Source organism: Bacillus sp. AR4-2, from assembly GCF_008274865.1.
GTDB lineage: Bacteria > Bacillota > Bacilli > Bacillales > Bacillaceae_G > Bacillus_A > Bacillus_A cereus.
Genome location: NZ_CP031062.1, coordinates 4,474,034 through 4,588,832 on the forward strand (window position 1 = coordinate 4,474,034; position 114,799 = coordinate 4,588,832).

Consider the following 114,799-nt stretch of genomic DNA (forward strand, 5'->3'; position numbering starts at 1 on the left):
CCATAGACTGGTGACCTTGGAAATAACCACGAATTAAACTCGCTGCTGGTACAACAATAAGCGCGAAACTTACAAGACGAATGATCGTCGTAACTTCTCCTACATTATTGTGTATACTTTGTTTACCAAGCATCGCTTCTGCAAACAATGGCGCCGTCATGTACAGTACTAGGAACGAAAGAACTCCTGTTACTATCATCATAACCATTCCCGAGCGGAACATTCTCCGGCTCGTTTTATAATCGCCAAGCGCATTATATTTGGAAACAAATTTTGAAACAGCAAGTGGCACACCTGCCGTTGCGATACTTAAAAAGATCGTATATGGAATGTATCCATATGTATAGAGCGTTCCGCCTTCTGTTCCTACTAATGCATGAAACGGAAAGACGTAAATCATGCCTAAGAACTTTACTAAAAATGTCCCTAGCGTAACAATAAGCGTTCCGCGCAGAAATTTCGAATCGGACATACAAAAATCCTCCTACATCTACATAAAGTGAAACTATAATTAGTTGGAGACTTCTCTCCTACTCCTTATTAGTTGAACCATTCGAGCATTTACAGGCTAACAGACTCCCTATTTACTTCTCCTAAATCTTGAGGTTTTAGTCTTATCGCCTACAAATGGCAGGATAGTGCTGAACTCTAACTTTTGTATTGTACCACAATTCTCTCATTAAGCAGTACTTCACTCTATTTTTCTTTTAAGGGAAAACATGCTATTCTTTTAGGCAGGAAATGTAGAAAATGAGGTCGATATATTATGCATTATGATGTTATTGTCATCGGCGGCGGTCCTTCTGGGCTAATGGCTGCAATTGGTGCTGCAGAAGAAGGCGCAAATGTCTTACTTCTTGATAAAGGAAATAAACTTGGGCGTAAACTTGCAATTTCTGGTGGCGGACGCTGTAACGTAACGAACCGTCTACCACTTGATGAAATTGTTAAACATATACCAGGAAACGGTCGCTTCTTATACAGCGCTTTTTCTATTTTTAATAATGAAGATATTATTACATTCTTCGAAAATCTCGGTGTTAAATTGAAAGAAGAAGACCACGGTCGCATGTTCCCTGTGTCAAACAAAGCACAATCTGTTGTAGACGCACTTTTAACACGATTAAAAGACTTAGGTGTAAAAATTCGTACAAATACGCCTGTTGAAACGATTGAATATGAAAATGGTCAAACAAAAGCAGTTATACTGCAAACAGGCGAAGTGTTAGAAACAAATCACGTCGTTATCGCTGTTGGCGGAAAATCAGTTCCTCAAACTGGATCTACTGGAGACGGATATGCTTGGGCTGAAAAAGCGGGTCATACAATCACAGAATTATTCCCAACAGAAGTACCTATCCTTTCAAACGAGCCGTTTATACGTGACCGCTCATTACAAGGTCTTGCTTTACGTGATATAAACTTAAGTGTATTAAACCCGAAAGGAAAAGCTATCATTTCTCACAAAATGGACATGCTCTTCACTCATTTCGGCCTATCTGGACCTGCTGCTCTTCGCTGTAGCCAATTCGTCGTGAAAGCACTGAAAAAGTTTAAAACGAATACAATACAAATGAGTATTGATGCATTGCCAGAGGAAAATAGTGAGCAACTGTTTCAGCGCATGCTGAAACAAATGAAAGAAGATCCAAAAAAAGGAATTAAAAACGTTTTAAAAGGTTATGTTCCTGAACGTTACTTCCTATTCTTATTAGAAAAAAATGAAATTGACGGCAGCGAACAAGCTGGACAAGTTTCTCACGAAAAGATTCGTGCACTTGTGAAAGACTTTAAAGAGTTTACTGTGAATGTAAATGGTACGCAGTCAATTGAAAAAGCATTCGTTACTGGCGGCGGTGTATCCGTGAAAGAAATTAATCCGAAAGAAATGTCTTCTAAATTTACGAACGGCTTATATTTCTGCGGAGAAGTTCTTGATATTCATGGTTATACCGGTGGCTATAATATTACATCAGCCCTTGTTACTGGTAGAATTGCCGGAACGACAGCTGGAGAAAACGCGAAAATGCAGTATTAAAAAAAAGAAACAGGGATTCCTGTTTCTTTTTTTATAGGTACATGAAATTATATGAGCGATTCTGCAACTTATATCGGCGATTTCCCAAATATATCGACTTACCGACAAGAAACGACAAATATAGGCTCCACTTAACTTCCCATTGCTTTTTTGTTGCTTTATATACCTTAGTACCTTTATATTTTATATTGTTGAATATTTAAAAAAGGGTAAGGGGAAAAACAAATGAGAAAAAAAGTCATGATGTCTTTAATGTTAATGACGTTTCTTTCTGCGGTAGAAGGAACGATTGTTAGTACAGCAATCCCTCGTATAACGAGTGATTTGTCAGGCGTCGAACTTGTTAGTTGGGTATATGCAATTTATATGCTTGCAACAGCTGTTTCGACTCCAATATACGGAAAGCTCGCTGATTTATTTGGCCGTAAAAAAGTTTTACTGATCGGAGCTACAATCTTTTTAGTCGGTTCTGCACTTTGCGGAGTCGTTACATCGATGGAACAATTAATCTTCTTCCGCGCGCTTCAAGGTATCGGTGCTGGTGCTGTTATGCCAATCACAATGACGATTATTGGAGACTTATATAGCGAAGCGAAAGACCGCGCGAAAGCACAAGGTTGGATGAGTGCCGTTTGGGGTGTATCCGGTGTTATCGGACCGTTAGTAGGTGGATTTTTAGTTGATTCCCTTTCTTGGCGCTATATTTTCTTCCTAAACGTTCCATTCGGAATTATTGCTTGCTTAATGATTGCAATTTACTACAAAGAATCTATTAAACCTGCTAAGCATCATATCGATTATCTTGGTGCAACAGTCTTCTCATTAAGTACAATCGCTCTACTATATGCATTATTAACAGGTAGCAGTAAGCAAAACTGGGGAGACATGACAATTATCGGCCTATTAATCTTTGCCGCTATTTCATTTATTATTTTCTTATTCATCGAGAAGAAATCTCCGGAACCATTAATTCCGCTAGCACTTTTCTCTAACCGTACATTATCTACGATAAATATATTAACTCTTATTGCTGGCGCAATGATTATTAGTATTACAATGTACCTTCCAATTTGGAGCCAAGGTGTATTAGGGAAAAACGCTACAGAAGCTGGACTTATTTTAATGCCAATTCCTGTTATGTGGACATTTGGCGCTATTTTCTCTGGTAACTTAGTAGGCAAATTAAAAACGAAACAAATCATTTTACTTGGAGCTAGCATTTTATCAGTCGCTACGTTCTTATTATTTACACTATCAACAAATTCACCATCGTTCCTTATTTATGTAGCAGTCGGATTATTCGGCTTAGGCATGGGGCTTGTGACACCGATTTACATGGTAACAATTCAAGCAGCCGTACCAGCTCATACACGCGGAACAGCTGTTGGTTTAAACACATTTATTAATACATTTAGTCAAACGTTAGGTGCTGCAATATTCGGTACAATCTTCAATACGATGATTCACGCACGTGGTATTAAAAATCTTGATCTTGTATCTGGTGGACATGGCGGTACTACAGCAAACGTAGTAACCGAATCGCAATCTGCATTAGCATCAAGCGTACACGTCATTTATATGAGCACTTTCGTATTAGCAGTATTTACATTAATTATCGCTTGGCTTTTATTAAAGCCAGCTACACAAACAAGTGAGCAACAATAAAAAAGGATGACCATTTTGGTCATCCTTTTTTATTCTTCATTCTCCACAATATGTTTCAGCATGGATAATTTATTATCCCAAAAACGTTCATAATACGAGAGCCATTGTTGTAATTCTTCTAATGGTTCTGGATGCAAACGATATATCTTCTCTCTTCCGCTTTTTCTTCCACTTACTAAATTCGCTTCTGAAAGAATATGAAGGTGCTTTACAACCGCAGTACGACTCATCGGAAAATGATCCGTTATTTTGGAAATCGGTAACTCTTTGTCACTTAATAACCGTATTACTTCTCGGCGGGTTGGATCAGCAATTGCTTGAAATACATCATATTTCGCTGCTGACGAGGACACTTAGCCTTCGACAACCTTTTTCAGTTTTTCATTTACAATCGCTACCCAACCACCGCTCATTCTATCGCGAATAATAGAGCTCTTCGCATTTGCTTTCGGAAGAATTTCATCAGGATGTTTCCAGCCGCCGTGAATTAACGTAAATTCTGTTTTGTTATCTCCTAAGTCTTTCAAATCAAATGAAACAACCCAGCCATCTGTATCCCATGAGAAAGATAAATGGTTTGGTTCATCAATTTCTAATACTTTACATGGTGATGGCCCAAATGGTGATTGCACATGAAATTCATGTCCTACCTCTAATACAAAATCATTTGGCATAAACCATGACGCAATCCCTTCTGCAGTTGATACTACACTCCATACCTTTTGAATAGACGCGTTAAAAACGATTGTTTGTTTAATATCATTTAATGTATTTTGTTGTTCCATTTTCATTCTCCTTTACTCGGCGTTATAACATAACACCTTTTGGTTATACTTTGATAATATAACACCTTTTAGTTTCATGTCAACGCTAATCCTTTTACTGTTGAGAAATTCTCAACATTTTTTCAACAGGACAAACACCCTCTTAGCATTTCCTCATAATATACTCACAAAGGCAATACAAAATAAAAACTTCTCTCAACATGAAACTCCATCATTCATATTGAAAGAAGCGCCTTACTTATATCATGCGTACTTCGTCTCTCCTCCTTCCCTCAAGGGACAATACGCGAGATATGACAAAGTCAGAAGGAATATGCCCACCATTTGAGTAGGTAGTTATTTCTCTTCTCCTCAACATTTCCTCAGGAGCGAAATGACTACCGACTCACCTTTTTCAAACAAAAATAAAAAGGGGATGAAAGCGATGTTCTATTGCATTAACTGCTCTGATATTCATCATGAAAAACATCCAAATGATAAAGTATTCAAAAACGGTTTTTATATTGATCCATTTTTAGGTGATCGTTATCACCTTGGTATGTGTAAAGATGCCCAAAACCATGAAACAGGGGAGCCTCTTTTAACGACAAAGAAATTAGGCACAACCCAATCTATTATGAACGTATTACCGACACATGTTGTCCCAACATAAAACATAAAAAAGAGCTGGGTGAGCCAGCTCTTTTTTATGCTTTATAAACAATCATTGCTGAAAAACAATAAATTTGGTTTTCATCGTCGTTAATAGAAACACCAACTTGATACTTAATATCTACAAAGTTGCTATCATCAATCTTTTTCAAAAACACATTCACAGCGTCTTCTAAGTCTTTTTCGTGACTTTCATCAAAAACTTTCACACGAATCATGTTAACACCATCCTAGATCGCAGCCCTCCGCCGCTTGATTATTGCCACGGTGCGTATCTATGATGCGATAAAACTTTCCATTCTCATATATATATCCGTCTTCTAACACATATTTTTTATCTTCAGTATAGACATAAAACTTACCTATCATAAATTTACTCGTATATAATTCCAAATAATTTGGTCTAAATTTAGCTACAACTTTATTTGTAATATCAATTTTTATTGTGCGCCCCACCTTCTCTCCCTCCTTTGCAAAGAACGGATTTAGGTATATTGTATTAGCGCTTTTACATTTTATGCTTAAAAATAAGTGGATATGCCTTCTTTCTTCACCTGTACTATTTTTCTAAAAAAATCACTATAAATAAAACCCGAAAAAATACAAAAAAAGCACTTTATCTTATTGACTCGAATATAAATATTATGTTATTATATAAAATTTGACATTTTTACATACGTATGTTATCATTAAAAGTGGTTACCACATATGGAGGTGGATGATTTGTTTCAAATTGGTGATAAAATCGTTTATCCAATGCACGGTGCAGGAATCATCGAAGCAATTGAAGAGAAAGAAATATTAGGTACTTCACGTCAATATTGTGTGATACGCATCATTAGTAAAGATATGCAAGTAATGCTTCCGATGGATCAATTAAAAAAATCAGGTATTCGTTATATCGTTGATCGAGGTACGTTAGATGATATACTTCTTGAATTTCAAAACGGGGAGTCAGACACATCACTCTCATGGAAACAAAGATATACAATGAATATGGAAAAAATGAAAAACGGCAATTTACAAGATAGCGCAGAAGTTGTTCGGGATTTACTTCGCCGCAATAAAGAGAGAACTTTAAATGCGAGTGAAAAACAAATGCTAGATAACGCCCGAAAAATGATGATCAGTGAAGTTGCACTCGTACAAAATGTTTCTGAACATCAAGCAACAGAATTTCTTCAAGATACAATTAATCACTAAATTTAAAATAGCTGGCCGCTATTTTTTTTTGTAAAAAAAGGACGAAGAGTTTTATCTCTTCGTCCTTTTATATTACCCACGCCCAGCTTGAAACGATGGATATAACGTCATTCCACCATCTGCAAATAGCGTAATTCCGGTTACGTAACTCGCCTCTGATGAGGCAAGCCAAGTTGCTACTGCTGCGATTTCTTCAGGTTTTCCAATGTAGCCCATAGGTATCATACTTTCTACGTCAGCACGTTTTTTAGGATCAGCAAACTTTTCTGCATTGATTGGCGTATTAATTGCACCTGGTCCTATATTATTTACTCGAATACCTTTTGGCGCATACTCTAGCGCTAACGTTTCTGTCATCAGTTTAATGCCACCCTTACTTGCTGCATAGTGCACAAATAGTGGCCACGGAATTTTCTCATGAACACTAGACATATTAATGACTGACCCTTTAATATCATGTTCTACAAAATATTTAATCGCTTCACGACTTCCTAAAAAAGCACCTGTTAAATTTGTATTAATTACCCTATTCCAATCTTCAAGCGGCATTTCATGCGACGGTACCGCGTTTTCTATCCCTGCATTATTAATCATAACGTCAAGCGTACCAAACTCTTTCACAGCAGATTGAATGAGATTCACAACATCCGATTCGACGGTTACATCACCTTTTACAGCAATCGCTTCGCCGCCTACCTTTTTAATTTCTTCTAACACATCATTCGCTTCTGATTCTCGTGAGCGATAATTAATAACCACTTTCGCTTTTTCCTTAGCAAACCTCACTCCCATCGCTCTTCCAAGACCAGTTGCTGATCCTGTAATAACGACAACTTTCCCTGCTAAATCACTATACATTTCCATACCTCCTTTAACTTTTGGCTATACCTAACATAATTCCGGCTGCGATAATAAAAACAATACCGACAACGATACCCGTTAATTGACGTTTCGTTTTCTTTTCACCTAATATAAGGATCCCACCAAGCGTGGAAATAATAATTCCCATTTGCGATAGCGAGAAACTTGTTGCTACTCCAACACGCGGCTGCGAAATGAATAAAAACATATTTCCAGCTGCCCAAATTAATCCTGGAATAATATTTCGAATTGCATATTTATTAAATGGATGATGTTTAAAGGTAAGCAAAATCCCACCTAACACCATACCAACTGCTTGTGGCAACAAAGCTGACCAACCATCTACGTTAAATAGTCTAATCACTACTACGTAAACTAAATAGCCGACTGTTGAAATTAATAAAATTACGATACCTCTTTTAAAGTTTGCTGCTTGCTCTGCATTCTTTTCTTCTTCACTTTGAAGCGATGTTAAAATAACACCGATAATAATACAAACGAGCGCTAAAATCCCAAGGACGACCGATATTGTCGTGGACCATTCATGAAATACGATAACGCCAAATAAAGTCGTCGCGACTAATTGAAGTCCTGTTGAAATTGGCATCGTCCTCGAAACACCCATTAAATCAATACTTTTCAATTGATTTGCCTGACCAAGCGCCCAAAATAAACCTGACACAACTCCAACTCCGATAACGGTAGGTGTTAATACTGGCTTCATAAAAATATAAACAACAATTGAGAAAATAAGTGCTCCAAACGTTGTTCCGAGCGTTTGACTATACGGTCCCCCGCCCAGTTTTACATTAAATAGCACAATACTTCCCCAAAATATAGCTGGTAAAATCGCTAAAAATATATCCATCACTCATTACCTTTCTTTACTAAATGCATAGGTTATCACTCTAAGTCATTAGAGTGAGCTTTTATTTTTTCTTTTTCCCGTTCACAAACTTTTTCTGCAATAGCGTCAGAAACATTCTTTTCTCGCTCCACTTTCTTTATCTTTACGTGATCTAAATGGTCTTCCAAAGTAAGCGTAACTTTATCGTTCGGGGGATTATGCGCTCCTTGAAATGTAAGAAATTGTAGCTTCACTTCATACCTAGGAACAAATTCATCTTTCTTGCCGAGACGCTTTATATTTATGACTGAAGCACATTCATATTGATCTTCTGTCACTTGTCTAATAACTGAATAGTACCTATTTGATAATGCACTCTCTAAAAGCTGTTCTCTTGATTCTTTCGCGAAAGAATCACTTGGAGAAGAGAAAAAAGACGCACATAGCATTGTCATAACTACACATATTTTTTTCATAATTCCCTCCTTGTTCTATAGATTAGTGTTCTCAAAACTGCCATAAAAAAACGACTTTCCCTATATAGGAAAGTCGTTTTAATGAATCCAATATTAACCACCGCTCACTGGTGGGATTAGTGCAACAACATCACCAGATTGGACCTTGTCATCTTCATTTGCATATTCTTCATTAATCGCAACCATAATTGGCTCTGAAACTGGTACATTATATTCGTTCGCAACAACATCTTTTAACTGTGCAACCGTAATATTTTCTTTCTCTATTTGTAATTCACTTGTCCCTGCTTCTTCTTGCAAGTGCGCAAATAACAATACTCGAATCATACTTATAGCTCCTTCCCAGGCTCTCCCGCCGGATATGGTGTTTTTTCTAATTGATCACCAATCCATGAGTCACCATCTTCCCAAAACTCCTTTTTCCAAATCGGAACAATTTGTTTTATGCGTTCCATAATATATTCGTTCGCTTCATAAGCCGCTTTACGGTGTGGTGTTGAAACAGCAACAACAACCGCTATATCAGAAATTTGCAACGTACCGATGCGATGTGTAATCGCAACATATGTACCCGGCCATTTCTCTTTCACTTCCAGGCCGATTTTCTCTAGCATCTTTTCTGCCATCGTTTTATAAGCGACATATTCTAAGTATAATGTACGACGCCCTTTCGTAAACTCTCTAACCGTTCCAATAAATGTTGTAACAGCACCGCATTCACGTCGAATTACTTTCTTCGTTACCTCTTCAATCGAGATTTCTGTATCAATTACTTCATAATATGTATTTGTCATTTCGCACTCCTAACCGTTTGTAAAAACCAGTCTATGTACAACTCTTCTTCTGTTATATGAAATACTTTATATTCTTCTCGTATATTTACTGGGACATCATACCACGTAATAACCGCCACTATATTTTCTACTTTATGTAAAAGCTCAGCATCTTCCGCAGAACGAAGTAACACTACTTTCGGGTAGTTCTCTTTTTTATAGCCCTCTATTAAAATTGTATCCACTTTAAAAAACTCATATAAGCGAATAATTTCTTGCAAGGACCATTTCTTTCTTAGTGAAGAAAGTGAAAGTAATCCAGCACCTTCTACACTACTTACGACAGCACCAGCTTTACGGTGTCTTTCGCTATCTTTTTGCGCTACTTCTGGAAAACCTCCGTGCCCGTGATGTTTAATTGTAGCAACTTTCATTTCGCTTTCGGCTAATGCATGCACAATTTTCTCTACAAGTGTCGTTTTTCCGCTATTTTGATACCCTACTATTTGTAAGATTGAAGGGGCTTCGCCCATGGCCACTCACATCCCTCAGAGTGCTCTAACAATAATACGGATACTTTCATTCCGGTCTCAAATCCTCTCGTTCCTCCGGGTAACACGATAAAAGCATTCGCATCTGCAAGTGAAGATACCGCACTCGATTTATCTAAACCAACCGGCATCGCTTGTAACGCCCCATCCACAATTGTTACGTTCGCTCTTACGAAACGAGTAAATGGATTTGGCTTCGGAAAATCTTTTTGTAAAATAGCATCCGCTCTATATACGTGAGGTTCCTTCGCATACAAATACGTTTTTATAATTGGATGCACAAATAATTCAAAGCCTACATAACAAGCAGACGGATTTCCTGATAAACCAAAGAGTAACTTTCCATCAACTTCAGCTACTGTCGTTACACTTCCGGGCCTCATGGCTATCTTATTAAAGAGTACATTTGCCTGTAATCTTTCATAAATAGCTGGTAAGTAGTCATAATCTCCTACTGATACACCGCCTGTTGTAATTAAAATGTCGACCTCATCGATCGCTGATTGAACAGCTGTAAAACATGCATCTAACTCATCCGCGAGTTGACCATAATAACGAACTTTCCCGCCAGCTTTCATAATTTGAGCTGCGATCATATACGAGTTACTATTTCTAATTTTCCCCGGTTCTAACGGCTCATGTACTTCTAATAATTCACTTCCTGTCGTTACAATACCGACAACAGGCTGTTTTACAACTTTCACCGTGCTATATCCAAACGTTGCTAGTAAGGCCGCAACACCTGGATTAATTGCAACACCTTTCTTAACGAGAACTTGATTTTGTTTTATATCTTCTCCTTTAAACGACACATTGTCACCGTTATTAAAAGGGCGTTTTAACTTCATATATGTTTTCCCGTTCTTCTCAAACCCTTCTGTCAGCTCTAGCATTACGACTGCATTGCAATCTTCTGGAATAGCTGCTCCTGTCATAATGCGAATTGCTTCAAAAGCTCCTACTTCCTCTAAAAAAACGGAACCCGCCCCGATTTCTCCTATTACTTCAAATTCAACTGGATTCTCTTGAGTTGCTTCTTTCGTATCTTCTGCTCGAATGGCGAAACCATCGTAAGGGGAACGATCAAAATGAGGAACGTCATGATCTGAGACAACATCTTCCCCGAGAATTCTCCCGTAACTTTCCGTAATAGAAATTTCTTCTACTTCACCATGCTTCGCATATTTCATTACCCGTTCTACTGCCTTAGCAACTTGAATTGGAATTCGTTTTTCTACCATCGTTTCTCACCTCATATTTGCAATTTTTTTTATCTCGATTAAACTTTATATATTCAATAGAAATTACTTCAAGGAGGAATTCCATGTCTTCATTTACACATTTCAATGACCAAGGACGCGCAAAAATGGTTGATATAAGCGACAAAAAAGCAACCGTTCGAACAGCAATTGCGTGCTCTAGCATTGTCGTTACGAAAGAAATTTACGATAAAATCTCTCACAATGAAATTGGGAAAGGTGACGTATTAGCAGTTGCGCAAATCGCAGGCATTATGGCCGCGAAACGTACTTCTGATATTATCCCAATGTGCCATCCTTTATTATTAAAAGGTGTTGACGTTTCTTTCGATTGGAAACAATCAGAAGAACAATATCGTTTACTCATTGAAGTAAAAGTTAAAACAGAAGGTAGCACCGGTGTTGAAATGGAAGCTTTAACAGCTGCTTCCGCTACCGCTCTTACTGTGTATGATATGTGTAAAGCTGTCGATAAAGGTATGATTATCGGCGAAACGTACTTACTTGAAAAAACAGGTGGAAAAAGTGGAGATTATACGAGAAATTCATAATCCTCTCTCCGTTGAGCCTAAAGGGTTTCCTTTAGGTTCAACCTATATATCTTGCATATAAACTTTTCGCTACATTCATATCATTCGTCCCATGAATGAACGCCCTGCCATCTGTAAATAAAACAAAACGATATTCTTCTACCGGAAATGATAATAAATAAGGTGTCGCCTTTATCTCTACGCTTCTTTGTAAGCGTTTTTTAATTTCTTCTAAATTTAAATTCTTCCGCACACCCGGGCGAATTTGTACTGTATTCCGCCCACATAACACTTCTGTTTTCGTTTGTCCTTCAAATGTTAAACTCGGATATGTACGTAACCTTCCGCAAGATAAACAAGTATCTTTTTTCTGCCTATTCACTTTAAATGCCATCTGTTGATTATTCCAAAGATCAAACGATAACATCGTTTCACGAAGCGCACCAAAGTCTTCTACTAATATTTTCAGCGCTTCCGTAATTTGATGCGCAACTACTAATTGTACTGCCGGTTGTATAATACCAGCTGTGTCACATGTTGCACCGCTCGCTGGATGCTCCATTAAACAGCGAAAACACGGTGTTTTCCCTGGTAAAATTGTATACGTTACTCCGTAGCTTCCGACACACCCACCATATATCCACGGAATATTATACTTTTGTGAAATATCATTAATAAGAAGACGCGTTTCAAAATTATCTGTCGCATCTAATATTAAATCTACATCATTCACTAATTCTTCCATTTCTTGCACCGTTACATCCGTCACAACAGGAGTTATTTCCACCTCAGAATTAATCGCTCTTAAATGCTCTGCTGCCGCTACCGCCTTCGGTTTATACTGCTTTGCATCTTCTTCTGTATATAGTTGTTGTCTTTGTAAATTACTCCATTCTACATAATCACGGTCAGCAATCGTTACTTTTCCAACACCTGCTCTAACAATCGCTTCTGCATTTGCCGCACCGAGAGCACCAGCACCAATAATAAGCACATGCTTCTCTCTTATTTTTCTCTGTCCTTCTTCTCCAACACCAGAAAATAATATTTGTCTTGAATATCGCTCCTGCATGCGATAGCCCCCTTTCTTATCCTCCTATATAAGACATTTCGATTTTCGGACGATTTTTTGCACTTTCTTCTGTTCGTTCATCCGAATACCTATCTTTTCTATTCATCCATACATCTTGTATAACACTTAATAACTCCTCATCCGAAAGATTTCCTCTAAGAAGTTCTCTTACATCCAAACCCTCTGTCGCAAATAAGCACGTATAAAACTTTCCATCTGCCGAAATTCTCGCCCTCGTACAAGAGACACAAAATGACTCAGAAACAGATGTAATAAAACCAACTTCAACATTTGTTCCAACGTACCAATATCGCTTCGCAACTTCACCAAAGTAATGCGCTTCGGCTGGCTCAAGTGGATACATCTTATGAATCATCTCAATCAATTCTCGTTTTGTAACGACTTGATCAAAATTCCACCCATTTGTACTACCAACATCCATAAACTCAATAAACCGAAGCGTGATTCCTTGCTCTTTAAAATACGCAGCCATCGGAAGTACTTGATGATCGTTCATCCCTTTTTTTACAACCATATTTACCTTTACTTCCAGCCCCGCCTCTTTAGCTGCTATAATTCCCTTAATTACCGGTTTTGTATTAATATTTCGACCATTAATATTCTTAAATATGTCGTCATCTATTGCATCTAAACTAACATTCACTCTATGTAATCCAGCTTCTTTTAATGCCTTCGCTTGTTTCGTTAAATGTACAGCATTTGTCGTTAACCCTATATCTATTAGCCCATCAATTTTCACAAGACGTGCAATAAGTTTTGTTAAATCTTTACGAAGTAGTGGCTCACCGCCAGTAATTCTAATTTTTCGTACACCGATGTTAACAAATAATTTTGCCAAACGCTCAATTTCATCAAAGGTTAGTAAAAACTCATCTTTCAAAAAAGCATAATCTGGCCCAAATATTTCCGCTGGCATACAATATGTACATCTAAAATTGCAACGATCAATGACAGATATACGTAAATCTTGAAGTGGGCGTCCAAAAAAATCTTTAACCATCTCCTGCATCGCCACCCTCCCTTTCTGCCAAATTTCTTTCTTTTCATTCTATTATAATATATTTTCGAACTGCGATGTTTTTGCTCAAGAGAATAAAGTGAAACTTTAAATAATTAGAGGGGAGCCACTCCCCTGGTTAACGAGGTTTACTTACAAATACAAAGATAAAAAAACCTTGAAACATAAAAGTTTCAAGGTTTTCTGCTTATTAACTTAATCTAATAATAGTTAGGGTAGCCCCTGGCGTTGCTGTAGATAATGTAGCTACTGCAACTACTCCAAATAACTGTAAGCTAACAGCAGCTCCAGCAGGCAAGTTAGCGATTATTGTTGCACTAAATGAACCAGTAGCCACTGTCGGGGCATTTATCGTTCCCGCAAGCGGACTGCCATTTACAGTTATACGAGAACTTACAAGTAAACCTGCCGTTAAATTAATTGTATAGGCTATATAATAGTTTCCTGCATTCGCAACTGTAAATACAGTATTTCCACCACTAACGGTTATTCCTGGGCCAATATTTTGATTGTTCGGTAACGGTACGTTCGTACCCCCTAATAAAACGGAAATAGCGGTTCCTGATGTATTATTCGCAAACGCATACGTTGCAGTTGTACTAACTCCAGTCGCCCCGGTCGCTCCAGTGGCTCCAGCTCCGGTTGGACCTGTATCTCCAGTTGGACCTTGTGAACCGGTTGCTCCTGTAGCTCCCGTTGGACCTTGAATTCCTTGCGAGCCTTGAATTCCTTGTGGACCTGTCGCTCCGGTTGCTCCTGTAACTCCCGTTGGACCTTGAATTCCTTGCGGGCCTTGAATTCCTTGTGGACCTTGAATCCCTTGTGGACCTGTCGCTCCGGTTGCTCCTGTAGCTCCCGTTGGACCTTGAATTCCTTGCGGGCCTTGAATTCCTTGTGGACCTTGTGGGCCGGTCGGACCTATCTCTCCTTGCGGACCTTGGATTCCCTGTGGGCCTTGTGCTCCGGTTGCCCCCGTCGTTCCTTGGATTCCTTGAGGACCTTGTGGACCTTGAATTCCTTGTGGGCCGGTTGGACCTATGTCGCCTTGTGGGCCTTGAATTCCTTGGGGACCTTGTGCTCCAGTTGCCCCCGTTACTCCTTGTATTCCTTGTGGACCTTGAATACCCTGTGGACCGGTTGGACCTATCTCTCCTTGAACACCTTGGATTCCTTGTGGACCCTGTAAACCCGTCACTCCGGTTGCTCCCGTTGCTCCTGTTGCTCCTGTCACTCCAGTTGAGCCTGTCGCCCCGGTATCTCCTGTTACTCCTGTCGCACCTGTTGCTCCTGTCGGGCCAGGTGGTCCACCTGATGGACCTGTCACTCCTGCCGGACCTGATGGCCCCGTTGGGCCGGTCGGTCCTGCTGGGCCTCCTGACGGGCCTGTCACCCCTGTTGGACCGGTTACTCCTGTTGGACCGGTTGATCCTTCTCCCGTCGCTCCGGTTGATCCCGTTTCTCCTGTTGCTCCCGTCGGACCTTGCACTCCTTGAATTCCTTGTGGTCCCTGCACTCCTTGTGCTCCTGTTGCTCCTTGAATCCCTTGTATACCTTGCACTCCTTGTGCGCCCATCGGACCTGTTGGACCAATCGCCCCTTGTATACCTTGCACTCCTTGGGGCCCCTCTGGACCTGTTGCTCCTATTTCCCCTTGTATCCCTTGAATTCCAGTTGCTCCTTGTGCTCCTGTTGCTCCCGTTATCCCTTGCACACCTTGTATTCCCTGTATTCCTTGTGGACCTTGTGGGCCGGTTGCTCCTTGCACTCCTTGAATGCCTTGTATCCCTTGAGGACCCTCAGGACCCGTTGCTCCAACTGGCCCTGGCACACCTTGTATTCCTTGCGGGCCCTGAAGTCCCTCTGGGCCTTCTGGACCTGTTGGACCTATCTCTCCTTGTATCCCTTGGATTCCAGTTGGACCTTGTGGCCCAGTCGGACCTATGTCACCTTGCGGACCTTGGATTCCCTGTGGGCCTTGTGCTCCTGTTCCCCCTGTCGCTCCTTGGATTCCTTGAGAACCTTGTGGGCCTTGAATTCCTTGTGGGCCTGTTGGACCTATGTCGCCTTGTGGGCCTTGAATCCCTTGCGGACCTTGATCTCCAGTGGCCCCCGTTACTCCTTGAATTCCTTGGGGACCTTGAACACCTTGGGGACCCGTCGGACCTATCTCTCCCTGCACACCTTGGATTCCTTGCGGACCTTGTAAACCCGTCACTCCGGTTGCTCCCGTTTCTCCTGTCGCTCCTGTCACTCCAGTTGAGCCCGTCGCCCCGGTATCCCCTGTTACTCCTGTCGCCCCAGTTGCTCCTGTCGGGCCAGGTGGTCCACCAGATGGACCAGTCACTCCCGCCGGACCTGATGGCCCCGTTGGGCCGGTCGGTCCTGCTGGTCCTCCAGATGGTCCTGTTACCCCTGTCGGACCAGTTACTCCTGTTGGGCCTGTAGTGCCTTCTCCTGTCGCCCCAGTTGCTCCCGTATCTCCTGTTGCACCCGTCGGACCTTGAATTCCTTGTATTCCTTGAGCACCTTGCACTCCTTGTGCACCTGTTGGGCCTTGAATCCCTTGTATTCCTTGCACTCCTTGTGCGCCCATTGGACCTGTTGGACCAATCGCCCCTTGAGCACCTTGCACTCCTTGGGGACCCTCTGGACCCGTTGCTCCTATTTCTCCTTGTATACCTTGAATTCCAGTTGCTCCTTGTACTCCTGTTGCTCCCGTTATCCCTTGCACACCTTGAATTCCCTGAATTCCTTGGGGACCTTGTGAGCCTGTTGCTCCTACCGGTCCTTGAATTCCTTGTATCCCCTGTGGCCCCTCTGGACCCGTTACTCCAGCTGGCCCCGGTACTCCTTGTATTCCTTGCGGGCCCTGAAGTCCCTCTGGGCCTTCTGGACCTGTTGGTCCTATATCGCCCATTGGACCTTGTATCCCTTGAACTCCTTGTGGTCCTGTTGCTCCTGATGGCCCTGGTACTCCTTGTATTCCTTGTGGACCTTGATCTCCTGTTGCTCCTGTGGCCCCTTGAGGACCTATAGCCCCCTGTATCCCTTGCGGACCTTGATCTCCTGTTGCTCCCGTTATCCCTTGAATACCTTGAACTCCTTGAATTCCTTGTTCACCAGTTACTCCCGTCGGACCAGGAATACCTTGAATCCCCTGCGGTCCTTCTGAACCTGTTGGGCCAATTGGCCCTTGAATTCCTTGTATTCCTTGCAAGCCCTGTGCTCCCGTACTTCCAGTCGGACCTGTAGTTCCCGTTGCTCCTGTTACCCCTGTACTTCCTGTAGCCCCAGTACTCCCCGTTGCTCCAGTCGCACCTGTACTTCCACTCGGTCCGCCACCCGGACCTGTCGCACCAGTTGGCCCTGTCGGACCAGGAGGTCCTCCAGATGGTCCAGTTATTCCAGTCGGTCCTGTTATTCCTTGACCAGTTGCTCCAGTCGCTCCGGTTGCACCTGTATTTCCACTCGGTCCTTGTGTTCCTTGTATCCCTTGTGCTCCTTGTATTCCTTGTGGACCAGTTGCACCCGGTAACCCTTGGACGCCTTGAATTCCTTGAGGTCCCTCAGGTCCCGTCGCTCCAATTGGCCCCTGTAATCCCTGTATCCCCTGTATACCTTGTGCCCCAGTCGCTCCCGTTGGACCAATCGGACCTTGTAACCCTTGCACACCTTGAGGTCCTGTCGCTCCAGTTTCTCCTTGTGGTCCTCTCAATCCTTGTGGCCCCTGCTGTCCTTCTGGTCCAGTTGCACCTATTGGCCCAACTGATCCTTGTATCCCTTGCACACCTTGAGGTCCTGTCGGGCCCATCTCCCCCATCGGACCTTGTAATCCTCTTGGTCCTTGAGGTCCTGTTGGGCCTTGTGGACCAGTTGGACCAGTAATCCCTATACCTGTAAATCCAGTTGGAACAGGGGGGAAAGTAGGCCCAATAAGTTCGGGTGGAATTCTAAAATTAGAGCTTAACGAATTTTGCTTCCGATTATTATCACGATTCTTCACACTTTCACCACCTACAAACCGTCTTTTTCATAATAAATAAGCCTCTTCTTAATCTATTTACAAAAATAATTTCCAAGACTATTTTTATTTTAAATAATAAAAACTCCCTTAATGCCTTAAGGGAGTCCTGCAATTGAATCCATATTATCTGTATTAGGGACAGCTTGTGCTATACCCGATGCATTTACACTTTGCCCCATATTTGTTCCTGTTACAGTACCAGCAGGAGTGCCTCTTGTATATGTTGTTGTGACAGAATCTCCTGGTTGTAAACAAAGCTTTGTCTCCGTCCCTATTACTGTAACAACATCAATCCAAGTGCATCCCATCGAACCACTATATGATTTCGAAGCAGTAAATGAAGTATCACTCAAATTATCACCGGTAAATATATTTCCAGTATTATTAACAATAACAAATTCTTTTATATGCGCAGGCATAATTACACTCTACCTTTCCTTTATGAACCTAACGTACGTGTACTTGTTGCCAAAGGCGGAAGAAATACCGATGTTCTAATCACCGCTTCTGGCTGCCTTTTTCCATTTAAAAAAATAGCCGCACTCGATCCTCCAGCACCTGCATATACTTTTGCCACAGCTAAAGGCGAGATATCATAACAGTCACCGACATTAACAGCGCCTGTATTATTAATAATTTTCACTTTACGCAAATTAATTCCCATTTCCCCCTCCTCCTTTTTTATACTGTATGCAAAAGAAAAAAACTTGAAACAGACTCGTTTCAAGTTTTTAACTATTAACTATTTCGTTTCACCTTCATATTGAAGCATACCGCCAACCATGTTCACTGTTTTAAACCCTTGCTCATTTAAATAATGACATACATTTTCACTGCGCATTCCTGAACGACAAATAAAGATATATTCATTCTCTTTATTAAAGAAATCTACTTTATGTGGGATATCGCCCATTTTAATATGTACAGCTTCTGGAATCTTTCCTGCCGCTACTTCTTCATCTTCTCTTACGTCTACTAGAAATAACGTTTCTCCATTTTCTAAACGCTCTTGTACCTCTTCTGTAGTAATTGTTTTAACTTCTGTCATATGTAGTTCCTCCTTATATACAATAAAACCTTTAGTTTCTTTTTCACAAACATTCTCTACCAATTTTAGCACGCAAAAGAAAGAACGCAAAGAATCGAAAAACTATTTCTCAATTTTCTCGCAAAACTTATTCTTTACAAACATAACTCTTGCATTGTATCCTCAATATACTTGTCTTATGAAAGGAGCCAATGAAAATGACACTTTCCCTTTTCATAATGGGCATCATTTTCTTAATCGCTGCAATTATTACTCTTAGTATGAAAAATACTAAAAAAATAAAATCACCCCAAGAAATGTCATTCTTATTTCTATTGCTTAGTATCGCATTCTTCGGTATAGCAATTGCCACATATATTTTCCGTCTACAAATCATGTGAAAAAAGGTGCCTACTACAAACATTGCACCTTTTCCCCATCATTTGTCTTCTAAACAAAACTAGATACTTTCCGATTTAAAAATTCATAAACTTTCTTTTCAAATAAATGAATATCAAATGCTCCCGCCATATGCCCATTTATACTTTCTATCTCATACACTTCCGCATACTTCCCTTGTTTTTGCAAAATATCTACCATTTTATAGTTGTAACGAGACGGCTGAAGCAAATCTTGTTTACATGGAATCATAAGTACATTCGCTTCTATGTTAGAAAGAGATTCTTCTAGTGAAGAAAACCCATGTGCAATATCATGCAATAAAACTGCCTTTGCAGTATACATCCATGAATTTGCATCTACTAACTCTATACTTGTATATGTCGCTTTATTTATTTCTTTTTCAAATGATGTTAGTGTAGAAAACTTTTCATAAGGTTCTACCTCTATACTGTTACGAGGAAATGCCATTTCATAAAAATACTCATCAAACGCGTTCATAAACATCATTCTATTTGCTAAATGAAGCCCCTTTATCGGCTGCTCTTCTCCATATTTTCCATCTTTCCAACTTGGATCCAGTTGAATTGCTTCAATCGCATTTTGCGCTACATTTACTGACGTAATAATTGGATTTTGTGGGTTCGTAATAACGCCAATCATCCGCTCTACCATATGTGGATAGTGAACCGCCCATTGTTGTGCAATCATTCCCCCTGCCGACGGTCCAATTACAGCGTGTAACCTTGAAATTCCCATACCTTTTATTAACTCATATTGCATACGAGCTACATCAAGAAATGTAAAAACCGGAAAATCCATAGCATATTCTTCTCCAGTTTCTGGATTAATCGATTTCGGTCCTGTTGTAATCACATATGGATTTCTCACCTGCACATTACAAAGATTATCTGTACATATAACAAAATACTTATTTGTATCAATTGCTTTTCCAGCTCCAATGAGCCCATCCCACCAACCAGACTCCTCATCATGCACTGTATATTTTCCTGCCGCATGACTTGTTGCACTAAAATAATGACAAACCAAAATCACATTTGACCTTTCTCTATTTAAAGTGCCATATGTCTCGTATCCCATTTGAACAGGAATTTCCCTGCCATTTTCAAACGTAAACTCTTTTAAAACAAACTTCTCCTTTTTTACAATTTGCACAGACTCTTCCTCTCCCCGTTATAGTATGAACTGCTTACTAAAGATTTTTTTCTATGCAAACTAATCTCCTTCTTCTTTTCATAAATAAATGAATAATATACAAAATTAGCCACAAAATAGCACTATATTACAAGATTAAAGAGGGCATACACATGATTTGGAATTGGCTACGTAAGAAAAAAAAATCAAATAAACTAGAAGCAAACAAAACAGATAATCAGGAGCAGCATTCTAACAATGCAGAGGATGATAACAAAGAACAGACTAGAAGTATGAAACATAATAAAGGTAAAAATAACGAGCAAAAAGATTCTTCTCAGGATAAGCAACAAAGTGCTAAACAAGAGGATTCCTCTCAGGATAAGCAACAAAGCGCTAAACAGGAGGATTCCTCTCAAGATAAGCAACAAAGTGCTAAACAAGAGGATTCCTCTCAGGATAAGCAGCAAAGTTCTAAACAAGAGGACTCTTCTCAGGATAAGCAGCAAAGTTCTAAACAGGAGGATTCCTCTCAGGATAAGCAGCAAAGTGCTAAACAAGAGGACTCTTCTCAGGATAAGCAACAAAACTCTAAACAGGAGGATTCCTCTCAAGATAAACAACAAGGTGCTAAACAAGAGGATTCCTCTCAGGATAAGCAGCAAAGTGCTAAACAAGAGGACTCTTCTCAGGATAAGCAACAAAACTCTAAACAGGAGGATTCCTCTCAAGATAAACAACAAAGTGCTAAACAAGAGGACTCTTCTCAGGATAAGCAACAAAACTCTAAACAGGAGGATTCCTCTCAAGATAAGCAACAAAGTACTAAACAAGAGGATTCCTCTCAAGATAAACAACAAGGTGCTAAACAAGGTGATTCGTCTCAAGATAAACAACAAAACGCTAAGCAAGATGAACCTTCTCAAAGTAAGCAACAAAACTCTAAAGGTAATAGTATTTATGATTTTACGAAACCAGAAAAAGACCGTATCCATTCTTTACAAAATTTAATAGAGAAGCTGAAAAAATCTAGTGATTTTGTGAATTATCATACATCCGACGATGAAACGATGCCTTATTGGATTTCTTACTATCGTCCTTCGCTTGATGGAGAGAAATTACAAAAATATTTAATGCCTACTCTTTTGGAACGACCTAATGCTTCACTAGAAGAGCTGAAAGAACATATTCCAATGAGCGGCATTACAATTACGAACGACTTACAAAAAATTGAGGATATGGTTTTAAAGGGGCATGCGATTATTCAATTGAATCAGCAAGATCAAAAATGTATGCTTGCAAACATTGCAATTGATAATTATCGTGCACCAACCCCTCCTTTAAACGAATCAACTGTTATTGGTCCGCAAGAAGGTTTCGTAGAGGATATTGATACAAACATTAATTTAGTTCGAAAACGTCTTCCTGTTTTAGATTTACAAACAAAAGAAATGATTATTGGCGAGTTTTCAAAAACAAAAGTTGTCATGATGTATTTAGACAACCTTGCTGAAAAAGATAATGTAGATTTTCTAGAAGAGTCATTACGCGCTCTTGAATATGATCAAATTAATGATAGTGCTTATTTACAAGAATTAATGGGTGAAAAATCGATTTTCCCTCTCTATATCAATACAGAACGTACTGATAGAGTTACAAAAGCACTAATTGATGGAAAAATCGCTATTTTTGTTGATGGTTCTCCAAGTGTTTTACTAACACCCGTATCCTATTTTGATTTTTTCATTTCACCAGAAGACTATAACGTCTCCTGGATGTACGCTACATTTTCAAGGATTTTAAGATTAATTGCCGTTCTATTTTCAATTTGCGCTACACCGTTATACGTTGCAGTTTTAAATTATCATTATGAACTCATTCCAAGTGATTTACTTGAAACTTTAATTTTATCAAGAGCACAAGTACCATTCCCGCCTTTAATTGAAGCACTCTTTTTAGAACTTGCAATCGACTTACTGAGGGAAGCTGGCGCGAGGTTACCGATGAAAGTTGGTCAAACGCTCGGTATTGTAGGCGGTATCGTAATCGGGCAAGCATCGGTACAAGCTGGTTTAACGAGTAACATTTTATTAATTATCGTTGCCTTATCAGCACTCGCTTCCTTTATTACACCTATTTACAAAATGGGTAATGCGGTTCGATTACTACGCTTCCCATTTCTCATATTTGCAGAAATAGGAGGACTTTTCGGGATTTCTCTTGGATTTATCTTCTTATTTACGCATCTATTTAGACTTACTTCTTTACGCAAGCCATACGCTTTGTTCTACCCAACAAGACAACAATCTGTTAAAGATTCTTGGATTCGTTTCCCTTTAACAATGATTGATACAAGAGATGTACAAGCAAGACCACAACATGTAAAAAAAGCTGCGAAAGGAATTTCAACAAAACATAGATCGGATTTTGATGATTAAGAAACGAGGTGCATTGATGAGTAAAGTTCAAGAAAAATATCAAATATCTCCTATCTTTGTTTTCTTCTTAATTCACGGTGCACAGTTTGGTGCTGGAGTTCTCGGATTCGCTCGAATCATCGCAAAGGCCGCTGGATACGACGGATGGATGGGAGTTATAATCACAGGAATTTTCATCCATATTCTTATATGGATGATGTATGTCTTATTAAAAGAAACAAATGGGAATTTAGTTGATTTACATCGGCAAACATTTGGAAAATGGCTAGGAAATGGCATTAGCATCATCTTTATGGCTTATTTTTTAATCGTTAGTATTTCGGTCATCCGAACATATGTTGAAATTATTCAAGTATGGATGTTTCCTACCGCTTCCACCTTTATGTTAACACTCTTTTTATGCTTAGTTAGCTATTACATTATCTCTTCTGGATTTCGTGTAATTACCGGTATTTGCGTCATCTCTGTTGGTGGTACATTAGGATACTTATTTCTAAGCTTATTCGTTTTGAAATATTCACATTGGGATAATTTACTACCTATATTCACACATTCTTTTTCAGACATTTTAAAATCCGCTCAACTGTCAATCTACAGTATGACCGGTTTTGAAATTTACCTCATGGTGTATCCATTTGTGAAAAAGCCTATGCAATCTCATAAATACGCTCAGCTTGGAGCACTATTTTCAAATCTTCTATATCTATTTAGTACCCTTTTAGCCTTTGCATTTTTTAGTGAGAAGCAATTGTTAAAAACAATATGGGCACAACTTTCTATGACCCAAGTCATTCAATTACCATTTATAGAAAGACTCGAATATATTGCAATTTCAGGCTATGCACTCGTTATTATTTCAAGTTTTATCCTCCCTTTATGGGCGTCAATGAGAGGAACTCATGAAATATTTCGTGTAAAACAAAGGGGTGTTTTAATTGCTTTTATCTTTATCACTCTCATTGTTTCGCAACTTTTAACAAACAGACACGATATTAATAACTTTATTAGTAATGTATCAAAAGTTAGTTTTTGGCTCATTTATGTATACATCCCAATCCTATTTATTATTGTGTGGGTGAAAAGAAAATGGAAAAAATCAAAAGCACAAGCAAATTAATACTTATTTCTTGTATAACATTCTTCAGTCTAATTGGATGTTTACAAAAAAATATTATCGATGATGTACAACTTATTCAAGGAACAGTTTTTGATGTCGCAAAAGATAATAAAGTAAAAGTGACATTCGTTTGTCCCATTCAGAAAAAAGGAAATAAAGTTCAAGTTTTTGAAGGCAGTGCAAATGCGGTAAAACAAGTAAAAGCAGACACATCTTTAGAGTCTTCTCAACCATTTGCTAGCGGACAAATGCGTGTCGCTCTATATACAATAAGGCTTGCCAAAAAAGGAATGTCTACTTCATTCGATACATTACTTCGAGATGTGAATATAGGGAACGCTCTATATGCTGCTTTATTAGATGGGAATGGTACTGAACTTTTAAAAGGCAAATATTCGACTTCATACAACGTTGCCATTTATATAAAAAAATTGCTAGAACATAACATGGAGACCGGACCTTTACCAGCGGATAATCTACATATAGGAGCATTTCGCTATTACCAAGAAGGAAAAGACTACTATATTCCCATTCTAAAGAAGCATGGTGATAAAATAAAAATTACCGGAATTGGCCTTTTTAAAAAAGATAAATATATCGGTAAAATTGCGGAAAAAGATATGTTCATATTTAAAGGACTATTAGAGAAACATAAATTAGATTCACATGAATTTAAAACAGATTCTGCGTACGTCATGATTAATAATATTCGTTCTGTTCCAACTTACGATATAAAAATTAAAAACGGAAAGCCTTCTTTTTTCATTCATGTTCATCTTGATGCACGTATTCAAGAACTATCGAAAGCAATTAACTTGGAAAATAACAAGAACACAAAAAACATTGAAAAAAACGTCCAAAAACAATTGGACATACAGGCTTCCAAATTAATTAAGCAGTTTAAATCTTTAGGCGTCGATCCTCTCGGGCTAGGTGCAAAGTATAAGCAACATTATCGCCCATTCAAATTAGAAGAATGGAGACAAATGTATAAAGATGTTCCGGTTCATATAAAATACACCGTAAATATTACAAATTCTGGTGTAATTGAATGAGAAATGATTGAACTCCTCTCTCCAGCATGATACAACGGAGAGAGGAGTTTTTATTTTAGAGAGAGAGAAGATATTTATGGGGGAGCTTATGTCTAAAAAATTAGTAAAGCCTATTTTAAATGGTATTTTATTTCTCGGTGTCTTTTTATTTGCTCATACATACTTAAAAAATGTTTCCTTCACACGTTACTTACTTGTCGTTATACCAATGTTACTGGTCGGTATTTTTGGCATCGATCTTATTTCATCCCTTTTAATAAAAAAAGAAGAATAACGAGCGAACATCTTATTTCGATAAGATGTTCTTTTCATTTCACAATCACCTTATGTTACAATAAACTTCGGCATAACGTAAGAAAGGATGAAACAACATGACAAACGAAAAAGGTTTAGATAAAGGATACGAACTTGTTGCGAAAATGCATGAAGTATTCGGACATCCTGTGACAAATACTCCAACAAAATTAACAGAAGAGCGTGCAAAAATCCGTGCAAGTTTTATGCAGGAAGAGCTAGAAGAATTTCTAGAGGCAACGACTGTTGAAGATCAATACGATGCACTAATTGACCTTATTTACTTTGCATTCGGAACATTTGCCGAAATGGGCGTACGTCCAGATAAAGGATTCGAAATTGTAAATAATGCCAATATGGCAAAACTATTCCCTGATGGGAAGCCTCGATTCCGTGAAGGCGACGGTAAGATTCTAAAGCCAGAAGGCTGGCAAGCACCAGAGCCACAACTTCGTGCTGAAATTGAACGTCAGCGTCAAGAAGCTGAAAAAAACTGCTAGGATTTCCTAGCAGTTTTTTATTATGTCTTTTTTTCTGCAACTCATTAATGTCCCACGTGCCCCGCGTGTCCTGCTGCTCCACTAATACTAGCTGCTCCCGCTGCTGCCCCTGCTCCTCCTGTTCCCATTCCACCTGTCCAAGGAGAAGATTGTTGCTGTTGATACTGTTGGTATTGTTGGTGTTGTTGGTGTTGTTGGTGTTGTTGGTGTTGTTGGTGTTGTTGGCCTTGGTAACCTTGATGACCATGTTGACCTTGGTGACCGTGGTGGCCTTGATGGCCGTGGTGATGTACTTGTTGTTGATGATGTCCATGATGACCGTGGTGGTGATGGTGGCCATGATGACCATGTTGACCTTGGTGGCCATGGTGACCATGTTGATCTTGATGAATTTGATAAAGAACAGCCTGCGGATGTATATGATGGTGGCCGTGGTGATGTACTTGTTGTTGATGATGTCCATGATGACCGTGGTGACCTTGGTGGTGATGGTGGCCATGGTGTCCTTGGTGGTGATGGTGGCCATGATGGCCATGTTGACCTTGGTGGTGATGATGTCCATGATGGCCATGGTGACCTTGATGATGATGGCCATGGTGACCGTAAAAACCTTGTGGATAACCACCTACTCCGCCTGCCACAACACCTACTCCCGGTACCGGAAATCCTGTTTGTACTCCTCCAACGAAAGATGGGAATGTAGTTGGTACGCCTACTGGTACTCCTCCCGCTGCTCCGCCTACAAATGTTGGGATTCCTGTTTGCACTCCAGCTACTGATGATGGAAATCCTCCTGTTAATGTTGGAATTCCAGTTTGTGCTCCAGCTACTGATGTGGAAAATCCTCCAGGTGTTCCACCCATCCAGCTCGGAATTCCGCCATATCCTTGTTGTCCGCCTCCCATTAACATCATTTGTTCATAACTATCCGATCCACCTCCGAAAAAGCCATGTGGTGCATTATTGTCCATCCCTTTCATTCCTTTCACCTCTTCTACTCAATTTAGCCTACCTTTTTTATCATATTTCCTATAGAAAAATAGGTGTTTGTCTGTATTGGAATTCCGCTCTTTTATTTGTACGTATTGGAATAATTGAAAACTTAGACTAGGGTGATCCAGAGATTATTTTCTACACAAAAAAGCTCAGAGTATACATACTCTGAGCTTTTATTTAGAATAAATTAATTTGCAACAACATTAACAAGTTTTCCAGGAACAACAATTACTTTACGAACTGTTTTCCCTTCAATTTGGTCTTGAATTGCTTCAAGTGCAAGTTGTTCCATTTCTTCTTTTGATGCGTCTTTACTCATTGTTAGTTTTGCGCGAACTTTACCCATAACTTGAACAACAATTTCAACTTCATCTTCTACAAGTTTAGACTCATCAAATGTTGGCCAGCTTGCATATGTGATTGTTTCATTGTATCCAAGTTTGCTCCATAGCTCTTCCCCGATATGAGGTGCAACTGGTGCAATCATTTTTACGAAACCTTCTACATATTCTCTTGGAAGTGTTTCAGCTTTGTATGCATCGTTGATGAATACCATCATTTGAGAAATCGCTGTGTTGAAGCGAAGCTCTGCATAGTCTTCTGTTACTTTCTTCACTGTTTGATGGTAAGCTTTTTCAAGCTCTTTATTTGGTGCGTCAGTAATTTTCTCACTTAATTCACCGTTATCTTGAACGAATAGACGCCATACGCGGTCTAGGAAACGACGAGCTCCGTCAAGACCATTTTCAGACCAAGCAATTGAAGCATCTAATGGTCCCATGAACATTTCGTATAGACGAAGTGTATCTGCACCGTGGCTTGCTACGATATCATCAGGATTTACAACGTTACCTTTTGATTTACTCATTTTCTCGTTGTTTTCACCTAGAATCATACCTTGGTTGAATAATTGTTGGAATGGCTCTTTCGTTGGAACTACACCGATATCGTATAATACTTTATGCCAGAAACGAGCATATAGTAAGTGAAGTACGGCATGTTCTGCACCACCGATATAAATATCAACTGGAAGCCATTGTTTTACTTTTTCAGGATCTACAAGTGCTTCGCTATTGTTTGGATCGATGTAACGTAGGTAGTACCAGCAGCTACCAGCCCATTGCGGCATTGTGTTCGTTTCACGACGACCTTTTTTACCAGTCTCAGGATCAACAACATTTACCCACTCGTCAATGTTAGCAAGTGGTGATTCACCTGTACCTGAAGGACGGATGTTTTCTGTTTTCGGAAGAACTAATGGTAATTCCTCTTCTTTCACAGCTGTCATTGTACCATCTTCCCAGTGAATTACTGGAATTGGTTCACCCCAGTAACGTTGACGGCTGAATAACCAGTCACGTAGACGGTACGTTACTTTTTGATTTCCTGCGCTCGTTGCTTCAAGCCATTCAATCATTTTTGCGATTGCTTCTTCTTTATTTAATCCATCAAGGAATGCTGAGTTTACGTGTGCACCATCACCTGTGTACACTTCTTTCGTAATATCTCCGCCTTTTACAACTTCCTTCATTGGAAGATTAAATACTGCTGCGAATTCATAGTCACGCTCATCGTGAGCTGGAACTGCCATTACAGCACCTGTTCCGTAAGTTGCAAGAACATAGTCAGCGATCCAGATTGGTAATTTCTCACCGTTTACTGGGTTAACTGCGTAAGCACCAGTGAATACACCAGTTTTCTCTTTCGCAAGTTCTGTACGCTCTAGGTCACTCTTCATTTTTACAGCGTTAATGTAAGCTTCTACCGCTTCTTTTTGTTCTGCTGTTGTAATTTCTGCAACAAGTGCATGTTCTGGAGCTAGTACACAGTATGTTGCACCAAATAATGTATCAGGGCGCGTTGTGAAAACTGTGAATTTCTCGTCTGTACCATCGATGTTGAAGTGTACTTCTGCACCTTCAGAACGACCGATCCAGTTACGTTGCATATCTTTTAAGCTTTCAGGCCAATCAAGCTCATCTAGATCTTCTAATAGACGATCTCCGTAAGCTGTAATTTTTAACATCCACTGTCTCATCGGACGACGCTCAACTGGATGTCCACCGCGCTCACTCTTACCGTCAATGATTTCTTCGTTTGCAAGTACTGTACCAAGTGCTGGGCACCAGTTTACAGGTACTTCATCAACGTAAGCTAAGCCTTTTTCAAATAGTTTTAGGAAAATCCATTGTGTCCACTTATAGTAGTTTGGGTCTGTTGTATTTACTTCACGGTCCCAATCGTAAGAGAAACCTAATGATTTAATTTGATTACGGAATGTATTAATATTATGCTCTGTAAATTCAGCTGGGCTGTTTCCAGTATCAAGTGCATATTGCTCTGCTGGAAGACCAAATGCATCCCATCCCATTGGATGAAGAACGTTATATCCTTGCATACGCTTCATACGAGATAAAATATCTGTCGCTGTATAACCTTCTGGATGTCCTACGTGTAAGCCTGCACCTGATGGATATGGGAACATATCTAGTGCATAAAATTTTGGTTTTTCTGTCTCATCTGGCGTACGGAATGTTTTATTCTCTTCCCAGTATCCTTGCCACTTCTTCTCAATTTCTTGATGATTAAAGCTCATGAGATACCCTCCTTGAAATTCTATTTATTTTCACCGCCCAAAATACAAAAAACCTCTCATCCCTAGAAAGGGACGAGAGGTTATAGATTCCCGCGGTACCACCCTAAATTAATGTACAAATATACATTCGCTTAGATCCGTAACGTGGATTAACGGCAATTGCTACTATTAGTTTCACAACTGCAACTCAAAGGCGAGTTCATAACGAAACGTGGATTGACTTGCACCGACCGTCAACTCTCTAAACCAGCTTCTATTACTACTACTCCTTCTCACTGTTATTACACATATAAGTTAAGTGAACTATCCTTCACCTAGTATCTCTTAAGAGCTTACTTAAAGCGAGGACTTCTCGGTTAATCGTTACTCTTAATAACTAACGAATTCATCTTAAGACAGCCGAGCTATCTCCCTTGTTCTAAAGGTTGTTTTATTTAAATATATTCTAAAACATGTTACATGTTCCGTCAAACTAAACTGCAATTTTTTCTTCAACTGTTTCTTCTACTTTTACTCGTTTATCATAAATGCTCGTTGCTATAAGCGCTACTACAAGCATTACCATGATTGCTATAAACAATACTTCCATATTGTATAAATCCACAATTGCTCCGCCAACGACCGGTCCGAACATTTTCCCTACAGTCGCCGCACTATTTACGACACCTTGATAAAATCCTAATTTATCTTTTGGTGCAAGTATATTTGCAATCGTTGGAACCGCAGGCCATACAAATAACTCACCAATTGTTAATGTTACCATCGCAACGAGGAACATCGTAAATTGCTGCGCTTGACTTAACACAATGAATGACGCCGCAAAAATGAAGATTCCAATCATAATTTGCTGTTTTAAAGAACGCTTCATCCAACGAATTAGCATACTAACAAGTGGCTGCGCACAAACAATCATCGCTCCGTTTATCGTCCATAATAAACTATAGTGACGAAGGCTAATATTCAATTCTTGCATATGTGTTGCAATCGCTCCTTGCCACTGTACGTATGTAACCCAGCATAAAGCATATGCTATACACACGATAAGAAGTGCTTTAAATCCAGGTGTAAGTGACCACCCTTTTTTCGTTTCGACTTCTTTTTGCACTCCTGGCTCTTTCTTGTCTTCCATACCGCGGAATCCAATAAAAGCAATTAAAAAGAAAACAAAGTATAAAATAAAATTCGCTAAGAAAATATAATCAAAACGATACGATGCAACTAATCCACCACATGCTGTTCCGATCGCAATACCAACATTTTGTCCAACGTACATCGCATTAAATGCCCGTCTTCCGCCTTCTGGCCAAACCGTACCAACCATCGCATACATCGATGGGAAGACCATTCCAGAACCGAAGCCGATTAACGCTAGCCACACAACATATAACGGCCAACCGTGGAAGAACACAAGACCTAAAATCGATACAAGTGTAATCACAATCCCTACTAAAGTTGATTTATAACCGCCCCATTTATCAAATAAAACACCGCCGAGCAAGTTTCCGATTACACCAGTAAGCGAATTGATCATTAATACCATTCCGGCCACAGATAAAGATTTTCCTAGGTGATCATGCAAATAAATTGTATTAAAAGGCCATAAAAAAGAAGCACCCGTGACATTAATAATCATCCCAGCTACTAATAGCCATACTTTCCTTGGCATAGTTTCCCCTCCTATTCTATTTTTTTCGTTCATATATATAACAGTAAAATTGTAGTCGTTTTTAAATAGGAAGGCAACTGATTAATAGTTGATGAAATTCAGATAATGGTTTTGCGATCAATGAAATTATACTGATTGCTTCTTGGATTATATCAGCGATTATTAAAATATATCGACTTACCGACAAAAAATGACAACAGTAACAATGTATAAAGAGGCTGCATGAACTTCATGCAGCCTCTTTATACTATCCAACTTCCTTTTCTCGCTTCGCACGTTCTTTAGCACTCCATTTAAACACCTTATCTAGTAGCGAGTATATTCTCCCAGACTCTTTCGTTAATAATGGTCCTAACGATGCCAATATTAAAACATATAAAGCGGAGAACGGTTTAATCGCTGCCATTAAGCCGCCCGCGATTCCAATATTCGCGACGATAATGGAAAATTCTCCGCGTGATACAAGTGTTAAACCGATATTCGTAGAAGCCTTATGCGATAACCCAGCTTTACGCCCCGCAACCATTCCAGCAGTAAAATTACCGATAAGAGTAATGAAAACTGCTCCTAATGCCAACCACACTGCTCCTCCAAGTGAAAATGGGTCTATACTTAAACCGAAGCTGAAAAAGAATATAGCTCCAAAGAAATCACGAAACGGAACAACGAGCTGTTCAATTCGATCACTATGCTCTGTTTCAGAAAAGACGAGCCCCAATAATAATGCTCCAATCGCCTCCGCGACATGAATCGTTTCTGAAAATCCTGCTACAAAGAACAAAATAGCGAATATTACGATAATAAAAATTTCATTGGACGAAATATCTAACATTTTATTTAAAAATCGTGTAGCTTTTCTAGCAACTACAAAGAATAGTAGCATATACCCTACTGCGATTAAAATAGATGTAAGAGCACCTACAAGTGACGTTGCCCCTCCGAGTACTAATCCTGAAACGACTGATAAATATACGGCTAAAAAGATATCATCAAACATAATGATTCCTAAAATTAGCTCCGTCTCTTTATTACCAGATCTTCTTAAATCAACAATTACTTTCGCAACAATTGCACTCGATGAAATTGTTATAATCCCAGCAATAATTAATGTTTCTAATAAGGGGAAACCCATTATATATCCGTAAATTAAACCTAATATAAAATTAAGCGATATATGAACAGTTCCCCCAAAGGCAATTGATTTTCCTGATTTAATTAATTTTTTAATTGAGAATTCTAAGCCTAAATAGAATAAGAGGAATATAACGCCAACACGGCCGAGGAAGGAAATAACTTCTCCACTTTCAATAAATCTTAAATCGATAAGCCCTAAATCTGGGGCATGGGGCCCCACTAGCATACCAAGTATAATGAGAAACGGAATAATCGAGAACTTTAACTTTGCAGCGAGAATAGCTGCAAAAGCGACTAATACTAACGCAGTTCCAACTTCAAAGATTAAAGTATCCATCGATTATGAATCCCCTCCTACTGAAAGCAACTCATTAATAATTCTTTTTACTTCATGTCTTTCGCCTGATAATACGAGCATATCGCCAGCTTCAATGATAGAATCTGGGCCTGGATTAAAGAACTTCTTCATATTTTTTTTCAAAATGGCAATAATTGTTACGTTATATGTGTTTCGGACATGTAAACTACCAATTGTTTTTTGTACGACTGGTGCATTATTTTCCACCTTAAACCACTCAATTGATAATCCTTCAAAGGCCATTTCAATCGTATCTAAAGCTTGTGGTCTATATACCATTCCGCCCAATATAGCTGCAATTTGTCTCGCTTCGGAATCACGAAGAGAGACGCTTGAAATACTCTCCTCATGATCAGCATCAAAATGGTACATTTCTCTTCGGCCATCATCATGAATAACGATAACCATCTTTTCATTACCTTTTGTAATCACTTCAAACTTACATCCAATACCCGGCAGTTCGCTCTCTCTAATATTCATATTTTCCGCCTCCTAATTTTTTTAGTTACGGCTTTTATAAATCGACATCAATCTCCGTTTTAAAGGTCTCATCCTTTGAGATACCTAAATACTTTAGCGTCTCTGATGGAGTCGCGTGATGAAAATGTTTTTGCAATAGCGCAATCGCTATCCCTCTTTTGTACGCATGAAATCCGAACGTTTTTCGCATTGAATTCGTTCCGATCTTACCAACAACTCCAACTGCTTCTGCAGCATTATGAATTACACGATACGCTTGTTGGCGCGTAATTGAATTTGGCGTTTTATTAGATTGAAATACGTAATTTTCTCTTTTAACGCCAATAGATTGTACGTAATCTAAAAGCGCTTCTTTTACTTTTGTATTTAAATAAATATCTTGTTTAAATTTTTCATCTTTCACAGGAAGAGTATAAAACTCTTTAACAGTCCCGTCTTCATTTAATACATCTTCAAATTTCATGCTAAGTAGTTCTGTAATTTTTAATCCTGTGTTAATTCCAATAACAAATAAAAGATAATCTCGCTGGGAGTGCTCTTTTAAATATTTTTTCATAGCCTCAATTTGGCTTATATCTTTTAATGCCTCTACAACTTCCATACATGTATTCTCCTCATCTTATGAACGGTAATTTTCTCATTATGTTGTCCATTTTACCTTATCATGCTATGAGATTTCCATGTGTTATCCATTATTTTCACAATATACTCAGGTGGTTCTGAAAACTTTCAATGTGGAAACTTACGATTGTATAAATACGTTGCGGTAAAAAATGTGGGGATAAAAGTTCAGCTTCTTTCTACAGATTGGATTCCTCCTTTCCTTATACAGCTACTTCTACTTTTATATTACGTTACTTACTTGCATTATATTATATATTTCAGTAACATTAAAGTGTTTTTTCTGAAAATAATAAAAACCGAGCGTTTTTGCTCGGTTTTTATTATTAATCTTCTTTCGGAAGAACAATTCCTTTATACAATTGAACTGTAATGAAGTAATAAATCGCATAAATAACTACGAAAATTACGATTGGTACCCAAATACGGAAGTACGGATCGATTAAAATAAATCCGAAAATATTCATACCAACTAATACGTGAGCGATACCCACAATTGCTGGGAATAAGAATACTAAGAATAACTCTTTATAAATTGATTTCGTTAATAACTCACGGCGCACACCGATTTTACGGAGCATTTGATAACGCGTAATATCTTTTGATGCACCAGAAAGAATTTTAAACATAAGACAGCTTGCCATCATTGCTAAGAACGCAATTCCAAGGAAGAATCCCATAAACACTGTTCCACTCGCAACGCCGTATAACATGTCGTAAATTTGATATTTACTATTTAATCTTTCAGCTTTTACATTTTTATATTTATCTAGCTGCAACTCGTCAAGTTTTTTCCATTCTTTTGTATATGCTAAGAAATCATCTGCTTTTCCGATAAATGCTATACCTTCTTTACCATTTATCCCATCGTACATTTTTTGATCTACAATTTTAATTGCATGATCTTCGTATATATAATACGGATGAATTGTGCTAAAAGCATCAACCCATTCTTCTGGAAGTTCTTTAGCGTTCGCATCTTTTTCATTCATTTCTCTAGAAACTGCACCTACTGGTAGTTCCTGTGAAACCTTCTTTGTATTCACTAAATCCTTCATCGACTTCATATTTGTCATATCTTTTACGAAAGGACGATTTTTTTCTAAATCTTCTTTTACATAATAAACGTATTTATCATCAACTTTGTAGCGATATTCATTTTTTTCTTTAAATGTAATACCGTCTAAAATTTTCTTTTCTTCAGCTGTAGGATTATGAACAACTGAGTCATAGATTACTAAACCCTCAGACAGTTTGATAGCGTTATTTTTAAACGCCATACCACCTGAAATTGCACCTGCTCCAAGAGCAACTAACATCGCTACTGTAGCAAGAACCTTTGTTAAACTATTAATACGGAAGTTTAATTGTGCAAATGTAAAAGCGTTAAGTCCTTTTTCACTACGCTTTTTATTACTCTTTAACTTTTTAATAAAGACCGGGAGAAGTGATCCAAACAGCATGTAAGTACCAGCTGTCGTTGTAATTAATGCAATAATGATTCCCATTTCTCTTAGTTTTTCCATGTAAATCATTGATGCATAGCCCATTCCTAATAAAATAACCGCAAGGAATGCAACTACACCTGTCATTTTTCCTTTTACTGCAACACGTTCTGTTTGTGCGTCTGCATGTACAAGTTGCAGGACAGAAATACGTGATAATTTAATACTGTTCATAATTGCCGATAATACAAATAGTGCAAAGAAGAAGATGCACGTAACAGTCATAGATGGCAGGTAAAATGCTTTATAGCCTTCACCAGCAAATTCTAATTGTTTCATTAATAATTGACCGATACCTTCTGCAAGTCCTACACCAACTGCAATTCCAATTGCAAGAGACGCGGCGCCTAATACAATTGTCTCAATAAACATAAGTAATGTAACTTTATGCTTTTTTGCTCCTAACATCATATACATACCAAACTCTTTTTGACGAAGAGATAGTAAGAAAGAGTTCGCATACAAAATATAGAAGAACGTTATAATAGCTAGTAAAAATGAACCTGCTTGGAATACAAATCCAATTTGACCAATAGTAGAATTTTCCTTAAGGAAGGCCTCGTTTAACGCTAATGTTTGGAACATATAAAAAATTGAAATGGACATGACAAGACCAACAAGTAAGACGATATAATCTTTTAGCTTACTCTTTAGTCCTGACATGGAAAGTTTGAATAACATGCTCTAGAACCTCCTTTCTTACGCTTTTTGTGTGCCTAAGTCCGCAAGCACATCTAAAATTTCTTTATAAAACTCTTCACGTGTACCGCCGCGGTGAATTTCTTTATATAGCTCACCATCTTGAATGAATAAAATACGCTGACAGTAACTTGCACTGTACGGATCATGTGTAACCATCATAATAGATACGCCTTGATCTTTATTTAAGTTTGTCATCGCATCAAGTAAACTCGTTGCATTTTTAGAATCAAGCGCTCCTGTTGGCTCGTCCCCTAAAATAATTGCAGGCTCATGCACTAAAGCACGCGCTGCTGCCGAACGTTGCTTTTGCCCACCAGATACTTCAGATGGGTACTTTTGAAGTATTTCTGTAATTCCTAACATATCCGCTACTTTCTCGACTTTTGGTCCAATGTTACGTGATGGAACACCTTGCAAGGAAAGTGGAAGTGCAATGTTTTCATAAATAGATAAGTTTTCTAACAAATTAAAATCTTGGAAGATGAATCCTAACTTTTGTGAACGGAAATCAGAAAGCTCACCTTGTTTCATTTTTGTAATATCCGTTCCTGCAATTTCAACAACGCCGCCCGTTGCTTTATCTAACGTTGAAATTACATTTAATAATGTCGTTTTACCAGAACCAGATGGTCCCATAATTCCAACAAACTCACCCTCTTGAATTGAGAATGACACACCTTTTAACGCGTGTGATTGGTTCTCACCTTTTTTACCGTACACTTTTTGAACGTTTTTCACGTCTACAACTGGTTTCGTCATATATATCCTCCTACGCTTGTTTTTCCATTACCTATTTTGCGCCTTTTGGAAGTGAACTGCTATTTGTTAACATTACATTTACCTTACACTTTTGTAATATAAAAAAGGTGTACTTGTAAGCTTGGCTGTTAATACTAGTTCACATTTCGGCATAGTAAATCGGTAAATGAAATTATATCGGCGATTTTCAAAATATATCGGCGCAACTACAAAAGCTGAAAATAAAAATAGGCTGTTCCACAAAAAGAACAGCCCACTTCTCTCTTTATTTCTTTAAAGGTGTTACCGTCCAGTACGTAATAACACGCCAAATCCATTCTAATGGACCCATTTTAAAGATTTTCATCCAAATTACACTAAACACAATTTGAATTGCATAAATTGCGATACATACATATAGCGTCTGCATGTATGTTAAGTTACCTGCAAAGTTAAATACACTACCGGCAATTAAAATCATTGCCGTTTGTCCGATATAATTTGTTAAAGCCATACGACCGTAGTATTTCAATGGTGCTAATAATGTTTGAACTGGTTTTAACTGAAGTAATAAAATTAATGCTCCTACATAGAAAGCTGAAATAATTGGCCCAACAGTAATACCAATTTTCAGAAAATGGCTTGCAGCATCCATTGTTCCGTCTTCATTCATCAATATCATATTTACAAATGGGTCAGCAGGCACGTGTCCATATTGATACCATACAGCTGCCACACTTAAAACAAACATAATGCCTGTAAAAATAGCGACTTGCTTTATGTTTTTTGAAAGATTTTCAAATACACGATATTGTCCTGCAGCAAGACCTAATAAAATTAAACCAAGTGGTAATAGTTCTTTAACACCCATTACACTAAAGGCTATTGTCAAAATAAGACCAATTACTAAGTTCACTTGTTTTTTCGCTTTATAAAACGGTAAAACGATTAATCCGCAAATTGCGTATAACGCTAGTGCTTCTCCAGGCTGAAACATGTAATGAATCAAACCAAAAATAAATAATGCAACTACGCGGCGGAAAAATAGAACATATCCATTTTTCTCTTTCGCAATCGCTCTTGTAATGAAGATATAGAATCCCACTCCAAATAAGAATGAGAAAATCGAGAAGAAACGACCTTCTACAAATAAGTATAGAAACCTTTGATAGCTAGCATCTACTGTATTAGGATCTGGAGTTTTAATATGAAGTAGTGCTAAAATATTTACTAAAATAATCCCCAGTAATGCGAAGCCACGAATGTAATCTAACTCATCAATTCGTTTGTTTGTAATATTGTTCCCCATAAAGCAGCTCCTTGTCCAAAATTTAATCCTCCCTTACTCTACTGGAAAAGTAAGCTTACAACTATCGGCAAACCTTACAGGAATCTTACATTATTGTCATATAACAAAACAAAACCAGGTCATATTGCGACCTGGTTTACTCTGATTGCTTTGATCTTTGAGGTTGTCCTTTTTTACTGTTACGCTGTTTCACTTGAACAATCGGATCAAGTTCATTCGAAAATTCAGCGTTATGTCCATTTTGTGTTTTTTGTTCTGGGTTATTTTGATCTGAACGTTTCGCCATTACATTCACTCCTTATTAGTGCGGTGTAATAATCATTTGATGTTGCAATTGGCGAATTGCCATACGCGCTCTATTTAACTGCTCACGTTGCTCATCATTCGCATGTTGTTGCATCGTTTGTAAATCGTTATATGCTTGTTCTAATTGCAACTGCGCATCCGAATACTCCATCGTATTATAATGCTCTTGTCTCATGCCTTGTTCTAATTGTTCTTTCGCATATTCCACCGCTTGTTCCGCTTGTGTAATATACGATTCAAGTGATTGACGCTCTGCCATAATTGTCCCTCCTTGCTTCAATTCCCCTTTAGTTTGTCCCTTCCTTATGAACCTTATGAGTATGTTATAATGGATTTTGTGTTATTTTGACTCGGCTTAGGAGGGAAAGTAATGAAGGTTCAAAACCCTTTTCCATATACAAACGACAATAAACGTTATCATACATGGAATTACCATTTACGAAATGAATTTGGTGAAAAAATCTTTAAAGTTTCATTAGATGCTGGCTTCGATTGTCCGAACCGTGACGGTACAGTTGCTTATGGCGGTTGTACATTTTGCAGTGCTGCTGGATCTGGTGACTTCGCTGGCGATCGCCGCGATGATGTTATAACGCAATATCATGAAATGAAAGAAAAAATGCGCTCAAAGTGGAAAGACGGAAAATGTATCGCTTATTTCCAAGCGTACACAAATACACATGCACCACTTGAAGTGTTAAAAGAAAAATTCGAACCGCTTCTAGCAGAAAAAGACGTTGTCGGTCTTTCTATCGCAACTCGTCCAGATTGTTTACCGGACGATGTTGTTGAATATTTAGCGGACTTAAATAAACGCACGTACCTTTGGGTTGAACTCGGACTACAGACCGTTCATGAACGTACTGCAAACCTTATTAATCGCGCTCATGATTATCCTTCTTACGTTGAAGGTGTAAATAAATTACGTAAGCATGGCATTCGAGTTTGCTCTCATATTATTAACGGTCTTCCTCTTGAAGATTACGACATGATGATGGAAACAGCTCGTGAAGTAGCGAAACTTGACGTACAAGGAATTAAAATCCACTTACTTCATTTATTAAAAGGAACGCCAATGGTGAAGCAATATGAAAAAGGACAACTCGAATTCCTTTCTCTTGAGGATTACGTAAGCCTCGTTGTTGACCAACTTGAAATTATTCCAGAAGACGTAATTGTGCACCGCATCACAGGTGACGGTCCGCCTGATTTAATGATTGGCCCAATGTGGAGCTTAAATAAATGGGAAGTTTTAAATTCCATCGATGCAGAATTTGTACGCCGCGGAAGCTGGCAAGGAAAATATGCAAATGAGGAGAAACAAAAATGAAATTAGAACGGGTATTACCGTTTGCTCGTACTCTCTTGCAAACGGCAGTAAAAGAAGGCGATTACGCTGTAGATGCAACTTTAGGAAACGGGCATGACACTTGCTTCCTAGCTGAAATCGTTGGAAATAACGGAAAAGTATTTGGATTTGATATTCAAAAAGAGGCGATTGAAAGCTCAACAACTCGTCTAAAAGAAAAAAAACTTTTCGAACGTACTGTTTTAGTTCACGATAGTCACGATACACTTCTATCCATATTACCAGAAGATGCAAAAGGAAAAGTAACAGGTGCAATTTTTAACTTAGGTTACCTTCCTGGCGGAGACAAACATATCGTCACAAAACCGAACTCAACAATCTCGGCGATCGAGCAATTATTAGAAGTAATGGCGCCTGAAGGTATCATCGTCCTTGTCATTTACCACGGACATCCAGAAGGACAAGTAGAACGCGACGCTGTTCTCAAATTTGCCGAAGAACTAGACCAAAAACAAGCTCACGTACTGCGATATGGCTTTATTAACCAGCAAAATAATCCGCCATTTATTGTGGCGATTGAGAAACGATAAAGTGAAACTTTAATCAGTGGGGGGGAATCCCCACTGATTATTAGTTGAACCAATCGGGCATTTATGGGCAGTTTATCTCCCAACTAACTTCTTTGCTCCAGCCGAATTTTAAGGTGGAAGTTTTACTGCCCGTTAATGTGGGGTAATATATCAACGATTTTTCAATTATATCTATCGTAACTCGGGATATATCAACGATTTTTTCGATATATCTATCATAACTTACAATATATCAACGATTTCTCGGATATATCGATTGTTCGACAAAACATAACAAAAAAGACGTGCACTCATTGCACGTCTTTTTTGTTATTCTCCTATATAATGGATGTAAACATTCTTAAAGGAGACGAAACAATGATCGGAATACTAACAGGAATGGGGCCAAAATCAACTTGACCATTCGTCGATACAGTTGTAGCAGGGTGCCAAACAATATACGGAGCAAAGCATGATATGGACTTTCCTCATATGATGATTTACTCGTGCCCAACACCATTTTACATGGATCGCCCTATTGATCACGAAGCGATGAAAAAGGCGATTATTGACGGAGCACAAAAACTTGAAAGTACTGGTGTAGACTTTATCGCTATGCCTTGCAATACAGCCCATCTTTACTTTGAAGAATTACAGCGTTCTCTTTCTATCCCGATTTTACATATAGTCGATGAAACGTTACAAGCAATTCCTAAAAACGTAAAAAGAGTCGCTCTTCTTGCAACGGAAGCAACTGTTCAAGCTGGGATTTACCAAGATGGGATTGCAAAACGTAATATAGAGTACATTCATCATGAAAAATGGCAGGAAATGATTAATCAAATCATTACTTATATTAAATCTGGGGAGGTTAAAGAAGCTCGCGAATTGTGGAATGCGCTCGTTTTACAATTGAGAGAGGAAGTTGATACGGTAATTATCGCATGTACCGATTTGAATGTGGTGGCGAGTGAGGATTTTGTTGATTCCTCTCAATGTCTTGCTGATGCGGTTGTTAGGATGTACTTATCAAATATAAAGAGATCTTCATAAACATAGAAAACACTCCTTCTAAAATGTGTTTTATGTTTAATAAAAATCCCACAAACTTTTAACTTTCTTCACAATTCTTTCAAAGTAATCACACTTAATCTCGCTATATTAAATAAGTAGTTATTCATATAGGGAAGGTTAGGGGAACTGAAAGTATGAAAGTAAATCGTTCGCTTCATTACATTTTTTGGCGTTGGCATTTTTATGCTGGGCTTTTTATTACGCCACTTCTTATTACGTTGTCACTGAGCGGAATTGGGTATTTATTTCGGGAGGAAGTTGAAGATTTCATCTATAAAGATTTATATTTTGGGAAGAGTGCTCAAACAGAATCTATTTCGATGTCTGATTCTATTTCCTTAACAGAGAAAAAATATCCACATTATAGCGTGGCGAAAATTAGTGAGTTTAATGGGGATTATAATACGAGACTTACGATTGCAAATGAGTATACTGGACAACAAAAATATGTGTATTTAGATAGTAATAATCAAATTGTTGGAGATCAAAATGCAAGTGAAACGTTTGCCAATATCATGAGGGAATTACATAGTTCTCTTTTAGTTGGCGGCACTATCGTTAACTATACTGTGGAGCTTGCGGCATGCTGGACAATCTTTTTAATCATAACCGGATTGTACATGAGTATACGCCAATTCAAAAACACACCATCATCCAATAAGCGAGAAAAAGCAAAAAGACGTCATTCTATTATCGGTATTATATTTACAATTCCTCTCTTTCTGCTAGTCGCATCTGGATTGCCATGGTCAGGATTTATGGGGAACCAAATTTATAAAATTGCATCGTCAAATGAATCACTCGGATATCCAAAATTGTACATGGCACCGCCTGAATCAAAGGTAAAAGAATTGCCGTGGGCAACAAGAAAAGAAGCTCCTCCTGAGTCGAATTCAAATGAACCGAAAGCAATTTCTGTCCATGAATTACAAAAAGGAATTGAAATAAAGAAGCCATATGTTATTTCACTACCAGCTGATCAAAAAGGTGTATTCACTGTTTCGAAATCGAGCGGTTCTGGTATTACAGGTATGCATGTTGCACCAAATGAAGAGATAACAGCTTACTTTGACCAATATAGCGGGGAACTCATTTCCAAAACGGACTATCGTGATTATGGATTACTTGCACAATGGTTCACTTACGGTATCCCACTTCATGAAGGACATTTATTCGGATGGCCAAATAAAATATTATGCTTACTAACGACATTATCTCTACTACTTCTCATTTATTACGGAATAAAAATGTGGTTAGCAAGGAAGCCGAAAGGAAAATTAGCAGCACCACCAAAGCAAAGAGATAAGAAAAGCATAATCGTTTTCTTTATCATGATGGTTATACTAGGCGCTGTCATGCCTTTATTCGGGCTATCTGTTTTAGTGATTTTTGCGATTGAACTTCTTATATATGTATTTTCAAAAATACGATCATAATGAAAAGAAAACCACTCTACATGAGTGGTTTTCTTCATCATTGCGCTGTTTTCTTTCGGTACATCTTCCCGTTCCAATAGAAGAATCGTGAAGTGAGGCCTCCGTACTTTACAATGCGCCGTGCCATTTTGTGCATATTCTTTTGTGCTGATACTTTTTGATCTGATAAATAAATACCAAGTAATCCTCGGCTTATAAGGCGATGAAACTTCGCATGAGGCAAATCACCAATGCTCTTCTCTGCTTCTTCTACAAAGTGTTTCATACGATCTAATATTGCTTGCTCGTTTTCATAATAACTACAGAAATTCAAATCCCCGCCGGCGCGGTCTTCTTCTTGATCAATGAAATAATCAAGTAAGATATGAAGTCCTTGTACGTAAGGGAAGTACCCTTGTCTAATTTTCGCAATATCTTCATCATGTAATTCATCATGAAATGCATATGCTACAAGACAGAAAATTCCAAGTGTAGAACCGGCACATGCTGAAAATTCAAACCAACTCATCTCAGGTAAGTTTTCTTTATGTGCTTCAAACCAAGTTTTCAGGCGCGGCTCTCTTTCTTCTAACTTCACGTGTTTATGAATTTGCAAATCACAATAATAACAAGCCAGTTCATGAAGAACAGGAGCAATTTTGTCATAGTGCTTCGTTTTCTTTAAAACATCTTGGCATGTTTCAACAAGTTCATCTAAATAACCACCATCATCTTGATCATCACGATAACGATAATAATTACCGCCACCTTCTACTTCAGGTGATAATGCCATTAACATCGATTCATGCAGTGCGGCAAAATCATTTGGATCAAGTGATGTACTGCGATCACATAAATTATCTAAATAGTCGCTGATCGTTTGATACGCTACGATAAAACGAATACATTCTTCTCGGTGTTCATTTGCTAGCAGAGCTAAAATGCCACCGCCCTCACAATGAAACGTTTTATGCTCAATACTTGCGATTGCCTGACTATGAAGCTCATCATTCGGAATATGGTAGGCACGCTCTTTCCACATCGCTAGCTCATGGTGTACAACCGGAAACACATCACGGTATACTTTCGCCATGAGCGTTATGGGATTACTCGGTACGTTCACTTCTTCCTTCATCTCCTCTATTAAATGTACAAATAATGATTTATTTGTTTGTTTTTACTATATTATTGACATGCATTTCAGTAAATGACTGAATATAACTCAAAATTTCATCACGCTCATACTCATTTAATAACTCGTGATAACAATTCGGCCATTCTTTAAAAGCCTTATCACTTATTTTAACATTATCAAACCAAGTGCGGACACGTGTTTTATCTACAAGTTTATCCTCACAAGCTTGCATTAGCAAGAGCGGAACATCTGGAAAATCATCTATTTTTTTATGAGCAATTTCGATAGACTTAATCAATTCACTATACCAACGTACTGATACTTTGCGCAAGAACAAAGAATCATTCTCCATTGCATCTCTCACTTCGTGGTTACGTGTTGACATTTCCACCGTAAGATTCGTTGCAAATTGCAATTTTGGAGCCACAACATTTAATATTTTTGAAGCAAGTTGAAGCGGAGCAGAGGGTCCAGTCACTACCCCTAAACAAGGCGAACTCAAAATAATACCCTCTACATCTTCTCTCTTCGTTTCTTGCATCATACGAATGACAATAAGACCACCCATACTATGACCGAATAGAAAAATAGGTAACCTATACTTTCTTGCTTCTTTCACCCATAGTTTAATTTCCTCTATGTATTCATCAAATGAATCAATATGTCCTCTATTTCTTGAAGTCGTTCCATGTGACGGAAGATCCCCCATCACGACGTGGTAGCCGATATGATTCCACATTTCCGCAACGGCTTCGTAACGTCCGTGATATTCCATTGCGCCGTGCACAATAACAATGACAGCCTTTGCTTCCTCCGCTTCATAATTCCACATACGGCTCTCCTCCATTTCACTCTTTCTCATAATTTGATACACTAAAACTAGTCTCTAGGAAAGGAAGACTTTACATGATATATCCTTACAAAGAAAAAAAACCGAAAATTGCGAGTAGTGCTTTTATCGCTGACTATGTTACGATTACAGGCGATGTTTACGTTGGCGAGGAATCAAGTATTTGGTTTAATACAGTCATCCGTGGTGATGTGTCACCAACGATCATTGGAGACCGAGTAAATGTACAAGACCAATGTACACTCCACCAAAGCCCTCAGTATCCTCTTATCTTAGAAGATGATGTTACAGTTGGGCATCAAGTTATTTTACATAGTTGTCATATTAAAAAAGATGCTTTAATTGGAATGGGATCCATTATATTAGATGGTGCTGAAATTGGCGAAGGAGCTTTTATCGGCGCTGGAAGCCTCGTTTCACAAGGAAAGAAAATTCCACCAAACACGTTAGCTTTCGGTCGTCCCGCGAAAGTCATTCGTGAATTAACAGCAGAAGACCGTAAAGATATGGAGCGTATTCGCACGCAATACGTTGAAAAAGGTCAATATTATAAATCATTACAGAAGTAAATTTCCGCTGCCATGCGATTGGCAGCTTTTTTTTTATAAAATCTAACTTTTTCTTTACAAAACATTATTACTCCCTCAACAAAATCTTATTAAAATAAAAGCTAATATCTCCATATATATGTAAACGAGGGAGGAGAATTTTCATGAAGGTCAGTGGATTATATAAAATAGAATGTTACATTTTCAAAGGAATTAATCGCTACTTTGATCAAAAAACATTAAATATCTTTTTCAGCAATATTACTCATATCGGTGGCGCGACTTTCTCCATCGCACTCACACTTTTCTTTTTGATTTTCGCAAAGGGAACTTTGCATCAAGCTGCAATTGCAACTGCTATTTCTTTAGCAATTAGCCATATTCCTGTACAAATATTAAAAAGATGGTATCCACGAAAACGTCCTTATTTAACAATTCAGGATGCAAAATATCCAGTCCATCCATTAAAAGACCACTCTTTCCCGTCTGGTCATACAACAGCCGTTTTCTCTGTCTTCATTCCATTTATTTGCTATAATCCAAGCTTACTTGCTTTCCTATTACCGTTAGCATTATGCGTTGGTATTTCACGTATTTATTTAGGACTTCACTATCCGTCAGATGTATTCGTCGGTATGTGCCTTGGCACTTGCTCTGGCATCATCTCTTTTTATCAATTCATCCCACTTTTCACATAAAGGAGTGATATGATGAGAGTCGCCATTTTTACCGATACTTTTACGCCACAAGTTAACGGGGTTGCGAAAACGTTAGAGCGATTAACACGATATTTTCAGAAAGAACAGATCGCCTATTCTGTTTTCGCCCCTCAGCATACAGCTGAAGATAATTTTGTAGCGAATGTGAATAAGATGAGAAGTATCCCGTTAACAATATTATATCCAGAATGTCGTTTTTCTTTTCCTACTCCGCGCATTAAACGGGAACTACTTTCCTTTAAACCTGACATTATTCACATTGCCACACCTTTCAACATGGGACTTTGTGGATTGTATTATGCAAAAAAGTTAAACATCCCAGTTGTCGGTTCTTATCATACTGATTTCGATGCCTATTTACGTTATTACAAAATCGAATTCCTCTCCAATATGCTGTGGAACTATTTAAAATGGTTTCATAGTCATATGCAAAAAAATTTTGTACCCTCTCCTGAAACATTACATCAATTAAAACATAAAGGCTTTCAGGCCCTCTCTATTTGGGGACGTGGTGTAGATTGCAATCTCTTTCATCCATCTTACAATACAGACCTATTCCGAAAAAAATATAATATTACAGCGAAGTACGTCCTTTCCTATGTTGGACGGATTGCTCCTGAGAAAGATATTGATACGTTGCAAAATCTTATCGTTAAATCAGCACATACTCGAAGCGACATTCATTGGCTTATAGCAGGAGACGGTCCTCTAGCAACAAGTTTACGTGAAGCTGTTCCGAAAACAAATATCACTTTTACTGGCTATTTACAAAGTGCAGATTTAGCTGAAGCATATGCTTGTTCTAACATAATGGTATTTCCATCAGCTACTGAAACATTCGGAAATGTCGTACTTGAATCACTCGCATGCGGTACACCTGTTATTGGTGCAAATAGTGGCGGGGTTAAAAATATTATTACAGATGGAAAAACGGGAGTTCTTTGTCCGCCTAAAAATGAAGATGCATTTCTATCATCCATTTATTTTTTATTACAAAATGAAGAAAAACTTGAGCAGATGGGAATAGCAGCTTCATCTTTTGCGAAATCAAAGAGCTGGGATGAGATCTTTCGTAGCTTGCTTAACCAATATGAAGAAGTCCTTCAGCATAACGCATCAGAGTTGCTTGCTTAAATAGAAAAACTCCCTTCAAAAAAACGAAGGGAGTTTATTACATGGTCATAAATTTTAGTTTAATAAATGATACATAAGGTTAAGTATTGTTTTATTTCTATATTAATTATATCAAAAATAAACATAACTAAACAGACTTGTAATAAAAACCCATAAAAATTAATATATGGTTATACAGTATTTTAACTGTATAATGATTTTAAGAATTCCCCTTAAAATCAACTTACTCACATACCTTTATACAGCAATTGTTCCCCAATTCTGTATATCAAAAAAAACTTTCATTCATTTGAAAGGTCTTTTTGAGCCTGCCCATATTCTTCTTTCGTATTTACATTTATAAACCAATCCGCATTCGCTTGTACATCTTCTCCAGAAACATACTTCACATTACATTGTGATAAAAGCTGCCCCATACTTCTTTTTTCTTCCTGAAGTAAAGCATAAATCTTTTCTTTCACGCGGTTATGATACGCCGCAAGTAGCGGTTGTTTTCTTCCATTAATAATAGGTACAACCGCATCATATTCATTGTTCGTTTGCTCCAGTAAAATGGTAAACCATTCATGCGAAACATTTGGCGCATCGCAAGGCATAATAGCATACCAATCTGCTTCTATGTATTCCATACCTGATACAATGCCGGCAAGCGGTCCATTTCCTTTATAGTGCGGAATGTCTTCTATAACAGGTACTTGTACGAATTGCTCTACTCGCTCTTTTATATCAGTATGGCTAATTACTACAATGTCTTGCAAGGTATTTCCCATCACTTTCACAATATGCTCAACAAAAGTAGTTCCCTTCCAAATTGCTAACGCTTTCGGCTCACCGAATCTACTCGACATACCACCTGCTAATACAATTCCAGCATACTTACTCATTGGCGATGCAGCTCAAATGTAATATGACCTAATTCCGGTAAAATTAATTTATTCATCGCAAGGCGAACCGCTCCGCTAGACCCTGGCATCGAGAAGACTACTTTGCGCCCAATTGTACCACCAATCGCTCTACTTAACATTGCGCTGCTTCCGATATCTTCTAAATAACTAATCATACGGAACAGCTCACCAAATCCAACAATTTCTTTATCTAATAACGCTGATACTGCTTCAATTGTGACATCGCGTTTCGTAATACCAGTACCGCCATTTGTTAATATAACATCTACATCTTCCTTATGATAACCAGCTAACACTGCTTGCTGAATACTTTCTTTATCATCTTTTACAATTTCATAAGAAGTTACTTTATGTCCCGCTTCTTTTAACAATTCATGTAATAGTTGTCCGCTCTTATCTGTTTCTTCCGTACGTGTATCGGAAATCGTCACGATCTTGCAACGCACTTCTTTTGGAGCTTGTTTTTTATGTTCAGTTACACTCATTTTTTATCTTTCCTTTCTTAAAGACTTTTCTTCATTTTATCATACATACCTTTACACAATTATGTATGAAGCCAATCATGCGCCATGATACAATATAAGTATACTAACCCACAAAAAGGAAAGTGCACTTTCTTATACTCCTAGACTACACATCTTTAGCTACTCTTTATATTTTCTACATAATAGAATTCAATTTTAAAACTTGTACTAAAAAATAAATTGGAGGTCTACATAGTATGGAACTTTATAAAAAATTAACAACAACATTTATCCTCTTATTCATCGCTTCAATCACTGTCGGCTTTTCCTTAAAAGGCGCAATTCCATACGCTACATTAGTAAGCATTATATTCGCGACACTATTTTTACTAAGTAGTGCCTTTTGCGCAGGTAAAGCACGTCAAATGAAAGGTTGATTACATATGTTCCAGAAGAAACCAATCCTTTGTAAATCATGTGAAAAGGAAATACAAAAGGAGGACTTACATTGTTTAAATCAAACCGTATCCAGTTACGAAAGTTTTCCGAAGATGATATTCTAACATATTATAAATGGCATAATGATATAGACGTTATGAGTTCAACTACTCTCACTCTTGATAAATATTCCCTTCAAGACACAGAAAAACTTTGCCAGCAATTTATTCATTCTTCGGACTCTAAGAGCTATATCATTGAAGAAAAATCTACGCATCTTTCAATTGGTATTACTTCTTTAATTCATATTGATTCGTATAACCGAAACGCTGAATGTATTATTGATATTGGTAACAAGGATTACTGGGGGCAAGGTTATGGGAAGGAAGCTTTCACCTTATTATTGGATTATGCATTTTTAGAATTAAATTTACATCGCCTTTCTTTACGAGTATTTTCTTTTAACGATAGAGCAATTAAATTATATAAATCACTCGGTTTTCAACATGAAGGAACTTGTAAAGAAGCTATATTCCGCAATGGCAATTGGCATGACATTGAACTCTTCGCTTTATTCCAACGTAATTATAAATAAAAAAAGCTTTGCGCTCACCGCGCAAAGCTTTTTTTCATATATTATAGACCAGCTTGCTCTTTTAAAGCTGCTGCTTTGTCTGTACGTTCCCATGATAGATCTACATCAGTACGTCCGAAGTGGCCGTAAGCTGCTGTTTGTTTGTAAATTGGGCGACGTAAATCTAGCATTTTAATAATACCAGCTGGGCGAAGATCGAAGTTGTTACGAACTAGTTCTACTAATACGTCTTCAGATACTTTACCAGTGCCGAATGTATCAACTGAAATTGATACTGGTTGTGCTACACCGATTGCGTATGCAAGTTGTACTTCTGCTTTTTCAGCAAGACCAGCTGCTACGATGTTTTTCGCAACATAACGAGCTGCATATGCTGCAGAACGGTCAACTTTCGTTGCATCTTTACCAGAGAATGCACCGCCACCGTGGCGAGCGTATCCACCGTAAGTATCAACGATGATTTTACGTCCTGTTAAACCAGCATCACCTTGTGGTCCACCAATTACGAAGCGGCCAGTTGGGTTAATGAAGAATTTCGTTTCTCCATCCATTAATTCTGCTGGTACTACAGCTTTAATTACGTGCTCTTTTAAGTCGCGATCGATTTCTTCCCATGTAACATCTGGGTGATGTTGTGTAGAAATTACGATAGTATCAACACGTACTGGTTTACCATTTTCATCATACTCAACTGTAACTTGCGTTTTTCCATCCGGACGTAGGTATGATAATGTATCATCTTTACGTACTTCAGTTAAACGGCGAGCTAATTTGTGAGCAAGCGAGATTGGAAGTGGCATTAACTCTTGTGTTTCATTACATGCGAAACCAAACATTAAACCTTGGTCTCCTGCACCAATTGCCTCAATCTCAGCGTCAGTCATTTGACCTTCGCGTGCTTCTAGCGCTTGGTCAACACCCATAGCGATGTCAGCAGATTGCTCATCGATAGATGTTAAAACTGCACAAGTTTCTGCATCGAATCCGTATTTTGCGCGTGTGTAACCAATGCCTTGAATTGTTTCACGAACGATTTTTGGAATATCTACGTAAGTAGAAGTCGTAATTTCCCCCGCTACCAATACTAAACCAGTTGTTACAGTTGTTTCACAAGCTACACGTGCATTTGCGTCTTTTGATAAGATCGCATCTAAAATTGAATCAGAAATTTGGTCACAAATTTTATCTGGATGTCCTTCAGTTACAGACTCAGATGTGAACAGATGACGTTTTTTTGTCATGTGGTAAACCTCCCTACAGTAATTGTATATATTGTACGGAACTCATCCTTAATTTGCCACAAACTGCGACATACATTTATTCTCCCACACAAGCATACAGAAAAACCTTTCCTACTTTACATAGAGGAAAGGTTTAATTTGCTACTTGCATACTGCTTTTTGCCCTTCGCTCTTATCGTTCGAGACCTGTAGCCTCGCACAGGTTTTAGCACCTATTCACCTGCATTTATCAATACAAGTGAGGTTGCTGGGCTTCATCGGGCCTGTCCCTCCGCCAGCTCGGGATAAGAGAGTATCCGTCCCAACCTATACTAAAGAAATGATATTCATTTGTCAATTAATATTCACATTTTCCTGAAAGTTTTTCTCAATACGCCTGAAATGAAATATTAATAGGGAAATAATGCATTCACACAAACAAAAAGAAATAAATAGTATACATTATTTATATAATTGTGTTATACTCTTGTTGGGGATTACGAGAAATATTTCATTAAATGAAAAGGATGGTATATAAATATGAGTACTGTGAATGTCCAAATTGGTTTACACGAATTATTGAACGGAAGCAATGCACAGATTCAACTAAGTGTTCCGCAATTAGTGGAAAAAGTATTAATGCGAAATGAAGGGAAATTAACTTCTACTGGTGCCGTTTCTGCTTCAACTGGAAAATATACAGGACGTTCTCCTAAAGATAAATTTATTGTGAAAGAAGCATCGGTTGCTGACAAAATTGCTTGGGGAGCTGTGAACCAACCGATTTCTGAAGAACATTTTAATAAATTATATACTAAAGTTTTAGAATACTTAAAAGAAAAAGAAGAGTTATTCGTCTTCAAAGGATTTGCAGGCGCTGACCGCAATTACCGCCTACCAATTCAAGTTATTAATGAATATGCATGGCACAATTTATTTGTACATCAATTATTCATTCGTCCAACTGAAGAAGAATTAACAACTCATGAGTCAGGGTTCACAATTGTTTCTGCACCGAACTTCAAAGCTGATCCAGCTGTTGACGGTACAAACTCTGAAGCATTCATTATGGTTTCATTCGAAAAACGTATTGTACTAATTGGTGGTACAGAATACGCTGGAGAAATGAAAAAATCAATCTTCTCTATTATGAACTTCTTACTACCTGAACAAGATATTCTTTCTATGCATTGCTCTGCAAACGTAGGTGAAGAAGGCGATGTAGCACTATTCTTCGGTTTATCTGGAACAGGTAAAACAACATTATCTGCTGATCCAAACCGTAAATTAATCGGTGATGATGAGCACGGTTGGTCTGATAACGGTGTATTCAATATTGAAGGCGGTTGCTACGCGAAATGTGTAAACCTTTCTCACGAGAAAGAACCACAAATTTTCGATGCAATCACATTTGGATCTGTTTTAGAAAACGTTATCATTAATGACCAAACGCGTATCGCGGACTACAACGATACTACTTTAACAGAAAATACTCGTGCTGCATACCCTATGCATGCGATCGACAATATCGTACTGCCAAGTGTTGCTGGACACCCAAATACAATTATTTTCTTAACTGCTGATGCATCTGGCGTATTGCCTCCAATCAGTAAGTTATCAAAAGAGCAAGCTATGTATCATTTCTTAAGTGGTTACACTAGTAAACTAGCAGGAACAGAGCGCGGCGTTACTTCTCCGCAAGCTACATTCTCAACTTGCTTCGGTTCACCATTCTTACCACTTGATGCATCTCGCTACGCTGAAATGCTTGGTGAAAAAATCGAGAAACATGATGCGAAAGTATTCTTAGTAAACACTGGCTGGACTGGTGGCGAATACGGCGTTGGTAAACGTATGAACTTAGGTTACACTCGTGCAATGATTCAAGCTGCATTAAACGGTGAACTTGCGAAAACTGAAACAGCTAAACATGATATCTTCGGTCTTGAAGTTCCACTTCACGTACCAGGTGTACCTGACGAAGTGTTAATGCCTGAACAAACTTGGGCTGATAAAGCTGCTTACAAAGCAAAAGCAATCGAACTTGCAAATGAATTCAAAGCTAACTTCAAAAAATTCGACAGCGTATCTGAAGACATTATTAACTTAGGCGGTCCAATCGCTTAAATTAAAACTTTCTGTTGGAATAACCCTTTACTCATATGAATAAGTGTCGTGTAACCGTAAAGTTTCGCGTACTCACCGACAAAACCCAATGCGGCTTAACGGTTACACACACTTACATAAAAAAGAAGCTTACGTGAAAACGTAAGCTTCTTTCTATATCTTATATAAAGTGAAACGCTAATCTCTTCATCTGTGACCTAGATTATAAAATTACAGCTTCGAATATATACATTATATCCCTACTCACTACATCTCTCGGGTTTCACATCGTATGGGGCTAAAAAAGGCCCTGACCGCTTCTATTCGTGACTGGATCATCTATTCCATCTAAAAAGAAGTCTTTTATCTTTTTAGCTCTTTGTTAGTTCTTTCTCATCTTTCATGCTATAGTAACCTAAATTCACAACGATTAAGAAATACCCACCCATAATCCCTACTGCAAATGCCCACATAACCATGTGGTGCTCAATTTCGTACATAATAATAGCACCCAAAATGGCAGCTGCAAAACGGTTAAACATACCGAGTGTCGGTGCTTTCGTCTTCTTTACAATACTATCTCCAAGCTTCTCAATTCTTCTGCCTAAAAGCCAAACGCAATACATACTTACAATAAGCCCAATTCCAGCGCCTAAAAAGTGTGCTGAAAACGGTGTTAACATCCAACCTAGTAACAAAATACCTAGTATATAATACGATTGGATTTTAAATGATCTTAGTGACATACTAATCATGCTGTACCTCTCTTCATTCGTTCTTATCTATCCAACAAAAAATTTCTTTCAAATTCATATTCCTTACATTCATTTCATTCAAATTAAAAACAACATAAACAGTATGTTTATGTTGTTTAAATGTTTTTAGAAAATAATATTATACAAGATTTCAAACATCATATTCTCATATTTTGTGACGGTTTTTCAAACTTTTTTCGTCCATTTATGAAAAAAATGATATCAATCTATGAACATACGGATATGATGTAATAAGCACACAAATAAAGGGGGCGTCTAATGATTTATTTTTTAATGGCTCTCATTCACCTCATTATCCCTGCACTTATTGGACTTTCATTGTATTGGTACACGAAAAATCATAGCATTTTTTACGCTGTCCTCGGTGTTCTTCTTCCAGGTATTATTCTTATTACACTCTTCCGTATTCCATTTTTAAACTTAATTCCACTTATTACTGCTATCTTGTTTCTCATCTTCTTACCAAAAATAAAAAAATAGGAAAGCAGATCATAGGTGATCTGTTTTCCTATTTTGATATAGGTTCCCCTGCAATAGAATGAACTTTTACTTTCTCCGATTTCACAAACCATAGACCGACAAAAATGATAATTCCACCGATGATCTGTTGAAACGATACATATTCATTTGCCCAGACAGCTGCAAATAAAACAGCTACAAGCGGCGTTATATACATATATACCATCGTATGTGACGCCCCAATTTTTTGAACACCAACATACCACATTACTAAACCGAATACTGTTACAAAGAAAATAGAATATAGTAAAGCAAATAGTGTCATTCCGTGAGTAATGTGAAATGGCATGACAAATACATGTGGACCACTTAACAATAATAGCGGAATCGCACCCACTAATGCAGACCATGCAGTAACACGTAATGCTGAATATTTTTTAATTAATGGTCCTGCTAAAACAGGATAAAGCCCCCAGCATATTGATGTAATAAGTCCAATTCCATTGCCATAAAAAGAACTAGTAAGTGAATGTCCTGCTACTAAAACTAAGGCTGCACCAACAAAGGCAGTCATAGAACCGATTAACTTTCGAGAAGAAAACTTTTCTTGTTTCAAGAAAATCGCAAATGCAGTTGTAAAAATAGGTGAAATAGAAATGAGTAAAGAGGCATTTGTAGCGGATGTATATTTGACAGTTTCCATAAATAACGTTTGATACAGTACAATACCTACAACGCTAACGATAATTAATCTAGGTATATCCGTTCGCTCCATATAAACCGACTTTTCAATACAAAAGGTAAGGAGTAACAGAAGCGGTGCCGCCGCCATCATACGAAGTGCAGTAAACTCAATTGCTGTAAATTCTAAAAGTCCATACTTCGCAATTGTATAGTTAATCCCCCAAATAATAACAACACTTAAAATTAATAACTCAATTCCCCATCTTCTCATGCGTATCCCCTCCGCAAAGAAGATTATACAGAAAATTCAATCACATGTACATTTCATTATGTGAAAAAATCTTTTTATTATATGAAACGTTTTGGTAAATGAAATTATATCGGCGATTTTCTGAATATATCGGCGCAACTCCATTTATATCGGCGATTTCCCAAATATATCAGCGCAACTCCATTTATATCAGCGATTTTTTCAATATATCGACTTATCGACAATAATAGCGACTTATAAAATAAAAAAAGTGAGTCCAAAATACATTTTGGACTCACCTTTACTATACTCGAACGTGTAATTTCATATTTGGATTATAAAACTGGCTTGGGCTCTTCAACTGAAAAGTTCCTCCACCTTCATGCCAATCAACCGTTAACTTATCGTCCATAAATACAAGCTTTGTACGATCAGCGATAAAGTTCATTGTGCTTGATTCAATATCCACATCGCGCTCATCTTTCTCTGCTACAGCTACTAAATCGATGATTCCGCTCATAACACAACCGCAACCTTCATTATCATAAAATAACTTTATATATTTCGCTTCACTTGGAATCGTATCCATAATCTTTTTATATGCTGCTTCTGTTACAGTAACGTACATATGTTAATCTTCATCCTCTCTTCTCTTATCATTCATATATTGTATCACCATTTTTCTTAAAAGTTATATACAGAAAATTAAGACTAATATACAATGTATGTGATAAAGTTTCAGCAATCGAGCTTTTATGAGTAGTTCATGCAGGAGAAAGGATGTTTACTATCTGTGTTCAAACTACAACGATATCCCATGTTATTAGGTGTATTTAGTAGTTTCTTCATTTCTAGCGGAATGCTATTACAGCATGTACTTCCCTATTCTCCTTCTATTAGCTGGATTCTAGGTTTTATTTGTTTCCTATCCGCTTCTTATTTTGCTACGAAGAATACAAACAACTCATAAAGCAAGAATCATCTTAAGGAGGATTATCAAACATGCCAGCCTTAAAAAAAATAGAGCAATCACTCGATCACTTATTCCAAATTGAAAAATACGGAAAAGATAGTGCCTTTAGTCGATTTATCCCAGCCGTATATGATCCTATCAAATTTCCTTGGCAACAATTTTTCGAAGCAAATTTTGTAGATTTATTTAACGGCCTTATGATGCACGGATCTGAAAATGTAAACAAAGTATTTTTAGCTGTATTCCCTACAGATGACGTTCTTGAAACATTCATTTCACAATCCACACCCGGTGATTTACTCTTTATGCACCATCCCCTTGTAATGGAGTGCGGTGATCCGCTTGGAAGATCAGGCCGCGGTTTCTTACCAATTCCTGAAAAATATTTGCAAGGAATAAAAGAAAAACAACTTTCTATATATACATGTCACGTACCAATGGATTTTCATCAAACACATGGAACGAGTATTTCAATTGCAAAAGCATTAAACGCTACTGTAGTGGACGACTTTGCATATGGAGGTCCAGAACAAGAACCAGTTGGCCTTATTTGTGAAATAGATGAAACATCAACAGAAGCACTCCAAAAACATCTAAAACAACTCTTCCAAATTCCTTACACAGACTTCGAAGGTAAACGACATGATTCCATCAAAAAAATCGCAATTATCGCTGGATGTGGCGATGTTGTATCTTTAATGAAGGAAGCAGAAGAAAAAGGTGCTGAAGCATATATTACAGGAGAAATCCATTGCCATATCGACAATGATTACGGCAGACATAAATACTCGCTCATTATGGATTATGTAAAAGAAACGAATATGTCTCTAATTGGTGTGTCACACTCTGCCTCTGAATATTTAGTGAAAGAGACATTGATGTATGATTGGTTTAAAGAGAATTTTGATGTGGATGTTATTTTGCTTCCGCAGGAGAAATGGTGGCTCTAACACTATCATTTTTTAAATTTATATACACAATACAATCGACCACAGAAAAATAGATAAATGAGAAAGCACATGTACCTACGTAAATGCTTTCGTTGTGCCGAAAAACGAACCTACTGATAGCACCGACTTTACTGGTGCTACCAGTATTACAGCTGGAAACCTATTTTTTGGGGAGGATACAACCGCTCTTTATATTCATGCTGCAAGTGCTATATATTCTATTTTTCTAATTACTGATATATAGCAATTCATTTCATAAAAAAAGACCCGAAATTCGGGTCAACAAATAGAAATATAAATGAACTACAACAAATAACAGACAAAGCCATTATATATTTTTCATAGTAAAACATCCATTATTTTCTTTTTACACTATCAATATATTATTTTTCGTTATCATCCTCTTTTTTAGAACGTCTACCTAAGAAGAACACAAGAACTAATAATATAATTAGCAGTAGTACTCCGCCGATAATGTAATATAGTGTGTAGTCTTTTTTCGCTTCTACCGCTGTATCATTTAACTTATCAGCTGTCTTGCCTTCAATTGTAAATTTTTTTGTCCATTCCCATTTTTGATCGCCATCAGTAGCTTTCACTTCTACTCGGTACGTTCCTGGATCAAATGCTTTGTTTTCCCAGCTAATAGCGTAATCAAAGTTTGAGTTTGGCGCCATTCTTAAATTTTCTTTTTTCGCTTCAAATAAAACGTCCGTACCTTTTTCTTTATATATCTTTGCATCAACACTTAAATTTTTTAACATTGCTGGCTTTACGTTTTGTAAATTTGCAGTAACGACGTTACGCCCGTTAATTTGTGTTGGCTTTACTTCGTTTAATTTCATGTCTGGTTTTACTTCAGCATCTGTTTCTTTTAAAACAACACCAATTGCGTATGCATATTTATTTTCAATTTGCACACCTTCATCTTTTTTCTTTGCATTCTCATCTTCTTTTTCTTTAAAGTATAAACCACCTAGAATAACACCATCAAACGACTCACTTGGCATTACCAAGTTTATATCAACTGTCACTATGCTGTTAGCTGGGACTTTCGTTTCTTTTGGCATTTTAGCAATTTTAGAAAACGGATATTTCAAAGTAGAATCCGTTTTTGGTTCTACTGTACTATAATCTGTAATACCATTGCTATTCGTAATTGCTGTATTAGCAAACGATTCTACCACAACTTCTTTATTCGTATCATTTTTCATTTGGACTTGAATTGTTTGCTTTTGTCCAGGTTGCATTTTCAAATCAAAGTACGTTTGATTTTTATCAATTTGATTTTCTGGTATAACTGCTGTCACAGCAAATTTCATTTCAGCTGCATATACTGAAAAAGCGTTTATCATGAAGAATGTAATTAATAGTAAGCTAGTAAATAGTTTTTTTACCATCTCTTATGTAGTCCCCTTCATATCCATTTTATAGACAAGAAAGAGATAAGGTTAAAGCCATTCCCTTATCTCTTCTCATTTTCCTCTTTTATCTTAAAATTCCTCTTACCTACATAGGAGCGTCTGTTAGCTCCCAAGTTAGTGAAGTTGTGTATTGTGTTTGTTCTTTTTTCGTTTTACCTGGTACAGATAACTCTACGCTTTGTTTCGCTTCTGTTGCATCTTTACCGAACGTATTTACCCACGTACCCATACCTTGGTTTTCTTTTGCATCGATTAAATCAGATGCTGCACCACTTGGATTTAATGTGATAGATTGTTCTGCTGTTGGTGCATCGCTACCTGCATTTGATTTCAAAGCTGAATTTTTTAATGTTAATGCCGCGCCATCCAACACTTTATCATCTGCAGTTTTGAATTGACCATTTTGTTTTACTGTTAAATGCCATCCTGCATTTGTACCACGGTTATCTGTTACTTGAACGTAGTTTGGCACGTCAATTACAGAACCGTCTACTTTTTTCTTTACTTTATCTAATTCTGCAAAATAGATTTCGTTATTCCCTGATGCTTTTTGTGTTTTAAAGTTGAAGTTAGATACATAATCAATACTTAGTGGACCATCTGTACCTTTTTTATCTGGATCAACTGGATCTACAGTTTCATCTGGATTCTCTGGATTAACAACATCAATTTTATCTGTATTTTTCTCGAATTTAATGAATGCTTTTGAATCTAATTTCCCGCCATCTTTCTCAGCTGCAAATGCAGACGTCCCTACTGATACTGATGATAATGTTACCGCTCCAATTAATGCTAATTTTGCTAGTTTCATAGTTTTATACTCCTTTATTTTTAAAAATTCATTTATTCTTAATTTTCAATCTCACACAACCTTAGTTTGGTGTATCTTCTAAAGTCCAAGTTAGCTCAGCTGAATATTTCGCACCTTTTTCTTTTGCTGTCGTACCTGGTACGAATAAGCTCACACTCTGTTTACCTTGTTCTGCTCCTTTACCGAATGCAGTCGTCCAATCACCCATACCTTTATTCTTTGCGGCAGTAGTAATTTCCACCGCATCTCCACCTGGAGCTAACGTTACTTTATTTTTAAATGTGGTAGGTGCATATTGTGCATCAGTTACAGAATTTACAGCTAGATTACTTAAGCTTAAAGCTGCATTTGTTAACTCACTATTACCACTTTTAAATTGTGCATTTTGCTTTACTTTCAATTTCCATCCTGCATTTGTACCACGGTTATCTGTTACAGATACGAAGTTAGGTACTTCAACTGTTTTGCTCCCTTGTTTCACTTTGTCCAATTTTGCAAAGTACGTTTGATCATTACCAGAGATAACTTGCTCGCCGAAGTGTAAGTTAGAAACGTAGTTAATACTTAATGGACCTTTTGTTCCTTTTTCATGGTCACCAGGGTTCTCTGGTGTAACTTTTTCATTTGGATTTTCTGGATTGTTTGGATCTGTTGTGCTTGTATCTTCAATAAACGTTACATCTGTTTTAGATTTCATATTTGCTTTCTCTTCCGCAAATGCTGAAGTTCCTACTGCTGCAACTGATGTTAATGACACTGCACCGATTAATGCTAATTTTGCTAGTTTCATATGTACCTTCCCCTTTTCTCTGTTTTCATCTATTTTTTATTTTGAATACACTTGCTTTCCCCTAATTCTTTTGAATACATATAGAGATAAAACAATCGAAAACAATCCTATATATTGTTTGAAGTCCCGTGTCTGGCCTCCTGTTTTCGGTAAATATTTATCTCCATTTTTATTTTTATCAACTGTCTCTTTTTTTGTATTTATCTTTGTCGGATCAGTTGATGTATTTGGTGTATAGCTATTCGAAAATGTAATACCTGCTTTTGAATTCGCACTTGTAGCCGTTACTACATTTGCCATAAGAAACGGCACACATATAACTGTGGAAACGATAATACCAACTATTTTTTTCATTACTCTCTCCTTTCTAAAATTTATATATTTCATATATTTTTAGAGAGGAGCATCGGTTAATGTCCATTCTAGCTGTCCGGAATATTTTGTATTTGCTTTGACATTCGGCCCTGGTTTTACTTGTAAATGAATTCCCTCGTTTTCCTTCCAATTTAGTGAAACCTCCTCGTCGTTTTTAGAAGTATACGAGAATGCTTCTATACTAGAAGTACTTAAAGGTGTATCCTTTCCATTTCGTTTGTAAATCAATGCTCCTGTCAATGTGTCATTTTGTGCTGAAGTTAACGGTGTAATTTCCTTTACATATACACTCCATTTTTGCTTTTTAACACGATCATCAGTTACCTTTAAAGAGTTTGAAATCGCCTTCGGTGCGTATGTCGTTGTTTTCGATGGAATTGTTAAATCTCCAAAGGTAATTTCTTTTGGTACGTCTACTAACTTTAAAGTTCCATCAACAACAGTAACTGGAACTTGAATTTCCGCTTGTACACCTTGCTTCGTTTCAATTAAAACCGTTACAGTATGATTCCCTATTATTTTGGTATCCGGAATATTGATTAACTTCACTACTGATATTGGTTTATCTACATCCAAATTCGTATCTACAGATAAATCTGTCACAAATTTAGAAATATCCATTTTTGTTAAATCTGTTCCTTGCACTACTTTTTGTGGGACTGATTTCCCAGTTGGAATACCTTTATACCTTATTTTTGCGATTCCATCTCGATTACTATCTTGCCCATCCTTATCGCCATCTAAATAATTTTTAGCTGACACCGGTATTTCAAGATAACCACCTTTGTAATATTTCATTACATCGGCACCTTTTACAGGAGAACCTGTAATTGTCATCTCGTAAATTTTCCCGTTGAATTCTTCTGTTTTTAGCGCATTTTCTTTCGCAACTGCAGTGACTTTATTGTTTTTCCTATTAATATCAAAGAAGCTACTTACATCATCTCCACTCTCCACATCTTGAATGGAAACATCATTCACAGTAAAATCCTTATTCACTTCACTTTCTAATACAAAAGATTTCGCATAGTGAATATCTTTCGATTGAGCAGGCATATTTTGATATACCTTATAAGAAAGTTGACGGGAATTATCTTCCACAATATCTCCTATTACACTTGGAGCTGGAATTTCAATTTGTGTGATCGCTAATTGGTCGTATGCTACATTAACACCTGAAGCATTTAATCTAACTTCTAGCGGTAATTCTGTTAAATTATCAAATGTAATTGTCATATCTGCTTCTGGAGTAGCTACTGGGCCTGCTGTTCCAGAAAACTCTATTTTATTATTCCCTTTATCTTGATACCTAATTGAACTCGTATCATACACGTATAAATTCGTTAAATGACTACCATCATTACGCAACGTAACATTTTTATAACTATTTATCCTTTTAAAATTCCACATTGCCGTTAATGGTACTTTTTTACTTGTTCCGTGCTCATAAAATTCAAAGGAAGCATTATAAGTTTGTCCTGACCTTCCGTTCCCATATAATTGTAAAAAATTTTTCGCATCACCTTTAGTTATTGGTGTTTTAACATCTACAGATGAAGCTGTCATAGAGTGAATATTAATACGGACATCAATCCATTTCCCTTGATATTCACCAGCTTTTTTTACTAATACGTACTGTTCTCTATTTGAATTTCTAAATGTATATTGACTTTGACCAGTTCTGTCATCGCTACTACCCTTTACCTCATATGTTACTTGTGGGCTCCAAACAAATCTAAAAGCATATTTACCCGAGATAGAAGGCCCTTCACCTGTTCTATTATTTATTACCTTTACATTTGGATATTTAAGAATACTTGTAACAGGACTAGCAGCTAGTAGAGATTGGCTCTTTAATACCTTCTCAGCTTGAATAGCAGGTAATTCCTGATTATTTTCGTTGACCTTATTGCTCTCTTTTAATTCATTTTCCTTTGATACGAGTTCTTCATTAACCTTTTCTTTCGCTAAAGCCTTCGTTTCTTTTGGAATTTCAGCATTAGTAGCATTTATTTCTTGTTTCTTATTTTCTTCCGATACTTTCACTTTTTCACTGATTTCTTTTTTCACAACTTCCTCTGAAACCTTTGGATTTTCATCAGAAATAGCTACATGTAAAGCCTCTTTTTTCTCTCCAACATGCAGAGAAGGAGATTCAATTTTCTTTTCATTCCCTTCAAACTTCACTATCGGTTCAAATTTGTACTCTCCAGATTTTTTCATTTGAATGACTACATATACGTCACCGATAGAATTACTTTGTTCATTCTTTTCAATTTTTACAATGTGATCTTCTGTTACTGAAATGCTTTGAATCGCTTTATTGTTTTCGTTCATTTTTTTTGTTTCTGCTTCATTGAACAGCTGCTCATTAGATAATTTCAGCTCGATATTAGCATCTTGTTTATTTGTATTTGTAATCTTTAATACTACATTTTCATCAACTTTTATTTCTTGTTTATCCATATGAACGATAAAACGTCCTTGCTCGTCGTTTGTAATGGCATAAACTTTTGTTGCAGAGTAGTCTAGCACACCAATTTGTGTAAATAATATTCCTCCAGCGAGAAGTATACGGCCAAATTTCCCTATTTGATTTTGCAATGTACTTCCCTCCCTCACTTTATATGTACAGAATATTTCGAACATTTAATTTGTTATTCAGCTAAATTTACAAATCGTAATGTATATTCCTAGAAAATAAAAAGCCTGGTTGCCTTTTGGATTTTCATACATCACAACATGTGTGAAAATCCAAACTGCAACCAGACTATCATAGTAATTTTCATTACCTTAGACTCTTAGCTTTGCGACCTATTCTTTCAAATAGTGTGCCCATTCATTTTTTCTTTTTGAGACAATAAAAAATCCGGTTGCCCCTTCGATTTTCATACATCTCAACATGTGTGAAAATCCAAACTGCAACCAGACTATCATAGTAATTTTCATTACTTTAGACTCTTAGCTTTGCGACCTATCCTTTCGAATAGTGTGCCAAATATAGGTATTTATTTATCGTGTTTTGAATATACCATTAAAACCCAAAAAAGAAAATAGTTTTTTTAGAAAAAAACTATTAATTTTTATAATCTGAATTTTTCTTAGGAAATCCATATTGAAAACTTTCAACAAACATTTTGATGTTAGAAACACATCATACATTCTTTATCGATAAAATGAGATTTTTACTATACACAAATAGCGAGATAAAATAAAAAAACATCACTTCCAAATAAGTGATGTTTTTTGTAGTTAATGCAGTGGTAACATAACTTCAACCGTCGTTCCAACCCCAACTTCACTTTCAAAACTCATTTTACCGTTGTGGTCTTTAATAATTTTTTCTGTAACTACTAAACCTAGACCAGTTCCTGTTTCTTTCGTTGTATAAAAGGCTTCATTTAACTTTGGAATTTTATCTTTCGGAATGCCGCATCCCTCATCTTTCACTTGAACGATGATTCCATCTTTTACAGTAACTTTAATCGTAATTGTTCCGCCAACTGACATTGCTTCAATTGCATTTTTGATTAAATTAAAAAAGACCTGTTTTAATCGTTTTTCATCACATATAATTGATGGTAAGTCTTTACTGTAAATACCTTGTATGTAGACTCCTTGTTTTAAAGCTGGCTTTTCCATAACTCGAATAACATAAGAGATAATTTCTTGTATGTTATGAGTTTCTGATTCTAGTGATTTAGATTTCTCAAATCCACTAAGTTCTGTAGCAATTATATGAATCCGATCTACTTCTTGTTTCATAATATCACTATAAATTTTATCCTCTGGATGCTTGTCTGCTTGTTTATTCACAAGTTTTTTTAAGTTTGCTAAAGGTCTTCTAATCTTATAACCAATAACCGTTGCCATCTTTCCAACAGCTGCTAGTTTTTCTGTCTGTTTTATTTCTTTGTCCATCATCTCAAGCGTACGAACGTAAGACTGAACCCTTAAAAATATAATCCAACATATGATAGTAAATACGCTATATAATGCCATTGGGATTAAAACGAGAGAAGATTGAATAATGATTCCTGTAAGAGCATACTTTCCGATAAGTATCGCTGGAACTAACCAGAAATATCTTTTATTCACAAAGATTGGTGCAAACAAAATAAAAAATCCTTCTACTATATTTCCACCGTCAAATTCTGCATCGCTACCATAATAAATCATAATGTTATGGATACAATCTAATACATTATAGCCAATTAGAATAATATACTTTACCGCAAAAGCATTCTTCCATTTCATAAAGTATATTCCAATGCAAAACAATACCACCATCAAAAAGTAAAGCCATAAACCTAAACCATCTTCAAACTCTCCTACACCTTCTTGCTCTCCACCGATTAACGGTACGATAAATTCATAGGCAAGATCATATACGAAAAATATAATAAAAAATAAACTTAAAAATGCTTTCAGCGCCTTTATTTCTTCATTTTTAAATATATAGCCTTTATTCATATGGTAACTCCTAGCTTTTCTTCCACTTGGATTTCAGTATTTCCACACTTCCTTGGGAGAATGATGTCTATTCTCGTTCCAGTATCTTTTTCACTTGAAATATGCAACTCACCAAGGTGCTCGGCGACAATTCGATTCGCTACCGTCAGTCCCAGACCAATTTTATCTTGTTTCGTTGTATAAAAGGCCTCTGTAACACGGGGTAAGTTTTCTTGCTTAATACCATGACCATTATCGATCACACTGATCATTACATATTCTTTCCCTTTATTTTCTAATTGTAAATGTAATATGCCACCTTGTCCCATTGCCTCTAAAGCATTTTTTATCGTATATAAAAAGACTCCTCTTATTTTTCGTTCATCACATTCAACTTCTATTGTTTTTTCTTCCACATTAGAAATAAACTGAATGTTTAATTCATCTATTTTTTCATGAAGACTTGTTATTACTTGTAATACAATTTTTCCTACATCATGTTTCTTATAAATAGAAGGTTTGCATGTAGCAACTTCCATTAACTCACTTATCATATTATTCATATTTTCTATTTCAAAAATCATACGTTTATAAATAGGATCCTCTTCATGCTTCTCTCGTTGTAATTGCGTAAATCCTTTTAATGAAGCAAGTGGATTTTTAATTTCATGTCCAACCGTCGCTGCCATTTTTCCGATTACTGCTAATTTTTGTGATTCACTAGCAATCGCAATACTTTCCTTTACAGCTGAAAGATATTGTAAAAATCGGTTTAAAATGATATATGCAGCTATTAACATAAGTGTATACATAATAAGGAACATAAATGCTTTTACTTCCTCTAATACAAATAAATAAATTAAATATTTTCCTACAATAGAGGAAAGTAAAAACACATAGAATTTTTTATTTAAAAATATAGGTACAAAGAAAATGAGAATAATTTCTATTATATTTGTCGCATCAAACGCCGCCTTATTATAAAAAACATACGAAAATATATTAGCGAGTTCTATCCCTATGTATGCAAATATCCATGCATATTTAACAAGGTTTGCCTTCTCTTTTTTCATTAAATATATATTCACGCACAGTATTGCTACTCCGCAAATAACTTGCCATATTATATTGTATCCCTTATCCATTATTGATTTATCTTCTAATACGATTGCATAGAAAATTTGATATACAATAACAATGACATATAACACCCATAAAAGGATTTTTGCATTTCTTTCTTCTTCTTTATATGATAGAAAACTTTCTTTCACTTCAACACCCCTTCAAAATAATATCTCGAAGAATACCATTTATTATAATAAATGATTTTCATAGACAAACAAAGATAAATCGAACATTTGAGGAAAATCGTACCAAAAACACAATATATTTAGACTATATACAGAGCATAAAATCTATGATCATTAATACGTATATTATGGGAGGTGTTTTTTATGGATGGCAAAAAAAATAAAAAGACCGAACAACTCCAATCTTTTACGCGTGAAAACGAAGGAAAGGAAATGACAACAAATACAGGTGTTAAAATTTCAAACAATGAAAACTCTTTAACTGCCAGTGATCGTTTCCGAACGCTTAGGCATAGTGCAGGGAACGCCAAATGGACAGTGGGAAGTAAATTATATTTTCTTAACAAGCTCACCACTCCTTTATGATGGATGATCATTTTCTTAACAAAGTAAGTTCATTTGTCGTAGAATCATATAATCACTTTAAGCCGATTGGCTCCTTCCAAAACGGCTCTTCTATTATTCAATCTTTAAATATCGAAGGAAAGCCTGGTATTTTAATAGAACAAGACCCTACAAGGCTAGCAAATGAATTTATTAAAGCTATGACAAAACAACGCTTTTGGGATAGAGCATATTCATAAAATAGGGGGAAATTTATGTTTGTTACTGTCGAGAAAGATGTGCATATTTTTGTTCAAGACGTTAATCCTGGGCCAGGTAGTAAGACTGTTTTCTTCGTTCACGGATGGCCTTTAAATCATCAAATGTACCAATATCAACTCAATGTTTTACCAGAGCATGGCTTTCGCTGTATCGCCATGGATATACGAGGGAATGGACAATCTGATAAGCCATGGACTGGTTACACGTATGATCGATTAGCGGATGATATCGCAATTGTTCTGGAAGCACTTCAAGTAGAGAACGCTACATTAGTCGGTTTCTCAGTTGGTGGTGCTCTTTCTATTCGCTATATGTCTCGCTATAATGGGCGCCGCATTTCTAAGCTCGCATTAATTGACGCTGTCTCCCCCTCTTTCGTTAAAAATCAAGAGTCCCCTTACGGTGTACCGAAAGAACAAGCAGATGCTCTCATTAATCAAATGTATGCTAATTTACCAAAATTTTTAAATGATGTATCTTTATCCTTTTTTAATAGAAACTTAGGGGCTGCAACCCTTGAATGGTTTTCTTATCTCGGTATGCAGTCCGCTTCTTATGCCCTTATAAAAATTTTACAAGCAGCTGCAAATGAAGATGTAACGAAAGATTTAAATAAAATTAACGTCCCAACAAAAATCTTCCACGGCGTTCACGACCAACTAATTCCTTACAAAAGTGCCGAGCTTACGCAACAACGAATTAAAAATTCTCAGTTACATGCTCTTACAAATAGTGGTCATGGTTCACCAATCGATCAAGCGGATGAATTAAATAAAGAACTGATAAAATTTTTACATGCATAACAACTGCAATACAAGAACGAAAGTTAATACAATCGATTTTTCACAAAACATAAAATTCACATATTTCTCACAAATACACAAATAAAACGATTACATTTTCATATATACTAAATGTACAAGTAATACTCCCTAAACCCAGCTTGTCTGGTTACCCCGTTAAATACTATGAAAAAAGAACTTGTATCGTTATACAAGTTCTTTTTGTTTCTTTTATTTAAAGAGGATATCTTTACTATATTGATTTCCAACGAGTAAATCATATTGAAGCATTTTATATTGCTCTAACATTTCTTTTTGTTTCTTTGTTAAATCATTGATTACTTCTCCATTTTTATCAACTTTTAATTCATCTCTAAGCACTGGTATTTCCTTGTAAAGTTCCGATAAAAATTGATAAAATAAGGATTTATTTAATCCTGCATAATCAAAAATAAGATTAGAAAAATGAATTGGGCTTACTAAACCTAAATTATCATTTGGCATATCAAAGTTTGCATACATTAATAGCGGTGTTTGCGCCATCGCTAAACGTTCATTCGGTGTTTTTTCATTCGTTATATACCCATTTTCTTTATAAAAAGATTTATTTGTTCCTAATGATGGAAGATGATCTCCAAAGAATACTAATAATGTAGGTCTATCAAAATTATCTAGTTGCTCTATTAAATATTGAAGAGCCTCATCTGAACGTCTTAATCCTTCTGTATACGTCTCTAATTCTCCCTTTGATTCTTCATTTTCTAGACCACTAATTTCGATTAGGTTTTCACCAAATCGGCCCTCTGTAAATGGAAAATGATTTTGCATCGTAACTGCATGAATAAATGTAGGTTGTTTTTGTTTCTCTAACTCAGCAATTATCTCTTTACTCATCGCTAAATCACTAATATAATCTCCATCAATATCCACATTTTCCATCGTGTCCTCTGCATTAAACTTATCAAACCCTAACACCTTATATACATCATCACGTTTAAAGAATGTGCGACCAAATGAATGAATTGCACTTGTATAATAACCTTCTTTTTTCAACGCTGTAGGGATTGATGGAATTTCTTTCTTATTTGTAATAACCTGCTGATATGGTATAGAACCTGGCTTTAACAAACTCATTGAATAACTTGTTAATGCCTCAAATTCAACGTTCGCCGTATTCCCCCCAAATGTAGGAGAAATAGTTTGTCCACCAGGAAAGTTTTCTATATAATGATGTAAATTTGGTACAGGATCTTCACTAAAAGAAAGGTTAGTTACTTTCGTCGGATCCCAAAACGATTCACTCATTACAAAAATAATATTCGGTTTTTCTTTTTTATTTTGGCTCCCTATATTTCCACTATATTGTTTTTTTATATCGTTTGCTATTTGAAGCATATTTTCTTTAGAATAATTTTTTGGTTTTTCCATAACTGTTGTATCTAAATTGCTAATAAACCCAAGTACAAAACCATTTGAAGCATAGTTCTCATTTTGATTCCACAAAACAAAATCTACACCTGATTTTTGAAATACTTTATTCATAAATGTATTCGCAAAATTACCATACGCATATAGAACAAAAATAGATCCTACTACTAATAAGGCTCTTATTCCTAGATGAATCTTTACATTTTGAATATACCTTCTCATATATATCCCTGCTACAATACAAGCTACGATACTTACGATAATGACAAAAATATAACTCCAACTAAAATAGTCCATCACCATCGGTATAACAGATTGCATATGCGTAATTTGTGTGAAATCAGAAGGATATAACGGATCACCTCTGAAAATAAGCTTCAAATAATTCACAATACATAAAATGACTAACGTACAGCTCGTTAAAACCATACTTAGAAAAACCTTACCTATTAAATTATATACAAGAATATATATTGCATAAATTACTACAAAACTTAATATAAACTGCATATTATAAAAGTAAATCCAATTCATTGCCTCTATGAAACTCATATTAACTTGCATGACAATATAAAATAACGCTACTGTATGAGCTAGCAAAAATAATATAAAATGCACTCGTAGGGATGCTCTAAGTATAGACATCTCTTTTTTATTGAAATGCGTAATATAAAACGTTATGCCCCATATGAAAATCATCATAACACTTAAAATAAGCTTTTGATTTAAATGATCTTTCATCATGTCTAAATTAAAAACCTTTAAAATCATAAACAGCATAGTTATTACTAATAAAGTCACCATACTACTTATAATGCTAGAAATTAATATATTTCTTTTTGGAAGATGAAAAAGTGTAAAACCAAACTTCAATTCATTCCCTCTTTTCTATGTATTAATTTCACCTCGCATCGAAAAAACTATTTGTATTAAAATAACATATTTCCTATATTTCGTCTGCAAACTTGCTTCTACTATAAATATATTTCCTTAATACTTCCTTAATCAATAGTTAAATTGTGGCATACAAATTACTCATTCTTGAAAAACTTAATTTCAGCACTCCACTTTATGATATAATAACTATTTTTTAGAAATCCTTAATGCTATTAAAGATTCGACATGAAAATACGAAAGAATTAATAAACAAGCGTTGTACGTTTTTAACAACTATTACTATAACGAAAAGAACCCGCCACAAGACAGGTTCTTTTCGTTATTTTATGATAAAAGAGAAGATGATTAGCATGTGTATTATATAAAAGGAAGCAGCCATATTTTCCATACGATACATACGAGTACTGTAACTACAAAATCAAAAAAATCTAATCTCGGGCCTTTTTTTCATATTCATATGTAGCCACATATGAAACCATTTTATTTTTGTATATTTATGGATGTTTTTCTTTACAAATCGGTAAATAAGCATTTGCATAATAAAAAATCCGGCCACAAAAATAAATAATAAGATGAGAAATCCAATCACAAAATTCCTCCTATTTTTGTAGCGTTTTTTCTACTATCCGATTTTTCAAAACCCACTCTTCAAACTGGGCACTTCCAAATTCCCAACTAAGATCGCGAGCATGTACAGAAAAAACGTAATAACCGGCATATTCATCCATAAACCTACCTAACTCTACATCGTCTTTCTGAATACCGTATACTCCAAAATTAAAATACACATCCCATACGTCTTCATTCTTCCTCTTATAAGCAATCGATTCCATATCACATTCTGTCCCGAAATAATCAAGATGTAAATGTACGCTATCATCGTATTCGTACTCCATTTTATCACCCCTTATATTTGTACTTCTTTACCTCCAAAAAAATTCCTGCTATCTACACTCACATATGGGCACTTACCTACATATCATGCTTGTAGAGTGACTTCTGGGAGGTGTTATATAGTGAAAAAATTAATCGCGATTTTTTGCATCATGTTACTAGCTGTTTTTACTTTTGCTGCTTGTAGTAGTAAAAAAGAAAGTACGAAAGAACAAACCCAAAACATTCGCGTCGGCGAAGTTACCCATTCTCTCTTCTATGCCCCATTATATGTCGGGATTGAAAAAGAATTTTTTAAAGATGAAGGACTAAATATTGACCTACAAACAACAGCTGGTGGCGATAAAACGATGACCGCCCTATTATCTGGCGGAATTGATATTGCTCTCGTCGGTTCTGAAACATCTATTTACGTTCATCAACAAGGAGCGAAAGACCCTGTCATTAACTTTGCACAACTTACACAAACAGATGGGACATTTTTAGTTTCACGTAAAAAACTAGACTCTTTTAATTGGAATGACGTAAAAGGTGTTACATTTTTAGGACAGCGTAAAGGCGGCATGCCGCAAATGGTTGGGGAATACGTTTTAAAGAAAAATGGCATTGATCCTCGCAAAGATACGAACTTAATTCAAAATATCGAATTTGCTAATATTGCAAATGCCTTTGCATCTGGTACAGGAGAGTTTGTCCAGCTCTTTGAACCGACTGCAAGCATATTCGAAAAAGAAGGTAAAGGTTATATCGTCGCTTCATTCGGAAATGAATCTGGTACTGTTCCTTATACAACATTCATGGCAAAAGAAAGTTTCTTAAAGAAAGATAAAGCTGCTGCTGAAAAGTTCACACGTGCGCTCTATAAAGCACAGCAATGGGTTGATACACATAGTCCAGAAGAGATTGCTGATGCTGTTTCCCCGCTATTTAAAGACACTTCAAAAGACATTACAGTAAAAGTAATTGAACGGTATAAAAAGCAACATTCTTATGCGACAAATCCACTACTAGATGCGGAAGAATGGAAACAGCTCCAAACGATTATGAAAGACGCTGGTGAATTACAAAAAGAAGTCCCACATGAAGCGCTCGTCAATACAAAAATTGCCGAAAGCGTTATTAAGAAATAGAGGCGAAGTGTATGAGTTTTTTACAAATACGTAACGTTTCTCACTGCTTTTTTGCAAAAGAGAATGCCAAACTTATTCTTGAAGATATGAGCTTACAAGTGGAAGAAGGCGAATTTATTTCTATACTCGGCCCAAGTGGTTGCGGTAAAACAACGCTCCTCTCAATCATTGCTGGGTTACTTGATCCAATTGATGGTATTGTCTTTTTAGATGGTGAACCAATTACAACGAAAACATCATCTATGGGATATATGTTGCAGCAAGATTACTTATTCCCGTGGAAAACGATTGAAGAAAATATTATGCTTGGACTTCATATTCGAAGAATTTATGATGAACAAATGAAAGAACATACTTTAAACCTTTTAAAGCAAGTCGGTCTACATGGGGTAGAAGGACAATATCCTCGTGAACTATCTGGCGGTATGCGTCAACGTGCTGCTCTCGTTCGAACGTTAGCAACTGATCCGAAAATTTTATTACTAGATGAACCATTCTCCGCACTCGATTATCAAACGAAATTAAAACTAGAAGAACTCGTTTTCAACTTACTAAATAAATATAAGAAAACATCACTACTTGTTACTCACGATATTGAAGAGGCGATTGCGATGAGTGATCGTATTTATTTACTTCAAGCGAATCCTGGAAAAATCGCGAAAACCTTTATCGTCCCGGAAAGTATCCGTTCTTTATCACCGTTAGAAGCACGCCATCACTACGATTTCCCAGCCCTCTTTCAAGATATATGGAAGGAGCTGGAACGACTTGGATAATATAAAACAACTACATGAACAATTTCGAAAGAAAGAACGCAGGCGTGCTTGGATTGCTCGCTCACTACAGCTTTTACTACTTATTCTTTTCTTTGCACTATGGGAAATAGCTAGCAAAAAAGAATGGATCGATCCTTTACTCTTTAGTTCTCCTTCGAGTATTTGGGATCTCTTCTTAACGAAATGGATCGACGGTTCACTTTGGGTCCACATATGGACGACATTGCTGGAAACAGGAGTAGGTTTCATTCTCGGAACGGTACTCGGTGCTATTATTGCCACGTTTCTTTGGTGGATGCCACTTCTAGCCCGCGTACTTGATCCTTACCTCGTCGTCCTAAATGCAATGCCAAAAGTTGCACTCGGTCCAATCATCATCGTTATTTTCGGTCCAAACATTTCATCTTCTATCGCAATGGGAGTAATCATTTCCATCATCATTACCATTCTCGTTATTTACAGTGCATTTCAAGAAGTCGATTCTAACTATATAAAAGTGATGGATACATTTGGCGCAAATAAATGGCAATGTTATAAGCAAGTCGTTCTCCCTGCATCCTTTCCAGCAATTATCTCAACGTTAAAAGTAAATGTTGGTTTATCCTGGGTCGGTGTTATTTTCGGAGAACTTCTCGTTTCCAAACAAGGACTTGGCTACTTAATTAGCTACGGATTCCAAGTCTTTAACTTCACACTCGTCTTACTTAGCGTACTACTCACATGTGTTCTTGCAACTCTTATGTATGTATTTGTTGAGGCATTTGAAAAAATTCTAATTGGAAAAAGAAAAAGAAGCTGACTCAAAACAGTGCGCTATAGTCAGCTTCTTTCTTTTACCTTTTATCACACATTTTCGTTTCATTTGTAATGTTTCCATCCGCAACCGTAACTGTATGGAAACAGTCTTTCACACGTACTGTAACGACATTATCTTTTCGATCTATCACATGATAATCATTAAACTTTTCATTCAAAGCACTACGAATTTGCTCCCCTTCAAAAATCGGAAAACCGTGAGACATTACCCAAATGAGACCAGCAACAGCAAGAATCGTTTTCATACGTTTCATTACCTCCTCGAGAGTAAACTTATAGTCCCTACAACACGCGCATTATAATTGTGTCTAAATTGTGACATTTTTATACTAATTCTCTTTTGTGCCTCCAGTTCCTTCTTCTTTTTGATAAAAATACAGAATTTTCAATTTTATCAACATAAAAAAACGCAAAGAATTAAAAATTCTTCACGCTTTTCTTTAACGAAACTATATCGAAAGCATAACTCACATTAGTCTCCACTTTGTTGTTCTATCGTTTTTGAAACATCATATAATCCCGACAGCACTTCCGCTCTCATTTTTACAAGCTCAGGGAACTGATAGAAGAAAGCAATTTTCTTATATTTTAACTCTGTTCCTTCTTTCACCTTTTTTGAATCTTGTAAAATGAACGCTGTAAATGTATCTGCGATATCTTCCGTTACATTTGTTGTTCCATATAGCGATACAAAATCATCATGCTTTTCTTTATAAAATTCAATTTGTGCCTCTTCACTTTCTTCTACTTTCTTTTCTGTCCACTCTTGCTCAATTGGTTTCCAAAATTCATTATAAAATTGGTTAATATACGAAGTTTTTCTCGCACATCCATTTTTCAAGAACACCGTTTTACATTTATTTCGATATGATGAAATGTCTTTCTCTTCATCAAACGCCTCTAAATACTTTCTATCCACTGGTACTTGTTTATGTCCAATCGTTAATACGTGAGCCGTTTCATGAATTAATGTTTTCATCACTTCATCTATATTCACCCCAGAATCCAGCACGTCTAAACTAAGCACCCAATCTCTCGGGTCATCTATACTTGGCATGACATGGGCAACAACGCCATCATAACCATCCGTTATTAGACCAAATCCTGTTATATTCTCACGATATTTCACTGGGACGAGAGTGCGATACATGTCCCATAAGGTTTCATGATACTCTCTATCTTGTCGCTGACTTAACAAATCATCTTTTGCTACTTCGTCATCTGCAAAAACTTTATTCAATCTCTTACGATCCAATTTCTCAAAATAAGGATCTACAATTTCATCATCATCGATATAATAAGAAGCTAAAAAGAAGTAATTGTCATCCTCTTCTTTTTTCTGTTCCGCCTCTTTCATATTCATACTTTCATACTCTTCTATGTCATAATCCTCTACTTTTTCAAGTTCTGAAAGTCCCTCTATCTTTTTATATACTTTTTGTAATGTTTTATCTCCTATTTGCGTGCACTCTTCTTCTGTTTTACAAATTTCTTTTTCTTTTGTAACCTCGATAGTACTATCGCATCCTGCAACTAAACCGCTTGCTATAATACAACACACTAACTTGCCATACAGTTTCTTCATACAATCCCCCATTATTCCATTCTACAAAATATCATAATCATTTTTTTGCGAATATGCGATAATTAATTATAAAAACTGCAAGGAGGCTTCCCATGATTCGTGCAATCCTATTCGACTTAGATGGAACACTATTAGATCGGCGCCAATCTTTAGAACAATTTATTTGTGAGCAATATAATCGCTTCGCCTCACATTTGAAGAGCATAGAGAAATCAGAGTATTGTTCTCGATTTCTTGAACTCGATAATAATGGCTATACGTGGAAGGATAAAGTATATGCTACTCTCCTTTCCGAATACAACATTACTACTTTAACGCAAGAGCAACTACTACACGACTATATTACAAACTTCCAACATCATTGTATTCCTTTCAAAAACACGCATGAACTACTTCAACAGTTAAAACAGCGAAACATTAAAATTGGTATTATCACAAATGGTTTTACTGAATTTCAGATGAGCAACCTTCGAGCACTACATATACATACGTATACAAACACCATTCTCGTTTCAGAAGCTGAAGGAATAAAAAAACCTCACCCTGAAATTTTCGAACGTGCTTTGCAAAGACTAGATGTTAAGGCAGAAGAATGTCTTTATGTTGGAGATCATCCAGAAAACGATGTGCTTGGTTCTGAACAAGTAGGGATTCTTGGTGTTTGGAAAAAAGATTCGTTTTGGGGTGATTTTAAGCATTCACGTATCGTAGATGATTTGTTGGAGGTGCTTTCGTTTTTAGAGGTGGAGATAAAAATACAATAATAGTAATTAAATTATATCAACAATTTTCACAATATATTGATTCACCGACAAAAAATAATAAGAGGAGGCAGTTATTCAAAAACGCCTCCTCTTTCTTTATTATTCATATACTGTAAACTGTGGTTTACTCGGATGATCTTTTACTAGCGCATCATCTGGAAACTTTGAAACTTTTTGATATACGGCAATGTCGCCGATACACCCTGCTGTTAGTAGAATTCCTAAAAATGAGAGTGGCTCCAGATTCATAGCTAATCCCAATACAATTGGCAAAATTCCAGTTGGTAAAAACGGAAGCATTAACACTTTCTTCATTTGCTTTACTGTAACCGCCTGTTTAGAATGAGCATATGCAACACCTAATTTCCAATTAACGCCCCATTTTAGTTCACTCCACGGAACACCTCCGATATAGCGAAAGCCAATTAAATGTATCGCTTCATGAATACAAACGAGAACAATCATTGCGATAATAAAAAGAAACATCGTTAATAATGTAACTTCGACTTGAACCCCACCTGAAAGAAATATATGCAAATAACCAATTCCAAACGACAAAGCAATTATTATAAAAAATAAAGAAAAGTTTAATTTAACCATCGAAACAGTAACAGTCGTTTCTTTTCTTTTATCCATCTTCCCCCTCCTAAAATGTAAATATATCTTTACAAAATTGTATAATATACCCAAAATAATGTAAAGATATATTTACATTTATTCTTACATACAAAAAAAGAAACCGGCTACTTTACTTCGTAAAACAGCCGATTTCTTCTATATGTTTCATCGTACGCGCTAATACGTCATCGCGCATTATAAAGCTAAATTTTCTATTCGTTTTAATGTTGTCAGGAATGTCTTTTAATAAAACAGACCCTTTCGTTTCTTCGTAATGCGTATGCTCTTCTACCGCACTAATTGTTGCAAAATAAATGTTTTTAATGATTATTTTGTCTTTTCCAGATACTTTGTATTGTCCTAAGTAAGTTAAATCAGAAACTATGCCGCCGGTTTCTTCATGAACCTCTCGAACTGCCGCTTCTTCCGGTGTTTCCCCTAGTTCTACTTTACCACCTGGAAATTCAAGACCGCGACGTAAATGATGCGTTAATAACCATTGATCCCCGTACCGGCATACAACCCAAACATGCTTTGGCTCAGGAGAAAATGGATAACGTTCAAACGATAATTGTACAGTGTTGTGGTAATAATCTTTAAATTTGTACATGCCATTACTCCCCTATTGATGGTTACAAGTTTTTCCTACCACAAATTGTAGCATATTCTCGCTTTTCTGCATAATATTATCCAATTACAATCCATTGATTATTCCCATTTGCGCGACTAATTCTTTCGTCTCATGATTTCCTAAATCATAAATCATTTTATATGCTTTTTGTAGTTGTTCATCATATCGGTCATTATTTGAATCGTGATGATACTCAACAAATGGAACGTGGGAGCGTACAAATGACCCTAAATCTTCTACATATGCTTGATCGAAGTGCTCTCTTAATTCCGTAATTTCCTCATCATTTGCGGAAATCTCAAAATTATAAGTATCCGCCGTCTTCACTTGTGAAATTTGACCGTTTCCTATTGATATATAATATGTTTTTTTCGTCTCCATGTAACACCCTTCTTTCATCCTTTTAATTTCTATTGTTTTCATCAATTACAAAATTATGTAAAATAAAGAAAAGGAGGGGTTTTATGTTCAAAATATTAATTATCGGTATTATCATCGTCCTAATCATCCTCGTACTCTCCATCATGACAATTAATAAAGGCTATGCTTATAAACATTCCGTCGATAAACTAGAAGATAATCCTTATACAAAAAAGAATAAGGAGGATTCATAATATGCTTCGTATACTCCGCATCATAGTAGCCCTCACTGTGATCGTTATGTCGGCAATTGGATCATATACAGGTCAAAATAAATTTTTACCTCTTTCATAATTTCTATTAGGGGCTTTAATGTTTCTCATCGCATTTGAACAAATAAAGAAAAAGGAATTAGCAACTGGACTTATTTGTATTATTGCCGGTGCTTTCATTTGGATAGTTCTCATTATTACCTACATAAAATAGAGGAGGTCTTTTATGCTAAAAGGGGGGCGGATTACTTTATCACTTATTGCCTTATCTATAGCAATCTATGGATTTTTTACTGGTAGTAGAGAAATAATGCCTTATATGTTCATCTTTTTAGGAGGTATGGCCCTCACCATAAGTTTAGAGGAAATATTAAAACGACAAACAGGAGGTAGTCTGCTCGCTCTACTAGCAGGGGCCGCTGCTTTATTTATTGGTTTCACAGAGATATTCTAGTAAATGGTCTAAAGGAGGCTATACAATGCTAACTCTAACTATATTACGGATTTTTTTAGCATTTCTCATGCTTCTCTTACTCACTCTAAGCACTTATGTCCATGTTACCGATAATTTTTCACTTCTTCCATACTTACAATTTATTCTCAGTTGTTCCTTTATTCTTCTAGGAATTAATGAATTAAAATCCGGACGAAAATCAATGAGTATCCCGTATTTTTTCGTTTCTGGTCTTATATTCTTCTTCTTAATATCGAACTACTTTCACTACATGTAGAATGAAATTTTGACCAATTTAGCATTTATAATTATTTTCTCTCAGTAACTATGTCTTTCTACTAAGGGGGATTCCATGTTAAAAAACATTCGAATTATAATCGCCACTATCGCTCTTTCTCTCGCCCTATTTAGCTTCTTTGCAAACTTCACTATTCTTTTACCTTACGTGTTTATCCTTTTAAGTATTATGTTTATCCTTTTTGGAATTGATGAAATGAAGAAACAGGAAAAAGCAAAAGCATTTGTTTATTTTCTCGGTTCTGCCTTTGTTTTATATGTTGGAGTATCTAATATATTTTCATAAAAAAGAAGAGTATGGTCGCTCTTAGCACAATAAAAAAACTGCCCTTTCACAGGCAGTTTTCCTTTTTATCCAAACACTTTCTCAAGTTCATCTTTATCTTGGCTTAACCAGAAGTTCATTAAGCGTTGTGCTCCTTCTAAATCGTGAAGCTTCGCTTGACCACATTGTGTTTCATTTGCAGCTGGAATTTCTGTAATTTGAACCGCATCTTTTAATGTTAGTTCTAATAAATCAATAATTTCTCGTACTGTCGGTGTTCCGCTTACTACAAGATAATATCCTGTTTGGCAGCCCATCGGTGAAATATCGATAATATCAAAGTGCGGATAACGATCAATATATTTACGTAAATTAAATGCTAATAAATGTTCTAACGTATGAATAACATCTGGTTTCATTGCTTGTTTATTCGGTTGGCAGAAACGAATATCGAATTTATTTACAATACCGTCACTACCTACATTGTGAACTCCGCAATGTCTTACATAAGGTGCCTTTACAATCGTATGATCTAATTCAAAGCTTTCTACTGATGGCATACAACATCTCTCCCGCTTTTAATTTAATTCCGTTATATCCAATATGATATAACGGAAATGCACATTAGTAAAGTATTATGTACAGTCGTGCTATAATACTTTAAGAATATGCTGAAAAGGAGACCGTTATGAAACAGATTTTTATTGGGATTATACGCTTTTATCAAAAGTTCATTTCTCCGATGACACCACCAACATGCCGTTTTTATCCGACTTGTTCTCATTACGGATTAGAGGCGTTTCAAAAACATGGTGCATTCAAAGGCTTTTGGCTTACTTGTAAGCGTATATTAAAATGTCACCCTTTCCACCCGGGAGGATTTGATCCTGTCCCAGATAAAAAGGATGACAAAGTAAATTCTTAATTGTCGTAACCATTCACAACTAAATCTAATTTTCCTGTTTCAGGATCGATAACAAGACCGTGAACAGGTACTTCTTCTGGAAGTAACGGATGGTTGCGAAGTATCGATACGCTATGTTCTACACTTTCTTCTACACTAGAGAACCCTTGTAGGAATCTTTCTAAATCGATTCCAGAATAACGGAGTGTATCTAATTTCTCATTTGTTATACCGCGCTCTTTCATCTTCTCAATTGTACTGCTTGCCTGAATTTTTGCCATACCGCAATCGTGGTGACCAACTACACAAACTTCATCAGCACCAAGTTCATATACAGCAACTAAAATACTACGCATAATACTTCCGAATGGATGTGAGATAACAGCTCCTGCTACCTTAATAATTTTCACATCACCGTTACGCATATTCATTGCTTTTGGTAATAATTCAACAAGTCGTGTATCCATACAAGAAATAATTACCATTTTTTTATTCGGGAATTTTCCTGTTTCATACTCTTCGTATTTTTTCTCTTCAACAAATTTCTCATTGTACTGCAAAATCTCTTCTAATGACTTCATAGTAAAGGACCCTCTTTTCTCTCGTTTACACTACATAAATAGTGTACCAAAATATGAAAAACTCAAAAAGGATATCGCTTTATAGTAAAAATAAGATATTTTCAGATAATCGACATAATTCTTTCAAAATATACACACAGCTTTGTAACAAGTTTCACATACTTTAAACGTATTTTCACTATAAACTGATTGTAGATAATGTAAAAAAGGAGTGAATATTCATTATGTCCGACGTTCTGTTACTGAGTCGTTTTCAATTTGCAATTACTATTTTTTATCACTTTTTATTTGTACCTTTGACAATCGGACTTGTCATTTTAGTAGCATGTATGGAAACTCAATACGCCCGCACATTGAATCCAACATACCGCAAAATGGCAAATTTCTGGGGTAAATTATTTACAATTAACTTCGTAATGGGGATTATAACCGGGATTACGATGGAATTCCAATTTGGAACAAACTGGTCTGAGTACTCCAAATATATGGGAGACATTTTCGGATCACCTCTCGCAATCGAAGCACTTGTTGCCTTCTTCTTAGAATCTACTTTCATGGGAATATGGTTATTCGGTAAAGACAAAATTTCACCAAAGTTCCGTGCCTTCTGCATGTGGATGGTTGCACTTGGAACAAACATTTCTGCCCTTTGGATTATTACAGCAAACGGCTTTATGCAAAACCCTGTTGGCTACGTAGTACGTAACGGCCGCGCTGAATTAAATGATTTCTGGGCACTCGTTACGAATCCATACGCTTGGAATATGTTCTTCCATACTGTAGTTGGTTGTTATATTGTTGGTGCTTTCTTCGTTATGGCAATTAGTGCCTATCACTTATTACGTAAAAATGAAGTTGAATTCTTCAAAAAATCATTTAAGTTCGGCTTAATGTTAGGCTTATTCGCCGCAACAATTACACCGTTTATGGGACATCAATCTGGTGTATCAGCGGCTAAATATCAACCCGCAAAAGGAGCTGCGATGGAAGCAGTTTGGGAAACCGGAAAAGGACAAGGCTTCTCAATTGTTCAAATTCCTGATGTAAAAAACGAGAAGAATTTTGAATTCCTTACGATTCCAAAACTCGGAAGCTTCTTCTATACAAACTCATTTGATGGCGAAATTGTTGGTTTAAAGGATATTCCGAAAGATGAACGTCCAAATGTTAACCTCGTGTATTATAGCTTCCGCTTAATGGTTGCACTCGGTATGTTCTTTATGGCATTAACTTGGTATGGCTTCTATTTAAACCGAAAAGGAAAACTAGAAAACTCAAAACGTTATTTAAAAATTACAATATGGTCTGTCTTACTTCCTTATATCGCGATTAACGCAGGATGGATCGTCGCTGAAGTAGGTCGCCAGCCATGGACAGTATATAAACTAATGCGTACAGCAGAATCTGTATCACCTATATCCGTTCCGCAAATTTGGTTCTCATTAATTAGTTTAATTTTGTTCTACACTTTACTTTTAATCGCAGACGTATATTTAATGCTGAAGTTTGCGAAAAAAGGACCTGCCGCATTAGAAGAACCTGCTACTGAGGGAGGTGTGGCTCATGTCTCATGATATGCTTGCAATCATCTGGTTCGGTTTATGGGGCGTGATTTGGACAGTTTACTTCATTCTTGACGGGTATGCACTTGGTAACGGAATGATTTTTCCCTTCGTTACGAAAGATCGACAAGAACGAAATCAATTACAAGAAGCAATTGGCCCGTTCTGGGGCGGTAATGAAGTATGGTTAATTACAGCTGGTGGCGCAACATTTGCTGCCTTCCCAGTCACGTATGCTAATATGTTTAGTTATTTATATACACCGTTATTCTTAGTATTACTTGCACTATTTGCTCGTGCCGCTGGACTGGAATTCATGCATAAAGATGATTCACCAATTTGGCAAAAAACTTGTAAATGGGCATTTGCAATTGGCAGTTTCCTAATCGCCTTCTTATTCGGTGTTACATTCGCTAACTTGTATTACGGACTACAAATCGGAAAAAATGGCTATGAAGGAAATTTACTTAGCTTACTAAACCATTACGGTATATTAGGTGGTCTTTTCTTCACTGCTATATTTGTCGTATCCGGTGCCCTTTGGGTCATGATTAAAACGACTGGTGAAGTATCTGATCGTGCTTATAAAATCGCAAGACCATTTTCAATGGCAGCTGCTATCATTTTAGCTATTTTCTATGTAGCAACTGCTAATAGAACAAACTTATTCCAAAACTTTACAGAATATCCGGTACTATTCATTCTTCCAGTACTTGCAATGCTAATGAGTGTACTCGCACTAATTATGGTGTACAAACATAAAATTGGCCTTGCATTCACATTCGTTTGCCTAACAATCGCAATGTTTATGACAACTGGCTTTGCAGGTATGTTCCCAAGAATGTTACCATCTCGTATTAACGATGCATACAGTACAACGTTATACAACGCAGCTGGTAGTCAATTAAACTTAAAAATTATGTTCTTCGTTGCAATGGTCATGGTACCAATCGTTATTGGATATCAGCTTTGGAGCTACAGTCTTTTTAAAAATAAAATTCATAAAGACTCTGCTAAAGGGTATCACTAAGTTAAAAAAAGACACTTCGTTTGAAGTGTCTTTTTTTTACGTATGATTTTCGATAAGATGTTATATTTCTAATCTAACAACTATACTACAGAAGAATCATTAACAGCTCACAGCTAGATTGTAGCACAGGACAAGTTCATCATTTTATGCAATTTTACATACTGTACTATAAAGTAAACTGTATCCCCTGATCATTCGCATCATTATCCCATACATCAGCTGTACTAATCCCGCTAAACGTTTGTACTTTCATTCCTGTATTTGATGATCCCGATCCATTATAAGCCTTCGTCTTTTCAATCGGCTGTACGTTATATTTGTCACCTACATTAATTGTTCCATTGCAGTTTTCAATAATAACACCTTCCACAACTGCCGGCATTTTGTCACCCACTTTCATTTCTTTACTTTTATTTTATGAAAATCGCCTAGAAAAATAGCATGTTTCAATAAGAAAAAGCACTCAATTTGAGTGCTTTTTCTTTAAGCATAAAGACAAGTTTGGAGACAGTTGACTTCTTCAAAATTTTATTAGGGGTAATATTTTGAAAAAGAAAGCCTTTCATATGTAGGTTAACACCACTGGAATATATAGTAAATTGATAATATTTATACGGAAGATTGCTAATGTTTAGTATAGATAGTTTACACTGTGCTAACAGTGAAAACTATCTATACTAACAAAAAAAGATGCCTTCAAAAAAGACACCTTTCAAAAACAGACACTATAAAACAGAATTATTTATTGTTATACGATTGTTAGATACAAAAAGTAGAGGGAAATGTTTGTATTAAATTCTGCTTTATAAAGTCTGTCTACAACTTATATTGTAATCCTCTTCATTTGAAAAAAAATATAATATGCACAATTGCATACAAAAAGAAAAAGCACTCTACTGAGTGCCTTTTCAACCATTTTACTTTTAATATATCGCTTTGAATATATTGTAACATATGTATCCATATATTTTATTGAGAAAATTCAAAATCCTTTTTCTTTCATTTTCACTTATAAAATCATGTAATATAAAAGGTATGTCAAATTCTTATACAAGTTGAGGTGTACTATATTTATGCTGTATTTTGGAATTATTCCTCTTATATTGTTTATTATTTTTCTTATCTCATATTTAAAAGATCCGCGGAAAATAATAAACGGCTTTTTATTTAATTCCTTTGTCTGTTTTTTCCTTCTTTTTTGTGTGATTATATCTGTGAATTCAAGTAGTGATGTCCTACGCTATATTATAATTTTACCTATTTTAGCACTTCTTATTATGCTTCCTTTCGGTATTGTTGCTTTAATGTTTGGGCTATTTCTTAATGCTAGAATTTTAATGAAGCGAGAAGGAAGACGGTTCACTAACTGTTTAACACTCCTTGCTGCTTTAGGGATGTTATTCTTTATGTTACTCCCTATCATAAATCCAGCAAGTTTGGTCTCATCGCATTTAGAGCCTATTTTCGCAGCTATTTCTCTTATAAGCTTCTATTTCTTTATACACTTATCTAACTTCTTAAGCGCTTATTTTTTATACCAATTTAACAGACCAAGACGTAATCAAGATTTCATTATCGTTCTTGGTAGTGGCTTAATTAATGATAAAGTACCACCCTTACTTGCAAGCCGCATTAATAAAGCTATCGACTTCTATTGGAAACAAGCAGCTGTAAATACACCACCGACAATTATTTTCTCTGGTGGTCAAGGTCCAGATGAAGGTCTTCCAGAGGCAGAAGCAATGCAAAATTATGCTGTTGAAAAAGGAATTCCTCTTGAACATACAGTCCAGGAAAATCGCTCTGTAAACACATATCAAAACATGTTGTTCTCTAAAGAAATTATGGATTCTTTAAAACCTGAAGGTAAATATAAAAGTATTTTTACAACGAATAATTTCCACCTTTTCCGCGCTGGTATATACGCTAGACAAGCTGGTCTTAATAGCCAAGGAATCGGGTCAAAAACTGCATTTTATTACTGGCCTAACGCAATGATTCGTGAATATGTTGCGATTGTCGTAATGGGACGTAAGCGCCATATGAAAATATGTGGAACTATTTTAGGTTTCGCTTTATTCATATCAGTACTTAGTTTTATATTTTCTTAATAGCATCCCATCCTTTGAAAGGATGGGATTTCTTATACTGATTTCAAAAATATTTTAAAGATAATATGGTGATAATATTCCCTGCATACATCCATTAAAGGAGAATTTTTTCAAATTAAATGTTAAAATAAAATTTAGGTGTGAATTACGTAACAAATAAGAAACTAGTTTGAAACGAGGAAATTACATGGAGAAAATTATCAAAAACAAGCCCAATAAGCTAAGAATTGCTTCAAAAGCTTTGATGATTATTATTGGGGCATTTATCACAGCGTACGGATTAGAAGCAGTATTAATTCCAAATAACGTATCAGACGGTGGTGTAACTGGTTTAAGTATCGTTAGTTCAAGATTATTTGGATTGCCATTAGGAGCTCTAATCGCAGTTATTAACATTCCTTTCGTTTGGTTAGGATATAAGCAAATCGGTAAAAGCTTTGCTATTTATTCCATTATCGGGATTGCTTCATTAGCAATAGGTACCGTTGTCATGCACGGAATACCAGCTATTATTGAAGGCGATACATTATTAGTTACAGTTGTTGGTGGTATTATCATCGGTTTTGGTATGGGACTAGCATTACGTAACGGCGGAGCATTAGATGGAATCGATATGCTAGCTGTATTGCTTTCTCGTAAGTTACCATTTGGAACGAGTGACCTTATTTTATTCTTAAACATGTTCGTATTTATTTTCGTATCAACAGTATTCGGCCTGCAAGGAGCTATCCTTTCGGCAATTGCTTACTTTATCGCTTCGAAAGTGATTCATATCGTTGAAGTTGGTTTAAGTGGTTCAAAAGCATTTAAAATTATTACAAAAGAGCCTGAATTAATGGTAGAAACAATTCGCGATCGTTTAGGCCGAAGTGCAACATATAACGAAGTATACGGTGGTTATTCAAGAGAGAAGTTTAAAGAAATTTCCTGTGTAATTAACCGTTTAGAAGAAAGTAAAATGAAAGAACTTATTAATGAAATCGATCCACACGCCTTTATTACAGTTTATGACGTAGCAGAAGTAAAAGGCGGTAATTTCAAGAAACGTGATATTCATTAATCGTTATGAAAAAGAGGGTGTGCCAAAATTTTGGCACACCCTCTTTTTATTATTAAGTTGTTATCGTTGTCAGTTTTTGTCGGTAAGTCGATATATTTCAATAATCGCTGATATATTTTTACTTCCTCCCTTATGCCTAAATCGTACCACCTGAGAGGCATTAATTCCCATAACAAAAAAGACCAAAAAGCAAATTCCACTTTTCGGTCTCTACACTATCTTCTCTTCGTAATTTTTCCTGAACCACCGACCCTCGTTTTCGGAGGAGATGTATTCCTTGGCGGCGTTTTAATAGATGATTTTGGCTTCACATCTGATCCGCTTGAACCGCCTGGTGTTTTTGTAATTTTACCCTTGCTTCCAGTAGAAGGTGGGGGCGTCGTATTACTTCCTTTTTCAGTAATACTTCCCTTATCACCTACTGATGGTTTCGAATCTACATTATCGCCTCGCTTAATGATAGACCCTTTCCCTTCCTTCGTAATTGGAGGTGGGGTTTTCTTTTCTTCTTTCGTAGGTGGTCTCTCTGGAATAACTGGTTTATGATTTTGTCTGTCATTATATCCTCGATAATCACCGTACGATGATTTTCGTGAACCGAATATATCGTTTAATATGCTACCCATAATATATCCTTGCAAGAAGGACGGTTGGTAATTTTGACGGACAAATTCTTTATTACTTATTTCAATTAACGTATCAGATGGTTTCTCTTTATCCTTTTGCAGGTTATAAATCTTATCAGAATAAACGAGGAACATTTGATTTTCGTCTTCTTTAGATGCTTGCTTCGGTTCTCTTTCGTTAATGAGTTCCTTCGCTACTTCAGGAACTGACCGATTGGCGGCCCTATACACGTAAGATTCTTGTTTACCTTCCTTGGCAACAGATTCAAGTGGATAACGGTCTTGAATCGACTTTGTCTGCCCGCCTTGACAACCTGATAAGGCATAACCAGCAACAACAAGTAATATAACGATAGCAAGTATAGGGATCACAAACGATTTAATCATGGTAAACAATCGGTTTGACATGATTACGCCCCCTTACGTTGCTCTTATAATTTGTACATCAGCAGGAATGATTGCTTCTCCCTCATACATCATTGTGCGACCATTTTGCCATTCAATACGCAATAATTTTCGATTATCTGATTGGAATTCCCATATATACTGTTCTTCTGAAGCTGAGAATGGAGTTTTTCCCATCACAACAACACGTCCGTTATATTGTTCTTCCATATGATACTCGGTATCATCCATTTCAATTGTCGTCGGAATTTCATCAATTGAATCTAAGCGACCATCAATTGGTGTATATAATTTGTAATACGTATTTTCACGATCTTCAATTTTTAAATAACGAATGTCTTTCCCGTCTTGCAGTGTTAAAACAATTTCCTTGCGAGAATGCATACTCGTTTTCCCAGTTAATTCGTACATGACTAATGAAACTTCAATCATATCACCAGGAGCTAACGTTAAAAGACTCTTTTCCGGCTTCGGTGGCTCTGGGCTTTTCATTATATTTTTAATTCGTTTAAATAAACTCATGATCTACCCCTCCTTTTCTCTTTATAAACAAGCACCTAAAATAAGTGCACCAACAATATGTAATGATCCAGCTAACATCGCATGTGCAACGCTGCCTTCTTTCGTACCTTCTTCTAAATCTAAGCCAGACATTTTCTTTAACACAAATTCGATAAACATTTCTACCACTAATAAAATAACGAAAGAAACTGCTGATGCAAGTAGCGCTTGCCATAAATCATTTGCTTTCGTTATCGATTGAGATAAAATGTACCCTTGTGCAAATAATTTCATAATAAAACGAGTTGTTACAGCTGTATTTCCATTTTTGATTTCTTTTAAATCATTGTATTTTGTAAAAATCGAATCAACCCACATAATTGCAAATAAAAGTACTGCACTCGCTCCAGTCCATACAAGCATGGCAACTACATTCATCCATGTCATTGCAAAACCTCCTCTAAAATATAATAGAAAACCGACATGAATATATTTAGACATGTCGGTTCATTTGTCTTTATTCTATATTATTTCTCATACTGCTTCATAATACGAGCTAATTCATCGTCAACAGCAGAATTTTTGTTTAAGCTTGCGAATTCATCATCTAATGATTTTTCTTTCTTATAAACTTCACCGCTTGCTTCCGCTTCAGCCTCTAATTGAAGAGCTTTCTCTTCCATACGGCTTAAACCAGCTTTTGCTGAATTTGAATCAAATCCAGACATCGCCTGATTAATATTCTTTTGTGCTTTCGCCGCATTTACACGCGCTACAAGTGTTTCACGTTTATTTTTCAGCTCATTTAATTGCTTACGCATTTCTTCTAGCTTTAGGCGCAGGTTATCAGCAGCAGCTTTATTTTGCTCGTAGCTTGCTTTATACTCATTCATTTTTTGCTCTGCATTTTGTTTTTCTTCTAATGCACGACGCGCAAGATCTAAGTTATTAGCTTGAACAGCCATATGAGCCTGCTCTTCACGTTTTTTCACAAGTGCTTCTTGCTCTTCAAATAATATTTTGAATTTCTTCTCAAGTGCGATTTGAGCTGCTACACTTTTCTCAGCCTCTTGTACATCGGCTTGCATATCGCGTAAATATTGATCAGTCATCTTAACTGGATCTTCCGCTTTTTCAATTAACGAATACACATTTGACATTGTTAAATCTCTTAATCGTTTAAATACAGACATCTAAATTCCTCCTATGATATACCTCATATTTCAAATTCACTACTTGGAAAACTGAAAAATCTCCCTTTACAGTAAAGAATATTCATTTTACAGCCTATGTGTTTATTATAACAAAACTAATATGTCCTTACATGTTATTTCCAAAATACATCCATTATAATATGACATTCTATATACAATATTGTATTTCTAATATATTCTCATTATCCCTCTTTGAAATTAACTTACTTTTGCGCACTTTCACTAAATTACATAAGTGTAATGTTACTGTAAGCTAACTCGATAGTTACGTTTCCATATTTCTTATACACTAATACCAGAAGCAGCAAACAAGCTTCTCGTCATTTCGGAACTAATACAAAAATGTATTTACTATAAAACATATAAAAGGAGAAATCATCATGAAAAAATTAGTAGGAATCGGATTAGCAGCAGCAATTTCATTTGGAGCATTATCAGGTTGTTCTTTATTAGGAGAAAAAGCGAACGGCTTTGTACTGTACGGATCAGAAGAACAAGTTCAGCAAATTACAGATAAAAACAAAAAAGAAGTGAAAGAAAAAGACTTCTATAAAATGAAAATGACAACATTAGATGGTAAAAAAGTTCTTGTAATGGATAAGAAAACTGGTGAAGAACTAGTGAAAAAAGAGTTACTTAGCAAAGTTGATGAAAAAGACAACACGAAACCACTTGATAAATTACCAGCTGTAACAACAGAACAAGGTGTATTATTTGCAAAAGAAAAAGTAGAAAATGCTGCACTTGATGGGGCAAAATTAAAATATGAAGGCAACACAATTATCGGAAGTGGTCGTGCATATACAGATATGTATGCGATTGTTGATGACGCAACTTACAGCAATGTAAAAGGTGATGAAAAATCTGTAGGTGTATTAAAATTTGATAAAGACCCAAGTAAAGAATTCCCTGGTTACAAAGGCGTAGAAGCTTCTCAACTTGTAAAAATTAAAAAGTAAAACAAAAAAGCTTTGCGAAATTCGCAAAGCTTTTTTCTATTTATTATGAGCAATTTGCTCCATATCCGGGCTACAAGTTTGCGACTGACATGACTTATTTAAAGAACATGCTGCGCATTTTCCTTTTTTACTTCTCTTTACAAAATTAACTAACGTATATGCTGCATAACCAAAAATGATAGCTCCAATTATAATATTGACCATCATCACAATACATCTCCTTCTAGAATCCGAGTAAGGATCCAACTTGGTATATAATGAGCGTTAATACATAAGCAACTACGAGTGGATAAACGACTGAAAAAATCGTCCACTTCGCTGATCCTGTTTCACGTTTAATAACAGCTACCGTCGCTAAACACGGAACATATAATAAAATAAAGAACATAAATGCATAAGCTGATAATGCTGTATAATGTGCTCCCATTACATTTCCAAGCACATCTTCTTTAACTGCATAAATAATTGCCATTGTAGAAACGACAACTTCCTTCGCTAAAAATCCTGTTAAAAGGGATGCTGCAGCTTGCCATGTTCCGAAGCCGAGCGGTGCGAATAGTGGTGCGATAAATCCACCAATCATCGCTAAGTAACTGTCTCCCATATCAACACCAAATCCTGATGGACCTGCATAGTTTAATAACCAAATGACAACCGAACCACCAAAGATGAATGTACCAGCTTTACGAACAAATCCTTTCCCTTTCTCCCATGTGCTTAGCCATAATGTTTTTGCTTGTGGCACACGGTAAGGCGGTAATTCAATTACGAAAATAGACTTTTCCGCTTTCAAAATCGTAAGAGACATAATTTTTGTAACTAATAACGCAAGAACAATCCCTGCAACATATAAAGAAAATACAACAGCCGCCTGACTATGCGGGAAAAATACGCCCGCAAATAATGCATATACAGGTAATCGTGCTGAACAAGACATAAATGGTGTTACTAAAATGGTAAGTAAACGTTCTTTTTCCTGTTCAATCGTTCTCGCAGCCATGATACCTGGAACGTTACATCCAAAACCGATAATCATCGGAATAAAAGCTTTTCCGTTTAAGCCGAAAAACTCCATAATTCTATCCATAACAACTGCAATTCGCGCCATATACCCTGAGTCTTCTAATAATGAAATAAAAAAGAATAGTGCAAAGATTTGTGGTACGAATACTAATACAGCACCAACACCGGCAATAATACCTTCTGTAACGAGCGCTTGAATAAAATCAGAAGCTCCAATACTTGTAAGTCCAGCCGTCACCCAATCCGTAAGCTGGCCACCAAAAAACTCATCTAACATATCCGATAAAGGTGTACCAATCCACGTAAACGTAACCTGAAAAATAAAAAACATAACTGCTAAAAAGATTGGAAGTCCTAAAATTTTATGTGTAATTAATCTATCAATTTTTTCTGAAAAAGGAATTTTTCCTTCTTTCTCATGCTTCATAACATTTGTTTTTAACTTTTCAATATACGCTTCACGAGTTTTGTAAATGTGCTCTTCTAACGTACAATCAAGTTTTCCTTCTAAGCGAGATCGAATGGCTATGAGTTCCTTATAAATTGGTAATGCTTTCATTTCTTTTTCTACTACTTCGTTATTGCTTAAAAATTGAAGTGCTAACCATCTCGGATGCTCGTAATTCGCTGTCTCTAAAAAAGCAATTACTTCTCCAATTCCTTCATCCATTTGTACACCATATGAAATAAGAAATGGCTTTTTCTCTTGTTTGTTATTTTCTTTAAGAGTCGTAAGCAGTTCTTCACAGCCTTTTCCACTTCTTGCAACAACAGGAACGACTGTTACACCTAATAGCTCTGATAAACGTTTTACATCAATGACAATTCCTCTTTGCTTCGCCACATCAACCATGTTTAAACCAATTGAGACTGGCTTACCAAATTCAAGTAACTGCAACGTTAAATGCATATTTCTTTCAAACTGCGAGGAATCTACGATATTTAACATATGATTAAATTCTTCTGTTAATAGAAAGTTTGTTACAACACCTTCATCACGTGAAACTGGATTTAAATCATAAACACCTGGTAAATCAATTAATGTTCCTTGTCTATCTTTTAATTTACCAACCTTCTTTTCTACTGTTACACCGCTCCAGTTTCCTACATACTCATAAGAACCAGTAAGTGCATTAAATAATGATGTCTTCCCTGTATTCGGATTCCCTAGCAAAGCTACCTTATTCACGCTAATTCCACCTTTATCATTTTCGCGTCACAATGACGAATACTAATTAACTGTCCACGACACTCCAATGTACAAGGACCTTTGAACATCGCTTTCTGTTTCAGGCGAAGTTCGCTTCCTTCAGCAAGACCGAAAGCAGCTAGTCTACGCTTTAATAGCTGATCTAAAGACTGAATACTTTTTACTAACACTTTCTCTCCAATTTTAATATCTACTAAGCTCATAACCTTCCCCCTCAGAAGAGAATGATAATTATTTTCAAAAAAATTATACCACACCCAATTTCTCTTGTACTATACCCTTTTGCTTCATATTTATTAACATTTCGCTACAATTCTATTTCAATTATTGTCATACTGTATTCGTTTGCCATTCTCATCCATTTCGCTTACAATAAACAATAGCAAATAAAGAATTTCGTTATCACTGGGGGAGCCATGCCGCTGAGAGGGAACACTTCGTTCCGACCCTTCGAACCTGTTAGTTAATGCTAACGCAGGGATTGTGCAAACGTCCGAAATACATACCTCATTTTTATTTACGTATTTCGTATCCTCCTATGATATCTATTCTTTTTTGTATAACTTGGATTTAGGGGGAAACAACATGCGTAACACCAATTTACAAGCGATGATCGAATCTGCTATTCTTGCAGCCTTCGCCATGATTATCGATATTTTACCATTATCACTTAAACTTCCAACAGGCGGTTCTATCTCATTCGCTATGATTCCTATTTTTATTATTGCTTACCGCTGGGGCTTTAAATCAGCTTTCTTAGGCGGTTTAGTTTGGGGACTATTACAAATTGTCGTGGGAGATGCTTATATTTTAACACCTGTTCAAGCATTCATTGAGTACTTCATTGCCTTTGCTTTTATCGGATTTGCTGGCTTATTCTATCGTCCAATTCAAAAAGCACTTTTAACATCCAATGAAAATAGCTTAGAACAATCAAATTTAGGTAACCGTAAAGACAAACCTTCATCAAAACAAAATCAGGGTAAGAAAGTCCTTGCTTATATTATCCTTGCTACATTTATCGGTAGCTTTGCTCGCTATTTCTGCCACTTTATTGCCGGCATTATTTTCTGGGGACAATATGCACCGAAAGGTCAATCAGCTGTGTTATATTCATTAATCGTAAATGGAAGTACAATGCTTGGTTCTTTTATTTTATGTACCGTTTTACTTATATTTTTATTTATCACTTCACCACGATTATTCAAAAGCATCAGTGCTTATCAAATGAATACACAAAAAAAGGGCGCTTAATGAGCGCTCTTTTTTCATATCGTAATATCAATTAAAAATACAATAAATGCGCAAAAGAAAATAAACACCATTATACTTAGCCAATTGCTATGCACGGTTCATCGACTCCTTACATAACCTCATATTCTAAACAAATTATACTGATTAAAAATAAAGATTAGGTAAAGATAATATGAAAATAAATTAAAAAAGCGTAAATCATATTATTTACGCTTTTTTCGGTAAATAGAAGTAAAATAACACACCATCTTCTGTATTTCCTGCCCCATATTCAGTATCATGTAGTTCTAAAATATTCTTTGAAATGGCAAGCCCAAGTCCCGTCCCACCTTGTGAACGCTGACGAGCTGTATCCACTCGATAAAAACGATCCCAAATTTTATCTAATTGTTCTTCTTCAATGTGAGTACCTTTATTTTCAATGCACACTTTTATACGATCCTTCTCATCTATTGTAGAAATAATAATATCTTCTTTATTTGGTGTATAACGTATGGCATTCGTAATGAAATTCACGATGACTTGTTCAATCCGGCCTTGATTTGCAATCACTTCAAATGAACATATATTTTTATGAACACGAAGCTCTTTTTTCTCTATTTCCACAGATAGATGTTCACATATGTCTTCAATTACTGTATCAATATAAAACGAATCCTTTTTCATTTTATATGTACCAGATTCAAATTTAGCTAACTCAAGCATATCCAAAATTAACGTATCCATTTTGTCTACTTCTCTCTCCATTGCCTGAAAATAATACTCTTTTTTATGTTCAGCTACCCCGTCTTTTAAAATAGAAATACAGCTTTTCATAATACTTAGCGGTGTTTTTAATTCATGTGAAACACCAGAAATGAATTCTTTTCGCGTCTTTTCTAACTTTCTTTCCTTTTCAATATCTTCTTCTAACTGCCCAATATGCGAATGGAGTTTATTTGATAGAACATTAATATTTTTCGATAAATCTCCAATTTCATCTTTTGAAGTAATCGGTATTTTTTCTGTAAAATCTAATTGTGCTATTTTCTTCGTCGTATCATTTATTTTTAGTAATGGTTTTGCAATTTGTTTTGAATAATAAAACGAAGCTAAAAAAATAAGAACGACTACAAATGCAATGATATAGATGTAATAATCTTGCACCATTTGTACAGCTTCATCTACAGGCTGTAAAGAAGCCATCGCATAAATATATGTTACTGATCCATCTTTTTCTTTTATTGGTTTCATTAATAATTTATATTTTATATCATTCTTTTCATAGTCCATTGTCTTTGTTGAATACTCTATTTGATTACTCTCTTTTAGTAATACATCCGTTTGAAATTCTTTTATACTATCCAAAAACAAAGTATTTTTATAAATTGGATTTACGAGGCCTTTTACATCTGGAAACTGTACTTTTGTAACAAACCCACCTATATAAGCATCTGGTTCTTGGGCAGCTTGCTCCTGAACAGCCGGCTTCTTTTCCTTACTTACTTGTTCCTCAGCTGCTTTCTTTTTCTCCTCATCTAATTTACTCATTTTCTCCTTAAATGCTTTTTCTAACGGTTTATTAGATCCACTTAAATTCTGCTTAGATAACGAGAAAGAGAATGGAATAAAACTATCTCCTTTTTTCACTCCAGAAAAATAAATTCCTTGGCCTAGAAACTGATCTGATGATTTATTCTCAATCTCTTCTATATTGACGAGATTGCCTAAAGGAATTTTGAATATTTGTTGTCCAAAGCTCTTTTGTTGCCTACGATCTATCGTTACTTCAAAATAAAAATCATCTGCATGTTTTAAATTCCCGTTCTTATCTAATGTCGTAATCCACGTATTATTTTCTCTTAAAAAGTCTTGCTCTAGTTTTTGAATTTCTTCTGCATTTCCTGCATAATTTAAATAATTCTTCTCAAAGGAATTTAAATTTACTTTAATATCTTCCACTTTTCGATTCGCATAATATTGTTTAAAAAATATCGTTTGTCCAATAAATATCGTCGCTAAAATCAACATACATAATGCTGTTGTAAGAGTAAATAATTTTAGTACAATTCCTTTTCTCATATATTCCCCTCAAATTTATAACCAGTTCGTACTACAGTTGTAATGTACTTTGCTTTCTCTCCTAATTTATTTCTTAAATTACGAATATGACTATTCACCGTTCGATCATCACCAGCAAATTCATATCCCCAAATTCTTGAAATGAGTTGCTCTCGCGTTAAAACGATTCCTTGATTTTTCATGAAATACGCTAATATTTCAAATTCTGTATGCGTTAAATTAATATCGGTTCTATCTACCGTAACAGTGCGAGACGGAAAATGAACGTGAATGCCGTGGATTGATAATGTATCATCTTCATTCTCTAAAAGTTGCTTTGTCACTTTTCTGCTTTCTAACAACCTTTTCGCTCTTGCTAATAAAATTGGCGGACTATACGGCTTCGTCACATAATCATCTGCCCCAAGTTCAAAACCAAGTAACGTATCGTCTTCATCTACGCGCGCCGTCAGCATAATAATAGGCACCTCGGACGTCTTTCGAATCCTTCGGCAAACAGACCATCCATCGAGTTCTGGCAACATAATATCTAAAATAACTAAATCAACCTCTTCTTCTTCAAATACAACTAAAGCCTCTTTCCCGTCCCTCGCTTCAAACACTACATATTGCTCACTTAAAAAATAATCTTTTAATATTTCACGTAATATGTCTTCATCTTCAACAATTAAAATATTTTTTGACATAATTTATATATCCCCCTCCCGCTTTCAGAAACTATAATTTCACTTTGAATGACTGCCAATTAACTTCGCCTCGATAATATATCTATCTGGTGCATTCCCTATATAATTAAATGGGTAACAAGTTGTCAGTGTTAATATCGGTTCTTCTTTTTTTATAATAACAGTACGATCATCCGCATGGGTAATCCACGTCTTTTGAATTTCATATGTGTACGTTTTATTATCATACTCTAAAACAAGGGTATCCTTTTCTTTCAACTCTTCTAAATCTGTAAATACAGTATCTCGATGTCCACTCAGTACAGTATGTCCCCCTCCAGATGGAGTTGTCGTTAAATCACTAACGAACATACCCACTCCTTTTTTCAAAGTCGTATCATCTGCTCCCCAATATATAGAAAACTTCTTCTTTATTTTCGGTATGTTTAACATCGCTACCTTTTCTCCTTCTTTATGTTCTGTTTGAGAAGAAGGCACTTGAGAAGTTACAGGTGTTTCATGAGAAAGTTGAGTATCTTGTATATTTTTAAGGCTCTTTATTTCTTCTGCCGTTAATTGCCCAGCAGAGCTTCTTCCTTTATACCATTCCACAGCATAATAGGATCCCATGAATAGCCCTATAGCCATCAATATGATACCGATATAATTGAGTAACTTCATTCTTCATTCCTCCATGCCAAAAATGGTAGGAGTAACCTACCATTTTTAATATATGAAATTATCCCATTCTTTATAGGAAAATATTTTATTTACGCTTTAATCTTATTGCGACGATTCAAACCAAATAATGTACCTACCGCTACAAGACATGCACTTAATCCCATCATTACTACATTATTCGATGCTGTATTTGGTAATTTTTCACCTTGTACAACTGGCTTTGCTACTTCTTTTTTAGCTACTTCATTCTTTTGCTCGGCTTTTATCGCTGCTTCTTTTTTGGCCATATCGTTTTTTAACTGTTCTTGCGCTATTCTCTTTTTCTCTTCTTCACTTTTTTTCTCAGCTTTTATTGCTTCTTCTTTTTTAGCCATATCATTTTTTTCTTGTACTTGTGCCGCTTGCTTTTTCTCTACTTCACTTTTTTGCTGTTCCTTAATTGCTTCTTCTTTTTTAGCTTTATCTTGTTGCACTTGCGCTTCTTCCTTTGTTACTGTTCCAGTATCTGCACTCGCTACTGAAGAATATCCTACTGTTAAAAGTGCCATTGCACAAATTGGTAATAGTCTCTTTTTCATCTTAATTCTCTCCTTATATTTTATTCACATCAACTCGCGCCGGATGTATTACTAGAATAAGCAAGAGATATAAATATAAGATGCAGATGAAATATATTTCATTTAAAGATTTCATTGTAGAAAAAGAAAAAAACATCGCAATATGTACGATGTTTTTTCGGGTGTGTGTCTCAATTATTTACATGTTACTTTCGCGTGATTTGGAAGTAGAACGGGCCGGAGCGATAACTAATTGTCTCGGCTCAGTTTTCTTGAAGTGATTTTTGACGTTACACTTACGACGTTGAACAACCCACGCTTTAATAGGGTTTGTTAAAATAATCTTTTGCTCTTCGTTAGGGGCCTCTTCTTCAAACCTACAACTCTCGCTCCATTTATTCCATTTCATTGTAAATTTAGAAGAAGAATGATCATCTTCACGATCAAACAAGTGCAAAAAATCCATTTTTCCATCTAGCATTACGGTGTTACTAGTCGCTAAAAAAGAAAAGGTCGTCCAACGTTTCTCCATGCCCTCCTACTCCTTTTTCACATATAGAGTGCCTAAAACTTAATTTACCTAAAATATGCTTGCCTTTTACCTTACACCCATAGTTTATCCAAAATGCTATTATGCAACTATCGATTTGCCTTACAACTACCTTACATTTTTGTAAGAAACAAAAAAACCTTCACTCGATATAATGAAGGTTTCTTACTTTTTATCTATATGATCTCTCATATCATCAAGTCCAGCTTCTTTTAGCTGCGACATCATACCGTGCGAAATTGCTCCTAACACTAAAGTCATTCCAATTAATGAAATACGAATCGCAGGTACATCAATTACGTAAGCCAACAGGCCAAGAACAATTGTTAAAAGTAATGCTTTTATAAATGTTACACTTGTGTACTGTTTCTTCTTCATCATATTCACCCTTTATGGAAGCGTTTTCTTAATACACTTAGTATATCATATCATCAGATGATTTTGGCGTTATCTTTGTAAAAAATTACTATCTCCTTTGACTTTTTCTATTCTATCCTTTACAGTCGAAATGTTCGCAAGTTTTACACTGTAGGAGGATTACAATGAATATTGAAATAAAAGACACTTTAATTTCTGAAGAACAATTACAAGCAAAAGTTAAAGAATTAGCACTTCAAATCGAACGTGACTTTGAAGGAGAAGAAATCGTAGTTATCGCAGTATTAAAAGGTTCATTCGTATTTGCTGCTGATTTAATTCGTCACATCAAAAATAATGTAACAATTGACTTTATTTCTGCATCTAGCTACGGAAATCAAACAGAAACAACAGGAAAAGTGAAACTACTAAAAGATATCGACGTAAACATTACTGGAAAAAACGTAATTGTTGTAGAAGATATTATCGATTCTGGTTTAACACTTCATTTCCTAAAAGACCACTTCTTTATGCATAAACCAAAAGCACTCAAGTTCTGTACATTACTTGATAAGCCAGAACGTCGTAAAGTAGACTTAACAGCTGAGTATGTTGGCTTCCAAATTCCAGACGAATTCATCGTTGGATACGGTATCGACTGTGCGGAAAAATATCGTAACTTACCATTCATTGCTTCAGTTGTAACGGAATAAGCGTATAACTTAAAAAATTGATAGTATATAAAATGTATATCGGCGATTTTTTAAATATATCGACTTACCGACAATAATTAACAATGTTAGCATCCAATTAATAGGGAGAAGCTGTTCTAAAATACATAGAAACAGCTCCTTTCTTTCCATTTACAAACTACAGGGAGAGATGAAATATGACAAAGACAAAATTTGAAAAAGTACTCCTCATCGTAAATCCGAAAGCTGGACAAGGTGACTTACATACAAATTTAACGAAAATCGTACCACCTCTTGCCGCAGCTTTTCCTGACTTACATATCCTTCATACGAAAAAGCAAGGTGATGCAACAAAATATTGCCAAGAGTTTGCTAGTAAAGTAGATTTAATTATCGTCTTTGGTGGTGACGGCACTGTATTTGAATGCACAAATGGCTTAGCACCTCTTGAAACTAGACCTACACTTGCAATCATTCCAGGCGGAACTTGCAACGACTTCTCTCGCACACTTGGCGTTCCGCAAAACATTGCAGAAGCGGCAAAGCTTATTACAAAAGAACATATAAAACCAGTTGACGTTGCAAAAGCAAATGGACAACATTTCTTAAACTTCTGGGGGATTGGTCTCGTATCTGAAGTATCAAACAATATCGATGCAGATGAAAAAGCAAAGCTTGGTAAAATCGGTTACTATTTAAGCACAATTCGAACTGTAAAAAATGCTGAAACATTCCCAGTAAAAATTACTTATGACGGACAAGTATATGAAGACGAAGCTGTCCTTGTCATGGTTGGAAATGGTGAATATCTTGGTGGTATTCCATCCTTTATTCCAAACGTAAAATGTGATGACGGAACACTTGATATTTTCGTAGTCAAATCAACAGGTATTCAAGCATTTAAAGATTACATCGGAAAGAAACTATTCGAGGATTCAAATGAAAATGACATCTTCCACGTAAAAGCGAAATCCATTCATATTGAAACGAAAGAAGAAAAAGAAGTAGATACAGATGGAGAAAGTTCGCTTCATACACCTTGTCACATTGAATTATTACCAGGACACTTTACGATGATTTATAATCCTGCGGTTGTGTAAAGAAAAAAACGAGTGCTAGCACTCGTTTTTTTCTCTTCTAATCTAGTTATGTCGTTGAATCATTTCTTGTATTTCTTTAACTCTCTCTAAAGTAATTCCATTTCTTTGTTCGATCGCTAAAGGATGCTCGGTTGGCTCTAATTCAACATACGGTGCCGTTCCAACTTCTCTTATATGTACATTTGTTTTTAAATTTAATGTTTCTGGATAAACTGGTATTTCTACAGATAACCAACCAAAATAAGGATCACTATTTTCTCGGCCTCTCTCATCCCACTTTTCTAATACTTCATCATAACTTTCTTTACTAAGTGATACCCACACAGTCCATATGAAATTTTCGTGGTAGTCAATGATAGGAAGCTCTAAACATCCTCTAATAAAATAATGTTCATCATCCATTACACAAAGATCTGATGTTAAATGGAAGCGTTCCTCTCTTTCATGGGGCGCTACCTCGTAATAATAATATGGTGCTTCACTTCCGTAGCATAGAGGTAGTGCAAAACGATGCATTTGTACTTTTTCTCCGGATTTTCTTCTTCTTTTCATTTGTTATTCTTTCTCCTATCCTTTTCAGTCACAATCAAACTCTATCCAATTTCTCCAATGCGTATTAGCATTTTCATTCACAATAACACTTGGATCTTTCTTCTCTATTGCAGCGGCTACTGATTGGAAGAATTCATTTTCACTTACTTTTTCGTCTTCAACATGTTTCCATTCTTCCGTTTCATACGCTACTTCCCAGTCACCTTCTAAACCGAACTCTTCTAAAATTTCTCCTTTATCCCACCACAATAATTTTTGAACTTCCTCATTAGTAGCAAGCATACGCATGAAGTATGTTGGATAATGCTCTGTCGTTTGTACTTCTATTCCATTATTTATATAATCTTCTTCTGTAAATTCATATTCAAAATGATGCTCGCGAATTTTTAAACTGCCGTTATAAATATTCGGTATAAATTCACCTTCATCATCAAACAACTCATAATCGCCATTATTTAATTGTAAAATGCAATCATCACCCATTGAATGAGTAATTCTATCGCCATATACTTGAATATCATTACATACACCTAATGAACCTACACCAACAATTTGAAACACCATTAGCCAATCCTTAGTATCTTTAAAGAAAAGAGAGAATTTCACTTGTGAAATATCAATATATTCATTATCAAAGGCAGAAAATTCATAGTTACTTTGCTTTTTATCTAATAGTTTTAAAATATCTTTTTGCATATGTATCATCTTCACCCCGATATAAACAAAAATATTTTTTTAATTTCACTAGAGTATAACATAACCATACTTAACTGTGACATTCTAATAACACTACTAAAAAATAGAAGAATGGCTTGTTTGCATACTCTAGTTCTTTTTATGTACAATGAAAGAAAGAAGCACCTTCATATAAGGGAGAGGACAAACTTTGTTCAACCAACAGTTAGTTAATTTACGCATTGATTTTGCATTTAAACAATTGTTTGGTACGAATGGTAGCGAAGATATTCTAATTGCATTTTTAAATGCTATGTTACAAGAGTCTTTAGAGTCGCCCATTGCTTCTCTACAACTAGAAGATCCACATTTACACAGGGAATATGAAGAGGATAAGTTATCTATTTTAGACATTTCAGCGACATTAGACACAGGAACAAAAGTTAATGTAGAAATACAACTCAATAATAATCACGATATGGTTAAACGCAGTTTATATTATTGGGGAAGACTATACACATCTCAACTACAAAAAGGGATGCCCTACAGTGCACTTCACAAAACCATCACCATAAACTTACTAAACTTCGTAATGTTTTCGGAACACCCAGCCTTCCATACAACGAGCATATTATGGAATACACAACAACAAAAAATCCTGAGTGAAGACATAGAAATCCACATTATAGAAATTCCAAAGTTAACTGAACAATGGCATGAAGAAAAAGTAAATCCGTGGAAAGATCCATTTGTTCGTTGGCTTTTATTGCTTTCAGCAAATGAGGATGAGCACTTAACTAAACTATTGGAGGATATTGCTATGAACCAAGACCCTATTTTACAAAAAGCAATAAATAAATGGGAACGTATGAGTCAGGATTCTTCTTTCCGGCAAGCCTATGACGCAAGGGAGAAAGTTTTAATGGATGAAGCAGCAAAATTCGCCCATGCAGAGACAGAAGGAATTAAAAGAGGAATGGAACAAGGAATTAAAAAAGGGCTTGAAAAAGGCATTGAAAAAGGCATTCAACAGGGGAAAATTCAAATGATTAAAAATATGTATGATCTTGGTATACCACTTGAAACGATTGCTAAGGCAAGTAAATTAAGTTTGCATGAGATTGAGCATATTTTAGGACATAAATAGTGATAAAAAAAGAGCTTGAATAGTTTCAAGCTCTTTTTTTATCAAATTTCCTCAATACTATCCAATTGAGTCTTATAACACTCATCACACTCTGACCTAGTAGGAAGAATCCCTCTTTCATCAGGTAATAAAACCCTCAAAACTTCTCGATCCATCTCTACGAAAGACTTCATAATAATGGGATATCCTTCAATAATATTCGTATACTCAATCCCTTGTTCAAACTTTTTTCCGCTCTTTATTTCTTCTATTATGGTACAAAAAACACTATGCGCGACTTCAGGATCCATATTTAATGCTATTTGTAAATCTTGATGATTAAAGTTATCTCTTAGACCATGCGTATGATAATTAGCATGGATGCCATCAATATCTTCTGCTAATATGCTATGCATGTACCATCCATACTCTTGTAGCATATTTTCTTCCCATTCATCTGTATCCTCTTCTAAATCTTCATCAAACAAATTTGGATCATACCACACGTCCTCGTAATCTCCAGCAATTAAAAATCTCCAACCAGGTGGTAACCCTAAATACTTCTTTATTTCAGGTGCCCATTCATCAATATGTTGAATATGTAAAGGAAGAAAGAAATCTTCTTCTGTCCCCATTTCTTCACCAGCCCAAATGTACCAACCTGTCGTTCCGTTTTCTATAGGCATTCGTAACCCATTAATCGGAACAATACCATCTTTCACATTTTGCGCTATTCCTAATTTCAAGTCATTCGGAGATTCTACATACTCCGCTTTATATTTATCACATATACTCCTCTGTTCTTTTATGTATTTTTCCATCCTTTTAGCACACTCCCCAATTTTTGAAAGATAGATTTCTTTGCCGAAGCACTCTCTAACTTCCATACCCCACACGGATTATAAAATGGATCCTCTTGTTCATAACGATTATCTATATAATGAGATAAGAGATACACTGGAGCATCTTCTGTGAAACTAATTGTATCTCCATCTTTCAAATTAGGTTTTTCCAATATATTATGTAGGTTAAAATCATTCAATAAATCTACAGCTACTTCCGGATCTATCCCTCCGTCTAAAACAACGTCTGGTAGATTAAATGCTTGCATTCCACATGAATAATAACCGTCCTCTTCATCTCCAACTAAAGTTACAAGGTGCGAATACATCGGGAAGATTTCCTTATCCTCTGCAAGCTCTTGCCATTCTTCTTTCGAATAAGCCACACCTGCTGTTTCAACTTTTAAAGCAAGTCCACCTGCATTTAAAAGTTCCATTCCTACATCAATTACTTCTTGTAATCTCTCTGTATCGTCAACTTTCGCAATAATATAAACTGTATAAGTATGCTTCTCCAACTCCCGAAGCAATTCTTCATCAAAACGCCCACCACTTGCATAGAAGAAAGCCTCTCTTAAAGAAGAGTCTTGTTCATATATATCTATTTCAAAGCCAATCTCTTTCTCCTTATGGTGTATCACATTTCCTGCTAATATATAGTTACTTTTACTCACAACTTCTTGTATTAATTCTGTTCTATCTTTCCATAAACCAGGTACTCCAATAACGATTTGTGTCTCCATCATATGCACTCCAATTCTCATCTATTTCCAATCTATTCTTTCAATCTTCCAAACTAAATTTGCTGGGATATCTTTCTCTAAAAAGGTTAACATCCATACAGTTTTTCCTTTATCATTCATCAGTAGCACTTTATGGTTTAACTTCCAAGCCACTTCACTAACATGATGAAATATCTTATACATATCTTCTTCTCTAATAAGCTTTTCCTTTTTGATTAACCGCCTCGTTCTATACTCTCTTATTTCTAAGTACACGTCAGCATAAGCCACTTCATGCTGACATGTTATACTACATACATATTTTTTATTCGGACTACTCTTTTTTATATATACGAACTCGTTTCTATAATCCAATTCTAGTATTTTATTCTTCACTTTTTCTAACTCTTCTATATCCCAATCATATTTCACAGCTAAACGCTTCATTTCCGCATGAACGATTTGAAGGGCTAATTCTTTTTTCTCTCTATCTGATAAGTATGGAAAATCCCTCACACTCCCATATTCCACAAAAGCATTCATATATTCAGGAAAAATTCGATATTTCTTCTCCCACTCATCGAGTAATGAAATATCATCCACACAATGAATCAAAATCCCTTTCTCATACCCCATTCTTAACTTTGGCATATGTCGACAATATAAAGAAGTAATACTGCTCGTCTCTTTACCAAAAGAGATGTCTTCATCGTAGTTGCTTGTAGATGTTAACTGTAATGCCTCTATGTTTCTGGTATGCTCTTTTACTTTTAGAAAACTCAATTGTATATCTCTTATAACCGGCATTTGCTCTCTCCTCTTCGCAAGACAACTATGAAATATCTTTGTTAATACGCCTTAATCAATTTCAAGCCAACCCATTCCCATAGAAAGAAATAACAGTCCGATTACAAAAAAGAGACCCCCAGTTAAAAAATAGAACGGCACTCCATGCAATGGATCACTAAATAACTCTATCAAATTTCCAGCTACTACTTTCCATTTCTCTTTCTTTGAATTTTTTTCTTTTAATTCTTTTACAAATCGATAAATACTGAGACTGATCAAAGTGATGCCAATTAATAAACATCCTGCTATGATAAGAATTTCCAAATGTAACACTCCATTTAAATACCATTTTCATGCACACCTCATTTTAACTAAAAAAAGCGAAAGAGAACATAATTTTCACTATGTTCTCTTTCGCTTTTTCAAAAACTGTATACCCTATTTTCATTTACTAACAATCCTAAAATAAGAACGAACCGTTAAGTAATAATAACCAATATAAATAACACTATACACACCGATGCTAATTAGTAACGGAACTGCAATTTCATACGGAATAACTGTCGCTAATCCTTTTAGTGCAAATAAAGTGTGTATTATACCAACTACTAAAGGAATAAAGAAGATAAATCTCATTTGTTTTGCGATTGCCTTTTTCATTTCTTTTTTCGTGACACCGAGTTTTCGAAGGACGATGTAACGCTCTCGATCTATATGTGCTTCTGTCCTCTTTACATCCACAGTTTCTTCATTCTATTATAATTCGTGATGTTCTCTTTAAGTAACAGCATTGAGTATAGATATATTTTCTTAAAAAGAAATTCTATACTCATAAAAAAGCCTGCAGCTGTTACACTGCAGGCTTTCAAATGTTTAATAAATTGATTAAGCTAAATACGCTTGTTGTAACGCCTCTAAACCATCTTTATAAATTCCATAGAATAGATTAATTGCCTCTTCATCAGTAACCTCTACAGGAGTGAAGCTACCAGACCATTCAACTAATGATGTGTTAGCATCTTTCCCTTCTTTAACACGGATTGTAGATAAATAATTAGTTACAGGGAATGGTGCTTGCATAATTGAATATGTGTAGTAACGTTCTTTCTCATTAAATGCTTCTAAACGCTCTACAATCGCATCGCCATCAGGATTAGCTAAATGGCGTACACGTCCGCCTTCAGTTACTTTACTGCTAGGAATATACGGTAACCAATCTGGAAGTGCATCAAAACCTCCGATTAATTTCCATACTTGTTCAGGTGAAGCTGGAATTTGAATAGATGTAATAGTCTTTGCCATGTTAATTACTCTCCTTTTTATTTAACGTTGATTGGTAGTGGTGCATTAGCTGCAACTAGTTTTTGTTCACGCATTTCTTCCCAGAACGCTGCCGGAATCACTGTTTTTAATGCAGCTTGGTCTTCTGCAATTCGTTCCGGTTTACTTGCACCTGGAATAACAGCAGCAACTGCTGGATTAGCCAATGCAAATTGTAAAGCAGCAGCTTTAATACTGATTCCATGACGATCTGCAAGGTTTTTCATTTTATTAACTTTTGCAATGATTTCTGGTGACGCTTTTTGGTATTCGAAGTGAGCTCCTCCAGCAAGAACACCTGAGCTATATGGTCCCCCAACAACAATGTCCATATTGTTTTTTACAGCCGCAGGCATTACGCGTTGTAACGCACGCTCATGGTCTAATAATGAATAGCGACCAGCTAGTAAAGAAACATTTGGTTTTGCTTCTTCTAAGTCCAGCATAAGTTCAATTGATTCTACTTTATTTACTCCAAGGCCCCAGCCTTTAATTACACCTTCATCACGCAATTGAGTAAGTGCACGGAATGCTCCTGTTCGAGCAATTTCAAATTGTGAAATCCACTCATCTCCATAAAAATCTTGTGCTACGTCATGAATATAAACAAAATCTAGACGATCTGTTTTTAAACGTTTTAAACTATCTTCAATAGAACGAAGAGTTGCGTCCGCACTGTAGTCGTTGATAATTTTATTTTTACGACCAAATTCGAACAATCCGCCTTTTTCACCTAAATCACGTGTAGATGGATCTTCCAATTCATCTGAAATAATTCGACCTACTTTTGTACTTAAGAAGTACTCATCACGATTTCTTTTCGATAGTGCTTCACCAAGACGAATCTCTGCTAAACCAGATCCATAAAGTGGAGCTGTATCAAAGTAACGAACACCATTATCCCAAGCAGCATCCACTGTTGCGATTGCTTCTTCTTCCGGAATATTGCGGTACATATTACCTAGTGGTGCCGTACCAAAACCAAGTGTACCTTTTAATAAATCTTTCATTTAAAATCTCCTCCTAAAATCTATTTAAAAATGTTTAATGAATATCAATTAATGTGACAAGGACTGGCCGATCAAAGCACGATAGTTATGAAAAATAACATAGATGCTTTTTAGCTCCTCACTACTCATTTCCCTCTCACGTATGTAATTATGTCTTATCTACAACACAATAAAAAGTACGCACTTTAAAGTGTTATAGCTACAAATAAGTAACAATTTTACGTTTCAACGTATGTAGCTCCAAAATAATTTCATTTAAAATGATTTTATTAAAAAAATACGCTATTTTTGCGGAGGTAACTGTAAAAGTTATTAGTGAGAAATGAAAAATTGTTCTTATTCTTCATTAAAAAAGGCAAAAACGAACCGAAATATGTTCGTTTTTGCCTTTTTACCTTCTCTAAAATATTAAATTACATTTCGAACAAAAAGGCGCAGCATTCCCTTTTCTAATTTTCACATCACATTTTGGGCAATATACATATCGCTCTTCTATCTTTTGTCGTTCTATCATATGTAAGGATACTATTCTCATACTGCACATAATCCCAATCAATATAAGGCTAACAATAAGTAGCATGCCTCTCACTCCTCCCCTCTAAATTTTACCATAAAATAACAAACCCGATTCTCTCATCAAGAATCGGGTTTATATTTACAATCCTAACTTTGCCTTCGCACCTTCAGGAATTTTCTCTATCGTTACTTGCACTTTGTCATGTAAAAACTTCCCTCTTGTAATTACATGCCAATACGAACCTTTCGGTAACTCATCAACCTCACTAATCGTAACTTCTTTTGCCTCACCTTTCTCATCATAAGCTTTCACTGTATACTCACGGCCTTTATTTCCACCTAATTCTTTTCCATCATTATCAATAATTGCGTAATGGTTCTCTAAATCAATAAATGGATTCACTCTATCAATCGTAGCACTCCCATTTAACAAATATGCCGCTCCTGCTATGATGACAAGTAATGATCCTAAAATAAATCTTTTCATCTATATTCCGCCTTTCATTATGTTTTTCTATAAGACCTTTCTAAGTATAGAGAGCATTTCTTAATAAAAACTCGTACGGTTTCTTAACTTTTTCTTAATGTAACAGGGCTTTGCATCAGCACTTCGATAAATAAATCCATATTAATAATAAAAGGAGGCTGCCGCCTCCTTTATTTACTCATCACTGTATTTCTTTTTTGTCTGTAAAAATAAAACACACTCACAATCAATGCAATGCTCCCGCCAAAATACACACCATACTCTATCGCAACTGCTACAATACTTTCAATATGTTGTCCAAATAAAGAACCTAGCACAAAGTAAACGAGTGTCCAAAGAAATCCTGTCGTATAAGAATACAAAGCATACGTCTTAAATGACATGTTATTCATTCCAACTAAATACGGTACAACATGTCTTACAACTGGTATGAAGTAACTTGTAACTAATGCATAATGACCATACTTCTCTACCATCTCTTGCGATTTCACAACATACTTTGCTTTTTTCTTTTTCATTAGCTTATCAAGTACTTTTGTACCAAATATTTTCCCTAATATATAGCCTAAAGAAAGTCCGGACACAACGCCTAAATACGTTAATAAAAACGCAGGAATAACATTTAATATACCTAATGAAGATACAAATCCTCCGCTCATAACAATCATTTCATCTGGAATTGGCATACCGATAATACCTAACCATAAACAGAAAAATAATGCCCAATAACCGTACTGCTCAATATAGGATAATAATTCATGTAATTCCATTATGCATACGCTCTCCTTAGCTCTTTTTTACAGCTAAAGACGTACGCTGGTGGGAAATTGAGCCACACTTTCTCTAGCGTAATTTCAGGAAAGAAGTGCTGTATAAATCCTTTTTTCACAAGTGAATATTGAAATGTAATAAATTCACCATTCTCATGTATCGCTTCCATTACATTGTTTAAAATACGTTTTGAAACTTCTTCTGGTAAAGAAGTAAAAGGTAATCCCGATAAAACGTAATCCACGCATTCTATATGGAACTCTTCCATATACTTCTTTATATTTTCAGCTGAACCGTGCACAACAATGACGTTCTGCTCATCTTTAAATTTTCTCTTTAGCTCTTTGCAAAACACTTCATTAATTTCAATAAGAAGAAATATTGTTTCCTTCTTTTTTCTCTTCATAATCTCTTTCGTAAAGACCCCTGTACCAGGCCCTAACTCTACAATACATTTCGCTTTATTAAAATCAATTACATCGACCATTTTCTTTGCTAATATTTTTGAACTTGGCGCAATTGCACCAGTATGTTTCGGATGTTTCATAAATTCATGTAAGAATGTTATGAGTTGCATATAAACCTCTCCTCATTCGTTCGGTAGTTTTTAACTTGTGTCTAAGTATAACTATCGTTTCTTAATAAAAATTGAGGAAGTTTCTTAAGATTTTATGAAGAATAAAAAAACAGCTATCGCCTGTAGCGATAGCTGCCCCTTATTACTTCGCACTCACGATCTTATAATAAGAACGAACAGTTAAGAAGTAATATCCAATATAAATAGCGCCGTATACTCCGATACTAATTAGAAGCGGAATCATAATTTCAAATGGTAGTATGTTCCCTAAACCTTTTAATGCAAACAAGCTGTGCAGGATTCCGATTACTAACGGGATTGCAAAGATAAAGCTTACTTGTTTTGCAATAGCTTTTTTCATTTCTTGTTTTGTGACCCCTATTTTGTGAAGTACAACATAACGCTCACGATCAGCACTTGCTTCTGTAAGTTGCTTGAAGTAAATGATTGAGCCTGTCGCTAATAGGAAGACTAATCCTAAGAATAACCCAATAAACATCATTAAGCCTGACGCTTCAAGTTGCATCTGGAATCCTGTATAGAAATCGTTAAATGGCTTTAAAATTTCTGATTCACCAGCTGGCATAATGCTTGCTAATTTTACTGTTAACTCTTTACTATTTCGCTCACCTTTTACATCAATATTTTTTACAGTGCGCGTTTCGTTTACTTGTTTCACTTGCTCATATGTTTTATCCGGAACGATTACAAATAGTTCATTTAAATTTGTAAGGCTTCTATTATTTACACCTTTAATTTTTAATTCTTTCGACTCATTTCCAATAGGAAATACAGCTGTATTTCCTGTATAAAGAGGACCGAACTCAAGTTTCTCAATATATAAGCTATCATATACAAAAGCTTCATTCGCACTTAAATTTACAGGTTCTATATCTAAATGTTTCACAAGTGTATTAAAGCTTGATTGAGCAATAAGCTGGTACTGATTTGTAACGTTATAGTGTGTATTCAGAACTTGATCAGCTCTTTCACCTTTGAATGTTCCTTTCACAGGAATCATTTCAACTTCTGCTTCATATGTGACTGGATGATTATTTTTCTCTCCAGCAAGTATTTCATTTACTTTTTTATCTAATGCTTCATCTTTTTTCTCATAAGAATAACTATACGGCGCAGCCACTTTTGATTGCGTAAATGTGTTGTAATACATCGTAACTGACGTACCAACCGCTGTTAATGTTACCGCACTTAAAATAGCAATTGTCGCAAGTGATTTCGCATTTCCTTTAATACGGTATAGTAACTGAGATGTCGTTACCATATTCATACCGTTATAAAACGATGATTTATTATTTCTTGCACGTTTCAACACGAATACTGTAAAGAACATAAATAGTAAGTACGTACCTAATACTGTCGCCAATAAAATATAAAGTGCAACTGCCATAAAGTCTGCATATTTAACTGCTTTCATGAACATTAATGCTAAGAAATAACCTGAACCAATTAAGACAACTGAAATTAATGCCATAATAACTGATCCTTTTGGCATTGCTTCTCCTTCACGTTCGGCGCGGAAAAGTTCAATTAGCTTAAATCGATAAATTAAACGATATCCTTGAAGTGATGTATATAAAATAATCACAAAGAAAATAAGTGCTGTATCAATAATGGCAGCCATCGGTACTTCAAAATGAACATTTAAGTTTAATCCCATCATGCTTACTAGCAGTTCAAGGAATAATTTTGAAAGGACACTACCAATCGCAATACCGATAATTAAAGACATTAATCCCATTAACATATTTTCATAAAAGAGCATTTTACCAATTTGTCTTTTACGGATACCTAATAACGAATATAAGCCAACTTCTTTTTTACGTTTACGTGTAAAGAAACCGTTCGAATATATAATAAACACTGCTACGAAAATGATAAGCATGACACTTGAAACTTGGAACGCTCCGCTAATTTTTTTTGAAGCTTCTGCAGCTTTTTCCATTTGTGAATTGTATTGCAGTGCTTTAAATGTAAAATAAATAACGATACTAAAAATCATAGATGCAAAATATACAAAGTAGTCTTTAAAGTTCCGCTGTATGTTGCGGAGGGCAATGCTAGATAAGGTCATCAGCCATACCCCCAGAAATAGAAGACATTACATCAACAATTTTTTGGAAGAACTGTTTACGCGTCGATTCACCGCGGTGCAATTCTTTATATAGTTCACCATCTTTAATGAAAATAACTCGTTTACAATAACTTGCTGCAAATGCATCATGCGTTACCATTAAAATTGTTGAGTTATCATATTCATTTAACGACTTCATACTTTCAAGTAAATCTGTTGCTGATTTAGAATCAAGTGCTCCAGTTGGCTCGTCTCCGAAAATCATACTTGGATTTGTAACAATCGCACGTGATGCTGCGCAGCGCTGCTTCTGTCCACCAGATACTTGATATGGGAACTGACTTAAAATATGATCAATACCGAATTTCTTTGAGATTTCAAGAACGCGGCGATCAATCTCACTCGCTTTCACCTTTGATAACGCAAGTGGTAAAGCGATATTCTCTTTCACCGTTAACGTATCTAATAAGTTATAATCTTGGAAAATGAAACCTAAATGATCGCGGCGGAATAACGCTAACTTATCGTCATTCATTTTTACGATATCTTTTCCATCAATTAAAATTTCACCGTTCGTCGCATTATCAATTGTAGAAAGAACGTTTAGTAGAGTCGTCTTACCAGAACCTGAAGGTCCCATAATTCCAACGAACTCACCTTCTTTTACTTGTAAGTTAATACCTTTTAACGCTGCAAATTTATTACCACCCGTGTCATATACTTTTTCAATATTTTTTGCTTCTAGCACTGTTTTCATCTCGACATCCCTCATTTCATCTATTCTCTATTTTCAACTATATACACTCTCTACTCTTGCCACTATCGATGTTTCTTACACAAACATGACAGTTATGTAAGGCACATAAGTAAAGAAATCAAAAAGTTAACGTAATGAATTAAAGTACTTTGTTACTATAACATTGGGATATCATACCATCCATTCATTCTCCTTACAGGAACATTACAATTTTGTAAGGTAAAAAATGCACCTACAAAGTTGTGCACGAAATGTCGGATGGAGCTATTTCGTTCCTGCTATTCTATGTACAGAGGAGGTCATAATATGGATTCACTTAAAAATATGAATGCTGCAATGCGCTATATTGAAGATAACCTTACGAATGAAATTGATTTTAAAGAAGTTGCGAGGCTAGCTCTTTGTTCTGAGTATCACTTTAAAAGAATGTTTTCGTTTTTAGCAGGTATATCACTATCAGAATATATTCGCTGTAGACGTCTTACTCTCGCTGCCTTTGAACTAAAAAACAGCAATGTAAAAGTCATTGATATCGCTATAAAATATGGATACAACTCACCAGATTCATTCGCTCGTGCATTTCAAAACTTGCACGGTATAACACCTTCAGAAGCCCGAAATAGTAGCCATTCTTTGAAGGCTTATTCACCAATGACCTTCCAATTGTCCATTCAAGGAGGAAATGAAATGAACTATCGAATTGAAGAAAAAGAGCCCTTTCGAATTATAGGTATTACAAAACGAGTACCAATCGTTTTTAACGGTGTAAATGAAGAAATTGCTTCTATGTGGAAAAGTTTAAATCCAGAGTCCATTGAAATGTTAAAGTCACTTTCAAACATGGAACCGAATGGAATCATTAGTGCTTCTACTAACTTTTCTGAAGGAAGAATGGAGGAAAAAGGCGAACTCGATCACTACATTGGAGTAGCCACAACGAAAGATTGCCCAGAGCAATTCATACAACTTGAAGTCGCAGCTTCAACATGGGCCATATTTGAAGCTGTCGGTCTATTTCCTGATGCATTACAAAATGTGTGGGGACGTATTTATTCTGAATGGTTCCCTTCTTCGAACTATGAACTAGCGGAAGGACCGGAAATATTGTGGAATGAACAGAAAGATATATCTTCTCCAAACTTTAAAAGTGAAATTTGGATACCGGTTTTGAAGAAGTGATAAAAAAAACAAAGCTGCTCTTCCCTAAAAGGAAAAGCAGCTTTATTTACATTTTCAACTCTTCTTTATAAATACTATATGACTTTATTGTTGATACGATAATGCATATTAATATCATTCCAATCCCTATAAAAATATTAAATGGATCTGGAAGCAAAGCCCCGGCATATATACAAAGTGAACCTATTACAAATACCCTCGAAGCAAATCGGTGTGTTTTCCTCCAAACTACAGGATTTTCTAATGTCCAGTCCATTCGAATGCCTACTAACCCGTTCGGCTTCGTTTGTTGCATGTAATTACCTAGTACAAGAAACAATGTTCCAAGCCCAAAATTAAATGCAATTGAGCCCGATGCAATATAATTAGACGCGGCTAATAGTGCAAATAAGTTACAACCGAATCCTATTAAAAGAATTGCATAATGGATTGCGGAAAGGACTTTAGCATGCTGTTTATACTTATCTTTCGTTACATCAATATACCCAAGAGCTAGCCATATCAAATACAGCAACATCATGCTACCTATTGAAACAGAACTTGCTTCTATTTTAGAAAAATATCCATCTACTACTCCTGCTGCATTATAATGGCGTGGAATTTGTTCTGGTAAATATGGCCATACAATATACCATCCAATTGCAATGCCAATAATTAAACTCCATGGTAATACGTGTCTTTTCATCCTCTCTCCCCCATAATTTTTTATTAGGCCCCTATTTCTTTTTTATAAGCAATATATGAATATCCCATCGTTAATCCTACTGCACCAATAATAATTCCAACCATTACGAAAGATTTCCACGCCACTGGTGCAAAAACACTTAAAATCATAATGATCCCCAATGCAACAAACACCTTTCCGCTAAAACGGTGCGTTTTTCTCCACACTTCTTCGTTACTTAATGTCCACGGTGTTTTTATACCTACAAAGTAGTTTGGTTTACATTGTGGTAAATAGTTTCCGATGACTATAAATAAAATACCAACTAATAATTCCGGCACACGATTAATGAATAAGTTGTATCCTAATCCACTTGTAATAATATCTATATTCCCTACAAATAGTAGCAGTAGTATCCCGTTATTCATCATCATAAAAGCTTTAGAGAACTTCTCGTAATTTGCTTTCTTTGGGTCAATCTTTGGTAACACGTTTAGAAAAATATATAAAACAATCATAATTCCAATCATAGAAACCATTCCATACAATTTAGAAGAATATCCATCTACTTTACCGCCGCTCCAATGCGTTGCAATTGTATCCGGCAAATGTGGCCAAGCAAACGCCCAAGCTAAACAAGTTATAACAATTAATAAGATTGCAAAAAGATGTTTTCTCATTTCTCCTCTTCCCCCTTATTCGTAAATGTAAACACCCAAGTCAATAAATCTTGAAAGACCGTTGTGTTTAAAGAGTACATAACGAATTGCCCTTTCTTTTCATCTTGAATAAGTTCAGCATTTTTAAGTGCATTTAAGTGGTGTGAAATACTTGGTTTTGTCATATTGAAATGTTCAGCAATCTCACCAGCGGTTAGATCGCCTTCTTTTAATAAGTCTAAAATTTTTCGCCTTGTTGGATCTGCTAATGCTTTGAATGCTTGATTCAATGTCTTTCTTCCTTTCGATAATTAGACATTTAGATATTTATCTAAATATTAAACCAATTACCGTTGTTTGTCAATTTCATCCAGCGCCCTTTTTACTTTTCTCACTTTTAACCTATACTGTTTACTAGCTTATCTTTCAACATAATGAAAAGACTTGAAACACATGATACACTATAGCTACAATTGTT

Annotated in this window: 127 protein-coding genes, 5 pseudogenes, 4 riboswitches and 1 other annotated feature (1 of these 137 only partly in view); of the genes and pseudogenes, 45 read left to right on the forward strand and 87 right to left on the reverse strand. The window is 36.1% G+C overall.

From position 1 onward, the window contains the following. Window positions 1-472, reverse strand: partial view of a putative polysaccharide biosynthesis protein gene (locus DN399_RS23100; protein ID WP_001284028.1) — the 5' portion only. 1,181 nt of this gene lie to the left of the window's left edge; 472 of the gene's 1,653 nt are visible here — the first part of the coding sequence; it begins with the start codon at window positions 470-472; its stop codon lies off the left edge, out of view. A gap of 294 nt (window positions 473-766) precedes the next feature. On the opposite strand from DN399_RS23100, the gene DN399_RS23105 reads away from it, so the two are divergent. After that, complete coding sequence (locus DN399_RS23105) at window positions 767-2,038, forward strand: BaiN/RdsA family NAD(P)/FAD-dependent oxidoreductase (protein ID WP_000558859.1); 1,272 nt, start codon at window positions 767-769, stop codon at window positions 2,036-2,038. Between the two features lie 225 nt (window positions 2,039-2,263). Beyond that, entirely contained in the window at window positions 2,264-3,703 is a 1,440-nt protein-coding gene (locus DN399_RS23110) for an MDR family MFS transporter (RefSeq protein WP_001228021.1), read from the forward strand. A 29-nt stretch (window positions 3,704-3,732) separates the two neighbouring features. On the opposite strand, the gene DN399_RS23115 is transcribed toward DN399_RS23110, so the two are convergent. Continuing rightward, window positions 3,733-4,056 carry an ArsR/SmtB family transcription factor gene (locus DN399_RS23115; protein ID WP_000098837.1) on the reverse strand — a complete coding sequence of 108 codons (324 nt, stop codon included), beginning with the start codon at window positions 4,054-4,056 and terminating at the stop codon, window positions 3,733-3,735. Further along, entirely contained in the window at window positions 4,057-4,488 is a 432-nt protein-coding gene (locus DN399_RS23120) for an SRPBCC family protein (RefSeq protein WP_000437765.1), read from the reverse strand. It lies immediately after the preceding gene. Window positions 4,489-4,912: 424 nt separating this feature from the next. Between DN399_RS23120 and DN399_RS23130 the strand changes: the two genes are divergently transcribed. Then, entirely contained in the window at window positions 4,913-5,140 is a 228-nt protein-coding gene (locus DN399_RS23130) for a DUF3973 domain-containing protein (RefSeq protein WP_000498989.1), read from the forward strand. Window positions 5,141-5,174: 34 nt separating this feature from the next. Here DN399_RS23130 and DN399_RS23135 read toward each other — a convergent pair whose 3' ends face one another. After that, the gene (locus DN399_RS23135) at window positions 5,175-5,357 is read right to left on the reverse strand and encodes a sporulation protein Cse60 (RefSeq protein ID WP_000621751.1); all 183 of its coding nucleotides are present in this window, start codon (window positions 5,355-5,357) and stop codon (window positions 5,175-5,177) included. Between the two features lies 1 nt (window position 5,358). Further along, the gene (locus DN399_RS23140) at window positions 5,359-5,595 is read right to left on the reverse strand and encodes a DUF2553 family protein (RefSeq protein ID WP_000533804.1); all 237 of its coding nucleotides are present in this window, start codon (window positions 5,593-5,595) and stop codon (window positions 5,359-5,361) included. A 252-nt stretch (window positions 5,596-5,847) separates the two neighbouring features. Here DN399_RS23140 and DN399_RS23145 point away from each other — a divergent pair, with 252 nt between their 5' ends. Further along, window positions 5,848-6,342, forward strand: a complete 495-nt coding sequence (locus DN399_RS23145) for a CarD family transcriptional regulator (RefSeq protein ID WP_000451445.1) — start codon at window positions 5,848-5,850, stop codon at window positions 6,340-6,342. A gap of 72 nt (window positions 6,343-6,414) precedes the next feature. Here DN399_RS23145 and DN399_RS23150 read toward each other — a convergent pair whose 3' ends face one another. The 7 genes from DN399_RS23150 to moeA form a co-directional block, all read right to left on the reverse strand. Then, entirely contained in the window at window positions 6,415-7,200 is a 786-nt protein-coding gene (locus tag DN399_RS23150) for a glucose 1-dehydrogenase (RefSeq protein ID WP_000286673.1), read from the reverse strand. A 13-nt stretch (window positions 7,201-7,213) separates the two neighbouring features. Continuing rightward, a complete protein-coding gene (gene glcU / locus DN399_RS23155) occupies window positions 7,214-8,071 on the reverse strand; it encodes a glucose uptake protein GlcU (RefSeq protein WP_000350861.1) in 858 nt (285 codons plus the stop codon). A 35-nt stretch (window positions 8,072-8,106) separates the two neighbouring features. Further along, on the reverse strand, window positions 8,107-8,526 hold the full coding sequence (locus DN399_RS23160; RefSeq protein WP_000717684.1) for a DUF3888 domain-containing protein: 420 nt from the start codon (window positions 8,524-8,526) through the stop codon (window positions 8,107-8,109). A gap of 93 nt (window positions 8,527-8,619) precedes the next feature. Then, window positions 8,620-8,853, reverse strand: coding sequence for a molybdopterin converting factor subunit 1 (gene moaD / locus DN399_RS23165; protein ID WP_000621777.1), 234 nt, complete (start codon window positions 8,851-8,853; stop codon window positions 8,620-8,622). Between the two features lie 2 nt (window positions 8,854-8,855). Continuing rightward, complete coding sequence (gene moaE / locus DN399_RS23170; protein ID WP_000185943.1) at window positions 8,856-9,320, reverse strand: molybdopterin synthase catalytic subunit MoaE; 465 nt, start codon at window positions 9,318-9,320, stop codon at window positions 8,856-8,858. After that, a complete protein-coding gene (mobB, locus tag DN399_RS23175; protein ID WP_000503325.1) occupies window positions 9,317-9,832 on the reverse strand; it encodes a molybdopterin-guanine dinucleotide biosynthesis protein B in 516 nt (171 codons plus the stop codon). The genes moaE and mobB overlap by 4 nt, the downstream gene beginning before the upstream one ends. Beyond that, entirely contained in the window at window positions 9,802-11,091 is a 1,290-nt protein-coding gene (gene moeA, locus DN399_RS23180; RefSeq protein ID WP_000229713.1) for a molybdopterin molybdotransferase MoeA, read from the reverse strand. The genes mobB and moeA overlap by 31 nt, the downstream gene beginning before the upstream one ends. Window positions 11,092-11,174: 83 nt before the next feature. On the opposite strand from moeA, the gene moaC reads away from it, so the two are divergent. Beyond that, window positions 11,175-11,660, forward strand: a complete 486-nt coding sequence (gene moaC / locus DN399_RS23185) for a cyclic pyranopterin monophosphate synthase MoaC (protein WP_000094146.1) — start codon at window positions 11,175-11,177, stop codon at window positions 11,658-11,660. 37 nt (window positions 11,661-11,697) lie between these two features. On the opposite strand, the gene DN399_RS23190 is transcribed toward moaC, so the two are convergent. The 6 genes from DN399_RS23190 to DN399_RS23220 all read right to left on the reverse strand — a co-directional run bounded on the left by DN399_RS23190 (window position 11,698) and on the right by DN399_RS23220 (window position 18,822). After that, a complete protein-coding gene (locus DN399_RS23190; protein ID WP_149149946.1) occupies window positions 11,698-12,711 on the reverse strand; it encodes a molybdopterin-synthase adenylyltransferase MoeB in 1,014 nt (337 codons plus the stop codon). Window positions 12,712-12,727: 16 nt separating this feature from the next. Next, the gene (gene moaA / locus DN399_RS23195; protein WP_149149947.1) at window positions 12,728-13,741 is read right to left on the reverse strand and encodes a GTP 3',8-cyclase MoaA; all 1,014 of its coding nucleotides are present in this window, start codon (window positions 13,739-13,741) and stop codon (window positions 12,728-12,730) included. A 199-nt stretch (window positions 13,742-13,940) separates the two neighbouring features. Continuing rightward, the gene (locus DN399_RS23205) at window positions 13,941-17,753 is read right to left on the reverse strand and encodes a BclA-related collagen-like exosporium protein (protein ID WP_149149948.1); all 3,813 of its coding nucleotides are present in this window, start codon (window positions 17,751-17,753) and stop codon (window positions 13,941-13,943) included. Window positions 17,754-17,869: 116 nt separating this feature from the next. Further along, window positions 17,870-18,193, reverse strand: coding sequence for a hypothetical protein (locus DN399_RS23210; RefSeq protein WP_001110852.1), 324 nt, complete (start codon window positions 18,191-18,193; stop codon window positions 17,870-17,872). 20 nt (window positions 18,194-18,213) lie between these two features. Next, window positions 18,214-18,438: a spore germination protein gene (locus tag DN399_RS23215; RefSeq protein ID WP_000512463.1), complete on the reverse strand. Its 225-nt coding sequence runs from the start codon at window positions 18,436-18,438 to the stop codon at window positions 18,214-18,216. A 78-nt stretch (window positions 18,439-18,516) separates the two neighbouring features. Further along, window positions 18,517-18,822: a rhodanese-like domain-containing protein gene (locus tag DN399_RS23220; protein WP_000141207.1), complete on the reverse strand. Its 306-nt coding sequence runs from the start codon at window positions 18,820-18,822 to the stop codon at window positions 18,517-18,519. 197 nt (window positions 18,823-19,019) lie between these two features. Between DN399_RS23220 and DN399_RS23225 the strand changes: the two genes are divergently transcribed. After that, a complete protein-coding gene (locus DN399_RS23225; RefSeq protein ID WP_000175905.1) occupies window positions 19,020-19,202 on the forward strand; it encodes a hypothetical protein in 183 nt (60 codons plus the stop codon). A gap of 49 nt (window positions 19,203-19,251) precedes the next feature. Here DN399_RS23225 and DN399_RS23230 read toward each other — a convergent pair whose 3' ends face one another. Then, entirely contained in the window at window positions 19,252-20,376 is a 1,125-nt protein-coding gene (locus tag DN399_RS23230; protein ID WP_006924874.1) for a homoserine O-acetyltransferase family protein, read from the reverse strand. A 152-nt stretch (window positions 20,377-20,528) separates the two neighbouring features. On the opposite strand from DN399_RS23230, the gene DN399_RS23235 reads away from it, so the two are divergent. The 5 genes from DN399_RS23235 to DN399_RS23255 all read left to right on the forward strand — a co-directional run bounded on the left by DN399_RS23235 (window position 20,529) and on the right by DN399_RS23255 (window position 25,759). Next, window positions 20,529-22,793 carry a spore germination protein gene (locus DN399_RS23235; RefSeq protein WP_149149949.1) on the forward strand — a complete coding sequence of 755 codons (2,265 nt, stop codon included), beginning with the start codon at window positions 20,529-20,531 and terminating at the stop codon, window positions 22,791-22,793. A 16-nt stretch (window positions 22,794-22,809) separates the two neighbouring features. Next, window positions 22,810-23,910, forward strand: a complete 1,101-nt coding sequence (locus tag DN399_RS23240) for a spore germination protein (RefSeq protein ID WP_149149950.1) — start codon at window positions 22,810-22,812, stop codon at window positions 23,908-23,910. Next, complete coding sequence (gerHC, locus tag DN399_RS23245; RefSeq protein ID WP_006924870.1) at window positions 23,880-24,965, forward strand: spore germination protein GerHC; 1,086 nt, start codon at window positions 23,880-23,882, stop codon at window positions 24,963-24,965. The genes DN399_RS23240 and gerHC overlap by 31 nt, the downstream gene beginning before the upstream one ends. Before the next feature lie 88 nt (window positions 24,966-25,053). After that, window positions 25,054-25,239, forward strand: coding sequence for a hypothetical protein (locus tag DN399_RS23250; RefSeq protein ID WP_000038781.1), 186 nt, complete (start codon window positions 25,054-25,056; stop codon window positions 25,237-25,239). 97 nt (window positions 25,240-25,336) lie between these two features. Next, complete coding sequence (locus DN399_RS23255; RefSeq protein WP_000180554.1) at window positions 25,337-25,759, forward strand: pyrophosphohydrolase domain-containing protein; 423 nt, start codon at window positions 25,337-25,339, stop codon at window positions 25,757-25,759. 44 nt (window positions 25,760-25,803) lie between these two features. Here DN399_RS23255 and DN399_RS23260 read toward each other — a convergent pair whose 3' ends face one another. The 11 genes from DN399_RS23260 to DN399_RS23315 all read right to left on the reverse strand — a co-directional run bounded on the left by DN399_RS23260 (window position 25,804) and on the right by DN399_RS23315 (window position 38,429). Then, entirely contained in the window at window positions 25,804-26,739 is a 936-nt protein-coding gene (locus tag DN399_RS23260; protein WP_149149951.1) for a hypothetical protein, read from the reverse strand. A gap of 203 nt (window positions 26,740-26,942) precedes the next feature. Next, complete coding sequence (gene leuS / locus DN399_RS23265) at window positions 26,943-29,351, reverse strand: leucine--tRNA ligase (protein ID WP_149149952.1); 2,409 nt, start codon at window positions 29,349-29,351, stop codon at window positions 26,943-26,945. A 65-nt stretch (window positions 29,352-29,416) separates the two neighbouring features. Beyond that, window positions 29,417-29,636: a binding site (T-box leader), on the reverse strand. A 187-nt stretch (window positions 29,637-29,823) separates the two neighbouring features. Next, window positions 29,824-31,017 carry an MDR family MFS transporter gene (locus DN399_RS23270; RefSeq protein WP_001137556.1) on the reverse strand — a complete coding sequence of 398 codons (1,194 nt, stop codon included), beginning with the start codon at window positions 31,015-31,017 and terminating at the stop codon, window positions 29,824-29,826. Between the two features lie 247 nt (window positions 31,018-31,264). Further along, window positions 31,265-32,488: a cation:proton antiporter gene (locus DN399_RS23275; protein WP_000380167.1), complete on the reverse strand. Its 1,224-nt coding sequence runs from the start codon at window positions 32,486-32,488 to the stop codon at window positions 31,265-31,267. Window positions 32,489-32,491: 3 nt separating this feature from the next. Next, window positions 32,492-32,989: a cation:proton antiporter regulatory subunit gene (locus DN399_RS23280; protein WP_001026053.1), complete on the reverse strand. Its 498-nt coding sequence runs from the start codon at window positions 32,987-32,989 to the stop codon at window positions 32,492-32,494. 34 nt (window positions 32,990-33,023) lie between these two features. Then, window positions 33,024-33,590, reverse strand: a complete 567-nt coding sequence (locus tag DN399_RS23285) for a tyrosine-type recombinase/integrase (protein ID WP_000454210.1) — start codon at window positions 33,588-33,590, stop codon at window positions 33,024-33,026. Between the two features lie 346 nt (window positions 33,591-33,936). Continuing rightward, the gene (locus tag DN399_RS23295; protein ID WP_149149953.1) at window positions 33,937-35,796 is read right to left on the reverse strand and encodes an FtsX-like permease family protein; all 1,860 of its coding nucleotides are present in this window, start codon (window positions 35,794-35,796) and stop codon (window positions 33,937-33,939) included. A gap of 18 nt (window positions 35,797-35,814) precedes the next feature. Then, entirely contained in the window at window positions 35,815-36,576 is a 762-nt protein-coding gene (locus DN399_RS23300) for an ABC transporter ATP-binding protein (RefSeq protein ID WP_000165844.1), read from the reverse strand. Between the two features lie 265 nt (window positions 36,577-36,841). Next, window positions 36,842-37,864, reverse strand: a complete 1,023-nt coding sequence (locus tag DN399_RS23305) for a DUF418 domain-containing protein (RefSeq protein WP_149149954.1) — start codon at window positions 37,862-37,864, stop codon at window positions 36,842-36,844. Window positions 37,865-38,000: 136 nt separating this feature from the next. After that, a complete protein-coding gene (locus DN399_RS23310; RefSeq protein WP_001129341.1) occupies window positions 38,001-38,150 on the reverse strand; it encodes a hypothetical protein in 150 nt (49 codons plus the stop codon). A 15-nt stretch (window positions 38,151-38,165) separates the two neighbouring features. Next, window positions 38,166-38,429 carry a YtzC family protein gene (locus DN399_RS23315; RefSeq protein WP_000840871.1) on the reverse strand — a complete coding sequence of 88 codons (264 nt, stop codon included), beginning with the start codon at window positions 38,427-38,429 and terminating at the stop codon, window positions 38,166-38,168. 111 nt (window positions 38,430-38,540) lie between these two features. Here DN399_RS23315 and mnmL point away from each other — a divergent pair, with 111 nt between their 5' ends. From mnmL to DN399_RS23340, 4 genes and pseudogenes are all read left to right on the forward strand, one after another. Next, window positions 38,541-39,500, forward strand: coding sequence for a tRNA modification radical SAM protein MnmL/YtqA (mnmL, locus tag DN399_RS23320; protein WP_000868033.1), 960 nt, complete (start codon window positions 38,541-38,543; stop codon window positions 39,498-39,500). After that, window positions 39,497-40,069, forward strand: coding sequence for a tRNA 5-(aminomethyl)-2-thiouridylate-methyltransferase MnmM (mnmM, locus tag DN399_RS23325; protein ID WP_048534998.1), 573 nt, complete (start codon window positions 39,497-39,499; stop codon window positions 40,067-40,069). The genes mnmL and mnmM overlap by 4 nt, the downstream gene beginning before the upstream one ends. Window positions 40,070-40,426: 357 nt before the next feature. Further along, window positions 40,427-41,101: pseudogene (locus DN399_RS23330) on the forward strand (aspartate/glutamate racemase family protein). Between the two features lie 155 nt (window positions 41,102-41,256). Then, on the forward strand, window positions 41,257-42,558 hold the full coding sequence (locus tag DN399_RS23340) for a PepSY-associated TM helix domain-containing protein (RefSeq protein WP_149149955.1): 1,302 nt from the start codon (window positions 41,257-41,259) through the stop codon (window positions 42,556-42,558). 37 nt (window positions 42,559-42,595) lie between these two features. Here DN399_RS23340 and DN399_RS23345 read toward each other — a convergent pair whose 3' ends face one another. Together DN399_RS23345 and DN399_RS23350 are read right to left on the reverse strand one after the other, a co-directional pair. After that, a complete protein-coding gene (locus DN399_RS23345) occupies window positions 42,596-43,660 on the reverse strand; it encodes a tetraprenyl-beta-curcumene synthase family protein (RefSeq protein WP_141540670.1) in 1,065 nt (354 codons plus the stop codon). Window positions 43,661-43,700: 40 nt separating this feature from the next. Then, window positions 43,701-44,504 carry an alpha/beta hydrolase gene (locus tag DN399_RS23350; protein WP_149149956.1) on the reverse strand — a complete coding sequence of 268 codons (804 nt, stop codon included), beginning with the start codon at window positions 44,502-44,504 and terminating at the stop codon, window positions 43,701-43,703. Between the two features lie 74 nt (window positions 44,505-44,578). On the opposite strand from DN399_RS23350, the gene DN399_RS23355 reads away from it, so the two are divergent. From DN399_RS23355 to DN399_RS23365, 3 genes are all read left to right on the forward strand, one after another. Further along, window positions 44,579-45,091 (forward strand): gamma carbonic anhydrase, encoded by a 513-nt coding sequence (locus DN399_RS23355; protein ID WP_000640188.1) that lies wholly within the window; start codon window positions 44,579-44,581, stop codon window positions 45,089-45,091. 143 nt (window positions 45,092-45,234) lie between these two features. Beyond that, complete coding sequence (locus DN399_RS23360; RefSeq protein WP_000868582.1) at window positions 45,235-45,768, forward strand: phosphatase PAP2 family protein; 534 nt, start codon at window positions 45,235-45,237, stop codon at window positions 45,766-45,768. A 12-nt stretch (window positions 45,769-45,780) separates the two neighbouring features. Beyond that, on the forward strand, window positions 45,781-46,923 hold the full coding sequence (locus DN399_RS23365; protein ID WP_149149957.1) for a glycosyltransferase family 4 protein: 1,143 nt from the start codon (window positions 45,781-45,783) through the stop codon (window positions 46,921-46,923). A gap of 281 nt (window positions 46,924-47,204) precedes the next feature. Here the strand turns inward: DN399_RS23365 and DN399_RS23370 are convergent, their stop codons facing one another. Together DN399_RS23370 and DN399_RS23375 are read right to left on the reverse strand one after the other, a co-directional pair. Continuing rightward, window positions 47,205-47,807: a molybdenum cofactor guanylyltransferase gene (locus tag DN399_RS23370; protein ID WP_000049595.1), complete on the reverse strand. Its 603-nt coding sequence runs from the start codon at window positions 47,805-47,807 to the stop codon at window positions 47,205-47,207. Next, the gene (locus DN399_RS23375) at window positions 47,804-48,313 is read right to left on the reverse strand and encodes a MogA/MoaB family molybdenum cofactor biosynthesis protein (RefSeq protein ID WP_000117123.1); all 510 of its coding nucleotides are present in this window, start codon (window positions 48,311-48,313) and stop codon (window positions 47,804-47,806) included. The genes DN399_RS23370 and DN399_RS23375 overlap by 4 nt, the downstream gene beginning before the upstream one ends. A gap of 236 nt (window positions 48,314-48,549) precedes the next feature. Between DN399_RS23375 and DN399_RS23380 the strand changes: the two genes are divergently transcribed. Both DN399_RS23380 and DN399_RS23385 read left to right on the forward strand, forming a co-directional pair. Continuing rightward, on the forward strand, window positions 48,550-48,729 hold the full coding sequence (locus DN399_RS23380) for a hypothetical protein (RefSeq protein WP_000424797.1): 180 nt from the start codon (window positions 48,550-48,552) through the stop codon (window positions 48,727-48,729). 71 nt (window positions 48,730-48,800) lie between these two features. Next, window positions 48,801-49,325: a GNAT family N-acetyltransferase gene (locus DN399_RS23385; protein ID WP_149149958.1), complete on the forward strand. Its 525-nt coding sequence runs from the start codon at window positions 48,801-48,803 to the stop codon at window positions 49,323-49,325. 41 nt (window positions 49,326-49,366) lie between these two features. Here DN399_RS23385 and metK read toward each other — a convergent pair whose 3' ends face one another. Next, the gene (metK, locus tag DN399_RS23390; RefSeq protein ID WP_000163123.1) at window positions 49,367-50,566 is read right to left on the reverse strand and encodes a methionine adenosyltransferase; all 1,200 of its coding nucleotides are present in this window, start codon (window positions 50,564-50,566) and stop codon (window positions 49,367-49,369) included. A 169-nt stretch (window positions 50,567-50,735) separates the two neighbouring features. Next, a riboswitch (SAM riboswitch) is annotated at window positions 50,736-50,857 on the reverse strand. A 228-nt stretch (window positions 50,858-51,085) separates the two neighbouring features. Between metK and pckA the strand changes: the two genes are divergently transcribed. After that, window positions 51,086-52,672, forward strand: coding sequence for a phosphoenolpyruvate carboxykinase (ATP) (gene pckA, locus DN399_RS23395; protein WP_000108815.1), 1,587 nt, complete (start codon window positions 51,086-51,088; stop codon window positions 52,670-52,672). 350 nt (window positions 52,673-53,022) lie between these two features. On the opposite strand, the gene DN399_RS23400 is transcribed toward pckA, so the two are convergent. After that, a complete protein-coding gene (locus DN399_RS23400; protein WP_000624926.1) occupies window positions 53,023-53,406 on the reverse strand; it encodes an ATP synthase subunit I in 384 nt (127 codons plus the stop codon). 279 nt (window positions 53,407-53,685) lie between these two features. On the opposite strand from DN399_RS23400, the gene DN399_RS23405 reads away from it, so the two are divergent. Continuing rightward, the gene (locus DN399_RS23405) at window positions 53,686-53,907 is read left to right on the forward strand and encodes a hypothetical protein (RefSeq protein ID WP_000639042.1); all 222 of its coding nucleotides are present in this window, start codon (window positions 53,686-53,688) and stop codon (window positions 53,905-53,907) included. A 28-nt stretch (window positions 53,908-53,935) separates the two neighbouring features. Here DN399_RS23405 and DN399_RS23410 read toward each other — a convergent pair whose 3' ends face one another. Together DN399_RS23410 and DN399_RS23420 are read right to left on the reverse strand one after the other, a co-directional pair. Further along, window positions 53,936-54,841 carry a DMT family transporter gene (locus tag DN399_RS23410; RefSeq protein WP_001255411.1) on the reverse strand — a complete coding sequence of 302 codons (906 nt, stop codon included), beginning with the start codon at window positions 54,839-54,841 and terminating at the stop codon, window positions 53,936-53,938. 283 nt (window positions 54,842-55,124) lie between these two features. Then, on the reverse strand, window positions 55,125-55,448 hold the full coding sequence (locus DN399_RS23420) for an iron-sulfur cluster biosynthesis family protein (protein ID WP_000289570.1): 324 nt from the start codon (window positions 55,446-55,448) through the stop codon (window positions 55,125-55,127). Window positions 55,449-55,822: 374 nt separating this feature from the next. On the opposite strand from DN399_RS23420, the gene DN399_RS23425 reads away from it, so the two are divergent. Then, a complete protein-coding gene (locus DN399_RS23425; RefSeq protein WP_001111125.1) occupies window positions 55,823-56,743 on the forward strand; it encodes a Nif3-like dinuclear metal center hexameric protein in 921 nt (306 codons plus the stop codon). A gap of 383 nt (window positions 56,744-57,126) precedes the next feature. Here DN399_RS23425 and DN399_RS23430 read toward each other — a convergent pair whose 3' ends face one another. The 7 genes from DN399_RS23430 to DN399_RS23460 all read right to left on the reverse strand — a co-directional run bounded on the left by DN399_RS23430 (window position 57,127) and on the right by DN399_RS23460 (window position 65,866). Beyond that, complete coding sequence (locus DN399_RS23430; RefSeq protein WP_149149959.1) at window positions 57,127-58,143, reverse strand: WxLIP family cell surface protein; 1,017 nt, start codon at window positions 58,141-58,143, stop codon at window positions 57,127-57,129. Window positions 58,144-58,252: 109 nt separating this feature from the next. After that, entirely contained in the window at window positions 58,253-58,978 is a 726-nt protein-coding gene (locus DN399_RS23435) for a WxL domain-containing protein (RefSeq protein ID WP_149149960.1), read from the reverse strand. 61 nt (window positions 58,979-59,039) lie between these two features. Then, complete coding sequence (locus DN399_RS23440) at window positions 59,040-59,768, reverse strand: WxL domain-containing protein (protein WP_006924840.1); 729 nt, start codon at window positions 59,766-59,768, stop codon at window positions 59,040-59,042. Window positions 59,769-59,804: 36 nt separating this feature from the next. Continuing rightward, window positions 59,805-60,122 (reverse strand): EF2685/EF0750 family sortase-dependent surface protein, encoded by a 318-nt coding sequence (locus DN399_RS23445; protein ID WP_006924838.1) that lies wholly within the window; start codon window positions 60,120-60,122, stop codon window positions 59,805-59,807. Between the two features lie 39 nt (window positions 60,123-60,161). Then, entirely contained in the window at window positions 60,162-62,747 is a 2,586-nt protein-coding gene (locus tag DN399_RS23450; protein ID WP_149149961.1) for a WxL domain-containing protein, read from the reverse strand. A 153-nt stretch (window positions 62,748-62,900) separates the two neighbouring features. Then, window positions 62,901-62,989, reverse strand: a riboswitch (cyclic di-GMP riboswitch). Between the two features lie 71 nt (window positions 62,990-63,060). Further along, a riboswitch (cyclic di-GMP riboswitch) is annotated at window positions 63,061-63,149 on the reverse strand. Window positions 63,150-63,395: 246 nt separating this feature from the next. Next, window positions 63,396-64,616: an ATP-binding protein gene (locus DN399_RS23455; RefSeq protein ID WP_001032627.1), complete on the reverse strand. Its 1,221-nt coding sequence runs from the start codon at window positions 64,614-64,616 to the stop codon at window positions 63,396-63,398. After that, entirely contained in the window at window positions 64,613-65,866 is a 1,254-nt protein-coding gene (locus DN399_RS23460; protein ID WP_149149962.1) for an ATP-binding protein, read from the reverse strand. The genes DN399_RS23455 and DN399_RS23460 overlap by 4 nt, the downstream gene beginning before the upstream one ends. A gap of 183 nt (window positions 65,867-66,049) precedes the next feature. Here DN399_RS23460 and DN399_RS23465 point away from each other — a divergent pair, with 183 nt between their 5' ends. From DN399_RS23465 to DN399_RS23475, 3 genes and pseudogenes are all read left to right on the forward strand, one after another. Then, window positions 66,050-66,271 (forward strand): catalase, encoded by a 222-nt coding sequence (locus DN399_RS23465; RefSeq protein ID WP_149149963.1) that lies wholly within the window; start codon window positions 66,050-66,052, stop codon window positions 66,269-66,271. Next, window positions 66,171-66,489 (forward strand): annotated as a pseudogene (locus DN399_RS23470) (type 1 glutamine amidotransferase family protein); the annotation flags it as partial. The gene DN399_RS23465 and the pseudogene DN399_RS23470, both read left to right, overlap by 101 nt. Window positions 66,490-66,504: 15 nt before the next feature. Further along, the gene (locus DN399_RS23475) at window positions 66,505-67,314 is read left to right on the forward strand and encodes an alpha/beta fold hydrolase (protein WP_000498278.1); all 810 of its coding nucleotides are present in this window, start codon (window positions 66,505-66,507) and stop codon (window positions 67,312-67,314) included. A gap of 210 nt (window positions 67,315-67,524) precedes the next feature. Here the strand turns inward: DN399_RS23475 and DN399_RS23480 are convergent, their stop codons facing one another. From DN399_RS23480 to DN399_RS23490, 3 genes and pseudogenes are all read right to left on the reverse strand, one after another. Then, a complete protein-coding gene (locus DN399_RS23480) occupies window positions 67,525-69,594 on the reverse strand; it encodes an LTA synthase family protein (protein WP_149149964.1) in 2,070 nt (689 codons plus the stop codon). A gap of 381 nt (window positions 69,595-69,975) precedes the next feature. Next, a pseudogene (locus tag DN399_RS23485) lies at window positions 69,976-70,207 on the reverse strand (hypothetical protein). A 10-nt stretch (window positions 70,208-70,217) separates the two neighbouring features. After that, the gene (locus tag DN399_RS23490; RefSeq protein WP_000455580.1) at window positions 70,218-70,514 is read right to left on the reverse strand and encodes a DUF3986 family protein; all 297 of its coding nucleotides are present in this window, start codon (window positions 70,512-70,514) and stop codon (window positions 70,218-70,220) included. Window positions 70,515-70,634: 120 nt separating this feature from the next. Here DN399_RS23490 and DN399_RS23495 point away from each other — a divergent pair, with 120 nt between their 5' ends. From DN399_RS23495 to DN399_RS23505, 3 genes are read left to right on the forward strand one after another with little or no spacing between them, the layout of a single operon-like run. Then, a complete protein-coding gene (locus DN399_RS23495; protein ID WP_006925592.1) occupies window positions 70,635-71,642 on the forward strand; it encodes an ABC transporter substrate-binding protein in 1,008 nt (335 codons plus the stop codon). Window positions 71,643-71,653: 11 nt separating this feature from the next. Next, the gene (locus DN399_RS23500) at window positions 71,654-72,418 is read left to right on the forward strand and encodes an ABC transporter ATP-binding protein (protein ID WP_000009035.1); all 765 of its coding nucleotides are present in this window, start codon (window positions 71,654-71,656) and stop codon (window positions 72,416-72,418) included. Beyond that, a complete protein-coding gene (locus DN399_RS23505) occupies window positions 72,411-73,217 on the forward strand; it encodes an ABC transporter permease (protein ID WP_000368771.1) in 807 nt (268 codons plus the stop codon). The genes DN399_RS23500 and DN399_RS23505 overlap by 8 nt, the downstream gene beginning before the upstream one ends. Before the next feature lie 34 nt (window positions 73,218-73,251). On the opposite strand, the gene DN399_RS23510 is transcribed toward DN399_RS23505, so the two are convergent. After that, window positions 73,252-73,479 (reverse strand): hypothetical protein, encoded by a 228-nt coding sequence (locus tag DN399_RS23510; protein WP_000849112.1) that lies wholly within the window; start codon window positions 73,477-73,479, stop codon window positions 73,252-73,254. Window positions 73,480-73,706: 227 nt separating this feature from the next. Then, window positions 73,707-74,819: a recombinase family protein gene (locus DN399_RS23515; RefSeq protein ID WP_149149965.1), complete on the reverse strand. Its 1,113-nt coding sequence runs from the start codon at window positions 74,817-74,819 to the stop codon at window positions 73,707-73,709. A gap of 92 nt (window positions 74,820-74,911) precedes the next feature. On the opposite strand from DN399_RS23515, the gene DN399_RS23520 reads away from it, so the two are divergent. Continuing rightward, window positions 74,912-75,583, forward strand: coding sequence for an HAD family hydrolase (locus DN399_RS23520; protein ID WP_006925596.1), 672 nt, complete (start codon window positions 74,912-74,914; stop codon window positions 75,581-75,583). Window positions 75,584-75,682: 99 nt separating this feature from the next. Here DN399_RS23520 and DN399_RS23525 read toward each other — a convergent pair whose 3' ends face one another. The 3 genes from DN399_RS23525 to DN399_RS23535 all read right to left on the reverse strand — a co-directional run bounded on the left by DN399_RS23525 (window position 75,683) and on the right by DN399_RS23535 (window position 77,213). Continuing rightward, entirely contained in the window at window positions 75,683-76,219 is a 537-nt protein-coding gene (locus DN399_RS23525) for a DUF3267 domain-containing protein (RefSeq protein WP_000361288.1), read from the reverse strand. 112 nt (window positions 76,220-76,331) lie between these two features. Next, window positions 76,332-76,811 (reverse strand): antimutator 8-oxo-(dGTP/GTP)ase, encoded by a 480-nt coding sequence (gene mutTA, locus DN399_RS23530; RefSeq protein WP_000276385.1) that lies wholly within the window; start codon window positions 76,809-76,811, stop codon window positions 76,332-76,334. An 84-nt stretch (window positions 76,812-76,895) separates the two neighbouring features. Then, window positions 76,896-77,213 (reverse strand): hypothetical protein, encoded by a 318-nt coding sequence (locus DN399_RS23535; protein ID WP_000448409.1) that lies wholly within the window; start codon window positions 77,211-77,213, stop codon window positions 76,896-76,898. A gap of 83 nt (window positions 77,214-77,296) precedes the next feature. Here DN399_RS23535 and ytzI point away from each other — a divergent pair, with 83 nt between their 5' ends. The 4 genes and pseudogenes from ytzI to DN399_RS23560 all read left to right on the forward strand — a co-directional run bounded on the left by ytzI (window position 77,297) and on the right by DN399_RS23560 (window position 78,501). Further along, on the forward strand, window positions 77,297-77,446 hold the full coding sequence (gene ytzI / locus DN399_RS23540; protein WP_000472790.1) for a YtzI protein: 150 nt from the start codon (window positions 77,297-77,299) through the stop codon (window positions 77,444-77,446). Between the two features lies 1 nt (window position 77,447). Beyond that, a pseudogene (locus tag DN399_RS23545) lies at window positions 77,448-77,678 on the forward strand (DUF3953 domain-containing protein). 12 nt (window positions 77,679-77,690) lie between these two features. After that, complete coding sequence (locus DN399_RS23550) at window positions 77,691-77,918, forward strand: DUF3953 domain-containing protein (protein ID WP_000911652.1); 228 nt, start codon at window positions 77,691-77,693, stop codon at window positions 77,916-77,918. Between the two features lie 352 nt (window positions 77,919-78,270). Further along, entirely contained in the window at window positions 78,271-78,501 is a 231-nt protein-coding gene (locus tag DN399_RS23560; protein WP_000916678.1) for a YczI family protein, read from the forward strand. Between the two features lie 65 nt (window positions 78,502-78,566). On the opposite strand, the gene luxS is transcribed toward DN399_RS23560, so the two are convergent. Then, on the reverse strand, window positions 78,567-79,040 hold the full coding sequence (gene luxS / locus DN399_RS23565) for an S-ribosylhomocysteine lyase LuxS (RefSeq protein WP_001141371.1): 474 nt from the start codon (window positions 79,038-79,040) through the stop codon (window positions 78,567-78,569). A 128-nt stretch (window positions 79,041-79,168) separates the two neighbouring features. Here luxS and yidD point away from each other — a divergent pair, with 128 nt between their 5' ends. Then, window positions 79,169-79,405: a membrane protein insertion efficiency factor YidD gene (gene yidD / locus DN399_RS23570; protein ID WP_000809330.1), complete on the forward strand. Its 237-nt coding sequence runs from the start codon at window positions 79,169-79,171 to the stop codon at window positions 79,403-79,405. Here the strand turns inward: yidD and DN399_RS23575 are convergent. Next, the gene (locus DN399_RS23575) at window positions 79,402-79,965 is read right to left on the reverse strand and encodes a beta-class carbonic anhydrase (RefSeq protein ID WP_000838169.1); all 564 of its coding nucleotides are present in this window, start codon (window positions 79,963-79,965) and stop codon (window positions 79,402-79,404) included. The two genes, yidD and DN399_RS23575, sit on opposite strands and share 4 nt — an antisense overlap. Before the next feature lie 224 nt (window positions 79,966-80,189). Here DN399_RS23575 and cydA point away from each other — a divergent pair, with 224 nt between their 5' ends. Further along, window positions 80,190-81,539, forward strand: coding sequence for a cytochrome ubiquinol oxidase subunit I (cydA, locus tag DN399_RS23580; RefSeq protein ID WP_001286188.1), 1,350 nt, complete (start codon window positions 80,190-80,192; stop codon window positions 81,537-81,539). Continuing rightward, on the forward strand, window positions 81,529-82,557 hold the full coding sequence (gene cydB, locus DN399_RS23585; protein ID WP_006925605.1) for a cytochrome d ubiquinol oxidase subunit II: 1,029 nt from the start codon (window positions 81,529-81,531) through the stop codon (window positions 82,555-82,557). The genes cydA and cydB overlap by 11 nt, the downstream gene beginning before the upstream one ends. Before the next feature lie 166 nt (window positions 82,558-82,723). On the opposite strand, the gene DN399_RS23590 is transcribed toward cydB, so the two are convergent. Then, complete coding sequence (locus DN399_RS23590; protein ID WP_002001299.1) at window positions 82,724-82,957, reverse strand: spore germination protein; 234 nt, start codon at window positions 82,955-82,957, stop codon at window positions 82,724-82,726. Between the two features lie 673 nt (window positions 82,958-83,630). Between DN399_RS23590 and DN399_RS23595 the strand changes: the two genes are divergently transcribed. After that, window positions 83,631-84,668, forward strand: coding sequence for a YdcF family protein (locus DN399_RS23595; RefSeq protein WP_000965218.1), 1,038 nt, complete (start codon window positions 83,631-83,633; stop codon window positions 84,666-84,668). 187 nt (window positions 84,669-84,855) lie between these two features. Then, window positions 84,856-85,728 (forward strand): YitT family protein, encoded by an 873-nt coding sequence (locus DN399_RS23600; RefSeq protein ID WP_000411245.1) that lies wholly within the window; start codon window positions 84,856-84,858, stop codon window positions 85,726-85,728. A 215-nt stretch (window positions 85,729-85,943) separates the two neighbouring features. Here DN399_RS23600 and DN399_RS23605 read toward each other — a convergent pair whose 3' ends face one another. The 4 genes from DN399_RS23605 to DN399_RS23620 all read right to left on the reverse strand — a co-directional run bounded on the left by DN399_RS23605 (window position 85,944) and on the right by DN399_RS23620 (window position 88,453). Next, window positions 85,944-86,762 (reverse strand): DUF4247 domain-containing protein, encoded by an 819-nt coding sequence (locus DN399_RS23605; RefSeq protein ID WP_000071190.1) that lies wholly within the window; start codon window positions 86,760-86,762, stop codon window positions 85,944-85,946. Between the two features lie 12 nt (window positions 86,763-86,774). After that, entirely contained in the window at window positions 86,775-87,281 is a 507-nt protein-coding gene (locus DN399_RS23610) for a DUF4178 domain-containing protein (RefSeq protein ID WP_149149966.1), read from the reverse strand. 21 nt (window positions 87,282-87,302) lie between these two features. Then, window positions 87,303-87,707, reverse strand: coding sequence for a DUF350 domain-containing protein (locus DN399_RS23615; RefSeq protein ID WP_000220087.1), 405 nt, complete (start codon window positions 87,705-87,707; stop codon window positions 87,303-87,305). Between the two features lie 80 nt (window positions 87,708-87,787). Then, on the reverse strand, window positions 87,788-88,453 hold the full coding sequence (locus tag DN399_RS23620; RefSeq protein WP_000110280.1) for a PspA/IM30 family protein: 666 nt from the start codon (window positions 88,451-88,453) through the stop codon (window positions 87,788-87,790). A gap of 401 nt (window positions 88,454-88,854) precedes the next feature. Here DN399_RS23620 and DN399_RS23625 point away from each other — a divergent pair, with 401 nt between their 5' ends. Then, on the forward strand, window positions 88,855-89,433 hold the full coding sequence (locus DN399_RS23625; protein WP_000737468.1) for a lipoprotein BA_5634 family protein: 579 nt from the start codon (window positions 88,855-88,857) through the stop codon (window positions 89,431-89,433). Between the two features lie 36 nt (window positions 89,434-89,469). On the opposite strand, the gene DN399_RS23630 is transcribed toward DN399_RS23625, so the two are convergent. Genes DN399_RS23630 through DN399_RS23640 form a run of 3 tightly spaced genes read right to left on the reverse strand, consistent with a single transcriptional unit; the run spans window position 89,470 to window position 91,869 of the window. Then, window positions 89,470-89,640, reverse strand: coding sequence for a FeoB-associated Cys-rich membrane protein (locus tag DN399_RS23630; RefSeq protein WP_000989598.1), 171 nt, complete (start codon window positions 89,638-89,640; stop codon window positions 89,470-89,472). Between the two features lie 16 nt (window positions 89,641-89,656). After that, a complete protein-coding gene (gene feoB / locus DN399_RS23635) occupies window positions 89,657-91,645 on the reverse strand; it encodes a ferrous iron transport protein B (protein WP_149149967.1) in 1,989 nt (662 codons plus the stop codon). Then, window positions 91,642-91,869 carry a FeoA family protein gene (locus DN399_RS23640; protein WP_000060512.1) on the reverse strand — a complete coding sequence of 76 codons (228 nt, stop codon included), beginning with the start codon at window positions 91,867-91,869 and terminating at the stop codon, window positions 91,642-91,644. Before DN399_RS23640 ends, feoB begins: the two co-directional genes overlap by 4 nt. Window positions 91,870-92,063: 194 nt before the next feature. Continuing rightward, window positions 92,064-92,165, forward strand: a riboswitch (TPP riboswitch). A gap of 86 nt (window positions 92,166-92,251) precedes the next feature. Between DN399_RS23640 and thiT the strand changes: the two genes are divergently transcribed. Continuing rightward, entirely contained in the window at window positions 92,252-92,920 is a 669-nt protein-coding gene (gene thiT, locus DN399_RS23645; protein ID WP_001246588.1) for an energy-coupled thiamine transporter ThiT, read from the forward strand. A gap of 207 nt (window positions 92,921-93,127) precedes the next feature. On the opposite strand, the gene DN399_RS23650 is transcribed toward thiT, so the two are convergent. From DN399_RS23650 to DN399_RS23675, 6 genes are all read right to left on the reverse strand, one after another. Next, window positions 93,128-94,981 carry a sensor histidine kinase gene (locus tag DN399_RS23650; RefSeq protein WP_001225341.1) on the reverse strand — a complete coding sequence of 618 codons (1,854 nt, stop codon included), beginning with the start codon at window positions 94,979-94,981 and terminating at the stop codon, window positions 93,128-93,130. Beyond that, the gene (locus DN399_RS23655) at window positions 94,978-95,667 is read right to left on the reverse strand and encodes a response regulator transcription factor (protein ID WP_000041856.1); all 690 of its coding nucleotides are present in this window, start codon (window positions 95,665-95,667) and stop codon (window positions 94,978-94,980) included. Before DN399_RS23655 ends, DN399_RS23650 begins: the two co-directional genes overlap by 4 nt. Window positions 95,668-95,706: 39 nt before the next feature. Continuing rightward, the gene (locus DN399_RS23660; protein WP_149149968.1) at window positions 95,707-96,327 is read right to left on the reverse strand and encodes a class D sortase; all 621 of its coding nucleotides are present in this window, start codon (window positions 96,325-96,327) and stop codon (window positions 95,707-95,709) included. Window positions 96,328-96,416: 89 nt separating this feature from the next. Then, window positions 96,417-96,905 (reverse strand): LPXTG cell wall anchor domain-containing protein, encoded by a 489-nt coding sequence (locus DN399_RS23665; protein ID WP_000746709.1) that lies wholly within the window; start codon window positions 96,903-96,905, stop codon window positions 96,417-96,419. A gap of 178 nt (window positions 96,906-97,083) precedes the next feature. After that, a complete protein-coding gene (locus tag DN399_RS23670) occupies window positions 97,084-97,416 on the reverse strand; it encodes a hypothetical protein (RefSeq protein WP_000415613.1) in 333 nt (110 codons plus the stop codon). 183 nt (window positions 97,417-97,599) lie between these two features. After that, window positions 97,600-97,815 carry a hypothetical protein gene (locus tag DN399_RS23675; protein WP_002001286.1) on the reverse strand — a complete coding sequence of 72 codons (216 nt, stop codon included), beginning with the start codon at window positions 97,813-97,815 and terminating at the stop codon, window positions 97,600-97,602. Between the two features lie 161 nt (window positions 97,816-97,976). Here DN399_RS23675 and hpt point away from each other — a divergent pair, with 161 nt between their 5' ends. Together hpt and DN399_RS23685 are read left to right on the forward strand one after the other, a co-directional pair. Next, entirely contained in the window at window positions 97,977-98,504 is a 528-nt protein-coding gene (gene hpt / locus DN399_RS23680; protein ID WP_006928622.1) for a hypoxanthine phosphoribosyltransferase, read from the forward strand. Between the two features lie 176 nt (window positions 98,505-98,680). Beyond that, complete coding sequence (locus tag DN399_RS23685) at window positions 98,681-99,583, forward strand: diacylglycerol/lipid kinase family protein (RefSeq protein ID WP_000167897.1); 903 nt, start codon at window positions 98,681-98,683, stop codon at window positions 99,581-99,583. A 42-nt stretch (window positions 99,584-99,625) separates the two neighbouring features. Here the strand turns inward: DN399_RS23685 and DN399_RS23690 are convergent, their stop codons facing one another. Then, window positions 99,626-100,135, reverse strand: a complete 510-nt coding sequence (locus DN399_RS23690; protein ID WP_006928617.1) for a DUF2199 domain-containing protein — start codon at window positions 100,133-100,135, stop codon at window positions 99,626-99,628. 24 nt (window positions 100,136-100,159) lie between these two features. Further along, window positions 100,160-100,831: a DUF7003 family protein gene (locus DN399_RS23695; RefSeq protein WP_149149969.1), complete on the reverse strand. Its 672-nt coding sequence runs from the start codon at window positions 100,829-100,831 to the stop codon at window positions 100,160-100,162. A gap of 190 nt (window positions 100,832-101,021) precedes the next feature. Between DN399_RS23695 and DN399_RS23700 the strand changes: the two genes are divergently transcribed. Continuing rightward, on the forward strand, window positions 101,022-101,957 hold the full coding sequence (locus DN399_RS23700; RefSeq protein WP_149149970.1) for an Rpn family recombination-promoting nuclease/putative transposase: 936 nt from the start codon (window positions 101,022-101,024) through the stop codon (window positions 101,955-101,957). Window positions 101,958-101,998: 41 nt separating this feature from the next. Here DN399_RS23700 and DN399_RS23705 read toward each other — a convergent pair whose 3' ends face one another. The 13 genes and pseudogenes from DN399_RS23705 to DN399_RS23765 form a co-directional block, all read right to left on the reverse strand. Next, a complete protein-coding gene (locus tag DN399_RS23705; protein WP_149149971.1) occupies window positions 101,999-102,757 on the reverse strand; it encodes a DUF4262 domain-containing protein in 759 nt (252 codons plus the stop codon). Beyond that, window positions 102,742-103,521: a DUF4261 domain-containing protein gene (locus tag DN399_RS23710; RefSeq protein ID WP_149149972.1), complete on the reverse strand. Its 780-nt coding sequence runs from the start codon at window positions 103,519-103,521 to the stop codon at window positions 102,742-102,744. Before DN399_RS23710 ends, DN399_RS23705 begins: the two co-directional genes overlap by 16 nt. A 21-nt stretch (window positions 103,522-103,542) precedes the next feature. Continuing rightward, complete coding sequence (locus DN399_RS23715; RefSeq protein ID WP_149149973.1) at window positions 103,543-104,307, reverse strand: hypothetical protein; 765 nt, start codon at window positions 104,305-104,307, stop codon at window positions 103,543-103,545. Window positions 104,308-104,358: 51 nt separating this feature from the next. Beyond that, window positions 104,359-104,613, reverse strand: a complete 255-nt coding sequence (locus tag DN399_RS23720; protein WP_088362118.1) for a hypothetical protein — start codon at window positions 104,611-104,613, stop codon at window positions 104,359-104,361. A 120-nt stretch (window positions 104,614-104,733) separates the two neighbouring features. Further along, window positions 104,734-105,015: pseudogene (locus DN399_RS23725) on the reverse strand (FtsX-like permease family protein); the annotation flags it as partial. Between the two features lie 159 nt (window positions 105,016-105,174). Beyond that, window positions 105,175-105,591 (reverse strand): SRPBCC family protein, encoded by a 417-nt coding sequence (locus tag DN399_RS23730; protein WP_006929196.1) that lies wholly within the window; start codon window positions 105,589-105,591, stop codon window positions 105,175-105,177. A gap of 17 nt (window positions 105,592-105,608) precedes the next feature. After that, the gene (locus tag DN399_RS23735; RefSeq protein ID WP_006929197.1) at window positions 105,609-106,619 is read right to left on the reverse strand and encodes an aldo/keto reductase; all 1,011 of its coding nucleotides are present in this window, start codon (window positions 106,617-106,619) and stop codon (window positions 105,609-105,611) included. Between the two features lie 400 nt (window positions 106,620-107,019). Next, window positions 107,020-107,199 (reverse strand): hypothetical protein, encoded by a 180-nt coding sequence (locus tag DN399_RS23740; protein ID WP_016123498.1) that lies wholly within the window; start codon window positions 107,197-107,199, stop codon window positions 107,020-107,022. 75 nt (window positions 107,200-107,274) lie between these two features. Continuing rightward, complete coding sequence (locus DN399_RS23745; RefSeq protein WP_000819384.1) at window positions 107,275-107,622, reverse strand: YxeA family protein; 348 nt, start codon at window positions 107,620-107,622, stop codon at window positions 107,275-107,277. A 170-nt stretch (window positions 107,623-107,792) separates the two neighbouring features. Next, window positions 107,793-108,392 (reverse strand): DedA family protein, encoded by a 600-nt coding sequence (locus DN399_RS23750; protein ID WP_149149974.1) that lies wholly within the window; start codon window positions 108,390-108,392, stop codon window positions 107,793-107,795. Beyond that, entirely contained in the window at window positions 108,392-108,970 is a 579-nt protein-coding gene (locus DN399_RS23755; RefSeq protein ID WP_001176087.1) for a class I SAM-dependent methyltransferase, read from the reverse strand. Before DN399_RS23755 ends, DN399_RS23750 begins: the two co-directional genes overlap by 1 nt. Before the next feature lie 142 nt (window positions 108,971-109,112). Then, complete coding sequence (locus DN399_RS23760) at window positions 109,113-111,062, reverse strand: ABC transporter permease (protein WP_149149975.1); 1,950 nt, start codon at window positions 111,060-111,062, stop codon at window positions 109,113-109,115. After that, the gene (locus DN399_RS23765; protein ID WP_000859655.1) at window positions 111,049-111,819 is read right to left on the reverse strand and encodes an ABC transporter ATP-binding protein; all 771 of its coding nucleotides are present in this window, start codon (window positions 111,817-111,819) and stop codon (window positions 111,049-111,051) included. The genes DN399_RS23760 and DN399_RS23765 overlap by 14 nt, the downstream gene beginning before the upstream one ends. Window positions 111,820-112,125: 306 nt before the next feature. Here DN399_RS23765 and DN399_RS23770 point away from each other — a divergent pair, with 306 nt between their 5' ends. Next, window positions 112,126-112,998 (forward strand): AraC family transcriptional regulator, encoded by an 873-nt coding sequence (locus DN399_RS23770; protein ID WP_000377718.1) that lies wholly within the window; start codon window positions 112,126-112,128, stop codon window positions 112,996-112,998. A gap of 46 nt (window positions 112,999-113,044) precedes the next feature. On the opposite strand, the gene DN399_RS23775 is transcribed toward DN399_RS23770, so the two are convergent. Genes DN399_RS23775 through DN399_RS23785 form a run of 3 tightly spaced genes read right to left on the reverse strand, consistent with a single transcriptional unit; the run spans window position 113,045 to window position 114,611 of the window. Then, the gene (locus DN399_RS23775) at window positions 113,045-113,683 is read right to left on the reverse strand and encodes an SdpI family protein (protein ID WP_113303922.1); all 639 of its coding nucleotides are present in this window, start codon (window positions 113,681-113,683) and stop codon (window positions 113,045-113,047) included. 23 nt (window positions 113,684-113,706) lie between these two features. Then, window positions 113,707-114,342 carry an SdpI family protein gene (locus DN399_RS23780; protein WP_006929204.1) on the reverse strand — a complete coding sequence of 212 codons (636 nt, stop codon included), beginning with the start codon at window positions 114,340-114,342 and terminating at the stop codon, window positions 113,707-113,709. Continuing rightward, the gene (locus DN399_RS23785; protein WP_006929205.1) at window positions 114,339-114,611 is read right to left on the reverse strand and encodes an autorepressor SdpR family transcription factor; all 273 of its coding nucleotides are present in this window, start codon (window positions 114,609-114,611) and stop codon (window positions 114,339-114,341) included. The genes DN399_RS23780 and DN399_RS23785 overlap by 4 nt, the downstream gene beginning before the upstream one ends. Between the last annotated feature and the right edge of the window lie 188 nt (window positions 114,612-114,799).

Coding starts and splice junctions, on each gene's coding strand:
- DN399_RS23105 (WP_000558859.1), top strand. CDS start 767: ATGCATTATGATGTTATTGTCATCGGCGGCGGTCCTTCTGGGCTAATG.
- DN399_RS23110 (WP_001228021.1), top strand. CDS start 2,264: ATGAGAAAAAAAGTCATGATGTCTTTAATGTTAATGACGTTTCTTTCT.
- DN399_RS23120 (WP_000437765.1), bottom strand. CDS start 4,488: ATGGAACAACAAAATACATTAAATGATATTAAACAAACAATCGTTTTT.
- DN399_RS23130 (WP_000498989.1), top strand. CDS start 4,913: ATGTTCTATTGCATTAACTGCTCTGATATTCATCATGAAAAACATCCA.
- DN399_RS23135 (WP_000621751.1), bottom strand. CDS start 5,357: ATGATTCGTGTGAAAGTTTTTGATGAAAGTCACGAAAAAGACTTAGAA.
- DN399_RS23145 (WP_000451445.1), top strand. CDS start 5,848: ATGGAGGTGGATGATTTGTTTCAAATTGGTGATAAAATCGTTTATCCA.
- DN399_RS23150 (WP_000286673.1), bottom strand. CDS start 7,200: ATGTATAGTGATTTAGCAGGGAAAGTTGTCGTTATTACAGGATCAGCA.
- glcU (WP_000350861.1), bottom strand. CDS start 8,071: ATGGATATATTTTTAGCGATTTTACCAGCTATATTTTGGGGAAGTATT.
- DN399_RS23160 (WP_000717684.1), bottom strand. CDS start 8,526: ATGAAAAAAATATGTGTAGTTATGACAATGCTATGTGCGTCTTTTTTC.
- moaD (WP_000621777.1), bottom strand. CDS start 8,853: ATGATTCGAGTATTGTTATTTGCGCACTTGCAAGAAGAAGCAGGGACA.
- moaE (WP_000185943.1), bottom strand. CDS start 9,320: ATGACAAATACATATTATGAAGTAATTGATACAGAAATCTCGATTGAA.
- mobB (WP_000503325.1), bottom strand. CDS start 9,832: ATGGGCGAAGCCCCTTCAATCTTACAAATAGTAGGGTATCAAAATAGC.
- moeA (WP_000229713.1), bottom strand. CDS start 11,091: ATGGTAGAAAAACGAATTCCAATTCAAGTTGCTAAGGCAGTAGAACGG.
- moaC (WP_000094146.1), top strand. CDS start 11,175: ATGTCTTCATTTACACATTTCAATGACCAAGGACGCGCAAAAATGGTT.
- DN399_RS23190 (WP_149149946.1), bottom strand. CDS start 12,711: ATGCAGGAGCGATATTCAAGACAAATATTATTTTCTGGTGTTGGAGAA.
- moaA (WP_149149947.1), bottom strand. CDS start 13,741: ATGCAGGAGATGGTTAAAGATTTTTTTGGACGCCCACTTCAAGATTTA.
- DN399_RS23210 (WP_001110852.1), bottom strand. CDS start 18,193: ATGCCTGCGCATATAAAAGAATTTGTTATTGTTAATAATACTGGAAAT.
- DN399_RS23215 (WP_000512463.1), bottom strand. CDS start 18,438: ATGGGAATTAATTTGCGTAAAGTGAAAATTATTAATAATACAGGCGCT.
- DN399_RS23220 (WP_000141207.1), bottom strand. CDS start 18,822: ATGACAGAAGTTAAAACAATTACTACAGAAGAGGTACAAGAGCGTTTA.
- DN399_RS23225 (WP_000175905.1), top strand. CDS start 19,020: ATGACACTTTCCCTTTTCATAATGGGCATCATTTTCTTAATCGCTGCA.
- DN399_RS23235 (WP_149149949.1), top strand. CDS start 20,529: ATGATTTGGAATTGGCTACGTAAGAAAAAAAAATCAAATAAACTAGAA.
- DN399_RS23240 (WP_149149950.1), top strand. CDS start 22,810: ATGAGTAAAGTTCAAGAAAAATATCAAATATCTCCTATCTTTGTTTTC.
- gerHC (WP_006924870.1), top strand. CDS start 23,880: ATGGAAAAAATCAAAAGCACAAGCAAATTAATACTTATTTCTTGTATA.
- DN399_RS23250 (WP_000038781.1), top strand. CDS start 25,054: ATGTCTAAAAAATTAGTAAAGCCTATTTTAAATGGTATTTTATTTCTC.
- DN399_RS23255 (WP_000180554.1), top strand. CDS start 25,337: ATGACAAACGAAAAAGGTTTAGATAAAGGATACGAACTTGTTGCGAAA.
- DN399_RS23260 (WP_149149951.1), bottom strand. CDS start 26,739: ATGAAAGGGATGGACAATAATGCACCACATGGCTTTTTCGGAGGTGGA.
- leuS (WP_149149952.1), bottom strand. CDS start 29,351: ATGAGCTTTAATCATCAAGAAATTGAGAAGAAGTGGCAAGGATACTGG.
- DN399_RS23270 (WP_001137556.1), bottom strand. CDS start 31,017: ATGCCAAGGAAAGTATGGCTATTAGTAGCTGGGATGATTATTAATGTC.
- DN399_RS23275 (WP_000380167.1), bottom strand. CDS start 32,488: ATGGATACTTTAATCTTTGAAGTTGGAACTGCGTTAGTATTAGTCGCT.
- DN399_RS23280 (WP_001026053.1), bottom strand. CDS start 32,989: ATGAATATTAGAGAGAGCGAACTGCCGGGTATTGGATGTAAGTTTGAA.
- DN399_RS23285 (WP_000454210.1), bottom strand. CDS start 33,590: ATGGAAGTTGTAGAGGCATTAAAAGATATAAGCCAAATTGAGGCTATG.
- DN399_RS23295 (WP_149149953.1), bottom strand. CDS start 35,796: ATGTTATTCAAACTTTCCATGTCAGGACTAAAGAGTAAGCTAAAAGAT.
- DN399_RS23300 (WP_000165844.1), bottom strand. CDS start 36,576: ATGACGAAACCAGTTGTAGACGTGAAAAACGTTCAAAAAGTGTACGGT.
- DN399_RS23305 (WP_149149954.1), bottom strand. CDS start 37,864: ATGGGGAACAATATTACAAACAAACGAATTGATGAGTTAGATTACATT.
- DN399_RS23310 (WP_001129341.1), bottom strand. CDS start 38,150: ATGGCGAAACGTTCAGATCAAAATAACCCAGAACAAAAAACACAAAAT.
- DN399_RS23315 (WP_000840871.1), bottom strand. CDS start 38,429: ATGGCAGAGCGTCAATCACTTGAATCGTATATTACACAAGCGGAACAA.
- mnmL (WP_000868033.1), top strand. CDS start 38,541: ATGAAGGTTCAAAACCCTTTTCCATATACAAACGACAATAAACGTTAT.
- mnmM (WP_048534998.1), top strand. CDS start 39,497: ATGAAATTAGAACGGGTATTACCGTTTGCTCGTACTCTCTTGCAAACG.
- DN399_RS23340 (WP_149149955.1), top strand. CDS start 41,257: ATGAAAGTAAATCGTTCGCTTCATTACATTTTTTGGCGTTGGCATTTT.
- DN399_RS23350 (WP_149149956.1), bottom strand. CDS start 44,504: ATGTGGAATTATGAAGCGGAGGAAGCAAAGGCTGTCATTGTTATTGTG.
- DN399_RS23355 (WP_000640188.1), top strand. CDS start 44,579: ATGATATATCCTTACAAAGAAAAAAAACCGAAAATTGCGAGTAGTGCT.
- DN399_RS23360 (WP_000868582.1), top strand. CDS start 45,235: ATGAAGGTCAGTGGATTATATAAAATAGAATGTTACATTTTCAAAGGA.
- DN399_RS23365 (WP_149149957.1), top strand. CDS start 45,781: ATGAGAGTCGCCATTTTTACCGATACTTTTACGCCACAAGTTAACGGG.
- DN399_RS23370 (WP_000049595.1), bottom strand. CDS start 47,807: ATGAGTAAGTATGCTGGAATTGTATTAGCAGGTGGTATGTCGAGTAGA.
- DN399_RS23375 (WP_000117123.1), bottom strand. CDS start 48,313: ATGAGTGTAACTGAACATAAAAAACAAGCTCCAAAAGAAGTGCGTTGC.
- DN399_RS23380 (WP_000424797.1), top strand. CDS start 48,550: ATGGAACTTTATAAAAAATTAACAACAACATTTATCCTCTTATTCATC.
- metK (WP_000163123.1), bottom strand. CDS start 50,566: ATGACAAAAAAACGTCATCTGTTCACATCTGAGTCTGTAACTGAAGGA.
- pckA (WP_000108815.1), top strand. CDS start 51,086: ATGAGTACTGTGAATGTCCAAATTGGTTTACACGAATTATTGAACGGA.
- DN399_RS23400 (WP_000624926.1), bottom strand. CDS start 53,406: ATGATTAGTATGTCACTAAGATCATTTAAAATCCAATCGTATTATATA.
- DN399_RS23405 (WP_000639042.1), top strand. CDS start 53,686: ATGATTTATTTTTTAATGGCTCTCATTCACCTCATTATCCCTGCACTT.
- DN399_RS23410 (WP_001255411.1), bottom strand. CDS start 54,841: ATGAGAAGATGGGGAATTGAGTTATTAATTTTAAGTGTTGTTATTATT.
- DN399_RS23420 (WP_000289570.1), bottom strand. CDS start 55,448: ATGTACGTTACTGTAACAGAAGCAGCATATAAAAAGATTATGGATACG.
- DN399_RS23425 (WP_001111125.1), top strand. CDS start 55,823: ATGCCAGCCTTAAAAAAAATAGAGCAATCACTCGATCACTTATTCCAA.
- DN399_RS23430 (WP_149149959.1), bottom strand. CDS start 58,143: ATGGTAAAAAAACTATTTACTAGCTTACTATTAATTACATTCTTCATG.
- DN399_RS23435 (WP_149149960.1), bottom strand. CDS start 58,978: ATGAAACTAGCAAAATTAGCATTAATTGGAGCGGTAACATTATCATCA.
- DN399_RS23440 (WP_006924840.1), bottom strand. CDS start 59,768: ATGAAACTAGCAAAATTAGCATTAATCGGTGCAGTGTCATTAACATCA.
- DN399_RS23445 (WP_006924838.1), bottom strand. CDS start 60,122: ATGAAAAAAATAGTTGGTATTATCGTTTCCACAGTTATATGTGTGCCG.
- DN399_RS23455 (WP_001032627.1), bottom strand. CDS start 64,616: ATGAATAAAGGCTATATATTTAAAAATGAAGAAATAAAGGCGCTGAAA.
- DN399_RS23465 (WP_149149963.1), top strand. CDS start 66,050: ATGGATGGCAAAAAAAATAAAAAGACCGAACAACTCCAATCTTTTACG.
- DN399_RS23475 (WP_000498278.1), top strand. CDS start 66,505: ATGTTTGTTACTGTCGAGAAAGATGTGCATATTTTTGTTCAAGACGTT.
- DN399_RS23490 (WP_000455580.1), bottom strand. CDS start 70,514: ATGGAGTACGAATACGATGATAGCGTACATTTACATCTTGATTATTTC.
- DN399_RS23500 (WP_000009035.1), top strand. CDS start 71,654: ATGAGTTTTTTACAAATACGTAACGTTTCTCACTGCTTTTTTGCAAAA.
- DN399_RS23510 (WP_000849112.1), bottom strand. CDS start 73,479: ATGAAAACGATTCTTGCTGTTGCTGGTCTCATTTGGGTAATGTCTCAC.
- DN399_RS23515 (WP_149149965.1), bottom strand. CDS start 74,819: ATGAAGAAACTGTATGGCAAGTTAGTGTGTTGTATTATAGCAAGCGGT.
- DN399_RS23520 (WP_006925596.1), top strand. CDS start 74,912: ATGATTCGTGCAATCCTATTCGACTTAGATGGAACACTATTAGATCGG.
- DN399_RS23525 (WP_000361288.1), bottom strand. CDS start 76,219: ATGGATAAAAGAAAAGAAACGACTGTTACTGTTTCGATGGTTAAATTA.
- mutTA (WP_000276385.1), bottom strand. CDS start 76,811: ATGTACAAATTTAAAGATTATTACCACAACACTGTACAATTATCGTTT.
- DN399_RS23535 (WP_000448409.1), bottom strand. CDS start 77,213: ATGGAGACGAAAAAAACATATTATATATCAATAGGAAACGGTCAAATT.
- ytzI (WP_000472790.1), top strand. CDS start 77,297: ATGTTCAAAATATTAATTATCGGTATTATCATCGTCCTAATCATCCTC.
- DN399_RS23550 (WP_000911652.1), top strand. CDS start 77,691: ATGCTAAAAGGGGGGCGGATTACTTTATCACTTATTGCCTTATCTATA.
- DN399_RS23560 (WP_000916678.1), top strand. CDS start 78,271: ATGTTAAAAAACATTCGAATTATAATCGCCACTATCGCTCTTTCTCTC.
- luxS (WP_001141371.1), bottom strand. CDS start 79,040: ATGCCATCAGTAGAAAGCTTTGAATTAGATCATACGATTGTAAAGGCA.
- yidD (WP_000809330.1), top strand. CDS start 79,169: ATGAAACAGATTTTTATTGGGATTATACGCTTTTATCAAAAGTTCATT.
- DN399_RS23575 (WP_000838169.1), bottom strand. CDS start 79,965: ATGAAGTCATTAGAAGAGATTTTGCAGTACAATGAGAAATTTGTTGAA.
- cydA (WP_001286188.1), top strand. CDS start 80,190: ATGTCCGACGTTCTGTTACTGAGTCGTTTTCAATTTGCAATTACTATT.
- cydB (WP_006925605.1), top strand. CDS start 81,529: ATGTCTCATGATATGCTTGCAATCATCTGGTTCGGTTTATGGGGCGTG.
- DN399_RS23590 (WP_002001299.1), bottom strand. CDS start 82,957: ATGAAAGTGGGTGACAAAATGCCGGCAGTTGTGGAAGGTGTTATTATT.
- DN399_RS23595 (WP_000965218.1), top strand. CDS start 83,631: ATGCTGTATTTTGGAATTATTCCTCTTATATTGTTTATTATTTTTCTT.
- DN399_RS23600 (WP_000411245.1), top strand. CDS start 84,856: ATGGAGAAAATTATCAAAAACAAGCCCAATAAGCTAAGAATTGCTTCA.
- DN399_RS23605 (WP_000071190.1), bottom strand. CDS start 86,762: ATGTCAAACCGATTGTTTACCATGATTAAATCGTTTGTGATCCCTATA.
- DN399_RS23610 (WP_149149966.1), bottom strand. CDS start 87,281: ATGAGTTTATTTAAACGAATTAAAAATATAATGAAAAGCCCAGAGCCA.
- DN399_RS23615 (WP_000220087.1), bottom strand. CDS start 87,707: ATGACATGGATGAATGTAGTTGCCATGCTTGTATGGACTGGAGCGAGT.
- DN399_RS23620 (WP_000110280.1), bottom strand. CDS start 88,453: ATGTCTGTATTTAAACGATTAAGAGATTTAACAATGTCAAATGTGTAT.
- DN399_RS23625 (WP_000737468.1), top strand. CDS start 88,855: ATGAAAAAATTAGTAGGAATCGGATTAGCAGCAGCAATTTCATTTGGA.
- DN399_RS23630 (WP_000989598.1), bottom strand. CDS start 89,640: ATGATGGTCAATATTATAATTGGAGCTATCATTTTTGGTTATGCAGCA.
- DN399_RS23640 (WP_000060512.1), bottom strand. CDS start 91,869: ATGAGCTTAGTAGATATTAAAATTGGAGAGAAAGTGTTAGTAAAAAGT.
- thiT (WP_001246588.1), top strand. CDS start 92,252: ATGCGTAACACCAATTTACAAGCGATGATCGAATCTGCTATTCTTGCA.
- DN399_RS23650 (WP_001225341.1), bottom strand. CDS start 94,981: ATGAGAAAAGGAATTGTACTAAAATTATTTACTCTTACAACAGCATTA.
- DN399_RS23655 (WP_000041856.1), bottom strand. CDS start 95,667: ATGTCAAAAAATATTTTAATTGTTGAAGATGAAGACATATTACGTGAA.
- DN399_RS23660 (WP_149149968.1), bottom strand. CDS start 96,327: ATGAAGTTACTCAATTATATCGGTATCATATTGATGGCTATAGGGCTA.
- DN399_RS23665 (WP_000746709.1), bottom strand. CDS start 96,905: ATGAAAAAGAGACTATTACCAATTTGTGCAATGGCACTTTTAACAGTA.
- DN399_RS23670 (WP_000415613.1), bottom strand. CDS start 97,416: ATGGAGAAACGTTGGACGACCTTTTCTTTTTTAGCGACTAGTAACACC.
- DN399_RS23675 (WP_002001286.1), bottom strand. CDS start 97,815: ATGATGAAGAAGAAACAGTACACAAGTGTAACATTTATAAAAGCATTA.
- hpt (WP_006928622.1), top strand. CDS start 97,977: ATGAATATTGAAATAAAAGACACTTTAATTTCTGAAGAACAATTACAA.
- DN399_RS23685 (WP_000167897.1), top strand. CDS start 98,681: ATGACAAAGACAAAATTTGAAAAAGTACTCCTCATCGTAAATCCGAAA.
- DN399_RS23690 (WP_006928617.1), bottom strand. CDS start 100,135: ATGAAAAGAAGAAGAAAATCCGGAGAAAAAGTACAAATGCATCGTTTT.
- DN399_RS23695 (WP_149149969.1), bottom strand. CDS start 100,831: ATGCAAAAAGATATTTTAAAACTATTAGATAAAAAGCAAAGTAACTAT.
- DN399_RS23705 (WP_149149971.1), bottom strand. CDS start 102,757: ATGGAAAAATACATAAAAGAACAGAGGAGTATATGTGATAAATATAAA.
- DN399_RS23710 (WP_149149972.1), bottom strand. CDS start 103,521: ATGGAGACACAAATCGTTATTGGAGTACCTGGTTTATGGAAAGATAGA.
- DN399_RS23715 (WP_149149973.1), bottom strand. CDS start 104,307: ATGCCGGTTATAAGAGATATACAATTGAGTTTTCTAAAAGTAAAAGAG.
- DN399_RS23730 (WP_006929196.1), bottom strand. CDS start 105,591: ATGGCAAAGACTATTACATCTATTCAAATTCCAGCTTCACCTGAACAA.
- DN399_RS23735 (WP_006929197.1), bottom strand. CDS start 106,619: ATGAAAGATTTATTAAAAGGTACACTTGGTTTTGGTACGGCACCACTA.
- DN399_RS23740 (WP_016123498.1), bottom strand. CDS start 107,199: ATGCTACTTATTGTTAGCCTTATATTGATTGGGATTATGTGCAGTATG.
- DN399_RS23745 (WP_000819384.1), bottom strand. CDS start 107,622: ATGAAAAGATTTATTTTAGGATCATTACTTGTCATCATAGCAGGAGCG.
- DN399_RS23750 (WP_149149974.1), bottom strand. CDS start 108,392: ATGGAATTACATGAATTATTATCCTATATTGAGCAGTACGGTTATTGG.
- DN399_RS23755 (WP_001176087.1), bottom strand. CDS start 108,970: ATGCAACTCATAACATTCTTACATGAATTTATGAAACATCCGAAACAT.
- DN399_RS23760 (WP_149149975.1), bottom strand. CDS start 111,062: ATGACCTTATCTAGCATTGCCCTCCGCAACATACAGCGGAACTTTAAA.
- DN399_RS23765 (WP_000859655.1), bottom strand. CDS start 111,819: ATGAAAACAGTGCTAGAAGCAAAAAATATTGAAAAAGTATATGACACG.
- DN399_RS23770 (WP_000377718.1), top strand. CDS start 112,126: ATGGATTCACTTAAAAATATGAATGCTGCAATGCGCTATATTGAAGAT.
- DN399_RS23775 (WP_113303922.1), bottom strand. CDS start 113,683: ATGAAAAGACACGTATTACCATGGAGTTTAATTATTGGCATTGCAATT.
- DN399_RS23780 (WP_006929204.1), bottom strand. CDS start 114,342: ATGAGAAAACATCTTTTTGCAATCTTATTAATTGTTATAACTTGTTTA.